Below are 115,343 nucleotides of genomic sequence, written 5' to 3'. Positions count from 1 at the left end.
GAAAGACAAGATCAGCACTTTTGAAACCGATCTAAAAGCCGCGCAAGACACAGTCAGCAAGCTAAGTGAAAACACTCAGCCAAGCGCAAATACGGCAGCAGCTGAACCAAAAGCCGTGATTAGTGATGAATTGAAAAAGCTAAAAATCGATGCTGCCATCGCCAAAGCGGCGGTGAAAAAAGTCGAGAAAGCCTTGAAGAAGGCTGAAGAAATAAACGCACCTGAAATCGAAGCGATTCGCCAGCAATTACAAGAAGCCCAGCAAAGAGCTGATGAACTAGAAAAAGCTTTAGCTAACCCAGAAGCCGTTATGCAAAAAGCAGAGTCAACGTCAGCTAAAGCAGAACCTGCGACCAACTTTGATGCCGACGCGATCAAAAAACGTAAGATCGATCTTGCCATTGCCAAAGCAGGCGTTAAAAAAGCCGAGAAAAATATTCAGCTTCTAAAAGAGCAAGGCAAAGACGAAGCTGAAATCAATGCTTCTGAATGGCCAAGCAAACTAAAAGAAGCACAGGATAAACTCGCCGTACTTGAGAAAGAACAAGCAGCAGAAACTACTAAATCTCCTGCGACAACAGAAGCCAGTGCGCCAGCCGCACCAGTAGCCACGGAAAACGTCGATGCAGATGCCGCTAAAAAACGCAAGATAGACCTAGCTATTGCTAAGGCCGGTATCAAGAAAGCCGAGAAAAATATTCAGCTTTTAAAAGACCAAGGCAAAGACGAAAGCGAGATAGAAGCATCGGAGTGGCCTAAAAAGCTCATTGAAGCACAACAAAAGCTAGCCGCGCTTGAAGCAGAAGAAAGCACATCAGCTACTTCCGTTTCTACGCCTGTAGAGAAAACAGCGGCTGCTGACAGCGAAGCCAAAGTAGAACCAGAAATGGATTTAGCGACGCAGATTAAAAAAGAAAAAATCGCCGTTGCCTTGGCCAAAGCACAAATCAACAAATTGAATAAGCGTTTAGAAAGTACGCCAGAAGACGCAGACAGTATTAACCAAGAGATTACCGCTACTGAGCAACGCTTGCAAAGCGCCGAAATCTTGTTAGAAAAACTTATTCATTCGCAAACCAACATGCAAGAGAATCGTTAAATGGCATTATTGAGGATCACCTCCCCCCACACTCAACGTGCAGGACGTCGCACCTCTTGGGTGATGCAGATGGTCATTTTAGCGACCATTCCAGGTATTGTGGTGCAAACTTGGTTATTTGGCTGGGGCACGCTAATCAACCTAATGATTGCCTGCATCACGGCACTATTAAGTGAAGCGGCTATTTTGGCGATTCGTCGTCGCTCTGTCGGCTTCTTCTTGAAAGATTACAGTGCGCTATTAACAGCGGTACTGTTAGGCGTGGCGCTTCCTCCCGTTGTGCCTTGGTGGGTAACCGTGACAGCAGTCGCCTTTGCTATTATTTTTGCCAAACAGCTTTATGGCGGCTTGGGCAATAACCCATTCAACCCCGCCATGGTCGGTTATGCAATTGTATTGGTGTCTTTTCCTGTGCCAATGAGCCAATGGCTTGGTGTGCAAGACATGGTAACCGCCGGTGAAACCGTGTCTTTCATGCAAAGCTTGCAGGCAATCTTCCATCACTTACCCGTGATCGATAGCTACACCATGGCAACGCCATTAGATGGCTTCAAACACAAAGATTTATTAGACACCCAAGCAGCTTTTAACAGCATTGCAGCGCTACAAGGCCCAAGCCTAAACAGTTGGCTTTGGGTGAACTTGGCTTACCTTGTGGGTGGTCTTGCTCTGATTTGGTTGCGTATTATTACTTGGCACACGCCTGTGGCATTGTTAGGTGCTTTGTTAGTAATGTCTGGCGCATTCCATTTATTTGATCCTAGCAACACGGCAACGCCATTTTTCCACCTAACCACTGGCGCCGCCATGTTTGGTGCCTTTTTTATTGCTACCGATCCTGTGTCTTCTTGCACCAGCAATCGCGGCAAACTGATTTATGGCGCGGGCATTGGCATCTTGATTTACATCATTCGCTCTTGGGGCGGTTACCCTGATGGTGTGGCGTTTGGCGTATTGCTAATGAACTTCGCGGCACCATTAATCGATTACTACACACAACCCAGAACCTACGGCCATAAAAAAGCCAAAACCGGCTTAAAAATTGGGGAGGATAACTAATGGAATTGTTCGCCTCTATTCGTCGTAATAGTCTTGGTTTGGCTATCTTCGCAGTGTTGACTGCTGGCCTCATTGCCATCACCCATCAGCTGACAGATCACACCATTAAGAACAATATTTTGGATGCGCAAATTTCTGCTTTTAACGAAATCTTGCCAGCCAATTTATACGATAACGACTTAACCAAAGACACTGCCATTTTGCCAGCCGATCCTTTATTAGGTAGCGAAGAAGGTATAAAAATCCACATCGCCCGTAAGAATGGCGAAGTCTCTGGCATCATTTTCGAGACCATCGCACCGCGCGGCTATAACGGCAATTTAGACATGCTCGTTGCCATTGATAAAAACGGCGTAGTCACTGGTAGCCGAGTCATTAGCCACAAAGAAACACCTGGGCTTGGCGACAAGGTGGATCTTAAAAAGTCCAAATGGATATTAAGCTTTGCCAACAAATCGTTAGATAATCCAGACCTAAAAGGCTGGGGCGTGAAAAAAGACGGTGGCGATTTTGACCAATTCACAGGTGCAACGATCACACCTCGTGCCGTGGTTCGTGCCGTAAAGAACACTCTTATTTATTTTGATCAACACAAAGATACGCTACTAGCGTATTAGGATAGCCAAATGAAAATGAGCGCAGAAACAGTAACCAGTGACGCTACTCAAGAAGAGAGTAAACCAAGCGCCAATTACGCAGAAATCATTTACAACGGCATTTGGAAAAACAACCCAGCTTTAGTTCAATTACTTGGCTTATGTCCTATGTTGGCGGTAACCAGTACCGTCGTCAACGCATTAGGTCTTGGGTTGGCTACCATGGTGGTTTTAATAGGTTCCAACATTGCGGTTTCCCTAATTCGTAACTACGTTGCCGATGCGGTTCGCCTACCTGCTTTTGTCATGATCATCGCCTCGTTTACCACCTGTATCGAATTGATAATGCAGGCTTACACCTATGAGCTTTATCAGATTTTGGGGATTTTCATTCCTCTAATCGTAACCAACTGTGCAATCCTTGGCCGTGCTGACGCTTTTGCCAGCCGCAACCCTGTGCTGCCTTCAGCGCTAGATGGTTTTATGATGGGCTTGGGCTTCATGTTTATCCTTGTCACCTTGGGCGCCATGCGTGAACTAATCGGACAAGGCACATTGTTTTCAGATATGCAGTTGTTGTTCGGCGATATGGCTATCCATTGGAAAATCACCGTTTTCGAAAACTACCCAAATGTATTGTTTGCCGTATTACCACCGGGTGCCTTTATTGGTTTAGGCTTATTGATCGCGGGTAAGAACTACCTAGACGAACGCGAGAAAAAACGCGTTGCAGAACAAAAGGCCAAAGACGGCCCAAGTGCCTCAAAACGTGTGCGGGTGACTGGGCAAGTTAGTTAACTTTTACCCACAGACCATTTAACGTGAACAAAGGCTATTTATTTTGAATAAAGAGAAGCGCTACGAGATTTTTTCTCGCTTACGAGCTGAAAACCCAAATCCCGTAACCGAGCTGGAATACAGCTCGCCTTTTGAGCTTTTGATTGCGGTGCTGTTTTCAGCACAAGCTACGGACGTTAGCGTCAATAAAGCCACACGCAAGCTTTTCCCTGTCGCCAATACGCCAGAAACCATGCTGGCGCTTGGTGTTGATGGCCTAAAAAGCTACATCAAAACTATTGGTCTGTTCAACGCCAAAGCCGAAAACGCCATCAAGACCTGCAAAATCCTGATCGAAAAACACAACAGCGTTGTACCTGAAACCCGCGAAGAACTCGAAGCACTTCCCGGCGTTGGCCGTAAAACCGCCAACGTGGTTCTAAACACGGCATTTCGACAAGTGGCCATGGCCGTTGATACGCATATCTTTCGCTTTGGCAATCGGACGAAAGTCGCGCCGGGCAAAAATGTTTTAGAAGTGGAAATGAAGCTGTTGAAGTTTGTTCCGAAGGAGTTTCTTTTGGATGCGCATCACTGGATGATACTTCACGGTCGTTACATCTGTGTCGCTCGCAAGCCTAAATGCGATGCCTGTATTATTGAAGATTTGTGTGAATACAAAGACAAAACCTCAACTTAATTATCCAATTTTTTTAGTTAACTAAAGACTAACCTAAAATTAAATAACATCACATTTATTAAACCTTTCTAGCTCGGCATTCTTACTCTATTAAGATTTCACTTTATAGAGGGAGAATGCCATGAGTCACCGTTTAACCCAAGCCCAGCTTGATGCCCATTGGATGGCCTACACAGGCAACCGCCAATTTAAAAAAGATCCTCGCATTATTACCTCTGCCGCAGGAAATTATTACACTGACAGTGATGGTAGAAAGATTTTTGACGGGCTTTCTGGTTTATGGACTTGCGGTTTAGGACATAGCAACCCAGCAATAAATGAAGCGGTGGCTGAGCAAGTTAAGACCCTCGATTACTCCCCTGCGTTTCAATTCGGTCACGAGAAGTCTTTCTTGTTAGCTGAGCAAATTACCGAGTTTATGCCTGCTGGCTTAAACCGCATTTTCTTCACGGGTTCGGGCTCCGAATCCGTTGATACAGCGTTAAAAGTGGCGCGTGCTTACTGGCGTAAAAAAGGCATGGGCACTAAGACTAAATTTATCGGTCGTGCTAAAGGTTATCATGGTGCGGGGATTTCAGGCTTCAGCGTCGGCGGTATTCCTGCGAACCGTACGCTTTATGGTCAAGGCTTAGAATCTTATCACTTACCTCACACCCAAGTTCCGGGCAGCGAATTTTCTAAAGGCATGGCCGAACAAGGCAAAGAACGCGCTGAAGATTTGCTTAACCTAATCATGATGCACGATGCGTCTAACATTGCGGCAGTCATTGTTGAACCTATGTCTGGCTCCGCTGGCGTTATCGTTCCACCAAAAGGGTATTTGCAGCGTTTGCGTGAAATCTGTGATCAGCACAATATTTTGCTTATCTTTGATGAAGTAATTACCGCTTTTGGTCGCATGGGCGCAAAAACCGGTGCAGAAGCTTTTGGGGTGACGCCTGATGTGATTACCATGGCAAAGCAAGTAACCAATGGTGTTATTCCAATGGGCGCTGTAGCTTTCAAACAGGAGATCTACGATACCTTCATGGATAACGGCGGCCCTGACTACATGCTGGAAATTCCTCATGGCTACACCTATTCGGCTCACCCTATTGCCTGCGCAGCTGGCTTAGCATCTCTTAGTGAGATAAAGAAACAAGGTTTGATTGAACGAGTTAGCAGCATGAGTTCGGTCTGGGAGGACAGCGTACATCAACTTAAAGACGCTAGCCCTATGATCACTGACATTCGTAACTATGGATTTGCGGCAGGCATCACCATTGCACCAATAGATGGTGAACCAGCTAAGCGTCCCTTCCAAATCGCCATGGCAATGTGGGACAAAGGTTACTATGTACGTTATGGTGCCGACACTATTCAATTAGCACCACCCTTCACAACAGAGCAGTCCGAGATTGACAGCCTAATCAATGCCCTAGGCGAGACAATTAAGCAACAAAGATAAAAGCCTCTCAATTATCTTCGTAATACCTTTCTATAATCAAGATGTTGCTGGTAAGTTCACAGCAACATCTTGATTCAAATCAATTTTTTCTAGCTATCTCTAACCTGTAATCTTGCACTATAATGGCTGTCCTAGAAGAGTCATCAATGACCTTGGATCTTCACCCAGTAAAGGATAAAACCAATGTCTATTACACACTCACCTTATGTTCGCTGCTTTTGGACCGGTTCCCTATACCTAACCAATGGAACTATCATGCCAATTCATTGCACGCACATATCTACAAAAATGCTAGAGGTAGAAGCACCAGACGGTCTACATGGATCAAAATTAGTTAAAGTAGAGCTAAAGGCAATTCATGAAGGGAAAACAGCCACAATCAAAGCATTGTGTGACCCACAACTGGATGTGTTTAACGAGCATAATAAACATTATTTTAAACTCGTTTATCACACTATATCAGACAAAGATCTTGCCTTTATCAAAGAGTTCGCAGACGCTCATTCCTAGCTCATAGCAGTGACAAGCTAGGATAGCGGATAACTAGGCGTGTATTTTACTCTGCGTCGTCACTATCCGCTTTTTTCGCTGTCTCTTCCGCTTTCTTCACGCGAATTTTAGAACCATCTACGTCCATGCCATTCAGTGTTTTGATCGCGACTTTCGCTTCGCCCACTTTTGGCATTTCAACAAATGCAAAGCCTTTAGATTCGCCCGTTTCTTTGTCCATAACAATCGTACAAGACTGCAAAGTACCGTGAACGGCAAACAAGCCTCTCAATTCGTCTTCCGTAGTGTTACGGGCAAGGTTTCTTACTAATAATTTCATATTTTTCTCTTTATAAATAAAAAAGACATGGAAGTTACTTACCATGCCTTCAAGTTTGATTGCGCCATTCTAACGGTTTAAGACAAGGTTGTCTCAAACAAGGCCAACAATTTTTCACTGTCGACTTCCATACAAACCTGCGTCATTGGCACATCGCTCCAATGAGGCTCTGGGAAGCTCATGCCTTGAGGCGCAAAAATCGTTTGACCGATACCAATGCCTTCGCAAGCAACACGCACCGCTCCCAACTCAACACCAAAAATACTTGGGTCCATTACATAAGCAATGGTTGATGCATCATGGAAGTAGCAACCATCCATATCAAAACGACTACTGTAGAAATTAATATAATGCTGAGCACAATCGTACAAGAAACCACCTTCCGTCGGATTGGCTTTCTTAATACGCTCTAATACAGAATTGTCTAATAACACCTGATGAGTAACATCTAAACCAATCATAGTCACTTGCCACGCTGCGGTGAAAACTTTGTCTGCCGCATGTGGGTCGTTCATGATATTGGCTTCTGCAACAGGCGACACGTTACCGTATTCAATTGCAGTACCACCCATAAGAACCACTTCGTCAACCAGATTTGCCACTTCAGGATCAAGCTCTAACGCTTTTGCCAAGTTGCCTAGTGGCCCAAGAGCGATAATGGTGACTTCACCCGGAAATTCACGCACGGTATCAACGATAAACTGCGCCGCGCTTTTCTCGATTGCCTTACCTTTTGGTGCCGGCCAATCAATGTTACCGAAACCATCTTTACCATGAACAAAATCTGGGTGTGGACGTGGTGCAATCTTACTTGGTACCGCTACACCTTTGGCAACTGGTACGCTTACTTTCGCGATCTCAGTCAAAGTGATGGCGTTTTGTGTTGCCAAATCCACAGACACATTACCAAACGTCGTGGTTAGACCCAATACATCAAGCTGTGGCGCTTGAAAGGCGAAGAAGATCGCCATTGCATCATCTATGCCTGGATCCGTATCAATAATAATCTTACGAGCCATGTTTTTGTTCCTCTTTTAACTATTCGTTGTTGGCTATGTATTTCTGGCTAAGCATTCTTAGCGAATTCTTTTTAGCTAACTGTTTTTGGCAAGAAAAGCCGTCACTTCATCTTGTGTCGGTATAGATGACGCTGCACCCAAACGAGTAACGCAAATAGCAGAAGCTGCGCAGGCACGAGTAATCGCTTGTGTCATGTCTTCGCCATTCATGATGGAAGACAAGCAGAAACCAATAAAGGTATCACCCGCCGCTGTCGTATCTAGGGCATCCACAGAAAAGGCTTTTACCTTCACGCTTTCATTACCGCTGAAATAACATACCCCCGCTTTCCCAAGGGTCATCAACACTTCTAATTCTGGATAAGCTTTTGGAAACGCTTCAATAGTGCTGTCTATATCCGTTGTACCAATTAAGTCCATGGCTTCAACTTCGTTAACAATCAATAGATCAACAAAACCAAGCACTTTTTTGGTTAATTCAGCGTCCATTGGTGCCGGGTTAAACGCAACCTTAACTTTGCTCTCTTGCGCTTTGCGCATGATATATTCGATAAGGTTAGTTTCATTTTGCAGCAATACCCAATCACCTGCGTTTGCTTGCGACAAAACTTGATCAACTTGTTCTTCCGTCAACGCATGGTTCGCGCCTTGGTACAAAATAATAGAGTTTTCTGCTTCTTTGGTTAGCTGAATAATCGCATGACCCGTTGGCACATCAATTTGCTTTATCAGACCTGTATCGACACCAAGGGACTCTAACTGATCAATAACAGCTTGATCACTGTGATGAATCGCACCGACATGCTTTACATCAGCACCTGCTTTAGCAAGTGCAACAGATTGATTTGCTCCTTTACCACCCAACAAACACTGATAGCTATTAGAAGCCATTGTTTCGCCAGGTCGAACAAAGTGATCTAGCTGATAAAGGTGGTCGAGGTTAATCGAACCAAAGTTATAAATTGTCATAATTCTCTTCCTTCAGATCAGTATGCATCGTATCGGCACATTTCATTCTACTGTTCATTCTGCAAAGCGACATGCTATGTCAATTAACCAGCGAATACTGACCAAGTGTACAAAAATAAAAAACGCTCCAATTCTGCAAGAATGGAGCGTTTTTTGAAAGCTTATTTTTCTAAATCAACAAGTGCTTACTTGTCGCTATCTAGAAAACCACGACCTTTCTGAGCGGCAATACGCATACGTAATGCGTTTAGCTTGATAAAGCCAGCTGCATCTTTCTGATCGTAAGCACCAGCATCGTCTTCAAAAGTAGCAATTTTGCTGTCGAACAAGCTGTTTTCAGACTGACGACCAACAACACTTACGTTACCTTTGTACAATTTAAGACGTACTGTACCGTTTACATACTTCTGAGATGTGTCGATCAAAGCTTGCATCATACGACGCTCTTCTGACCACCAGAAGCCGTTGTAGATCAATTTAGCGTAACGAGGCATCATCTCATCTTTCAAATGCGCCGCTTCACGGTCAAGAGTAATAGACTCAATCGCGCGGTGTGCTTTCATCATGATAGTGCCACCAGGTGTTTCATAGCAACCACGGGCTTTCATACCAACAAAACGGTTTTCTACGATATCAACACGACCAATACCATTCGCGCCACCAACTTTGTTTAATGTTTCCAAGATAGTTGCTGGAGACATTGCTTCGCCATTGATAGAAATAGGATCGCCTTTCTCGTAACCAATTTCGATGTAAGTTGGTTCGTTTGGAGCATTTTCTGGAGAGACAGACCAACGCCACATGTCGTCTTCTGGCTCTGTCCATGGATCTTCCAACTGATCACCTTCAAAAGAAATGTGCAGTAAGTTAGCGTCCATAGAGTAAGGAGATTTTTTCTTTTTAGTAGAAAAATCAACTGGGATTTTGTGTTCTTCACAGTATGCCATTAGGGTTTCACGAGACGTTAGATCCCATTCACGCCAAGGAGCAATTACCTTAACGCCAGGTTTCAATGCGTAAGCGCCAAGCTCAAAACGTACTTGGTCGTTACCTTTGCCTGTTGCGCCGTGAGAAATGGCATCGGCACCTGTTTCATTGGCGATCTCGATCAAACGTTTAGCGATCAAAGGACGCGCAATAGACGTACCTAATAGGTATTCGCCTTCGTAAATAGTGTTGGCACGGAACATAGGGAAAACGAAGTCGCGAACAAATTCTTCGCGCAAATCTTCAATGTAGATTTCCTTAATACCCAACGCTTGAGCTTTAGCACGAGCTGGTTCAACTTCCTCACCCTGACCCAAATCAGCGGTAAAGGTAACCACTTCACAGTTATACTCTTCTTGAAGCCACTTCGCGATTACGGAAGTATCCAGGCCGCCAGAATAGGCAAGCACTACCTTCTTCACGTCAGACATTATCTCTATTCTCCTCAACGAGCTCGCGCTCCCTCACCAGTGCTTTCAAACCAGAACATGGCGGCGCAAAAAATTTAAAAAAGGGGCTGTAAGTGTAAGATCTCGATTCTTGCTTAGCAAGTAAAAAGCCCCGTTTTGCTCAGATAATTCAGCAAAACGGGGCTCTTTTAGTAAATCAGATAAATCTGTAATACTTTATAAATTAACTCGACTCAGATGACTTCTCTAAGCGAATCGTGACTCGTCGGTTACGTTCTCGGCCTTGAGCGGTATTATTTGTGGTCGAAGGATAACGTTCACCATGATAACGAGAAATTATTTTTCCAGCCGGCACACCTTTCTCAAGTAAATACGACGTTACTTTTTCTGCTCGTACTTTTGACAATTCACGGTTATCTCGGCGAGAACCAATAATATCCGTATGGCCATCAATATAGATGTATTCCACACTTGGATCAGAAGAAACATACAAGGCCACCAGATCCAAACGTGCCTTAATTCGATCTGTAAGGTTCACGCCATTGGTTGGAAATAATGCTGCAGTTCTAGCAATCTGATCATAATTCACTGGCAACAAGCTAGACAGGCAGCGTCTAAATTCATTGTAAGCAGGCGCAAAGTTAATATTCGACAAACCAACTTCTATTGTCTCACGATTATTTTCCCAAGCTGTTCCAGCCACGACTGGATGACGCCCACGATCCAAGCTAGAGAGCATTCTCTCTGCTACTTTGCCACCGACTTCAACCGTCAACCCATAGCCAGGATAAGGCAAAATATCTAAGGTTTCTGGCTTTAAACCCGGCGACCAATCTGGTGCTTGGGAAATAATATAAACCTGACCGGGACCAAGCTTTTCATTCTGCGGCTGCAAAATAAACTTCATCGGTTCGCCCGCTTCTTTTATAAAGTGACCTTCTCCGTAATTCGGCACGGGGTGCGTTAAACTGCACGAAAAAATATCGCCCGAAAGTAGCCACTCAGAGTCCGAAATACCGGATTGGTAGTGAGTTATGGCGTTGGCCTGCGTAAATGGCATGCCAGCAGCCAATAAAAATGTGGTGCGAATTAGAAGTTGTTGGGGAATTCCCATTTAGACATCTCGTTCAAGCATTATCAAATGTGTTATGATCCGATCCTATTGTATACCGTTACTGTTGATCAAGCGGCAGAATTAAGGACCTTCTTTTGTCAAACCATGAAATCAAAGATAGATTCCGCGGCTTCCTACCTGTTGTTATCGACGTAGAAACCGCAGGCTTTAATCAAAAAACCGATGCTTTACTAGAAATGGCGGCCAGCATCCTAAGAATGGATGAAAATGGCGACTTATATATCCATGAAACATTGGAATTTTTGATTAAGCCATTTGAAGGCGCAAACCTTGAAAAAGCAGCGCTAGACTTTACTGGCATTGATCCTTTTGCGCCTGGCAGACAAGACATGCCAGAAACAGAGGCTATCAATCAAATGTTTACGAAAGTTCGTAAAGAACTAAAGTCTGTAGGTTGTAAACGTGCCATTTTAGTTGGCCACAACGCGGCTTTTGATCACGGATTTTTAAATGCAGCGATTGAACGTGCTGACATTAAGCGTAATCCATTCCACCCTTTCTCTAGCTTCGATACCGCAAGCCTAGCGGGTTTGGTGTTTGGGCAAACGGTATTGGCAAAAGCCTGTGAAGCAGCGTCTATTCCGTTTAGCAACTCCGAAGCACACTCAGCAAAATATGATACAGAAAAGACCGCTGAACTATTTTGTGAAATGGTTAACCGCTTGAAACGTCTTGGCGGCTGGCCACTGGTTGAAAACGAAGCAGAAGATAGCATGGCGGCTATTTTCAACTCAGGAAAATAGCGCCACAATAAGAATGGGCTTGAGTCACCAAAGCCCATTTTTTCTTTATCTATTAAGTAGGCATTACTATGCAAGGAAAGCGAATCTTATATCTGATGCTGGGGTGGTTTTCTCTGATCACTGGCATTATTGGTATTTTCCTTCCCTTACTTCCCACAACACCGCTGGTGTTACTCGCTGCTTGGTGTTTCTCTCGATCCTCGGTACGATTCCACACATGGTTGATTGAACATAAATTCTTTGGCCCGATTGTTCGTGACTGGCAATCTTCTGATGGTATTCCTCGTAAAGCAAGAAACCGCGCCATCATTTTTATGTGGGCAGGCATGGCGATTTCGATCTTTATTGTTTCTCGCTTATGGGCAACCGTTGGGCTAATTACCATAGGGCTATGCGTCAGCATCTATTTATTACGTATGCCTCTTCGTTCGGAAACTCCGATTGCCACAGAAGCTGAAGAGTCATTAAAAAGCCCAAAAGACAAAGACGAGACCAACTAACTCATATTCACTTATTGACTGTTTAGAAAGCAGGAAGGCACTTTATGATAACACGCCGACATTTTCGACATTTTGTCTTTTATCCATTTGCAGCTCTGACAGGCTTAACTACTGCAACCTGGCTAGCAGCGCCATTTGTAGCTGAACACTACCTCACGGCCTATTTTCAAGAACAAGGTGAAGACCTTAGCATTGGCAAGCTGTCTATTGACTTTTTTCCACCTAAAGTAGATTTAAAAGACGTAGTCATCAATGACAAAAACCAAGACACCTTAACGCTTAAGCGCGCTATTGTTGAAATCGAAATATGGCCTTTATTTACTAAGACAGTCCATATTTCAGAAGCTAAGATTGAAGGTTTAAATCTGACTGTCGCTCAACAGGAAAAAGACTGGATTGTTGCGGGCATTAATACCTCTCAATTTATCACGCCTGAAGATCAAAAAGAGCCAGAACCTGAGTCGGAAAAAAACACAAGCACGCCTTGGAACATCAAACTGCCTTCGTTTTCCTTTACAGACAGCCAAGTTAATTTATCTCGCCAGCCGGACTTAAACGTACCCGCTGAATCCGATAAATTCGTCTTAACAAATTTGTCTATTGAAGACCTATCCGGCCAAGAACTCACTTGGCAAGGTGAAATTGCTTTATCAGCTCTAATTAATGAAACGACGCTGTCTGTAGATGGCCAATTTGACTACTCACCAGAACAAGCCAGCGCAGACGTCGATATTAAAAATACACGAGTGCAGATAGAAAGCTTTCGTCACTTTTTGCCTGCGCCTTATAACGAAGCCAAAGGTAAATTAGACCTCTCAGCAGGTTTTCAATTTACTCAGCAACACATTAATGGCGTACCTGTTTTTGATATTAACAATCTAACTCTAAACACCCAAGTTGACGATCTAGATTTACCTTTAGGTCAGCAAGACAAAGCTACAACAAAATCTACATCGCTAGTGCTTTCAAAAGCCAATATCCACTTTGCCTCCGCCGATCAGTTAGCGGCAACAGGAACACTTAACTTACAATCAACACAGTCATTCTTTGCACAAGCAGATTTAGTAGCACAATTTGATAAGCTAACCCTAAACACGCCGTTCGATGTTAAACGTGATAAGCAGGGATTAGCAGCAAATGGAAAACTAGATTTGCAGTTAGAACAGCCGCTCTTCACTCAGGCAGAACAAAAAGTACAACTTGATAAGCTTGTGCTGAACACGCCATTCGACATAAAGCAAAGTGATGAATTTGGGCTAACCGCGACAGGCGACCTTGATTTACAGTTAGGCAAGTCCTTCTTTGCTCAAGCCGAGCAAAAAGCACAATTTGATAACCTAACACTAAAGACACCCTTCGATATCACACAGAATGAACTTGGGCTAACCGCGACCGGCGACCTTGATTTACAGCTTGGGAAATCCCTCTTTGCTCAAGCCGAGCAAAACCTACAATTTGACAACCTTACATTGAAAGCACCATTTGATGTAAAACAGGATAAGCAATCAGGCCTCAGTGCAAAGACCACCTCTTCTGTATTGAACATGGATGAACTTTCTCTTTCATCAGAAAGCCTTGCTGTACAAAACAAACAACTGCACATTGCATTAAACGATGTGGCTTTTACTATGGATAACAATGAAGCCCTAACCGCCGCTCTACTTGCCAACATCCAAAGCAATGGCTTATCCGTACAACAAGCAGGAAACACAGCTGACTACGACACATTCAATTTATCAAACACACTTGCTCTGCAAAAAAACAGCGACTCACTTGCTGTTCAAAACAAGCAATTAACGATAGATATTAAAGGTCTAAAGGCGCAACAAAGTGACGAAAAACAATTCTCGTTAAGTGCGGCCAAACTCACAGCAGACCAATTGGATGTAGAACAAGCTAATCAGCAACCTCCAGCAATAAAAGGCACTAACCTTAACTTCACCAGTGAATCGCTAGACAGCATGCTAACGAATAAAAAGCGCATTGCTTCTTGGAAAAATGCCGACATCAGCGGCCTTTCGTTTACTCAACAAGATAAAGACTTTGACGCCTCGTTAGCGCAATTGAGTATTATAGATTTAACCGTTTCCGAACTGATTGCAGATGCAGGTAGCAAACAAACTCTCCCACCATTAAGCCGCATTGGTAGTATCAAGGTTGAAAACGTTAATGCGACGCAAGATGGCGCTAAAATCAAACAGATCACCACAGATTCAGCCAAAGTCAGCCTGATTTTGGATGCGAAAAAACGCATAGAAAACCTGGTTTTCGTCGATGTAGATCAGCAACCCACCCCTGAGCCTGCATTAAAAAACCCTACGGTTCCGCGAGAAAAAGACGCTAAAAACGTCATCAGCAATACACAGGATGCCGAACAAAACCCAGCTTTTAAAGCACCTTATTTCGTCATTCTAGATGCTTACGACACCACTGGAGAATCCAGCATTTATGTTAAAGATAAGAGCATTTCGCCGATGCTGCAACGCACTTTAGACATAGACACATTGTCATTGCGTAATCTAAATACACAGAAAAAAGACCAAGCAACGGTACTTGCGCTAAAAGCTCGTAACGGCAAATACGCAACACTGCAAAGTGATATCACAGTTTGGCCTCTAGCAGAGGAATTAACTCTAAAGAGCGATTTGGTAATTCGTGAAGCAGAGCTTCCACCTTATTCTTCTTATATTGCTAGCGTCTTAGGTTATCAAATAGATTCTGGGCAATTAGATCTCGATTTAAAACTCAATGCAGACAAAGGAGTGTTGAGTGGCAACTCTCACATTTTATTACGAGAATTCGATCTAGGTGGCCGCCAAGACAGCAGCACGGTTATCAAAGCAGGCGCCGTTCCTCTCAATATTGCCGTTGGCGTCCTAAAAGACAGCGATAACAATATTGATCTAGATATTCCACTTTCTGGCGACATTGAAAACCCAGCATTCGGTTGGCAAGACTTCTTGCTGTTACCGGTTCGAAAAGCGCTATTTAGTGCATCGAGTACCTACTTGATGCAAACTTTTGTGCCATACGCTAATGTTATTAGCATTGCGCAATTTGCTGGCGACCAGCTGCTTAAAATTCGCGTAGAGCCTTTGATATTTGAAGCCGAGGATGATGAGCTAAACGATTCCCAAGATGCCTTTTTAACTCAGTTGGTTGCTTTGATGAAAGACAAAAAAGACAGTCAATTAAAAGCCTGTGGAGTCGCCAGCTACCGCGATCTAGGCCTTGAGAATCCGCCAGTATCTATAGACGACGACACAAAAGAAACAGCAAGAGAATTGGCGCAGAAGCGAGCAGATAATTTAAAAGATTATTTAGTCAAGGAAGGGATTGCGTCTTCACGCGTTCTCCTCTGCTCACCTGAGATTGATCTATCGAAAAGTAGTAAACCAAGGATAGAACTGAACTTCTAGGCACCTATTTTTAGACACTCTTTAAAAAAAATCAAACCAAGCTAGCCGCGATAGATGTTTCTATCGCGGCTTTTTAATGTCAAAAAGACGCAAAGAAACCCACCAAATAGTGCAACATCCTCTAGACTTAAATTCCCCCATTGAAAACCAAAATAAACAGGCCATAACTATATAAGCAGCGTTTGAAATCCCTATGTAGCAAAGTAATTGATTGAATATGTTAAAGACTCAATAAAGCATGACCAACATCAAGAGAAGACAAACCAAACTAGGTTAGTCTTAAACGAAAGCTAGCAAGTATAGGAGGCAATTATGCCGATTGAAGACCATAATTTAGTAAACGAATTTCCTGAATATAAAGATGACATCCACCAGCTAAAAATGGACGATGCGCACTTTAAAAGACTCTATGACGAATATAACCACTTAACAAAAGAAGTGGAGAAAATGGAGCAAGAACTTACCCCAGCTCCAACCATGGAAGAAGAAAAGTTAAAGAAACAACGCCTGCAGCTAAAAGACACCATACAAGGCTACATTAAAGCATCGAAACTCGCTGCTGAAAAAGCGTAACAGCAACACCGCCACAAAGAACACCTTCCCAAAGAGCGGTTTTAGTTTTTAAAACCGCTCAACTTACTTCCCGATGAACTAGCTCAGATAATCCAGAAACACCCTTCTCTCCACACCATTTCTAATACTGCATTAGCGTTAAAACGGCCAATTTTGTATTTTGAAGCTTTTGTAAATTCATTCTCATTTGTAAACGAATATCATAAACATTAATATACGCAACTCACTCACTTCAACTTGGTTTTCCTATGACGTTAAGAACCACCTTAATGATGATGCAAGCATGTGGAGCGCTTGCTTTTTCTACTGTGATTTTTGCCGAAAATGCTGCAAGCAACATCACACAAGACAGTTATCTCAATGATGGAGATAACAAAGTTAAGGATGGATCCAACATAGAGCTTCAAACACTTCAGGTACAAGGTCGCGCGCTATCCTATTACAAAGAAGATGAAGCCGCCCTAGCCACTCGAACTTCCACCCCAATAGACGAAACACCTCAATCTATTCAAATCGTGACAGAAGAGCTCATTGAAGACCAAGCCGCGAGACAAATCACGGACTTATATCGCTCTATTTCAGGCATGTCGCAAAACAATGTCTCCACAGTAACATTACGAGGTTTTAGCCAAGACGAAGTACTCTACGACGGTCTGAAAGGCGACCCTTTTGGCGACTTTTCTATTCCTCAACTGTTCACCATAGAACAAATACAAGTCCTTAAAGGACCATCTGGTGCAATCTATGGCGCAGGTGAACCCGGCGGCGTCATAAACTATGTGACGAAAAAGCCGACTTATGAACAAAAAAACACCCTAAAAGTCAGCGCGGGCAATAAAGACTTCTTAAGCGGAAGCGTTGAGTCGTCTGGCCCTGCCAACGAAGATGCCTCACAACGCTACCGTGTTGGTATCTATTCCGATGGCCAAGATTCTTATCGCAATAATGTCGAAGAAGAAAACCGCATTATTGACCTCGGTTACGCTTGGGATATCGACACCAACAACACGCTAACCGTTCAGTACACGGACATTCATCAATACATTTCTGGGGCACGCTTACGCGGCATTCCGACCGATGACGAAGGTAACTTCCTAGCCGACACCTCTTGGAACAATAACGAAAAAAGTGACTACCAAAAACTGGATGCACAAGTTTTTCAAGCGCGCCTAGACCACAGCATCAACTCATGGCTAGAGAGCAACGTGTCTGTGCGTTATTTTGAAAACACGGAAGCCCAAAAATACCATGAGTCTAAAGGCCTTGATACGACCGATAGCGATAAAGTGAAACGAGAATTTCGTGACCAAGTCCGTTCTCGCGAAGGCATTACGCTTGCAGGTAATTTAATCGCAGAGCTAGGTGATCATACCGTGTTAGTCGGGAGTGATTATTTCCATCAGAAAAACGATTTTCTTTATAACAAAACAACCAAAAGTGTTGCCGAGCTAAGTCTAAGCAATCCTATTTATGGTCAAGACGATATCAGTGCCTATGACATGGCTCTCCAAACAAATGAAAGCACCACAACGGATCAAATTGGCTTATACGTTCAAGATCAATGGAAAGTTACCGAGCAACTAGACTTACTTGCTGGCGCTCGTATTGATCGGATTGAAGAAAAATACGATGGCTACAAGATAAAAACGGGAACTACAAAAGCAGGCTACAAGGACACAGGCTACTCTACTCGCTTAGGTGCGACGTATAAAATCAATGACAACTGGAAGCCTTACACCTCTTTCTCCACTGGGTTCGTACCACAAGAAGCGGAGAAACAAGCTAACTCAAAAACTGGAGAGTTTTTTAATCCTGAAGAAAGCCAACAGTTAGAAGCTGGCGTTCGTAGTTACTTCTTCAATAACAAACTCAATATCAACCTAGCCGTTTACCATATTGACCGTAAAAACATCCTTCAAAAAGATACAGATGATACAACTAAGTATATTTCAATTGGTCAAATCCGCAGTCAAGGTTTCGAAATTGATGCACTAGCAGATATCACACCTCGCTGGGTCGCCAATGTCAGTTATGCTTACAATGATGTGAAAGTGAAAGATGCTGCAGAAGGCGTATATTTTGCTAACACACCTTATCATCAACTTGGCATTTGGAGCCGCTACGACTTCCCTAGTATAGATTCTTCTATTGCTTTTGGCGCAGATTACGTTAGCCAACAAAAGAACCGAGATGATCAAATAGTCAAACCTTACACTGTTTATGACATGTCATGGCAGACAAAATGGCAGGATTGGAAATTCCAGCTGAACATCAAAAACTTGTTAGATAAAGAATATGCTGTTAGTGGCTTTACCAAAAACATAGGCTCATTCGTCGGTGAACGTCGTCGCGTTTACGTCACCGCTGCCTATGACTTTTAGCTGAGTAAAGAAGCAATAACAGGGTCAGATTCCTTGAGCCTATTAAAGGAATCTGCCCCCTTTAACTTTACTCTGTCATTTCTAATATTTGACCTAGATCAAACCGAGCTTATTTAAGTCACCAATCCCGCCATCATCACTTGAGTTCAATTAACACACAGGTAAACTCCGCCCGTTTTGATCGGTCGGTGCGCCTTATGTCTCAAGAAAAAATGTCTCAGCAAAAAAGCTTCATGCCAGAATTACTCTCTCCAGCAGGTTCGTTAAAAAATCTGCGTTATGCCTTCGCCTACGGAGCCGATGCCGTTTACGCAGGCCAGCCACGCTACTCTCTAAGAGTGCGCAATAACGAATTTGATTTAGAAAAGCTGGGCATTGGCATAAATGAAGCACACGAGCTGGGCAAAAAACTCTACGTGGTCAGCAATATCGCGCCCCATAACGCGAAACTGAAAACCTACTTACAAGACCTAGCGCCAGTTATTGGCCTCAAACCAGACGCGCTCATCATGTCTGATCCAGGCTTAATAATGATGGTTCGCGAAGCCTTTCCCGATCAACAAATTCACCTCTCTGTTCAAGCCAACGCGGTCAATTGGGCTACCGTGAAATTCTGGCAACAACAAGGTATTTCTCGCGTCATTTTATCTCGTGAATTGTCTCTTGATGAGATCGAAGAAATCCGTCTAAAAGTGCCAGACATGGAGTTGGAAGTCTTCGTTCATGGTGCGTTGTGTATGGCCTACTCTGGCCGCTGCCTGTTATCGGGTTACATGAACAAACGCGACCCAAACCAAGGCGCTTGCACTAATGCCTGCCGCTGGGAATACAACGCCCACGAAGCAACACAAGACGAAACAGGTCAGATCATTGCCAGCAGTGCCGCTTCATCAAAAACTCCAGCGTCTGCAGTGCAAATTCAAGAGCCAAGCGATCAGCTCTTTTTGTTACAAGAACGCGGTCGTCCAGACGAATATATGCCTGCGTTTGAAGACGAACATGGCACTTACATCATGAACTCTAAAGATTTGCGCGCCATTCAACACGTTGAACGACTCGTAAAAATGGGCGTACATTCTCTGAAAGTGGAAGGTCGTACAAAGTCTTTTTATTACTGCGCCAGAACGGCACAAATCTATCGCAAAGCCATTAATGACGCCGTCGCAGGTCGCCCTTTTGATGCCAGTCTCATGAGCAGCTTAGATAACCTAGCAAACCGTGGTTACACAGATGGCTTCTTGCAACGCCATCGTCATGTGGACCTACAAAACTATGAAACAGGTAATTCCATCAGTGACAAACAGCAGTTTGTCGGTGAAGTCATTGCAACCAACGAAGACTCACTCACTATTGAAGTGAAGAACCGCTTCAGTGTTGGCGACTCATTGGAACTGATGACACCAAAAGGCAATGTCACTTTTGCATTAAGCGAACTAAATGACAAACAAGGTCGCCCTATCGACGTAGCAAAAGGCAGTGGTCATGTGGTGTCTATTCCTTGCCCGCAAGGTATTGATGCTTCCATGGGGATCCTAATGAGAAACCTATCGGAAGGGCAAACCACCCGCCAACCTCACGCCAGCGCGACGGCATAGAGACAAAGCAATGGCACTATTAATCAACGATCGATGCATAAACTGCGACATGTGCGACCCAGAATGTCCGAACGACGCCATCACCATGGGCGCCAAGATTTATGTCATTGATCCAGATAAATGCACAGAGTGCGTTGGTCACTACGACCAACCCACCTGTGTCGCCGTCTGCCCTATCGACTGCGTTAAACCCGATCCAAACAGACGCGAAACAGAAGAAGTGCTATACGAAAAGTTTGTAGAAATGTATTTTGACACCAGTGTTTAATACCTAACTAATATCAAACATATGTTAGATAGCAGGCAAGTTCTGCGCTAACCATTGTTGAAACTGTGCTTTTGGCAAAGCGCCAGATAAACGAGCCACTTCTTTGCCATGATGGAAGATCATCAAAGTCGGAATAGAACGAATATTATAACCACCAGCCGTCGTTTGGTTCTGCTCAGTATCTAACTTCAAGAAACAAGCTTGGGTCGACATCTCGCTCGCTACCTGTTCAAAAATAGGCGCGAATTGCTGACACGGCCCACACCAAGATGCCCAAAAGTCCACCACAACAGGAAGGTCATTATCATTGATGTAGCGTTTAAAATTATTATCACCGCCCATTATGGGCTGTGTTGAAAGAACAGGCTTTTTACACTTGCCACAAAGAGGCTTATTACCAAGTTTATCTTTCGGTACGCGATTCTTCGTACTGCAACTTTGACAAACTATTTGAATAGGTGTATTGGTCATTTTGAGCCTCGTGATTAAATGCTTTTATTCATAAACAGAACGGAATTAAATCGAAATACTGCATGTTTGCCAACCTAGAAAAGCAAAAAGCGAATCATTGATTCGCTTTTTGTCACCTTCGTAAGACTGATTCAACTCACGTCACTAACCTATTCTTCTACATCCGCATGAGAGACGGCTTGAAAACCATCCATCTGCTCGAAGTTTTCCATCCAAAAATAGGAACTCACCAAGCTAAACTGGCGGGTTGTGCCTTCGTCTGCAACTTGCTTAAGTTGCCAAACAAGACCCGGCGCTTCGGGAAACTGTGTGCCTTTGATTTGATCTTCATATAAGCGATTGATTAACGCATCATCGCCTTGCCCACTCGCCAATAAACGTACAATCGATGAATGTAACGACTCATCAAAAATTGCCATATCTTCAACATGTTCAGCGGTAACCGTAATGGCAAACTCAACACCCGTTGGCTTCGCGAAAGTGCCATTAAAGGCCTCGCGCAACAAGGCATAAGCACTAAAAAAACGCTCATGAAACAGACAATCTGGATACTCTTCCCACGAACGGTCATCAAGCATATCGTGGCTAATTTGATCTACCTTGCCTTTCGATAACTCAGGAAATAAATGCGTTAATACCGCCTTTGCCGCATCCGCAGGCTCAAGATCGTTCAGCGACATCATGCACATTTCACGCAGCTCTGCTGCATCCATTTTCTCGACATCATCGTCGAAATCCATAATGCTCAAAAGAGCACGATAATCTTCGTCAGACCACGCGTTTGGAATCTTGCTAATTTTCTGAAAGGAATCAATTTGAACGGTAAACTTAGCTTGCATCGAGCACTCCTATTTGAACGCTAACATTGCAGGAAATAACACTGGTAGGCTTTGTAAGTAGCCAATATTGATCTTAATAAAGAAACAGACCGAGTAACCAATGTACAGGGAGTGGAAGCAAGATGCTATCTATCGGAAAAAATGTTTTGAGCAGTGATTACACCTGAATCAAAGTAGTAAAAAATCAGGATCCATGCGAACGACTAAGCTAAAGGCTTACAAAGCCATTTAGAATCGAAAAAATAAGAAAATAAAGAAATTTACAAGAACGAGCAAAACCAGAGGAATGTTATTTTTATTCTCTCGGTCGTTGCTGTAGGAAATTGCTGCAGGAAAGCGAGGCTTACTTTTTAACAGGAAAAGTGCGGTACCAATCAAGATTGTCTACTTCCATGTCTACTGGTGCTTTAGCTGCTTTTTCACTGCTTTTAAAAAGGCTAACTAGCTTACCAAACAAACCGTTAAGGCCTGCGATTTTTACATTGCCTAACACATGAGAAGATAAGGATTTGCTATCTAATGCGTTCATAATAAACACTCCGAATAAAAATGTATGAGTAGATGAAATTATTTACTAATACAATTTTAATCGGAGATAAACATCCTAACAAACGATGCTTTTTCACTCAGGTGTTTAGTTTTCTTCAACTATTGGGGCACTAAATGGATTTTTCTTAGAAAACAAAAAACAGCATCACAATTCCAAATGCCAGGACCCCAAATAAAATAGGCAAACCCATAGAGCGAGTTCGAGTCCAAACACCGTAAGTAACCAGTATCCCAACCCCAGTCGCTAGCCATGACAAAGCCCCAGAGTGAGCAGGAACTAACGAAGTACCGAACATCGCGGCAATCATGGTTGGCCCCAGTATGGTTAACCAAGTCGGCATTGAGCCAACACCGTCCTCCGTTTGTCTTTTCGCCAAGCTTCGCTTCATCCAAACATAGGGTAAAAGACGAATTAAATAGGTGCCAATGGCAATACTAGCAAGCGCCAGCCACATAGACATTTCCATACTTATTCTCCTCCCATATCGCGCTGATTTTTCAGAGCGTAGAACAAGGCTGCGCCACACAAAGCCGCTAACGGAATAGCGACATTTGGGTAACCTGACACTTTCAAAATAACAGCGCTAACAGCAGACAAAGCGATCGTTAATGTCCACAAGCGATTATTACAACGCGGCACAATTAAAACGAAAAACAGAGCTGGTAGTGCAAATGGCAAAATATCGTTGATTAATGGCCACCGTTGCGTCAACTCTCCACCCGCAATGGCACCCAGTGCGGTTCCTGCAATCCAGCTCAACCAGGCTAACACCGCTGCACCTGTGTACCAGCCGATACGCGCCTGATCTGGAAGCTGAGGCAAACGTGCGTGAGCCAGCGCAAAGATTTGATCGGTCAAACCATGCATTAGTGGCAACCACTTTTTATCTTGGTTTAAGTAAGGAGAGAGATTTGGCCCATACACAATATGACGAGCGTTAATTAACAAAGTCATGATGACCACAAACCATAACGGCGCGCCAGAAGCCGCCATAGCGACAAAGAGAAACTGTGACGCGCCTGCATAAATAAAGGCTGAAATCAGGATAGTCTCTAACACACTAAAACCCGACTGAACGGAAATCAGACCAAACGAAATCGCCACAGGAATGTAACCACCTAGCAGAGGAATCGCGTCTTTTACACCTTGTTTCCAAGGCGTTCCTGCAAGAGTTTGAATTGCTGTATTCATGACTGTACCTCCTGTATGGCATCGTCCTGTTTAGCATAAGTAATGACCGTCATCAGCATCGTCCATTCATCGCCCGTTTGGTAAGTGTGCGGAACATCCGCAGCAAAGGTGTGCGCTTTGCCAATTTCCAACTGGCGTAAGTCATCATTTTCACCGGCCAACAAGGCACCGCTGATTAAAGTAAGGGTTTCCGTCGTGCCTGCAATATGGGGCTCTGATTGCTTAACCGTATTGGGCGCACATGACATCCAATACACATCCACTCGCGGATTATCCAAACCTTGGTCAATCAACCGAACCTGAATCCCGTTTTCACCCACAGTGGATTCCAAACTGGCAATAAGATCCCCAAAAGGCGTATCCAGCTGAACCGCCAAACGCCAAATAGTTTCTATTGTTGGATTGCCCTCGCCTTGCTCAATACGCGACAAATTCGACTTCGCCAACCCCGCATCCAAAGCAAGTTGAGACAAAGACAGCCCCTTTGCCATACGTAACTTCTGTATATTTCGACCCAACGAGCCGAGAATCGGTTTATTCATCATGCATCTCAAATTGTTCTTTATATAGAACGTTCTATATAAAGAACAGAAGAAAGTCAATGGAATTGTGGGAAATGGAGTGGGTTGAGGAGTAGAAACGAGCTCATCAGCTATTGCTTTGATGGACTCGTTATAGCTTGAGATATGTTTTGAGGATGTAAGGCTAACGCTGTTTGTGTCTTTGGCTTGATGTGGAATGCTGGAGTTGGAGTGCGGTTTGGACCAGGTGAAAATTAGGTCTTATTTGCACCTGATTCCATTCAACTGACTCGATACCGTTGAACCACTTTATCACCCAAAGCCAGCTCAGAACTTAACTCGCCGCCATTCGCAATAATCGTATTGGCCGATGCGGAGTTATCTTTATAGCAGTGAATATGAACAACACTTACGTCCATAGCATTAAGCTTTTCTATCGACAGCTTCATTAACAACTTACCCAAACCTTTGCCTCGATAAGACGGACGAATACCTAGTCCAATATGACCACCACACTCTTCAATAACGCTATTCAGATAATGACGTAAATTTGTCACACCAAGCAATTGATCGCCTTCCACCAGCCACAAGGTTGTACTTGGCACAAAACCGTCAGGTAGATTTATACCCAAGGAAAAATCAGACAACTTCGCTAAAAGTGCGTCAAAATCTTGATGATCAAAACTCATAGGAAAAGGATAACGGACTTCATCACCCAACTCTTCGATGTACTCGTTATAGCTTTGGATGTATTTGGGGGATGGTAAGACTAATTCCATTTTGTCTCCTGTTTGATGTGGAATACGGAAAGTTCGTAACGAGGATTAAGCGAATGAACATTATCATCTGACACAGTTTGACTATTTGACCCTATTTGACTTCGCAAACAACTTCCTCTGTACATTTTTGTTGCTTTGCTAATTTGATATGTTCGTCAACGTTTTGCTCAATAACAATAAATAATTGGCTAAAATTAGCGTGAAACGAGCAAGAGCCAACTGTTCTTCGTTCGTTTATGCAACTTACTGATAATCCAATAAGCTCAGCTTTTCTTTTTTACAAACAGAAATAATTGCTTCCTGTTTTGCTAAGTTACAAAGATACTTCGATAGATTATCGAATGCTAACGGTGGCTTTTTGAATTCATCAGCCCATATAGCCAACATAAACAAGAAAAAGTCACAAACTGTAATCGTGTTACCAACTAAAAAATCTCTATTTTTTAATTCATTATCTAGGATTTCAAACATATCAGTTATTCTTCGTTCGTGTGTCTCTGCAATATCAGAAACTACATCTGAATGACTTGTATGTTTTTCCGGATAAGAATAGATCATCAATTCAGCTTGAACTGTATTTGTTAAATACATCATCCACTGAAAAAACTTTGGCCTATTCTTAGAGCCAATGTTTGGGATGAAATTTGATGATGGATTTGACTCCGCAAGATGAATACAAATAGCGGGGCTTTCAAAAAGCACTAGCTCACCATCAATTAAAGTTGGAATTCTTCCTGAAGGGTTTAACACTAAGTATTCATCAGACTTTTGAGCATTATTTTTTCTATCAACCAATATTAACTCAAAATCAACTTTCAAAGCCTCAAGAACGAAATGCGGTGCCATGCTGGCATTTAGTGGATAGTAATATAACTGGTACAACTGACTCTCCTTGGGTGTTGCATATAACGCCGCCATAAATTGCCGAATCAAGCGCAGCGTAAATCGGTCAATTCAATGGCCTTTTTAAACTTCTTTTCCACGAAGTATTTTCATATAAGACGCATTTGAGTCTCTCTTTTCCCATGTGGCTTTAATATGTTTTACTAGATTTGGGATATCCTCCTCTAAGGTCGAAGGCCAAAGGTTGGGAGAATAGTCGTATACTCTAAGGAGATTATCGACATCAAATATTTGACCTGTACCTTCAGCTCTGATTAATGCCACCGGCTTGTTATGAGCCATACGGACACCCAGTTCAAAAAGCACATTGGGATTATGATCTGTAAGATCGGCAATCACTAAATCCGCATCTAGCAGGTCGTTTACAATAGTTGAATGAATAATATCACTACCATCCTTTCTTGCCGTTTCAACCTTAAACCCTGCCTGAACCCCTGCAGGCGTTACAAGATTTCGCATAACCTCTTTATAAAAGCCAATAGGGTACTTTCCCGTTTTCTCACTGAATGGCATTGCAACAAAGGCAACTTTTAAATCTCCATCCACTGACTTCGGTGAACCTGTAACAACCAAGTGCTCGCTTTTATTCTTATCTACCAAGCGGATGTCTGATCTGATTTCTTTTTTAAATCTACCTATATAATCTAGATTTTCGTTATATAAATTATAAAAATCATCATGAAATTCTGGATCAAGACCAAAAGTCCCCTGTAGCGTATTTCCGAGATATTTCATCTCGGGTAGATCGCCGCCGCTATAGTAATCAAATACTTTTTTGAATAAGTCAATTTTAAAAAATGCTTTCTGAAGGGACTCGAACTCTTCGGTTGGACTCGGCGCAAATAAAAAATCATTTGCCAAATTAGTGAGTTCAATTTCTCCTGAACGACTAGTACCGCTGGTGAGGCCATAATCTCTGGAACTCGCTGTCAGATAGTAAAATTTATTTGCTTTTGCCCCCATTTCAAGAACATTTGCCAGATCAGCAGGCGACCAAGGGTTGCTACCATTGTATTCTTTAAGAGCTTGAGGAATAGCAATAGAGTCCTCTAGCGAATTTACTGGTATTGGCCTAGGTGCACTTCCTCGTGTGGGTTTCCTTCTTTTTGGCTTATCTTCCAGAGCTGCCTCGGAAGATTCTTGATTAGCTTGCTCTTCACCCTCTGACATTTAAGTACTCCATAATTGTGATCGAAATTTAATGCCGCCAACAAAGGCGACGAACTTGTGAGTGCCCTACTGACTGGCATTGTTATAATTTACTTGGCATGAGCCCTGATAGCTGCAATTATGCTCTCAGTGCTCCAACGAACATCAACGACTGAGCGTGAAGATACAATAGATGATATTCGCTCCTGTCCATGTGGGATTACGCCAACTATAGGCGTCCCTAATTCAAGCGCCTTATCCAGCTCCCATTCCATCCACGAACTATGACTTGCATATACACCAGCTAGTGCCAAGATGATATCCGAATCGCCAATTTTCTTTGCTAACCTTATCTTCACATAGCTTTCATTTTCTGAATTAATCGGGTTGTTTTTCGTGGATTCCTCGTATGTAGCACTAAAATACGCTCTTTCGTTAAGCAGATTCCTTAACGCCTCCAAAGTATTAGTATATTGCCAAGAGTGACTTATAAATATTTTATATTCCTTTGCCATTATCCTTTACCCTTTTAGTAGTTCACTGAGTATTTTTTTACTTTCAAAATATGTTTCCGACTCCCAGCTTACTGATGTAAGGGATAGAAATATTTTTTCAATTTCATTACCATTACTTTCGTCACCAAGCCCAAAGTAGCAACTCGCTAGGGTAGCATATGGCCATTTATTCTTAGATTCAGTGTTTTCACCTTCATCAAGTAAGTACGCCAAAACACCTAGTATTTCTTTCCTAGCTTTTTTCGCTGCAATTTTATAAAAAACCTTCTCCTCTGGATCTTCATCGATACTTGCAGCAATATTTAGACAAAGCGCGTAATTTTCTCCATTGTAGTAATCTCTACGAATTTGGAATCCTTTTGAATAATAATCTATCGCTCGCTTTAAATACTCCTTGTCGTTTGTTACATGCCACAAACGTTTATAAATGGCACCTGTAAGCCCAAGTGTTTCAGGGTCATTTGTCTCACTATCTGGGTCTAGTCTCTCAATTATCTGAAGAGCATCAGTTAGCGCGGAGATTTCAGTCGGTACTTTGGACTTATATCTTGCAAGGGCATGCTGCTGAATGAAGTATGATTCATTTGGAACTAAATCTTCCGCTTTTTGCCACAGCTTAGCAGCTTCAGTAAATTTGGATTCTTCCATACAATGTGTGGCGCGTTCAGATATTGCAAAAATACTATCTTCTCTATCGGAAAGATCACCGATAATTCTTTGGTACTCTTTTTTTGTTAATTGGGGAGGTTCAATATCTTTTATATAATCGTAAAGAGGGCTATCAATAGTGTTATTTTCTAGTAGAGATTCAATCATATTTGCTAGTGATTCTTGACATCGCTCTGCCTCATCAACTCCAATATCATCACCTAAGTGCGCATAGTGAAAAATACGGCTATGATTAAGATCAAACGGTATCGTTCCTTCTTGCTCTTTTATGATTATTGTCGAAAAAGGTCTAACTGCATGACGGACACCTAACTCATATATTGCATTCGGGTTATATGTAGATATGTCCGCAACAACTAAATCTGCATGCATTAATAGTGCATACATGCTTTTATCAATAAGACCAGAATCCTGTATTTCATCGGCCCTTACACATTTCAACCCAGATTTTTCAACTGCAGGTCTAATGATATTTTTATAGGTTTTGTCTAGATCTAATGTTTTCCCTGTGGATAAGTCTGTCTTTTTTCCAAAACCCATAATTACAAAACATAATTTTTTTATTTTAGCCACTCGGCACATCCTTTAGTGAAATTAAATATTTTGTTAATTCGTATGCGCGTTTAGACAATTTCTAAAAACTCAAAAATATCCTTATAATTATATGAATGATAAAGATTATATAAGGACATTAACAAAACTTAAAACTGGAAAAAAGAGCATGCGTGTTATTTATTCCTCCACAGCATATTATTTCGTCCACTGATATTCTCGTCCATTGATAGTAAAAGAATTCCTTACTTCCTACCAGTCCAAAATGCGCTCAAATAGTTTATTTAAAATAGCTAAACGCGCAATAAAGTAATTATTTTAAAAACAACTGTATATACAGATAGAAAATACAGTTTTTTATTCGCCCTTAGTCCGATGATTGTGGGGCTAAAGCCGCGGCTTAGCATAGACCATAAGAGCTTGATTCCCGCCTTCGCGGGCACTTGTCTCCTTGCGGGAAATGACGTATCTACGCAGGAGCCCTTAGTGAGAACAATGAAAGCTTCGCTTTCAACGGCACATCACGCTGCGCTCATGATGCCCTACGAAAAACCAGAATCTCAGAGATGAAGTCAGTTCGACGCGACGAAGTTGCGCGACCTTATGGAGTATCAGAGTCATTGTTTGAGGATCTATCTCCCAGCAAATAAACAATCTATGCCTTACGGTAAAAGTCGTCTTGCTAAACGCTACCTTAAACAAAATAAATGAGACGTTTGGGCGAAAGCCCGATAAAGAGACCTTTTGGTTACTTTTATGGATCTGGATAAAAGTTACCCGCTCAGCAGAGCGGAAAAAACCTGCAGCTAAAAGCAATTTAGAGGAAACAAATTCATTTGAAGACCCAAAGAACAACCCCACCCTAACCCTCCCCTTGGAAGACATAAGGGGAGGGAATTTAGTACCCAAGAACTCAGTTCGACGCGACGAAGTTGCGCGACTTTATAGAGTTTCAAAGTCATTGTTTGAAGACCTCCCCCCCTAACAAATAAACAATCTATGCCTTACGATAAAAGTCGTGTTGCTAAACGCAAAATAGACAAAGTAAATGAGACGTTTGGGCGATAGCCCGATAAAGCGAATTTTTGGTTACTTTTTGGGCGCTTGCAAAAAGTTACCCGCTCAGCAGAGCGGAAAAAAGGTCGGAAATACAAAGCGTTTGAATGGAACCCAAAGAAGAGAATAACCCCACCCTAGCCCTCCCCTTGAAAGACATAATGGGAGGGAAAAAGAGCTAAAGCTCGATGACTCTTGAGTTGTCGCCGATGCGACTCCCAACATGACTGACGAGGATTAAGATGTCTGGTTTGTAGTCGTTCTCTAATGAATGACAAATGGTTTCGATGGTGGCTTTGTCTAGTCCATCGAAGGGTTCGTCTAGCAATAAGACTGGCGATTGTCTTAACAGCAGGCGCGCTAACGCGAGGCGTTTGCGTTGTCCGCCTGAAAGGTTACGCCCTTGGGAGCTGAGTAAGGTTTCTAGGCCATTCGGTAGGCTTTTGGCCCAATCCGCTAACGCCACGGCTTCTAATACAGACCAGAGTTCGTCGTCGGTTGATTCTGGGTTGCCAAGGCGTAAGTTCGCGCTAATGCTTTGCTGGAAGATATAGGGTGATTGGGGTAAGTAGCTTAGCTGTGCTTGATATGACTGGTTGCTGTATAGGTCGCATTTTTCATTGTTAATTAAGGCGTCGCCAGAGGATAAACAATCGCCTGCAATGGAGGCCAATAGCGTAGATTTGCCTGAACCGCTGGCACCACGAAGCCAGATTGACTCGCCTGCTTGAGCACAAAAATCGATAGCCTGATTACCCATACCACTTGGGGCATGAAAGCCACGCCAGTGCTTGAATGACATGCGATGAATCGCTTGTGTTTTGTTTTCTGGTTGACCCTGGGCATCTTGATGTAATTGATTCAAACGACGCAGACCAACCTGAGACTGACCTTGTGCAACGAAGGATTGTACCAGTGGCAAAACCAGTTCATTGACGGCCAGTATCGATAAAACAAAGCCTACAACCCAAGTTCCCTGCACGCCGTCTATTAAGGTCCAGCGTTGGGTTTCTGGGGTAAAGGCACTGAGTAGATAGAAGCTGCTGGCGATGAGCAAGATGGTCACACCATATGACAACAAACGCCCAAGGCTCACAGCCTGCTGGATGCGAATTTCTGTTTTTCTTTGGCGTTCATCAAGTTGACCAAGTCGCTGTGCATAATCGTCCCAATGACCACGAATGGTCAAAGTAATCAGCGCTGAAAAAAAGCTGACATAGCGACTGCGACGATGTACGCCAAGTATTTGCCCAACGTGTACTGCATGGCTGGCAAAATGCCCACATACATAAGGAACCACGAAAACATGAAATAGCGCAGCAATAGATAATGGCCACAGTAACGAGGGCAAGATGAAGTAGGCAAAAATCGCTACAGCGGCATACGCCAATAACGCATAGATCCAAGGTAAGAAGACGACCAAAGGCCAGCGAATAATTTGATCGAGATCGCTGACTAGTCGCTGTAGTAAATCGCCTCGGCTTTGTTCATGAAGGTTTGCAGCGTCTTTCGCGACTCTCTGATCCCACACCCAAAGGCGCAAAGTGCGCAGTAATCCCAACAGGTGATTATGCGCTGTGACTTGTTCGCCATAGCGCCCAGCGGTTCTTAGGATCGCAAGCCCTCGAACAATGGCACCAGGTGTTAAGTAGTTAAAGACAAGTGCACCACCCAAAGCCGTTGCTAATCCCGCGGCAGAGATAAACCAGCCAGAAAGCCCCAATAGCCCAACACCCGCTAAGGTGGCAGCCACACCAGTCAACAGAGGAATAACAAAGCCCCAAGGATTGGCTAATAAAAGGCGCTTAAGCGATAACTTCGTGGTTTTCTTTGCGTGACTGCTCATGCAAACCTCCTTTTGTTAGTGCCCAATGTTTGTCTGCCCATGCAATCGGATGTGTGTCGTGGCTGACGATCAATAAGGTTTTGCCTTGGGATGCGGTTTTGAGTGTGTCGAGTACCGCTTGTGCTGTGTCCTTGTCCAATCCAGAACAAGGTTCATCAAGCAGCCACATATCGGCGTTTGATAATAAAGCTCGGGCAATAGAAAGACGCTGCATTTGTCCGCCAGACAAACCAGCACCGAGTTCGGTTAATTTCGTATCTAGCCCATCTGGTAGTGCTTGAATGAATTCATCACATTGGCTTTCTCGCAGCGCGGCATGTATTTCATTTTCACTTGGCAACCTAGTGCCCTCTTTGCCACCAAGACCCAAAAGTAAATTACGACGAATGCTGCCGTTTACCCATTCTGGTGTTTGTGGCAACCAAGCCAGTTTGGCTCGCCAAGAGGCTAAATCTAACTCACTAAACGGCAAGTTGTTCACGAGAAACATTCCTTCGTAGTTTTCTTCAAAACCCAGCAAAAGATGCAAGAGACTGGATTTTCCAACGCCCGATTCACCACTCAACCAGACACGTTCGCCTTTGTTAATTGTCGCAGTGATTGGCGCGAGTCGATAACGCCCTGCTTCACACCAACTTAGGTTTTTAAACTGGATAGATGTCAGTTGATTAGTCGTTGCAGCGTTATTCGATTCGACAATACGACTCCCTTCCTGTTGTGAGGCAGCAGCGTGGGCTGGCGCGTCTAAAATTTCTAATAAATCGGTCGCGGCGGCTTCCGCTTTTTGCTTGGCGTGGTAATCGTTACCCAGCTGACGCAAGGGTAAATAAAATTCTGGTGCCAGCAATAAAAGGAACATGGCTTGCGTCAAGGTAACGGGAGACGACCCGACTTGCCATGGCAAGACTTCCAATAAGCCAAGCCCTAAATACAAGGCAATCATGGCAATGGATAATGAGGCAAAAAGTTCTAACGTAGCCGTTGATAAAAACGCTAATACCAAAACCCCCATGGTTGTCTTTTGATATGAAGTAGCACTATCGGACAAACGCTCGCGTGCTTCGCCAGTTCTGTTAAGGCGTTTTAATTCTGCTAGCCCTTGGCTTAAGTCCATAAATTGGTTGGACAACATGGCCAAAACATTAAACTGTCGGCGGTTAGCTTGTGCGGCTTTGTGACCGACAAAAATCATGAAGATGATAACCAATGGCGCGGTCATCATAAAAACAAAGAAGGCGATCCAAGAAATAGACACAACGGAAAGTAGGATCACACAAGGAATCAGGGTCACCATAAATACTTGTGGTTTATAGCGACTAAAGAAATCGTCTAACGCGTCTACTTGTTCGTAAACACGAGTAGAAAGCGCCGCATCTTCTTCGATTCTTAAGCGCGCTGGCCCAAGATTCGTAAGATGCGACACCAATTTACCACGCAAGCCGTAACGAATATCACGGCTTGCGCTAGTGCAAATACGTTCTCGACCAAAGTTAGCCAAGGCACGGATTAGTAGAGCAAATAAACCAACAACTAAGAGAGTTAGTGAAAAGGATTGGTGCAACGCCATATCTGAAAAGACATTCGCGAACGCCCAAGCCTGCAACACTAAAGACACCGCAAACAAGACACCGAAACTTTGAGCGATGCGGTATTTTGATGACTGCTGATTCGCCAACTGTCCCAAAAATACCGCTTCCGGTGTTTTAATTCGACCAGGTCGACGAGTCTTTTGTGCTCCCTTCTCTCTCGTCATAAGGCTTACTTCTGCTCCTCTTCACCTTCGTAACCACTAAACTCTAACCAAACTGCATTGATAATACCGAATGAACAGGCCAACAAAATGCCAAGAACCCAAGCGAAATACCACATATTTTGTTCCTCTATTTATTGCTAAAGATAGAGCTCTGCGAGCTCTATCTTCTTTGCTAATGACTAGTAAAGTGAATGATTGTTTTCTTCGATGTGTTTCTTCGTTAAACGACCATACATCACAAAATAGTTCCACAATGTATAAGCAAGAACGATTGGTACAAAGATACAAGCCACAACAAACATGATCATCATGGTTTTCTCACTTGACGTCGCATCCCACATAGTCAAACTCATGCTTGGATAGCTTGAAGATGGCATCAAGAATGGGAACATTGACCCACCCGCGGTAACGATAATGCCAGCAATACCTAGTGATGAACTTAAGAAAGACAATGCGCCTTTTCTCATTACACCAGCCAGTGCAGCAAACAACATACCCGCAATACCAATGATAGGAGCCAACATAAGCGCAGGCACTTTTTCATAGTTTGCTAACCATGCGCCAGGCTGTACTTCAGCGGTTTTCATTAATGGTGTCATGACTTTATTGCCATCAATAGCGCTTGTTAATACATAGCCATCAATACCATAAGCCAACCAAACACCTGCTAAAATGAACAACACAGCGGCTAATGCACCAGTGATCGCAGTAATACGGCTGGCTTTTTCAAGCAATGCATCGTCTGTTTTCATCTGTAGCCAAGCACCGCCTTGAGTCATTATCATTAGCAAACTAACTAGACCACAAAGAATCGCAAACGGGTTTAGTAGAGCAAAGAAAGAACCGGTATAAGTCACACGCAAGTATTGATCAAACTCAAATGGAACACCTTGCAACAAGTTACCAAACGCCACACCGAAAATAATAGGTGGAACGGCAGAACCAAAGGTAATCCCCCAGTCCCAGCTAGTACGCCATTTTGTGTTTTCTAGCTTAGAACGGTAATCAAAGCCGATTGGACGGAAGAATAACGCCGCCAACACCAACATCATCGCAAAGTAAAAACCAGAGAATGACGTTGCATACACTACAGGCCAAGCAGCAAATAACGCACCACCGGCTGTGATAAACCAAACTTGGTTGCCGTCCCAGTGAGGGGCAATGGAGTTGATCATAATACGACGTTCTGAGTCGGTCCCACCAATCACTTTCAGCAAACTACCGACCCCCATGTCAAAACCGTCGGTGACAGAGAAGCCAATTAGTAAAACCCCCATCAACACCCACCAAATGACTTTTAATAATTCGTAATCCATCTTACACCTCCTGTTTTAACTGAGACGTTTCTTGTTCAAGTGCATAACGACCAGTATGTAAACTAGAAGGCCCTTGCTTAGCAAAACGAATCATCAAGTACATCTCGGCAATCAAGAACGAGGTATACAATACGGCAAAACCAGCAATCGTAATCCAAATCTCAGTAGCCGTTAAACTGGATACCGCCACATGGACTGGCAAGATCTCACCAATCGCCCATGGCTGACGACCATATTCTGCGACAAACCAACCCGCCTCATTCGCAATCCAAGGCAGAGGTAAACACAACACAATGAGTTTAAGGAATAATGGATTGTTACCAATGCGACGACGTGCGTTTTGGTAGAAAGCCGCAGCGAAAACAACCAACATCACGAAGCCACAACCCACCATGATACGGAAGGCGAAGAACAATGGCGCGACTTGAGGAATTGAATACTCTACCGCTTGATCGATCTCTTCAGAGGTCACCTTGTTCATGTCTTCGTTAAATGCGGTTACTAGCAAACCGTAACCAAGATCGTCTTTAACTTTCTCGAAGTTTTCTTTTACCAGCGGATCGGTTGAACCACTACGTAGCTTCTCAAGCAACTGGTTTGCATAAATACCATTGATAATACGTTGGCGGTTATGCTCTTTCAGTTCTTTGATACCCTCTACTTCTTTGTCGAGGGAGCGCGTCGCGATCAAGCCCATTAAACCTGGGATTTTTATCGCATACTCAGTCTCTTGAAGCTCTTGATTCGGGAAGCCGATCAAGGTGAAGTCGGCAGGCGCAGGCTGTGTTTCCCACTCAGCCTCAACCGCAGCCAATTTCACTTTTTGCACTTCGCCTAGCTCGTAACCTGACTCGTCACCTAGAAGGATAACGCTCAAGATAGATGCCAAACCAAACGCAGAAGCAATCGCAAAAGAACGGCGAGCAAAAGCAAGGTCACGACCTTTCAATAAGTAGTAGCTTGAAATAACAAGAACGAATATCGCACCCGTTGTGTAACCTGCTGATACAGTGTGAACAAATTTTACCTGCGCAACTGGGTTAAACAATAAAGCACCGAAATCAACCAATTCCATTCTCATTGTTTCGTAGTTAAACTCTGACCCTACAGGGTTCTGCATCCAACCGTTTGCAATTAAGATCCACAAAGCCGACAAGTTAGAACCTAGCGCCACGCCCCAAGTCACTACCAAGTGCTTCACTTTGCTTAGGCGATCCCAACCAAAGAAGAACAAACCAACCAAGGTTGATTCAAGGAAGAAAGCCATCAAGCCTTCGATGGCCAAAGGTGCACCAAAAATATCGCCAACGTAATGCGAGTAATAAGACCAGTTAGTCCCAAACTGGAACTCCATCGTCAAACCTGTTGTTACGCCTAGCGCAAAGTTAATACCAAACAATTTACCCCAGAACTTAACCATGTCTTTGTAGACTTGCTTACCTGTAATCACATAGACGGACTCCATGATTGCCAGTAAGAAAGACATCCCTAGTGTTAAAGGGACAAACAAATAGTGGTATAGAGCAGTGAAAGCAAACTGAAATCGCGATAATTCCACTACAGCTTCGTTAATCATATAACTTCAACCCATTCATTTGATTGAGAAAAAAAGACGATCGTAGACACTTATTTCATTGAGTGTTCTTGTTATCCAACGCCCACCGAAGCCTCAAAAATTTATAAGGCTTACTATAAGGCTGGATTATGAGTGTAGTTGCGATCCAAAACATTGCGTTAGATCAAGATAAAGAGAGTGAAAGAAATAAGTAGTAAAAAAGATTGTTTGAAGAGGTAATTAAAGGGTTCTAAAACATGAAGATAAAAATCAAAGATGACCATGGAGACTGTGACGCCTTTCGTTCAGCCCCCATGATTGCTATCTCTTGGGCTATTATTTCAAGACTGTTTCTAAATATACCTTAGCATCGTCTTGTCCCATATACTTTGCCAAAATAGATAGAGGCACATTTTTTAGATTCACTACTATTAATCCATCCAATGAATTATGAAACGCTGGATCGACGTTAAAACACACTAACTTGCCGTTCATTTTTAAGTACTGACGAATCAATACGGGCAGTCCTTTGCCCTGCTCCATTCTAGACAAGACTTTAGAAAGTAGCGTGACACTCGCCAATGATGACAACAAATTAGGTTGCCAGAATACCGAGCCACTGTTTCGCAGCGGAGTTGAAGGCATCACCAAACTGGCTTTCTCTTTATCGTAATAATGGATCGACAAGGTCGCAGCGATTAACTGGCGAGCCGTATGACTGTAATCGTTACTGATGCTCACAGGACCAAATAAATGCGTATATTTGGGGTTTCGATAAGCAAAGGTCGCAATGCCTTTCCAAAGCAAAAGCAGTGAATTTAAGTTCTTTTGATACTTAGCAGCCACGACTGATCGTCCCATTTCAATGCTGTGATCTAGGCTATCAATAAAAGCTTGGTCATAGTTAAACAAGCTGCGTGAGTACAAACCTTTTAAACCATGCACTTCAATAAGCTTATCCACTAGCCCCATTCGGTAGGCACCGACGACTTCTTTATTGCCATGATGCCAAACAAACAATTGATGGTAATAAAGGTCGTATTCATCAAGGTCACAGGCCAAACCACTTCCCTCGCCCACAGCACGAAAATTTTCTTCTCGTATGCGACCAATTTCTTGTATCAGTAAGGGGATCGATTGCGTTGGTGCGCAATAAACACGGAACTCGCCTTGTTGTAACAACAGCATCTCGTCTGGCAGACTGGCAATTTCTTCGTCTAGGAGACTTAGATCAATCGGCGCGATAATAGGTAAATCGGCACTATCATGTTGAACAACCAATTCATGAGCATATTGAGGGCTCATTAAATAAGTATTTAAACGCAAATAACTGACAAGGTCTTGGTTACTCTCAAATTGACTCACTTCTGAGAATGGCATGGCACTGCCAATGGAAATTTCAATCACCGAGGATTTTTTATTAAGTAGCTCCCTTCCCAACATAGCAGTTCGCAACAAAGGATGAATACGGCCTGCTTGATAAAACAGCTCGCTGTTTTTGCCATTAATAAAAATAGGCACCGTAGTCGCCTCACTACGTTTTAAGAAATTAGCAACCGACTGGCTCCATTCGATGTCTGCCAATATCTGCTTTTCTTTCGACTTTTCTGCAGACTGATCCTTAGATTTTTTCGGATAAGTCGATACTTCCCCAGCAGGAAACACAATCAGTACACCACCATCAGCCAAGTGTCGATGGGCATCACGAATCGCCTTGCTATTCGTCCGCTGAGCGGTTTTGCCACCGAATACATCCACACCGATAAACAAGTCACTGATTTCAGGCAAACGCTTGAGCAATTCATTGGCCAACACTTTTACATCACTACGCACTCGTCCAACCAAATCCGCCAAGACCACACCTTCAATCGCCCCAAGAGGATGGTTAGCGACTATCACCACAGGACCTTTTTGGGGAATATTCTCAAGTTTCCCTCTGGCAATGGAATAATCAATATCCAACGCTTCGAGGGTATAACGCATAAATTCAAAACAGTTTTGGCTGCTTGGCCTTTGTTGATACAAACGATCTAATTTAGCGAGTCCTGTCGCCCATTCAATAACAGATTCCCCTACACCAAATGGCGTGACTCTTTTTAAGCGAAACGGACTTGGCAAACGAACAGGACTAGCTAACATAATCAGACTCCGTTATTCACAAGTTTGTTTAGAATGCCTTGCGGATTTTTTAGATCCCGAAACGATAAAAAGGCTGCACATAACCAAACCAAACACGCCATAGTAAACAGCAAACCACCGTCGTTACCGACGACTTCACCAACTTCGTTAAACTCAGGCATGACCACACCCAGTGGTGTAAACAGGTGAAAAATAATCGCACCACTCATAATGCCCATGGCCATCAAAGAACCAAGACCATGCCAACGGGTAAAGAGCAAAATGGAGGCAATCAGTTCGGCCACACCAATAATATAACCACCATAATTCCCGAAAAATTCCAAACCAGACCAAGCGCCCAACACGCCAAAGATATAGTCGGTTTCGTAAGAACCTGTGAATTTAAAAAACAGTGACTGCACAAATACAAAGGCGATAAATACCGTTGGCACATATTTCACGAATTGCTTATTCATCTTTATTAACCTTATTTTTTAAATGTTATTTTTTGCGAATCAGTGCTGGCCAATTGGCATCCGCTTGTTTGATATGTAAAGCAGGATCTTGATCCCACTTGCGTTTAATATCGTCGTCATAATTTAAGTAAAGCTTGCCATCGACCACCGCCCAATCTTTCGGATCAGCAGAGGCAAAGTCGTTCTTGGCAGACACCGCCCAAGCACAATATCCACCATATTGAGGGGCGTATTTTTCGGGCTGGGCTTTGAACATATCGAGATGCTCTTGCGAGGCAAAATACCAATCTGCGCCTTTATATTCGGTCACATACTTGGCGTTACCTTCGACCGGTTTTTGGTCGGTAAAATAAGCAACCGTGTCATAACCACTCAGGGCTTTATTACTAAAATAGCCGGTATAAATCTCATCTTGCGCAAACGCCAGACTGCTCATAAACAAGGCTAAAAACATCACTAAGCGTGTCATATCAACTCCTAATATTTGATTAAAGGGAAATACCAAAAAGGGGAACCATTTCTTGAAAACGATCATTTTGAAAGCGATTGTCTTGAAAACGATAGGTCTGTGCTGCCAGCGCTGCTGGCGTTAAATGCGAGCAAGGCGATCCGGCCACATAGCTCATTTGAAGATTATCTTTTGCGACCTGAATGCGAGTGAAACTCACGGTCTGTGCATCTTCTCTGTGCATACAAACCGACAAGTGAGGATGTTCTGGATGATGCTGAGAATGGAATACCAGCAAATCATCCGAAGTCTTGACTGACAGTTCGTCATAAATAGATTGTCGATAAGCGACCGTGCTTTCTAATGCCACCGCAGACGAAAAATGCGGTGATATGGCATAAGTAACAGAGACCTTTTCGCCATCCCATTGAAACTCTCGGACCTTGTCATGGCCTAGTTCAAAGGCTAACAAGGTAAAAGGCGCGAATTGTTGAAGGTCCAGCTGAGCAAACTGCCATTCAACTTGGGCTACAGTCGCTTCACTGGATAAACGCTTTAATAATTGCCCGCGGCTTGTCAGCTCGCCTGATGGTGTTTTACCTTGATAATTATTTAGCAAACACAAGGACAAACCCTGCTCGTTTAAGCTGATCCAGCTACCTTTGCCGACTGGATCAATCGGCATCAACACCTGAGTTCCCTGCTCTATAAAGGACTGAGGCGGCAAAGCTGGCGCACGCGTTTTTTGCTCGTCGCGATTGAAATACAATTGATAACCTGACTCATCAATCCACCAAGAAACCGAACACATAATTATTGACCTCGCAAAAAAGTAGCTGTGGCTGGCGCAATACCAAAGTCATCATCCATTGGCTTATTCATTAAATTTGCTGCGACTTTTACCATGGCAAAATGATGATTAGCGTGCAGGGCTGCAAAGGTAATCTCTCGTTCTAAGGTCGACGACATAAGGCAGGCTTGGGTATGCGAGACAGAAACTTCCGTCAAAACATTCACGCTTTTCTTGAGCTTTTTTTCCGATAATCCTGTTAGCCAGTTTGTCAGCTCGTCGATTTCAGCCAAAGCAACAGAGCGTGATGTTTCCACCGCGTGACCACGACGACGTTGGTTGTAATCAATCACAATACCCGCTCGATATATGGCATTAAAAACATCCAACCAATGACGAAAATGCTCTCCGATAGAACTGTTAATATAAGGTTTCATCGATGCTTGATAGCCTTCGTCATCTAGCATCTGCAAACAGCGAGAAGCCTGAGAGAAAGCCTCAAGACAGCCTTGTACCGTTGGAGCATAAGTCGCTGGCTGCAGCGTGCTCACTTCTCTCTTTTTTAATACTGATTGCATATTCTTTCCTTCCAAAAAACGGCTCTTAACTAAAATTTTTAACTCACTTAAAGCTTGGTTTAATCAGTGCTGGGATAATGCTGAATCAGAGCTTTTTCTTCTCGCCACGCTTTCAATAAAGCTCGAAGGGTCGGCGATTTAAAACCGCGCTTTTTCTGCAAAGCACCAATCTCGAATAAGATTCGGTACTGTTTTAGAAGGGTGCTAAAAATCTCGGATAACTTGGTATTTCGGTCCCAAATATGGGTCGCTTCACTACTGGCTCCATTCATTTCCAAAATGGAAAAATTCTCGCCTGCCATAAAGGATTCGATATCTGCAAACTTGATGTCTAAGCGGCCGTAGTAGTAGCCATCCACATCTTTTAAGATCTCATCCAATTTGCGTGTTAACGCTTGCGTGATGTAATGATTGCCATTGCGAAAAATCGAACCGCGACTGTGACTGCCAGCAAACGCAAGAGGATATTCTTCGCCTTCTGCGGGTACCCAATCCAGTTTTTGTATGTGACGCGGGAAGTACAAATGGGTTAATTGACCCGAACGCGGACAACGCTCAATAAGCTGTCTCAAACTATGCGTGCCGTCACCAACCACACTTGGCGTGTATTTCAAGGTAATGGAAATAATCTCGCCCAGCTCTTGCCCTGGATAACGCACGTAAAACACTCCAGCTTCCGCTTGATATGGTGCTTTACGCTGAAGTAGGAATCTCGCAGATAGAGGGAAGCCTTGGATGTAATCATGAAGTTGCGCTTTGGATTTCAGCAGTTTAACCCCAACTCCGCGACAGCCTAGATCTGGCTTAGCAACAATCGGAAATGACAACTGAGCGGCGTCCATGGCTTGCAGTGCCTCTTCTAACTGAATAGAAACCGTCTCTTGGCTTTTCGTCAGCGTAATAAAAGGTTCAATCCATTGTTTTGCAACTGGGCCAGCCAAATTCAGAATATCGGTTTTAGATTCCCCTACCATGCCGCTAAGCTTGATGCTTGGATTGGCAATTAAAGGCAAACAAACATCCCCGTGACGCAAACCAAGTAACACACTCTGCGCCACAACAGGCGCATAAAAGAACCAGCTCGGCATGAATTCATAAGGCGAAATACTCGCCTCTTTTTCTACATGGAGCAGCGGCATTCCAGCATTAATTTTATTCGGTGCAATGAACTGCCCCTCTACCATGGCACTCATGATATACCTCGCGTAAACGATTTATTAAGAAAGCGATTCATTAAAAACAACAGGGCAAAAGCAAGAGGAATAAGCACCCACTTCAGCTCTGAAACCTGCATAAAAACACTGCTACCTAACTGATAAATAAGCGTGAACACCACCAGCGTCCAAATAGACGTCGCAAGCAGAACGGCGCTAAAAAAGACTCGTAACGGGATGACAAGAAAACCACTCAAGGTAAAACCAATGGTTCTTAAACCGGGAATAAAACGAATCAAAAAGAGGTTCAAAAAAGCACGCTGAGTCAGCTTTTGTCTCACGACTTTAAAAGAAGAATTGGTTAAGGCTCGATAGCGTAGCCATCTTACTTTTCGAGAAAATCGCCCCAAAACGTACAGCCCCAAATCACCCGTCGCGATACCAATAAAAATAGACATTAAAGCAAGTGATGAAGGCAAATCGCCGTGAGCAGACAAAGTCGCGGCCGTCGCGATAGCGAGGTCTTCAAGTAAATAAGACAAAAGTACAATGCCAACACACAACAAGGTCAGCGACGTTGTTCCCGATGTTAGCCATGCTTGTAATTCTGCAATCAAGGTAAATCACCTACCCATGTCATCTAAAAACTTGGAAAGCTCCAAGCACCATTATTTTGTTTCTGGAGGTTAGACGTGGGCAGTAATAAGTTTCTTACAGCACTAGTTAAAAAAATTAAAATAAAGAAATGGAGTTAGTTAGAAGGGATCAAAAAGGAAAAGTACAATAAACGAGCAGGGATTTAACGATACAGAGAGTCGTGTTTCTGTTTGCGCATTGAGCAGTTAGCCAAAATATCCAGCTTTTGACTCTGAGTTGATTTTTGCCAGTCCATAATTTCGGTTATGGTTCGATAACAGCCCACACAAACATCGTCACCATCAAGACAGCAATGCCGAATGCAGGGACTTTCTATTGTTTGATCGGTTTGATTATTCACTGACATGTTTAAGCCTATATTTATCTAAAACCAATTTTAATCCCAATTGCTACGACGCAAGCTTTTAATTTGGCCTTTTTGCTTTTTCTGATCAATGCGTTTTTTCTGCGAAGAACGTGTTGGTTTGGTCGGTCTACGCGCTTTTTGCACACGTACCGCTTCAAGAATCAGCTCTTTAAGTCTTGCCAGTGCATCTTCTCGGTTTAACTCTTGGGTACGATGTTGCTGAGCTTTAAGCACAATATCACCGTCTTTGGTAAGACGAGAATCACTTAATGCGAGTAAGCGTTCTTTATAAAATTCAGGCAAGGAAGAGTTGGCAACATTAAACCTAAGATGAATAGCAGAAGAGACTTTATTCACGTTCTGACCGCCAGCGCCTTGCGCTCGGATAGCGGTGAGTTCAATTTCGTGGTCTGGGATCGCCACGGCGAGAGTAATTTGCAGCATGATGATTGCTTTATGTTTCTTTCTATTGAAATGGCCGACAATTATAACAGGCTTAAGAAGTGTTTGCTTTGGTGCATCGTTTATCAGTACATTATCGGTTACAATCGCCGTCTTGTTTTCAACCTAATAGGAGTTTTTTTGTGACCCAGTTCCGTCCTTGTATCGATCTACACCAAGGCAAGGTTAAACAAATTGTTGGTGGCAGTCTGAATGACAAAGGCGCCACAGAGAACTTTATCAGTGAATACAATGCAGAGCATTATGCCAATATGTACCGTGAACACGGTCTTGTTGGAGGTCATGTTATTGCTTTAGGTAAAGGTAACCAAGAGGAAGCGTTAAGTGCTCTGCGTGCTTATCCTGATGGTTTACAATTTGGCGGCGGCGTCAACAATAACAATGCAGCAAGCTATTTAACGGCTGGCGCATCTCACGTTATTGTCACTTCTTATTTATTTGAAAATGGTGAGTTTTCTTGGGACCGCTTAGATAAAATCAAACGCGAAACAGGAACCGATCGTTTAGTATTGGACTTAAGCTGTCGCCGTACCAAAGACGGTTGGTACATTGCCACCGATCGCTGGCAAACCATTACCTCGACTCAAGTTAACCAAGAAAATCTAATTGAACTAGCAAACCATTGTGATGAATTTTTGATTCATGCGGCTGATGTTGAAGGCTTGCAGGCTGGTATTGATGAGGAGTTAGTTCAACTACTTGGCCAAGGATGTCCGGTTGCTGTTACTTACGCTGGCGGTGCTCGCTCTTTGGCGGACTTAAAGCGCGTTCATGAATTGTCTAATGGCATGGTAGATTTAACTATTGGCAGTGCATTGGATATTTTTGGTGGCCAAGGCGTAACTTTAGATGAATGTATCTTATGGAACCAATCTCAAAAATAATCTAGCGTTAGAGGCAAGCCTTTGACTTGTCTCTAACATCTTCCGTTGTGAGTTAACGCCTAAAATTTCAACAAAGAGTCTACTTACACATTCTTTAATGAAATACTCCCGCTAGTTGTGGCCACTTCAGCTCGACATACAATCCGTCATACCGCATACTTGGTGACTTATTTTTCGCTTCTAGTCTCAGGATTATTAAATGCCTACATTTCGTTCTGGCCTTTTACTTGCAGTACTTTTACTTAGTGCTTGCTCGATGCCAATTTTACAAGATCCCCAACAAACCAAAACAGAGAAGCCTATTACTCAAAACAAGGCAACCACAGAGCAAACTAAGACACCAAAAGACTCTGTTGATGAAATCGTTAATACTGTCGTCAAAAATGATTCAGCTAATAAAACTGACGCTGTCGATAAAACAGATGATCGTAATTTAGCCGAACAACTTGAGACACAAAAGAAACTCGCTAATACCAACTTTACTGAGCTTCAAAACCGCGTTGGTAATGCACCTGAGCTACCACGAATTTTGGCCACGAAGCAGTTAAGCGCAAAAGAAATCGACTCTGCTATTCAACAATTACGTTCATACATAAGTAAAACAAATAGCGCTCTTGCGTCGCTAAATGCACGCGTTGATGACAGAGAAAAGATGGCAATAAGCGGCGATTTGATTCAAATATTCTTATCAGATACAACAGTGACTCATAACACTACAACATTTAAAGCCCAACCGCTGGTTGGTCAGTGGGTTCGTGGTGAAAGTCGAGTCATTCGCTTAAAAGATAATATTTTGTTTGAAAATCCGAAATCAGAAGATTTGCATATTACGTTTTCGGAATCATACCAACTTGTTGTGAACGGCGAAGTTATCTCAACGGTTAATCCAAATAAAGAGAAAAACAACGCCAGCTTTAATGTCTCAACATACAGCACAAAAGGTACAATTGTTGGTAAATTAGACTATCGAGTGGTTAACAGTAAATAATCTAGTTATTCTTAATAAACAAAAAAAGAGCTAATATTAGCTCTTTTTTTGTTTATACACTCACTAGCTTTGCCGCTTTTCGGCGTTTCTGTGCATTATCTAATACCACCTGAATGCAGGCTAAATAATCCACCACCATATTAGCAAACAGCTTGTCATCTAACTTTCTAACTAATTTACCAATACGTTTTATCACTTGCCAATTAACCGACATAACACGACTTGGAGCATGCCTATCCGCCGCATTAAGGGCAGATAAATAAGCGGTTGCGACATAGCCTGGCTCAGGATTCATCGTCCCTGTATCTTCAGGCAAGGTCCCCACGCTATGCAGCAGTCTCTCTGCAAGGCGCCGATACAAAGACGACACCTTTTTAAATACATGTCTATCCAAAGTATTACCTACTCGCCCACATAATGCTGAATTGGCAAAAAATCCGTCAAAACACATCGAAAGCATGTCACACAAAATGCGAGTGTCCGCATTAGGGTAAGGCATCTTTTCTGAGTAATGGCCATCAAGCATTTTTATCTCCTTTCAAAAAAGGGTGAGCTTTGTGCAAATAAGGATGATTAAAGCCGTGTTTACTGAAAATTTACCAGTATTAACTATCACCGGATTCAACCCTATGATTTTATTGCCACATAAATTCTTTAAGATTTTTTAAGGGTAATGACAATGTCTTCACCAAAGCTATTCATGCATATTCAAGATCCATTATTAGCTTCAAACCTGCTGTCTTTAAATGGCGTTAGACAATATGAGTTAAACATTAGCCATCAAGATGAGAATTGGCTAGATCAACTGTCTATTGCTAAATGCGATGTTGCTCTTATCGAAGTCAATTCATTACACGATGTTGCCTTAAAAGAACTTATTAACAGCCCTGTTTTATATCAAACAGAATTTTTATTCTTCAGCAAAGGCAAACCTGATCCAATATTAGATCGCCTAATGCATAAAGGAGCTGGATTTCACTATCGAGCGCCTTATAACTTAAAACTGATTGAGTCTTCGTTAGAAGAAGTTTTTTGTGAACTAAACCGCTCTCACGAAGACATATCTACCCAAACCAGCTATTTAGATCAATTTGGGTTATTAGTTGGTTCATCAGCTGCCATGCATTCGCTTTACCGCACCATTCGAAAAGTGGCGGCAACCAAAGCCAATGCTTTCATCATGGGTGAAAGCGGCACAGGTAAAGAACTTATTGCCAATACCCTACATGTATTTAGTCAACGAGCTGAAGGTCCATTTGTCGCGATCAACTGTGGCGCACTTAGCCCTGAACTGATCGACAGCGAATTATTCGGTCATGTTAAAGGCGCATTTACCGGAGCACATAAAGATCATCAAGGCGTTTTCGAACAAGCCGAAGGTGGCACACTCTTTTTAGATGAAGTCACCGAAATGCCTTATGAGCATCAGGTAAAACTTTTAAGAGTGCTCGAGAGCGGTGAATACAAACCCGTCGGCGCTCAACAAGTAAAAATGGCTAACGTACGAATTGTTGCAGCAACTAACCGTACTCTAAGCGATGCAATCCGTGATGAAGTCTTCCGAGAAGATCTTTATTTTCGCTTAGCTCAATTCCCTATCATGGTTCCCAAATTAAGAGACCGTGAAGGTGATGCATGTGGCCTTGCCCAACATTTTTTGGCTTACCGCAACGCACAAGATGGTCAGCACAAACAATTTTCAACACAAAGCCTAGAAAAAATTAATAACTACATCTGGCCTGGTAATGTACGCGAGTTAAAACATGCTATAGAGCGAGCTTATATTTTGGCTGATCACACCATCCATCCTGAGCATCTCATTACCAATGACCTTGGCGACCAAACTAAAGCGGATAAAACGTCAGGTATTCCTATGGGTATGCGCCTAGATGACATAGAAAAAATCGCCATACTAAAAACACTGAAAAACAATGATGGCAACAAAACAGATACAGCCAATCAACTTGGTATCAGTATAAAAACCCTATATAACAAACTCGATAAATACGAACATACCGATTTTTTATAACAGAACGTTAGAAAAAAGGCCGATTAACTCGGCCTTTTTTCTATTCATTTTAGCAATCAGTATCTTTGGCGTTCATGCCTTCTTTCGCTTCTTCACACTTGTCTTCAATAGCGTTACCAGTATCTGTCATTGTCTCATCAATTGAGTTGCCAGCGTTGTTTAGCGCTTCACCAGCATTATCAATCGTTTGATCTACAGCAGCACCAGCGTCATCCATGGTTTGCTCAACGGCATCACCGGCATTGGACATAGCATCTTCTGCTTTACTGTCATCTGAGCTCTGGTCACATGCAGCCAATGTACCAGCAGTAACAAGAATCAAAGCGGTATTTAGTAGAGTACGTTTAATATTCATAATGGTAACCTCCATTTAGTTTTCAAAAGTTTGGGAGCAATAATTGCGGTCTACGCCAGCTTCCAAGTAATCAATTCAACAACCTGAACAAAAGAACTGAAGTTCATGTCGTTGATTTCACATCTAGAGTATTGCGAAGCCCGTGCCAACTTTCAAAAAATACATCAAGTATTTGATATTAAAAGATTTTATTATAAATATGAAAATGAAATACAACTCGTACCAAGTGGTCAACAAGTAGTTTTTACAAAATTACTCGGTAACTGTTTCCGTCGAGTAATTGTAAAGACGCAAAAAATGTGGCTCATAAGCCACCAATCTGATGAAATGAAGAAGTAACGCCACGAAACAAGCAGCCCCACAAAATAAACAGCTATTTTCATGGAATACACAAAAAGACTCTTGAATGTTTGTATCTCTGCCATAGAATTGGCCAAAACCTTTGCTTTACTAGATAAGCGACCATTAAGGACATGTTAATGAACACCACGCTGTACACCTCACCACGACTAGATGGTTTTCGTATGCCTGCGGAACACGAACCGCAAGAGCAAGTTTGGATGGCTTGGCCAACCCGCGAAGACAACTGGCGAGAAAAAGGCAAACATGCTCAAGTCGAGTTTGTTGCTGTTGCTACAGCGATTGCGCAATCAACCGATGTCACCTTTATTGTCGATGCAAAGCACTATGAACAAGCTCGCCTCGCTTTGCCTAATCAAATTCGAGTCATTGAAATTCCGTCTGATGATTGCTGGATGCGTGATATAGGTGCGACCTACGTTGTAAACGATCAAGGCGAACGTCGAGCTAATAGTTGGCAGTTTAATGCTTGGGGCGGAGAACTAGACGGTCTATATGATTCCTGGGAACAAGATAATGCCGTCGCCGAACAAATGGCCGCTGTCACAGGTGACTATGTTTACCATGCCCCCTTGATTCTTGAAGGCGGCTCTATTCATGTAGACGGCGAAGGCACCTTATATACAACAGAAGAATGTTTGCTGCACCCAAGCCGTAATCCCCATCTCAGCAAAGAAGACATCGAAGACCTATTAAAGGTGTACTTAAATGTTGAAAAAATCATTTGGCTAAAAGATGGGCTTTATAACGATGAAACCAATGGTCATGTCGATAACATCATGCATGTTGTCCGCCCTGGTGTTGTCGCATTAACAGACTGCAACGACCCAAGCGATCCGCAATACGCTATCAGTAAAGCGGCACTAAAAGTATTAAGCCAAACCATCGATGCAAAAGGTCGAACACTAGAGATAGTTAAGCTCCCATTGCCAGGGCCGCTTTTTGTATCAGAAGACGAAGCAAAAAATTTAGTAGAAAGCGATTATATGAATCGCCAAGTAGGAGAACGTCTTGCAGCCTCTTACGCCAACTTTTTAATAACGAATCACAGCATTGTTTTTCCTACCTTCGGAGTGAAAACCGACGAGCAAGCAAAGGAAATTCTACAACTCGCCTTTCCTGACCATAATATAATAGGTGTTTACGCTAGAAATATATTATTAGGCGGAGGGAACATTCACTGCATTACTCAGCAGGTTCCTAAAAAGGACTCTATAAAAACCGTTTAAGTCGCTTAAACTTCTCGGTAATAGATTGCGGCATTGGTTATAGATGTTATACGTATATTCAATATAAATACCAATATGATAAACCTTTTTTATGACGGCGATATTTCTGTTTGTAGCGCTCACACACTGTGCTAATCTGACAAAGTAACGCCTTGTATAAAAGGTTTATAACGCATTGGTGTTTTGTCTATTTTTTTGGCTAGAACATACACAAACTTTTGCTTATGTTCGGTTGTACTAATTGAAGCGCTTTGCTTCTTATTCACGATGGCGTATTTCGCTTGGGGTAATATTAATGGATTCCACGTTTACTTTATTGGACTTAGGCTGGCAGGCTTACTTTCAACAACAGTTATCATTGGATGATTTAGAATCTAACCGTATTGCACGTATCTGCTCTCAACAAGGTAGCAATTACGAGCTTGTCAGTGAGTTCGGCTTCTTTAACTTAGAAAGTGATTCAGATATGCCAAGTATGGCTGTCGGTGACTGGGTTGTTACCGATACTGAACACAATTTTTTACGCCTTTTAGAGCCAAGCTCTGTATTTGAAAACATTGCTTCAAATATAGACACTGTGTTTCTAATTTGCGCATTAAATCAAGACTTCAATCTAGCACTGATTAAACGCTATTTAGAACTTACCCATGAAGCTCAAGCTGATGCGGTTGTCATTCTTACTAAAGCCGACACCTGCGAAGACGCTGCAGAAAAACGTGCCCAAGTAGAAAAGCTTGATCCATTGCTCATCGTAGAAACTGTTAATGCTTTGGATGCTGACAGCCTACGCTGCCTATCGCCTTTGCTTAAGAAAGGCAAAACTATTGCTTTATTAGGCGCGGTTGGCTCTGGTAAATCCGCATTGATCAACACCTTGATGCAGACCACAGCGGAAGGCAAAGCCCAAAGAAATATTGGCGATTCTGGTGTATTAAAAATCATGCCATCAGGCGCAATCTTATTAGATACAGCTGGCATGCGTGAATTACAACTGGCTGAATTTGATAGCAGCGCTATTGCCAATTTTGCCGACATCATCGCCTTGGAAAAAGAGTGCCGATTTAGCGACTGCCATCACCAAGGCGAGCCTGGTTGTGCGATCAAAGGTGCCGTTAAAGCAAACCGCTTAGATGAGCAACGCGTGGCTGATTTTATGTTACTTCGTAATGAAGATAACGATGACGATCAATTCACGAGATCCAAACCACAAGAGAAGTTTTATCGTAGCGCACAATCTGATATCCGCGCACGAAAACACAGCTCTGCCGAGTAATATTTGATATTTAGCACAATTTCAAATTAGCAAAACAGAAAGCGGATTATTAAATATAGTCTGCTTTTTTGTGCAGAAAAAACCTCCAAAATAAATAAGAGCAACCTCTGCCCTTTACAGCAAGCCGATGAGTGTTTATAACAACTCCCTCTATTCGTTTTCACTCCACTCTAACAGAGGCAGCTTTTCTGAATCACCATGTCTAATACTTTACTAATTTATTCAACAACAGACGGTCACACAAAAAAGATAAGCCTAAAAATGCAAGCTGTAATCGAAAGCCAAGGCCATACCGTCACTCTTTTACCAGTAGAAGAGGCAACGGCAGAAACCTTAGCCAATCATGACAAGGTGGTCATTGGTGCCAGCATACGCTATGGCAAACATCAAAAAGTCGTTATCGACTTTATTGAGCAGCATAAAACTCAGCTTAATAGCAAACCGAGTGCTTTTTACACTGTTAACCTTGTTGCTCGTAAACCCGAAAAGTGCCAACCAGACACCAACCCGTACATCATTAAACTTTTAGCCCAACTCGATTGGAAACCAAGTTTAGAAGGGGTTTTTGCTGGTAAATTAAATTATCCACAGTACGGTTTCATCGACCGAAACATGATCCGCTTTATTATGTGGATGACCAAAGGACCGACCGACCCAAAGACTAATATGGAGTTTACCGATTGGAACAGTGTCGACAAATTCGCTCAATCCATCTGTGATATGTAATAAAACGGCCGTTAATAATCTATAGTAAAACGACGCAATCTAAACATTAAAACCATTCGCTATTCTATTGAGTTATTAGAAAAGGAAAAATGAAATGACTGACACGCTGTTGCTAACCTTTATTTTTTTGGTTGCGGGGGTCATTTCTGTTCCTATTGCGTCGCGGCTCGGACTCGGCTCTGTATTGGGTTATTTGTTAGCAGGGATTGTCATTAGTCCTCTGCTGACATTATTAGCAGTAGACATTGTTTCTATTCAACACTTTGCCGAACTCGGTGTTGTTATGATGCTATTCCTTGTTGGGCTAGAGCTAAATCCTAAAAAGCTTTGGGCGTTAAAGTCCAAATTATTAGGCTTAGGTGGCGGACAAGTTGCATTAACAGCCCTATTTATTATGGGATTGGGGATGCTATTGGACCAAGAATGGCGCACCAGCTTAGCCATAGGTTTAGTGCTCGCCCTCTCTTCTACCGCTATTGTTATTCAAACGCTAACTGAAAAAGGCCTAATGAAATCAGATGGCGGACAATCCTCTTTCGCCGTACTGCTCGCTCAAGATATTGTCGTTATCCCAATGCTGGCTTTTATTCCTCTGCTTGCCACACCAGAGCTCATCGAATCTTTAAGTCATGCAGCAGAGATATCACAGGGCGGGAGCCATTCCGTCTCTTTAGTTGATGGTTTAGAGGCATGGCAAACCGCTTTGATTACCATCGGTGCCATTGGTGTTGTGATTTTAAGCGGTCGCTTTTTGGTTACGCCTATTTTTCGTTTTATCGCTGTCGCGCAATTAAGAGAGCTATTTATTGCTGCAGCTCTGATGTTCGTCATCGGCACAACGCTACTCATGTCTTTAGTTGGACTATCTCCCGCACTTGGGACATTTCTAGCTGGTGTAGTATTGGCTAACTCACCTTATCGACATGAATTAGAAAGTGACATTGCTCCTTTTAAAGGTTTACTACTTGGGCTCTTCTTCATGACCGTCGGCGCGGGCATAAACTTCACTCTACTGTTTAGTCACTTCCTTTCTATCCTTGGCTTAACCCTCGGATTAATTCTACTGAAAGCCACCACGCTTTTCATATTAGGACGAATTTTCAGTATTCGCGGATCAAATAAATGGTTGTTTGCACTGGGTCTTGCTCAAGCGGGGGAATTTGGTTTTGTCTTATTGTCTTTTACCGTTAGCAACGCGGTGATTTCTCAGGAAGTTGCTGACATCCTGCTGCTTGTCGTGGCCTTGTCTATGTTACTCACGCCAATGCTATTCATTATCTATGATCGTGTAATCGCACCTCGTTATGCCACAGACAAAACAGCGGGAACACACGATGATCTTCCCGATGACAACAAAATCATTATTGCCGGTTCAGGACGAATGGGAAGTACAATAGACAATCTTTTACGTTTAGCTGGTTATCATTCCACAGTAATTGATTTCAGTGTAAAAAGACTAAGAGCGCTACAGAACTTTGGGGTTAAAAATTACTTTGGTGATGCAACTCGTCCAGACTTACTACAAGCCGCAGGCATAGATGAAGCATCGCTGCTGATTATTACTATTGATAATCCAGAACAAATCACCAAACTGGTCAAATATGCCAAAGAGCACTACCCTAACCTACACATTATCGCGAGAGCCTTTGACAATAATCACGTTTACGACTTATGGGCTTCGGGATGTCGAGATATCATTCGAGAAAACTACGACAGTAGCTTGCGTATGGGACGATCTGCATTTGAGGCGCTGGGCATTTCTCATCATAAAGCAGAGCAGATGATCGACGTGTTTAATCAACACGATAAAGTATCTATGGTGGAAGTCGCTGATGCCCATCAGATCGGCGTTCCCTCTCATGAAAACAAAGTATTTATCGCGCGTCTTAAAAAATATCTGGAAGAGAAAAACCCACAACTCCAAAAAGCAATGCAAGATATTCAAGCACAAGCGGACGACTAAACTACTATTTCCCTTTTTAACAGTCAGTGCAGCGTCACACTACTTTGCAGCTTAGCGAGTCGTTCATTCCATTTTCCGTTATGGGAACGCTCGCAGGCTTCTTCACTATCAAAACTCACTTGCTGACGAAGCTTATTGAGCCTGATGCTAACGGCATTTAACTCACTGCTAATAAGCTGATAAAAGTACTCGTCTTGCTTAGCGTCAATGGCTTTAGACAAGGCCTCATCGGTTTCGAAAACACAAACGATCTTTAGTGAATTAGGAAATGCATTGTAATTGACCAAATGCGTTAGCCAGGCAAAACCTTCCACAGAATCCAGCGCCGTTTCACACACATTTGTTAATGCTTCACGAAGGGCATTGTCGATTTTCTTATCGGATTTCTTCATAAAAATACATTACTGATTTAAGAAGCGAAAGTGTAACCTGTCACACAACCTCAACCAAGCTGATCGACCAGATTCCCTATCATGCATTTCTTCTAAAAAATAACCTGCTATAATTTCAAAACACTGTTTCAATATAAAGCTTCTACATAAAACGCCGCATCATCGGAGATAACCTTGTACAAAACATTTCGCTCGTTGAGCAACCCGCAATATCGACTTTGGGCAATGGGAGCTTTTGTCTCAAATATAGGCACATGGCTGCAACGCACTGCACAAGATTGGATTGTGATTGCAGAGCTGTCTAACGGAAACGCCACAGCAGTAGGCATTGTTGTCGCTCTGCAGTTTGCTCCGCAATTTATTTTCTTACCTATCATTGGCTGGGCTGCAGATTACTTCGATCGCCGCAAACTACTTATCGTCACACAAAGCTTGCGCGGTTTGCTCGCGCTAGTTCAAGCCGTCATGGTTCTAAATGGCCACCTTGAGCTGTGGCACATGTATATTTTCGCTTTTTTACTCGGCTGCTTTACCGCATTCGACACTCCAGCGAGGCATGCATTCGTAGCCGATTTAGTCGCTGATAAAGATCTGGCTAACGCGGTTTCTTTGAATTCAATTTCATTTAATAGCGCTCGGATGATTGGTCCTGCTATCGCAGGGTTTTTAATTCTATTAATGGGGGCTGGCTGGGTTTTTGTGCTAAATGCCTTGTCCTTTATTCCAATTATCGCCATCACTTATATGATAAAGGCCAAACCAGTAAATTTGCTCCCAAGCGTCGAAAGTGATTCTAGCAAATCTAGTAAAGCCACCTTATTTGATGGATTTTATTATATTCGCCAACGTCCAGACATGATCATTGCCATCACCATGTTTTTTTTCTTCGCTATGTTTGGGCTAAACTTCACTGTCTATCTGACGTCAATGACAGTGCATGTGTTTACTGGTAACTCTCAGCAATTTGGTATTTTAATGTCTATTATGGCAGTAGGTTCTATTGTCGGTGCCATGATTACCGCTAACCGAGAAAGCCCTAATATTCGTTTTATATCCTTTTCAGCTATCGGCTTTGGGGTAATTGCCTTGATAGCCTCGGTCATTCCTAATTTTTGGTTATTTGCCGCCTCACTCTGTTTAATAGGCATGACTACTCAACTTTTTACCACATCCGTACATAGCCTAATTCAACTATGCGCTCAAAAATACATACGCGGTCGAGTCATTGCTATTTTGTTGGCAACCTCTGTAGGAGGTTCGGCTATTGGTGGGCCTTTGGTCGGTTGGACTGCCGACTTGTTCGGTGCTCGTTGGGCTATCGCCTGTGGAGGCATTATTGCTTTGCTAACCGCTGCGCTTGGCTTACGCTATCTACATCGACAAGGTGATAAATAAGTTTTTTTAAGATTAAGCAAAGCTCTCAACTATTAAGCTGCACCCTGATGCATTACACTATTTACTCACGATAACATTCGACCCAAACATTCAATATAAAGCAGGAAACTCAAATCGACGCCCTGCTTTTGATTTAAGACATCCAGTAAGGAACCCTGCTGTGAAAAAAGTATTTATTGATGGCGAAACAGGCACGACAGGCCTTCAAGTAAAAGACCGTCTAGTTAACCACCCACACATTGAAATCATCAGTATCGACCAAGATAAAAAACGCGACGTAGAAGAAAAGCGTCGTCTGATGAAAGAAGCCGATGTAACAGTACTTTGCCTACCCGATGATGCGGCAAAAGACAGCGTTATTTTGGCAAAAGAAGAAGGTTGTCGTATTTTGGACGCTAGCTCTGTTCACCGAGTTGCGGAAGGTTGGGTATACGGGTTGCCTGAACTAGATGTCACGCAACGCGATAGAATCAAAGATGCTCAGTTCGTTTCTAACCCTGGTTGTTACCCAACAGGAGCGATCTTGCTGTTGAAACCATTGATTGAAGCTGGATTACTTTCCGCGTCTTATGACTATTCCATCAATGCGGTGTCTGGTTACAGTGGGGGCGGTAACGCACTAATTGACCGTTATGAAAGCACCAACAATGCGCCGATATTCGGTGCTTACGGTTTGTCTTTCAACCATAAACACCTAGCCGAAATGAAAAAATGGTCAGGTTTGGATAACGCACCGATTTTTGTTCCTAGTGTGGGTAACTTCCGCCAAGGCATGTTGACCTTCTTGCCAATTCAACTAAAAGGTGAGACTACCATGGAGCAGTTACAAGCTAAATTGGCTGAAGTATATGCCAACGACACGTTCGTAACGGTAAATGGTTTTAATGTAGTGGCTGATAACGCTGCCCCATTCTTGACACCACACGGCCTTGAAGACACCAACCAAATCGAGTTATCGGTTCTAAGTGAACCAGGTAACAAGTCTGGCATTCTTGTCGCTAAACTGGATAACCTTGGCAAAGGTGCATCTGGCGCAGCCGTACAAAACCTAAACATCATGTTAGGTTTTGACGAAGCAACTGCCGTGAATCTTCGCTAATAAAAAACTGGCCTTCTTTGACACCTAAATTTAGGTATAAAGAAGGCCAGATTTCCTCCATTAGGGTTCTCTAATGAGCAATCAAAGTCATTCACAAAATATATCGTCACCAACAGAAAAAAATCCACAGCAAACTCTAAGCAAACCACACTGGCCGCTTTATCTGATATTAGTGATGACATTTGCCATTGGGGTGGTTTCCTATCAATTTCTAACTCTCTCCCAATCACTGACTGCTGGACTACTGTTCATTTGTATCGCCTTTTGGGCGACGTCTTTGGTACCAGCTTATTGGCCTGCTTTGGGATTATTTGCTTTTGCGACGGCAACCCAACTTGCTCCAACACAAGTCATATTCGCTGGATTTCAGTCATCGACATTTTGGTTATTGTTCAGTGGTATGGTGTTTGGGGCAGCAATTAATCACACGGGGATAAATTCACGTGCAACACGCTTGTTGATGCTTATTCTTGGTAATAGTTACCAAGGTACGATTATTAAGATTGCGTTGTTTGCGATGGGATTGGCCTTTTTGATTCCTTCTGGTGTGAGTCGTATCGTTCTTATTATTCCAATCATCGCCTCTCTCGCCGATCACTTTGGTTATGATCAAGACTCTAATGGCCGAAAAGGCATGTTATTGGCCGCGGCATTTGGAACCTTTTTACCAGCCTTCTCTATCTTGCCTGCGAACGCGCCCAATATGCTACTTTCAGGTATGACTGAAGCCTTATACAACGCGCCCTTTTCTTATGGCGAGTATCTACTTTTGCACTTCCCTATCTTGGGACTTGGAAAGTTAATCATGACTGTTGGCGTTATTCTGTGGCTTTTTCCAGATAAAGCACCAAGCCAAGCCATACAAGCGACCATTGAAAAGTCAGCCATGACGAAAATAGAAATACGGCTGCTAATTGTGCTTTGCGCTTGTTTTGCTTTCTGGTTCACAGATTCACTGCATCATATTTCTGCTGGTTGGGTTGGACTTATTGCTGCGCTAGTTTGCCTATGGCCAAGCCTTGGATTAATGGCAAAAAACAGCATTGATAAAGACATTCAGTACGGTACGCTATTATTTGCGGCGGGGATTATTGGCTTAAGTGCCATCATTGCTTACTCAGGTCTTGGCAATATTTTGGTGAATTATTTAACCGAAGTCATTCCTTTCTCCCAAGATTCAGCTTTACTGAATTTGAGCTTACTGACCTTTATTTCCACTTGCGTGGCTGTGGTAACCAATCTAGCTGGCGTCCCTGCCATCATGACACCAATGGCAGAACATCTTGCCAACATCACTGGCTTGTCTAACAACGCAGTATTGATGACCCAAGTGTTGGCTTTTTCCAACGTGTTGCTGCCTTATCAGGCGCCGCCGCTGATTACCGCGATTGCGCTTGGCAATTTATCCATCAGCGCCGTCACGAAAGTGTGTTTGGCGACTTTTGCGCTGACAAGTTTCGTCTTGTTGCCACTAAACTTCCTCTGGTGGCATATTCTCGGTATGTTTTAAGCAAATTGTTAGCTTCCACACAAAGTGATTTGACAGAAGAGCCCCATTTTAAAGAACACTTCTGTTATTTGAGAACAGCTTTTTCAACGAAAATATCGTATTATCCCCGCTATTAGCCATTGACCCAGTATTCTAATTATTGATTCCTATGATACGACTTTCCAATATCCAACTTCCTCTTGATCACGACGCTAGCGCAATAGAAAGCGCGATTTTATCCATGCTTGAAATTCCAGCAGAGAAACTCGTTAGCTTTAACGTTTTTCGTCGCGGATACGATGCGCGTAAGAAAACTAATATCATGTTGATTTACACCTTGGATGTTGAAACGACGTGTAACGATGTTTTGCTTAGCCAATTTGCGGATCACCAGCAAGTCAAAGTCACACCGGACTTAGATTATCATCCCGTTGCACAAGCACCAGTAACCTTGACTGAACGCCCTATCGTTATTGGTTTTGGCCCTTGTGGCTTGTTAGCCGCCTTGGTTTTAGCGCAAATGGGTTACAAGCCAATCGTGTTGGAGCGCGGTAAAGAAGTACGTGAACGTACCAAAGATACCTTTGGTTTCTGGCGTAAGAAGATTCTGAACACTGAGTCTAACGTACAGTTTGGTGAAGGCGGGGCGGGAACCTTCTCTGACGGCAAACTCTATAGCCAAGTGAAAGACCCTAAACAATACAGCCGAAAAGTCCTTAATGAATTTGTTGCTGCAGGCGCACCGGACGAAATCCTTTACGTCAGCAAACCTCACATTGGTACCTTTAAGCTGGTTGCCATGGTCGAAAAAATGCGCGCACAGATTATTGAATTAGGTGGTGAGATTCGTTTCAGCTGTCGTGTTGATGATTTACATATCGAAGACGGCCAAGTCACTGGCGTTACCCTTGCTGATGGCGAACAACTGCATTCTAAACACATCGCTATTGCTATTGGTCACAGCGCTCGTGACACCTTCGAAATGCTGCACAACAAAGGCGTATATATCGAAGCCAAACCTTTCTCGGTTGGCTTTCGTATCGAACACGAGCAATCCTCTATCGATAAAGCCCGCTTTGGCCCAAATGCGGGTAACGAGATTCTGGGTGCGGCGGATTACAAACTGGTTCACCACTGTAAAAATGGTCGTTCCGTTTACAGCTTCTGTATGTGTCCTGGCGGCACCGTCGTTGCGGCCACATCGGAAGAAAATCGCGTAGTTACCAATGGTATGAGTCAATACTCTCGTAACGAGCGCAACGCCAACAGCGCCATTGTTGTGGGCATTGATCCTTCTGATTACCCAGGCGGCCCACTGGCAGGTATTGAATTCCAACGCAAACTAGAAAGTCTTGCTTATGAATTGGGTGGCGGCAACTACGATGCGCCAGCACAAACCGTCGGCGCCTTTTTACGTAACGAAACACCAGAAAAACTCGGTACAGTGGAGCCTTCTTTCAAACCGGGTATTAAACTAACCAACCTAGCGGATGCCTTGCCAGATTTTTGTATCGAAGCGATTCGAGAAGCGATTCCAGCATTCAATAAGAAAATCCGTGGTTTTGCCTTTGATGATGCTCTACTTACTGGCGTAGAAACGCGCACATCAGCGCCGATCAATATCAAACGCGATAATGACAGCCTAGAAAGTATCAACACCAAAGGCTTGTATCCAGCTGGAGAAGGCGCGGGGTATGCTGGTGGCATTATGTCAGCAGCTATTGATGGCATTAAAATCGCCGAAGCCATGGCATTGAGCATCAATGCGAAAGCAGCATCTAAATAAGGCTTAACAGAGCCACATTATTAAAACGAAAGGGTCGCCAACTAAGCGACCCTTTTTTGTAAGGCTCAAATACATATTTGTATCATCTAAAGCCTATTATGCTCATACTTTACTTCCGTTATAGCTGATCATACTTATAGCTGCTACTGTAATGAGCAAACTATCAATTCGGGAGTTGTTTTATGTGGCTAGAAGCATCCAGTACTCTTGAGTTCAACATTGAGACACCGTCACCTTTCGTACTGATGTTACGCCCTCGTAGCGGTATGCAGCAGTGGATTGCTCGGGAAGAATATGTCTTGTCACCCAGTGTGCCAGCCGTGGAGTTTACCGATTCCTTTGGAAACTTATGCCAAAGATTAGTTGCTCCTGTCGGACATTTTTCGATTCGTATCTCAGTGGTAATAGAAACCGCCAACGCTTCAGATACTGCACCTGGCGCGCCTTTTGTCGACATCCAGCAACTACCCGACGAAACCTTACCTTTTTTGCACCCGAGTCGTTATTGCGACTCTGATCATTTTACCGAAATGGCCTCGTCCATCGTTACAGGCTTAACGCCCGGTTATGACCAATGCAGCGCTATCGTCGATTATATTCGTCAAAACATTCAATACACACCTGGGGAAGGCGAACAGAACATAAGTGCATCAGAGCTAAACGGATTAGGGCGAGGCGTTTGTCGAGACATGGCACATTTGGGCATTGCTTGCTGTCGAGCGCTCGCCATTCCTGCACGCATGGTGGTCGGTTATCTTGAAGGTTTGGAGCCGATGGATTTACATGCGTGGTTTGAAGCCTACGTTGGCAATCGTTGGTACACATTCGATCCAACGCAAGCGGATTTACAAGGTGGTCGTGTCGCTATCGCTTTTGGGCGAGACGCTGCTGATGTGGCGATCTACACCCAGTTCGGGCCACCAGTAGAGCTGCTCAATCTCGATGTTAAGGTCCAAGAAACTCAAGGGCCAACGCGATAAAGCAGCATTTTTATGAAGCAAAACGATTAATGAAGCTATTAGACAATATCAAATTGAATAATAGCTTCATTCCGATTGATGACTCGATTCACACCTAAAGACTCAGCGGCTGGCACTAATCCATTTAAGGTTCCGGTAATAAAAAAGTAATCTTTATTGCCGTAGCCTCGTTGAGTACATTGAAGTATCCCTTTCTTCACCACGTCTTTCTTTGCCTCTACAAGCTGATCTAGTTCAGCCGTAAATGTGTAATCTTGATTGCCACCTTCGAAAAGTAGCTCACCTGCGACAGGCTTTTGAGAAACAAAAACACCGTAGTTGAAATAGAAGTCACACGCAGAGTGATTGGTAGGATGAATAGCAGGACGAATCAATTCTACAGCCGCGAAAGGCATTAACTCAGCGACCAATTCATTTACATCATCCGTTGAGCTTGGCACAGTCAATTGAAAACACACTTCCAACTCGGTTCCACGAAATGCTTGATGGAGAATAGTTTCGCCAAGGTTGTTAAATACTTGAAAATCAAAAATAGGAGCAAGAATAATCACGCCCTCTTTATCGACAATTTTCCAACCAGCGATAACACCACCTTTTCCAATGATCTCAGAGATCAATGCGTCTTGTGCTACACAAATAGAGTCAAAAGTCTCTGTTAAAGATAATGACGCCTCATGTTTAAACCCTTTTACTATCTGAAAATATTCTTCGAAAACCATATCGTGAAAGCCCTTTGTGAAAATTAATAGAGGTGAAAAAAGTGCTTAATCGTAGCCGAATGACACTAAAGATGTCGCTATAGTATGAGAAAAAAACGAGATGGGATATGATCTTTGCGCGTTTAATGGTGTATACAAAATAGAATCGACTTCCAAAAACAATAAAGTATGGATGTAATCATAAATGCGAATTGACCCAACTTCCCTGCGCTTATTCGTCTGCGTCATTGAGCAAGGCTCGATTGCACGTGCTGCCGAATTGAATTTTATTGCCGCTTCAGCCGTATCAAAACGCATCAAGGAATTAGAGCAATTGCTTCATACCCCATTAATGATGCGCACCAATCGAGGAGTAGTTGCTACACCTGCAGGCCAAGCGTTGTTACAGATGTCCCGCGGCGTGCTGCATCAACTGGATGATATTTATAACCAAATGAATGAGTTCTCACACGGTGTTCGAGGGCAAGTTCGAATGGTGGCCAATATTTCTGCTATCAGTCAATTTCTCCCTAAACAACTGCGCTCTTTTTTGAACCAAAACCCTTTGGTGCAAATTCATTTGGAAGAGAAAATCAGTAGTGAAATCATTCGTGCTGTTGCTGAAAATGCTGCAGACATTGGCATTGTCACCATCGCTTCAAGAGAATACCCAGACCTTTCCATCTATCCTTATAAAACAGACCTTCTTGTGGTCATCACTCCGGTTGGGCACCCCCTTGGACAATACAAAGAGGTCAAGTTTGTAGACACTTTAGGGCATGACTATGTCGGTTTACATACAGGAAGTGCCATCAACAACCAAATGATTAATGCCTCTACCAATGCCAATTTACCACTAAATATGCGTATTCAAGTCACCAGCTATGAAGCACTTTGCAGCATGGTGGAATCAGGACTTGGTATAGGACTTATGCCTATCGACATTGCTCGCCCCTATATAAAAGCTTCACGAATAGAGGCTTTGCCATTATTAGACGGCTGGGCACACCGAGAGCTTAAGATCTGTGTTCGCAGTTCGGATCAACTACTCGACGCTGCTCACCATTTATTAACCCATTTACGTACAACTTAATGTCTATCAATCTTGCCATATCCTAAAGAGATGGCAGCCTAACATTTAGGCGCTTTTCTCTTGTTCTAGTTTAAAAGATGATAATTACAACAATTACAAAAAATAATTAAGGGAAACGAGAATGAGCCAACGCGACTCGTCATCTAACACAAATTCTAACAATGAAACCGAATTACCTTTAAAGGGCGTACGTGTTTTAGAACTAGGATCTCTCATCGCCGGCCCCTATGCTGGCAGCATTTTTGCTCAATTCGGCGCAGAAGTAATTAAGGTTGAACCTCCCGGAAGCGGTGATCCATTGCGCAAATGGCGCAAAATGTACAAAGACACCTCTCTTTGGTGGTACTCACAAAGCCGCAATAAAAAGTCTATTACGCTAGATCTTAAATCAGCGGATGCACAAGCCATTATCCACGACTTAGTTAAAGACGTCGACATAGTCATTGAAAACTTCCGTCCTGGCACCTTAGAAAAATGGAATCTGGGGTGGGAGCAATTATCTGCTGTCAAACCAGAACTCATCATGTTACGTGTTTCGGGTTATGGTCAGGATGGACCTTATTCTTCTCGTCCTGGGTTTGCTGCGATTGCAGAATCCATTGGTGGCTTACGTCACCTTGTTGGTTATCCCGATAGACCTCCGGTTCGAGTGGGTGTCAGCATTGGCGACACACTTGCATCACTTTACGGCGTAATCGGTGCCATGATGGCGATGCATCACTTAAAAGTAAATAAAGGCACTGGGCAGTTTATCGATGTAGCCTTATACGAATCTGTATTCGGTGTGATGGAAAGCTTGATCCCTGAATACGGTATGTTCGGTTTTATACGAGAACGTACTGGCGCTAGTATGCCGGGCATTGCACCATCTGGTTCTTATATGAGCAAAGACGAACGCTACATTGTTATTGCCGCTAACAGCGACAGTATCTTCAAGCGTTTAATGAATGCAATGGAACGACCAGATTTAGCGAACGATCCAGAGTTAGCGCAAAATGACGGTCGAGCTAAACGCTCCGACGAACTAGATGAAGCCATTCAAGCATGGACGATAAAGCACTCGCTGAAAGACGCATTGGCCGTTTTGGAAGAAGCTGCTGTGCCGTCTAGTGGTATTAATAATGCGGAAGATATTTTTAACGACCCACACTTTCATGCTCGAGAAATGATTGTTGAACACCCTCTTTCTGGTGACGATAAAATATCACTTCCTGGCATAGTACCAAAATTAAGCCTAACACCTGGCAAAACTCAGTGGCTAGGGCCAAAACTGGGCGAGCACACTGACGAAATTTTGGGCTCAGTTGGAATCGATGAAGACAAGCTTGCCACGCTACGTGCCAAGGGTGTGATTTAGGAGCCTATTATGTTCATGCAGAATCTACCGACCAAGGTACGAATTAACGAAGTGGCGACTCGCGATGGTTTTCAAAGCGAAGCACTTTTTATTCCAACAAATAAGAAAATCGAAATCATAGATCGCTTATCTTTACTTGGTTTAAATAAAATCGAAGTCACCTCTTTTGTATCGCCAAAGGCAATTCCTAATCTGCGTGATGCTGAAGAAGTCATGAATAGCATTACGCGTAATCCCAAGGTCACTTATGTAACCCTTGTCCCCAATGAAAAAGGTGCAGAGCGCGCACTGGCGACCAAGGCGGATGAAGTCAACCTGGTTATGTCGGTGAGTGAATCGCATAACCTTTCGAACATGCGTATGTCATGCGAGCAGTCATTGGCGCAGTTCAAACGTATTTGCGAGTTAATGAAAGGTAGTAACACTCGAATTAATGCTTCATTAGCTACTTCTTTTGGCTGCCCTTTTGAAGGCATTATCTCTCCTGAGCGTGTAATCAAAGTCATTCATCAATATATTGATACTGGCATTCAGAGTATTTCGATTGCTGACACAACAGGTATGGCATCACCAAGACAAGTCTATGAGCTATGTTCGCAAGTTCGCGATATTTTTCCAGCACTCGATGTCACGTTGCATTTACACAACACGCGCGGTATGGGATTAGCGAACGCACTTGCTGGTTTATCTGCGGGCATCACTCAACTAGATGCGTCATTGGGTGGAATTGGCGGTTGCCCTTACGCACCAGGAGCAACAGGCAACATTTGTACAGAAGATCTTGTGCACATGCTGGAATCGAGCGGTTTAGACACAGGCGTGCATCTTACTAATTTATTAGAAATAGCACGCGAACTACCAGAATTACTAGAACACGATATATCAGGACAAATTGCCAAGGCAGGCTTACGAACTGAAACAAGGCCGTTATCACAAAGTGTTATTGACCTTAAAGCTCGTATTGAAAGCACTAAAATCACAAGCTAGCAGTATAGAAATAACGATTAATAATAAAAATAGGACATTATCATGAATTATAAAGCTCTTCTAAAAACAGGTTTATTGGCCTCGACCTTACTGGCTTCTTTGCCAACCTTGGCAGAAACCACATTAGGGATTTCTCTGCAATTACCTCTTAAACATCACCTTGGACAAAACCTTCTAGATTTCAAAAAAGAAGTAGAAGAAAAAAGCCATGGTGATATAAAGATAAAAATCTACCCTTCTGCTCAGCTTTTTAAAGACAGCGAAGTACATCAAGCAGTTAGCTCTGGTGCTATTGAAATGGGTGTAATGAGCCTTTCTCAACTTGCTGGCACAATCCCTGCCGTAGACGTTTTTTATGTACCTTTCATGTTTCCTTCTCAAGACAAGGTAGAAGCGGCGACGCGTCCTGACAGCCCAGTTCGTAAATTACTCGATGACGCCATTCTAAAAACCGGTACGCGTGCATTATGGTGGCAAGCTTATGGTGGCGTAGCGTTGCTTTCTAAGAAAAAACCAATTGAACAGCCAGAAGACATGAAAGGCATGAAGGTTCGTGTTTTTGGTAAAACATTAGGTGAATTTGTTAAGGCAGTAGGCGGCGCACCAACATCGCTATCTGGCTCTGAACAATTCCTAGCCTACCAACGTGGCACAGTAGATGCTGGCATGACAGGCGTATCCGCAGTTGGCCCACGGAAGCTGTACCAAGTAATGGATTACCTTACCCTAACAAATCATGCTGACATTGAGTTCTTAACTGTTATTAATGAAAAAGTATGGGAATCTTTATCTGCTGATAATCAAAAAATTCTGTCTGATGCAGCTCGTAAAGTTGAAGTAGAGCTAAGAGATAAAATCAAAAAAATCGAGAGCGATGCTATCGTAGATGCTGAAAAACACATGAAGGTGATTCATCTTACTGATGACGACATCATCGCTTGGCGTAAAGCAACCAGCTCTGTTAAAGAATCTTTCTTAGATAATTCAGGTCCACTCGGTTTTAAAGTCATTCAGGCTGCCGAAAACCTTTAAGCTTATAAAAATATATCGCGGATGAGCCCTTCATCCGCGATATTTCGTTGTTTTTTGGAGTATTGGCTTATGTCCAACCATGAAGAAAAAAAGCAGGACTTGTCAGCTTGGCGAGCAGAACACCCCGCTCTTTGGGTTCGTATAAACTACCGAGTCATTCGATTATGCGGCCAGCTATCTGCAGCACTGTTTGTTTTCATCGCTGCAATTATCACTTATGAAGTCGTTGCCCGTTATATATTTACTGCACCTACTATCTGGTCAGAAGATATATCACTACTTTGTCAAATTTGGGCAACCTGTTTAGGTGCCAGTTGGGTATTGCAAAACAAAGCACTGATTCGCATCGATTTTCTAACTAATATGCTGGGCGAAAAAACAAAAAAACTGTCTGACTTCGTCGCACTATTATCGATCATCTTCTTCGCGGGATTTATTACCTTTTATGGTTATCAATTATTAAAAGAATCCATTGAAATGGGCTCTGCATCAGCAAGTATGCTGGGGCTACCACTTTGGACAACAAAATCAGCCATCCCTATTGGATTTGGGTTACTAACATTACAAGCCGTCATGGAAATACTTTTGATGTTCGCGGGTGATTATCAAGAACACGAAGAGGTTTCACTATAATGACGATTATCTTGTTACTGGTTATCATGGTCTTAGCGCTGCTAATCGGCGTGCCTGTTGCTTTTGCCTTAGGTGGGTTAGGTTTAGGGATGCTGTTATTAGCTGGCTTCTCTCCAATGATGGCACCGCTAGCGCTGTACTCTTCTTTCGACAGCTTTATTTTATTATCTGTTCCACTGTTTTTATTGATGTCTAATATTTTGCTGCAAGGCGGCATAGGCAAAGACTTATTTAGAGCCGTACAATCTTGGGTCGGCCATTGGCCTGGCGGTCTTGGCATTGCCACAATCGCTTCTTGTACTATCTTTTCGGCTATTTCTGGATCATCTGTCGCTACAGCGGCAACTATAGGAAACGTAGCTATCAAAGAAATGACTGACCGAGGCTATAACAAACCATTCGTATATGGTTTGATCGCCGCTGGCGGTACCTTAGGTATCCTGATTCCCCCTTCTATTCCAATGATCGTGTATGGAGTTATTACTGAAGAATCCATTGTCGATTTGTTTTTAGCAGGTATCGTGCCTGGTTTATTAATGGCAGGGAGTTTCATTGTTTACTGTTTTTTTTATGCACGTTTCAGTAAAGCTTACACGCCAAGTGAAAAGGCGACTAGCGCTGAACGCAAAAATGCCAGTTTACGAGCAATACCAACGCTGTTACTAGCTAGCATCATCATTGGCGGTATTTATACTGGCGTATTTACGCCGACTGAATCTGCTGGTATCGGAGTTGCGGTTTCTTTGATTATTGTCATCATGATGGGAACCTTTAGCCTTGAAAAATTCAAAGCAGCAGCTATGAGTACAATGAAAAATACGGTAACGATTTTTCTTATCATTGCTGGCGCTAAAGTCTTTGGTAAGGCTATTACTCTGTATCAAATTCCTCAAGATATTTCGATGTTAGTCAGTGAAAACATATCTGAAGTAGGTTTGTTTATTGCTGCAGTGTGTTTTGTCTTGCTAATTATGGGCTTCTTTCTTGAGTCTGTATCTATGCTATTGATCATGATGCCAGTGCTTTATCCATCGCTTGGCATGCTAGGTATCGACCCAATTTGGTTCGCTATCATTTTTGTGATCATGATTGAGTGCGCATTGATTACACCGCCCGTTGGACTTAACCTCTTCGTCATTCAATCGGTGTCTGGAGGGAAATCCGCGGAAGTCATTCAAGGTGTTTGGCCTTTTATACTCATAATGCTTGGCTGTTTGCTAGCTGTATACTTTTTCCCTGCTATCGCTCTTTATATTCCCTTTCAGTTATAAGTTAACTCAAATCACTATCCAGCTTTCACAGTACCGCTGGATAGTGTTTTCTATAGAAAACGTAATATTTCTTAACGACTCCCCCTTCATGCGAAACAATCTTTCTAACCTTTCTAACCTTTCTAGCTTTATTTAATAACTTCACAAATATCCGTCTTCGTTTTGTTTAAGTTCAATTAATCTGTATCATACACGCACCTTAACCATCCTATGAAAAGGAATTTCCAGTGAAAAAAATACTTGCCGTGCTCGTTTTCACGCTTGTTGCTGTTTGCTTAGTTGCCCCTAAATTTATTGCTCCTAAGCATCAAGAGAAAGTCGCGGAACTCGTCTCAAATATCAATAACGCGCCGGGCTATACAGCGAAGATTGTGTCTACTAATTCCGCTTGGTTCGGTTCTGAAAATAAAGTACTCGTTACTTTTGATACCACTCAAATCGATCCAACAATTCAAGGTGGAAGTCTTGAAGCCGAGCTTATTATTGACACCCACTACGGCCCTCTGCTGCTTTCAAGCCAAGGTTTATTTGGCCTATACAATACTGAAATTCGTTTTGCCGGCGACCAACAACGTAATTTTATAAACTGGGATGAAGACCAGCCTTTATATGAGCTTTCTGTTCTGGGTGGTTTTACAGGTAACTTCAAAATAGCCGATAACATTCCAGCTTTTAGTAACTCAGCTAACACATTTCAATTTAGTGGCTATAAAGGCCAAGGTGAAATGACAGATCAAGGATTTATCTATCAAGGTAGCTTAGATCAAATGGATGTAGTGGATGGCTTCACTCCAGTTAAAGCGGAAGGGTTTACGCTATCTATTGAATTGAATGCAGACCTAGAAACTATCATGCAAGGTGGTTTTTATGACAGCACAACGGACTTAACTCTTGAAAAGCTTAATGTCGGTGCTGATACAGAACTATCCGGCCTAAATATTGAAATGGGCTCTAGTTTAGATAAAGAAACACAGTTAGGTAGCATTGAAGTTGGCTACCTTATTAAAGATGTCATGTCTGGAGAGTTCAAAGCGAGTGACCTTTCTTTAGTTACTGAGCTAGCAAATCTGAGCAATAAGTTCTTTATTGATTACAAAAATTTCTCTGACAAACTATTAGCAGAAACCAACTCGTCAGAGGCCGTCTATGATGTACTATTTACTTTCATGCAGGACAATATCGATGAGTTACTCGTAGCGAAACCTGAATTCAATATCACTGATTTTAGCGGCACCTTCCCTGAAGGCAGCTTCAATGCGACTCTAACGAGCAAACTGGCTGACATTAGTTCGCCAACCATTGATGAACTTTCTCAGCCCGAGTTCTGGTTATACAACGCTATCGTAGCCGCCAATATTGAAGCCGATGAGCCTCTGGTTAGACATTTAACAGAGCGATTCATTGCTAGTAAAATGCGTGCACCATTGAATGCCCCTGAAGTAAAACAACAAGCACTAATGATCATCGACAGTTTTGTTCAACAAGGTTTGATTAAATTAGAAGATGACAAATATAAGAGCGAAATTACAATTGAAGATGGTCAAGGCAAGATTTACGATTCGGCATTTCCTTTGATGTAATGAAAATTTAAAAACATCAAAGCTACCAACTAAAAAGGCGCATCTTATGTTCTGGGTTACAGAAACAAGATGCGCCTTTTTTGTGTTAACGGAATACAATAACTAAAAAAGCTTAGTAATTAGTAAATGTCTCACCGTTATATTGAGTCAATAAACAGTCGGTACCTTTTGTCTTCAACATCTTACAAAAATCAGAGCTAAAGGTTTTGTTAACAAATGGTCCTACTTTAAGCTGGTACATGGTACGACCATTAACTTGTTTTTGATTCACTAGCGGTTCTAAACCATCAAACACAGTTGGGTTGGATTTTTGCAATACTTTCCATCCGCGAACCGCCTCATCACGATTGCCATAAGATGCTACTTGCACACCATACTCATCTCCAGTCACTGTCCTTTGTTTTGCTGCCATCACTGGCGCTACGACAACAGGAGGAGCCGCTTGATCCATTTCAAAGTTTTCTTCTGGATCAATTGTCATTGGATCCGCATTACCTTGACTATCCATAGGTGCCTGCATCACAACTGGCGCAACATTAACGGCAGCCATGGTTTCACTAGACGACATATTATTACCGGCCATGTTATTTGACATAGCAGCAGGTTTCGCCGGCATAGCTTTACCTTGCTTTAAGGCAGCAACTTCAGCTTCTAATTCGTCAATTCTATCTAATTTTGCCTGTACCGTTTGCCATTGTTCATCATGATTGCGAACTTTATCCTGCAAATCGCCATAGGTCATAAAAGTGTTTTTATCGTCCAGAGATGAGCAAGCACCTAATGATAATCCTGCCATCACTACAATCAGTTTTTTGGACATTTCCATTATTCTATTCTCCGTGTACATCATTAGAACCAAACGCTTACTATCTGAACTTTATTATCACAGTCTCTTATAGACTCAATAGTAAGTGCTGTCCCCACAAAATTAAGGCATAACGAGCCGCTTTGCCAATCAAAACCAAAGGTAAAAAATACCAAATAGGTGTACGCAACACACCCGATATTAAAGCAATCCCGTCGCCAACAACAGGCAGCCAGGTAAATAATAAACTCCAAACACCATATTTATTAAAAAAACGCTCGGCTTTCTCCCGTACTTCGGCTTTTACTGGAAACCACTTTTTGTGTTCGAACTGTACCAAATACAGTCCAAGTAACCAATTCGTCAACCCACCTAATGTATTACCCAAACTAGCCCAAAGCCATAATAAAAACACCGACGACGCCCCATCATTGGCATAGTAGAGCAGCAAGCCTTCCGACCCTAAAGGCAAGATAGTGGCAGACAAAAAAGACACTAAAAAAACAAATAAATAATCCAACACTATTTCTCTATACCTATTTTTAGCAGGTAATTAAATACCTAAATGCAAAAACAATGATCCAGCTCAATTTTACTCACTAGGCAATATATAGAAAAACAATTACCCTAGAAATTATGGCTATTTTTTTATATAAAGCAGACATCTTAATAGTGTATTGAGCACCTTCACTAGAGACTAAAACGTAAAACCAACCTAATGGAGGCGACATGCTGGATCGCATCAATGATATAAAAATTCGCTACAAGCTATGGGCTATTATCGGACTCATGTCCATGGGGACAACAGCGCTTATTCTCGTTTCTCTTACGTCTTTATTTAATAGTCATGTGGATGCACGAAAAGATCGAACTCAAGATATTTTAGATATCGTAAACACCACGCTGTCACCTATCTACAAAAAACAAACATCTGGCGAACTTAGCGCAGATAAAGCAAAACAAGAAGCTATCACGCTTCTATCTGAGTTCAGTTACGGAGACCAACAAAGCTTATGGATAGTAAATAAAAATAGCCGAACCCTGCTCAATGCCCCAGCAAACTACAAAAGCAGCACTCTACCGCCATCTCTAACCGATGAACTAAACAAAACGAAACAAGAGACATCAAAGAAGAATTATCAAACCATCGTATTTGAATATCAAGGAAACGACGGTACCGCTCACAAAATGATCGCCAGTGCGTCTACATTTACACCTTGGAACATAACTATTATTGCCACAGCATCTATGGATGAGGTGATTAGCTTCTTCTTAAGAGCTTTGATAGATTACGCCATCGTTGTGGGCCTACTTACGGTATTAGTTGGTGGGACGGCTTTGTATATTATTCACTTGGTTACTAGTCGTGTGACTTCACTCTGTAAAACAATGACATCAGTTCAGCACTCTGGTGATCTTACGCAACGGGTTGAGTTTTCAGGACAGGACGAAATGGGCGAAATGGCTCGTGCTTTCAATAGCATGATGAATGACTTTCAGTCCATCGTGCGAAATGTCAGTCACTCAAGTGAGACTTTAGATAGCATAGTTAGCCAAACGAATAATTCGACGACTAAAACAGCACAAGGCGTCGCCAGACAACTATCTAACACAAGCAAAGCGACAGAGCTCATGCAAGATGTCATGAACTCAGTTGAAGACACGCTTGCCATTGCTGAGCAAGCCAATAACAAAACACAAGAACTTGGCCAGCATTCCAAACAAGGCCTTGGAGTCATGAGTAAAGCCAATCAAGATATCCAGCAACTATCCGTTGAAGTGGGCGATGCCGCCAAACAGATTCAACAATTACGCGAAGACGTTAGTCATATTAATGATCGACTAGGCATCATTGCAGAAGTCGCAGATCAAACTAACCTACTTGCGCTTAACGCCGCAATCGAAGCCGCTCGTGCTGGTGAACAAGGTCGAGGCTTTGCTGTTGTTGCAGACGAAGTTCGCCAACTTGCACAGCGCTCTCAACTCGCCGCAACGGAGATTGGTGGTTTGATCGATCAATTAACCCAGCAAACACTTACAACAGTTGAAGTAATGGAATCGGCTCGTAACACAGCCAATCAAGGCGCAGAGCAGACCTCCCAAGCAGGTCAGGCATTTACTCAAATAGCCAATGGCGTTCTGTCCATTTCCAAATTAAATAGCAGTATTAGCCAGGCAGCAGATCGCCAACACGAATCGTCTCAGACCGTTCACCAAACGTTAGAGAGCATCGCAAATGTTTGTGAAGAAACCAAACACAACTCCACCGACATCCAAACATCAGTTAACAATTTACAAGAGTGTGCTAGCCAATTGCGTCAACTAGTCCATCAGTTCAGCACCTAAAGACAAAATGGTAGTAGTTGTACGCAAGTACTACCCTTTTTGAGTAGCCCTTTTTGAATTATCCTGATGCATTTTTTATCTATAAAAATTCACATCCCTCTATTAACATCCATCTTAAATAGGGGCTAATTTATATGGAGCCCAAGCGATACTTCACGCTCTCATTTTGTGCATAACTGTATGATTTTATGTAAAACACGACATTTTCAAAAATTAAGTGAAAAAGAAGCCCTTAACTGCTTGGTGAGTCACATTATGTTTGGGTATAGTGGTTTTAAACTTAATTCGCACTATAGTTTGTATAGTTTGAACTAAGTAACTGATCTTAACAGCAGCGTTTTATAAAGGATCGAATATGGCGTCTGATACGCAAGATAAGCTAGATTCTCTTTATCAACATATCCAAGCGGTTATCTTATCCCGCCAGCATCCCGTAACAGGGCTTTTCCCTGCTAGCACCAGTATTAATAACCACGGTAACTACACAGATGCTTGGGTGCGAGATAATGTTTATAGTATCCAAGCCGTATGGGCCTTACATCTAGCCTATAAGCGTGCTTCTAATCCGCAAAAGCGCGCTAATGAACTCGAGTTCGCCTGTATAAAAATGATGCGTGGCTTATTATTCGCCATGATGCGTCAATCCCATAAAGTAGAATCCTTCAAGCATAGCCTAGACCCAAAAGACGCACTACACGCCAAATACGATACGAAAACCGGTTTAGAAGCGGTTGCCGATGATGCTTGGGGACACTTGCAAATTGATGCCACCAGCTTTTATTTGCTGATGTTGGCTCAAATGACCAAAGCTGGCAGCAAGCTGATCTTTTCTCGTGACGAATTCAACTTTATCCAAAACCTTATTTATTATATTTCTCGTACTTATCGCACACCAGATTACGGTATTTGGGAGCGAGGTAATAAGGTAAATAATGGCAAAGCCGAAATTAACGCCAGTTCCGTTGGCATGGCGAAAGCCGCTATGGAAGCCATGGATGGACTAAATTTATTTGGTGAAGAAGGTCCGGAATGGGCGGTAGTCCATTCCTTTGCAGACGCCGTTGCTCGCGCAGGTTCTGTATTGCAATCCTTGTTACCGAAAGAGTCTCGCTCAAAAGAAGTCGACAGCGCTATTCTTAGTATCATTGGCTTCCCAGCCTTTGCGGTAAACGATGAAAAACTAACTCGCCGCACACGCAAAGAAATCATTAGCAAGTTGGGCGGCGAATACGGCTGTAAACGCTTTTTATTAGACGGTCACCAATCCGAGCTTGAAGACCAAAGCCGAATCTATTACGAGTACGATGAGTTAATTAATTTCGAGCACATTGAATCCGAATGGCCGCTATTTTTTACTTACCTTTATATTGACCGCTTGTTTGCCCGAGATTGGGAAAGTGCTAACTTTTATCGCCATAAGTTAGAGTCACTTATGGTTGAAAAAGATGGTCAAATGCTACTGCCAGAACTTTATTATGTGCCGCAAGAAAACATCCTAGCGGAGAAAGAAAAACCAGGATCTCAAAAACGTGTTCCCAATGACAACCTCCCTTTGGTTTGGGCACAAAGTTTGTTCCTGGTCGGTAAAATGCTCGATGAAGAGCTAATCACCACAGATGATCTCGATCCACTTGGTTTACATCGTGTTCAGCACAGGCCAAACAAAGTCACCACGTCTATGGTTATCTTGGCGCAAAATGACAAGGTTAAACAAAAATTATTGAATGCTGGTTGCCTTTGCCAAACCCTAGAAGACATTGCGCCACTGAAAGCCATCAGCGCCGATCAGCTAGTTGAAACCTACCGTCATCTTGGTGCTTCCGAGACATTAGGGCTGACAGGTCGCCCTAATCGTGCATTGAACAGCTTGGCAACCTCTCAGGCATTTAGCATCAATGAAGAAAGCTACTTATGCTTGTCTTGGATTCAAAACGAAGACAAAGACTACCGTAAGATTGACCCCTCCCTGTTCCAAGCTCATATACGTAACGAACTGAAAACCATTGCTGAACATTGGTATTATCAAGCTAATGCGGTTTTCAGCATTCTCATCGATGAAGCAATGAGTGAAATGAAAGGCAGTGACGAATTATTTGAATTTATTCGCTTGCTGCAAAAACGTGAGCACGAAGAATTCCGTGTAATTCCTCAATCAGCTAAGAATGCCTTTAAATCAGGAAATCGTCGCGCCATTATAATTAGCTCTCTTGACCATAAACAGTTAGAAACCAAGCTGCCGCTTCATGATACGCCTTGGCCTTTAGCAGACAAACCAAAAACCTATGATGTTGCTAGCATTAAAACAGCTGAAACCGATGCTCTGCTTGCTCGCTTAGTCGATAAGCCGAGTTTAGACGAAGCAGTCGATTGCTTAATGGAGCTCGGTGGTCGACGAGCACTGATGAGCACCATACCAAATTCAACACCTGCCATTACCGCGTATAAAGTATTGAATAGCGTTTACCTTCAGGCGTTATTAGCGGAAAACTGGCGCCCTGCTCGGCAGCTGTATTCTCTGATTCTGAAACCTTCGACGGATTTAGCAACCTACATTGCCGACATTACCGTTCGCCAGCGTTTATTAGTGATTGGTGAAACACCAGAAACAGAAGTCGATATCAGTTCGCCATTGCACCAAGATGCTATTTTGGACATGCTGCGCAGTGTTTCTTCATCACCAATTGGTTTGGTCATTTGTCATGAATTAATTGCCATTGCAGGTACGCTAATTAAAGTCCATCCAGAGTTTTTCTCTGGGGTGCGTACTATTCGTATTCATAACTTAGCCATGCTTTGTGCTCGACAATTTGACCCAGAAGATGATGCGCCTGTTTTCGACACATTGTCTAAGGTCTCACCAAGTGAGCTTTACGAAGCCCTCACGCAAGCATTACAACAGAAGCACGATGAATTTGCTCATGTGGCCAATAACATGCGCTACCACAATAGTAGTGATGCGCAAAGTAAGATGAAAGATGTCGACTGGTTTGACTGGCGTTCTGAGCAGGGTATGATCACTAAGCTACCAGAATCTATGTTGCTGCAGCTCTGGGGAAGTTTAAGTCATGCCAACACCATTGTATTTGGTGATTTACAAAGTAATACTGCGTTGGATTGCAAACGTGCGCTCAGCTCAATGACACCGGGTGAAGACACCTTTGCACTACTGATTGAAACCTTAACATCAGACATTCATCCTAGCTGGTATAAGAGTCTTATTTTCGAAGGCTTGTATGCCTTCATACAGTTTTGCCAACAACATAAAAACTGCAAGTTTGAACAAGAAATAAACTTGCCGGTGTTAGTTTCCCAAGCGGCTTTGGATCACGCCAAGCAACATCAAGCAGAACACCCAGAAGACAGCTGGGCAGAAGCTGCATTGGATGAATTTGCACAAATAACACCTAATAAAGTAAACCAATATTTGCGTTGGGCAGTGAGCAAACTTCACAGTCATCAGCACCAACACTCATCGAGTTAACACGCTCACTCTTGCTGGAGAAGTGAATGGATTTAATAAAAAACGCCCTAATTGACGATGTGCTACAAGCACGTTGCTCAGACCCTTTTGGCTGTTTAGGACTACAAGCATCCCCTTCTAAAAAAGGTTTGTCATTACTGGTTTGGCAACCTGAAGCGATATCTATTCGTGTATTAGCCATAGATTCAGACAAAGAACTCGCCAAAATGAGCGAGACTGATGACAAAGGTTTGTTTTACGCAAAATGGCCAAAAGAAACTACGCGCTTTCATTATCGCCTTGAAATCACTTATAAAGACAAAAGCACTTATACCCTAGTCGACCCATATCAATTTCCTAATACGACCTTTGTCGATCCAGAGCATCATCAAGCGAATCAATACAAAAGCCAAGGGGCGATTCGTGCTGGAGCCAAGGTAAACGATAAACTGACCATTCAAGGCACACGCTTTGCTGTGTATGCGCCAGCAGCGCGATCTGTGTCTGTGGTTGGCGACTTTAATGCTTGGGATGGCCGCATTCACCCAATGTCGAGCAATGGCGATGGCATTTGGCGATTGTTTATTCCAGACGTTAATCACGGTGCCCGTTATAAGTTCGAGATTCGCGCAAAATCAGGTGAAATCCTTCCTCATCGCAGCGACCCATATGCACAGCGTATTGAGCAATACCCGTCTTTTGCCAGCGTAACCTGCTTTGATAATAAGCACGCTTGGCAGGACGACGCTTGGGTTAAACGCCCTATCGAAGATATCTACGAAAAACCCATGAGCATTTATGAATTACACATTGGTTCATGGCGTCGTAAGGATGACAATCAACCGCTGACGTATCTTGAGATCAAAGACCAGCTGGTTCCTTATATTCAAGAAATGGGCTACACACACGTCGAATTATTGCCGATTACTGAATACCCATTCGATGGATCTTGGGGCTACCAGCCTGTCGGCTTGTATGCTGTAACATCTCGATTTGGTACACCAGAAGACTTCAAAGCCCTTGTTGATGCACTTCATCAAGCCAATATCGGCGTAATTATGGATTGGGTTCCAGCGCATTTCCCAGCCGACAGCCATGGTTTAGCGAACTTCGATGGTTCCAAACAATACGAATATCCAGACCCTAAAAAAGGCTGGCATCCAGAGTGGAATTCGTTGATCTACGATTTTGGCAAAGAACATGTGGTGAATTACCTAATCAGTAATGCAGTTTATTGGTTAGAAGAATTCCACATTGATGGTTTACGCGTTGATGCCGTGGCCTCTATGTTGTATTTGGATTACTCCCGCGAAGACGGCGAATGGATTCCCAACAAGGACGGCGGCAATCATAACTACGAAGCCATAGATTTTTTACGTCGCTTAAACGAAACCGTGTACTTGAATCATCCGCGCTGTTTTACCGTAGCCGAAGAATCTACCGCCTTTCCTGGTGTGTCTAAGCCAACTTATATGAATGGTTTGGGCTTTGGCTTCAAATGGAATATGGGCTGGATGAATGACTCACTGGCTTACATTAAAAAAGACCCAATTTATCGCCAGCACCATCAAGGCGAACTTAGCTTTAGTATGGTTTACGCCTTTGACGAGCAATTTGTTCTGCCGATTTCTCACGATGAAGTAGTGCATGGCAAAGGCTCGATGATCACTAAAATGCCCGGAGATGCTTGGCAGAAGTTTGCTAATTTACGCGCTTTTTCGGCTTACATGTATTTCCATCCTGGCAAGAAGCTCAACTTCATGGGTAACGAGTTTGCGCAAGGCCAAGAATGGAGTCATGAGCGCTCTTTGGATTGGCATTTGCTAAACACCGATTTCCATAAAGCTCAGCAAACGCTATCAAAAGACCTAAATCATCTTTATCAAAACGAAGCGAGCTTGCAATTTGACCACTCTTATCAAGGCTTTGAATGGATCAGCTACGATGACAGCGCCAACAGTATTTTGGCCTTTGCCCGTAAAGCCAAAGACAGTGATGAACACGCGGTCGCTGTGATTAACTTTACGCCGACACCACATGGCAACTATCGTATTGGCGTGCCTAAAGCGGGTCGCTACCAAGTCATCATGGATACGGATGAGACAAGCTATACTGGCAGTGGCTTCGTCAAAAGCAAACAATACGATACACAGACGATTGTCAGTCATGGCCGTGACCAAAGTATTGAACTGCAAGTACCGCCACTGGCTGGCATTTTATTAAAATGGTTAGGCGAGTCTTAATCGCTAGCACTAACAACATTTTGCAATAACGACAGCAACATAAACAGCATCTAGAGGTATTAATGAACCAAGCACACCAGATTTCCAATGGCTCTCTTTTTCCTCTAGGTGCTACAGTGACCGAAAATGGTGTCAATTTCGCAGTGGTTGCTGAAAACGCGACTCAGCTGTATTTGTGTTTATTTGATGACGAAGGCAATGAACAAGAACCGCTGCCCTTTATTAATAAAACAAAGGGCATTTGGTACATGGAAGTACTTGGTTTAAAAGAAGGTCAGCATTATGGACTGCGAGCCAAAGGCGAATTCAAACCAGAACTTCAGCTTGTCTACAATGAGCGAAAACTGCTTATTGACCCTTATGCGAAAGAGTTAAGCGCTAAACTGGTTTGGCACGAAGATCAAGCAGCAATAACAAAAGAAGGTAAAGCGCACCCAACCGATTCTGCCTATTGCGTCCCTAAATCTATTGTACGTACCATCAAGGCAAAACCAGATCGTCCTGCAAGAACGAAAATCACACCGTCAAGTCGTGCTTTATACGAACTGCATGTTAAAGGCTTTAGCAAAAACCTACCGATTGAAAGCGAGCTTCAAGGCACTTATCTTGGTGTCATTTCGTCCGCTGGCATCAAACATTTAAAAAGCCTGAATATCACTACGATTCAGTTAATGCCTTGCTTTAGCTTTATGACAGAGAGACACCTGCAACAACTCGAATTAAGCAATTATTGGGGCTACAACCCCATTAGCTTTTTTGCCGTTGAGCCCTCTTATGCCATAAAAGACCCAGTTTCAGAATTCCAACAGATGATAGACGGGCTTCGCCAAGCTGGCTTTGAGGTAATTCTAGACGTTGTTTATAACCACACAGCAGAAAGCGAGATAGATCAATCCAGCGTGTGTTACCGCGGCTTAGACAATGCACGCTATTATCGCCACCAAGATGGGCAGTATTTGAATTACACGGGGTGTGGTAACTGTATTGATACCTATAGCCCCACCAGCATTCGTCTTATCTGTGACAGTATGCGTTATTGGGTAGAAGTCATGGGGGTCGATGGTTTCCGCTTTGATCTAGGTGTCGATCTTGGTCGCACCGATCATGACTTCATAGCAAAAGCCCCCTTGTTACAGGCCATTCTTCAAGATCCTGTTTTAAGCGAAACGTGCCTTGTAATGGAACCTTGGGACATTGGTCCAAACGGTTATCAAGTCGGACAATTTCCCAGAGGCTTTCTGGAATGTAACGACCAATACCGAGACACGGTTCGTCGTTTCTGGCGTGGTGATGATGGCTTAGTGCCAGAGTTTGCGACACGTCTTATGGGATCAAGAGACTACTTTCATAAAGGCCAAAAAAGCGCCTTAAACTCAGTGAATTACATCACCTACCACGATGGCTATACCATGAAGGATTTGGTGTCATATCACCAACGCCATAACCTCGCCAACATGGAAGAAAACCGTGACGGCCATGGTGAAAATATTAGTCAAAACTTTGGCGCAGAAGGTGAAACAGACGACAAAGATATTCAAGCAAAGCGCTTAAATCAGCAGCTTTGTTTTATGGCTACGCTGCTATTAAGCCAGGGCACGCCACACATTTTAGGTGGTGACGAACTATCTCATAGTCAGCAAGGTAACAACAACGCCTATTGCCAAGATAACGACATTACGTGGCAAACTTGGCAAGACATAGACACTGAAACAAGCCATGCGAGAAAAGCAATTCAAGACACCATAGCAACACTCATGGCGTTACGAAAAACCTATCCTATTTTGGCAGAGATTCGCCTAGAAGATGATCCGCTTTATCAACATACGTCGTCGGATAAAATTCATTGGCTCAACGAACAAAGTGAAGCAATGATGATAGAAAACTGGGCCGATGACAGTCGACATTTCATTGCGTTAACGCTAACGCCAGCCGATCTTTCTAGCAGTTTTTGGATAGTATTCTATAGTGACGATGTGCCTCTTAGTATTCCGTTACCTACAGAAAACGACAAGATAGAAACACTTTACCAGACCCCTGGGTTATCCATTACAGAAGACAGCACACTCCATTGCGCTTATCGTGGTGTATTTGTTGGCAAATTTTAATCAGATTAAACGTCATAATGTTGATTAAACTGTAAGTCGGATAATCGTTTATACAAGGTACAGGTTTCAAGTAGTTCGCTATGGGAGCCTTGAGCGATGATTTCCCCTTGATCCATCACAATAATTCGGTCTGCATTCAATACCGTTGCCAAGCGATGGGCAATTACCAAGGTGGTTCTGCCCGTCATCAAAGGCTCCAGTGCGCCTTGGACCTTGTTTTCACTTTCTGCATCTAAGGCGCTGGTTGCTTCATCTAGCAACAAAATCGGTGCATCTTTTAATATCGCCCGAGCAATCGCCACTCGCTGCCTTTGACCACCAGACAAACGCACACCATCTTCGCCTAAGCGAGTCTCATAACCTTTGTCTAAACGAGTGATAAATTCATGAGCATTGGCTTGCTTTGCCGAATATTGGATAGACTCGTGGCTGGCATTGCGATTGGCGTACCCTAGGTTATCGTAAACGGTTTGGTCAAAAAGAACCGTCTCTTGGGGCACCAAAGCGAATCGCTGACGTAAATCGTCTAAGGAATAGGCTTTAATGTTCTCGCCTGCCAAGTAAATACTGCCTTGCTGAGGATCATAGAAGCGCAGAAGCAATTCAAATAAGGTCGACTTACCCGCGCCTGATGGTCCAACTAAAGCCAGCATCTCGCCTTGCTTAATAGAAAAAGACAAATTCTTTAACGCCGCATAATCCGGCCTTGTTGGGTAACGAAATTCGACATTCTTAAACTGAATGATGGCTTCGCCTTGACGAATGTCAGCCATACGCTGAAAAGGAAATTCGGAAGAGCCACTTACCACCTCGCTTTTTGCACTGAGCAATTCCATTATACGCTCAGCTGCACCCGCAGCCCGTTGCAGCTCGCCCATAACCTCGGAAATAGCACCAACGGCACCAGCAACAATAATAGAGTAAAATAAGAAACTCGCCAGATCACCAGCACTGATCACTCCAGAGATGACGTCTTTACCACCAAACCACAACATCACCCCAATGCCACTCATCGATAACAAAATGACCATCAGAGTGAGCCAAGAGCGTTGTTGAATACGCTTTACACTCACATCAAAGGCTCGATCAACCGTGGCTGAAAAACGCTGTGCATCATGCCTTTCATGAGTAAAGGCTTGCACTACTTTTATATGGCGCAGTGCTTGTGATAAATAGCGCCCGACATTGGCCACTTCATCTTGGCTATCACGGGATAAACGTCTCACTCGTCGGCCAAAATACACTACCGGAACAATCACAAAAGGTACGCAGGTCAGCAAAATAAGCGTTAATTTAAAATGCATCACCAGCAAAAATAAAATCCCACCAATCAACATCAAACTGCTGCGTAAGGCAATCGACAAAGAAGAGCCAATCACGCTTTGTAAAAGCGTGGTATCAGAGGTAATACGGGATTGAATTTCACTTGGAGAGTTATCTTCAAAGAAGGAAGGCGACAAGGTTAATAAATGCGCGAACACCGCTTGACGAATATCAGCCACTACTCGCTCACCTATCCATGACACCAAGTAAAAGCGGCAAAAACTGCCAATACCTAATAAAAATACCAAAGCAATGAAAATCATCAAGGCATGAGTCAAGCCAGCTTCCGACCCAGAAGCCAAGCCTTGATCAATAAGAAATTGTACGCCCTTACCTAAGCTCAACATGGTGCCAGCAGTGACCACTAAGGCGATCAATGCCAACACCATCTGGCGTCGATATGGACGCAAAAAAGGCAGGAGTGTTTTTATTCCGCTATCAACTTTTTCCGACTTGTTCATCTGTCAAAACCACCACAAAGTAATAATGGCCGTCACTATAGCGTATCTGAGCTATCGCAACTGGGTAAATACCGAGTAGAGATGACTCATTGCTAAACACTTCTGAATCAGGCGCCCGATTTGAACCCCATACGGAAACCGCCCCAATGCTTACCATTGACAAAAATAGGCACGGAAAGATCATGGAGAATCTCACCCGTATCCCGCTTGTAGGTTTGCAGTAAAAAGCTGTCGGTATGGGCGCCACATCGACTGCCCGTTGCATCGTTAAAAATGCGTTTGCTGCGATTATTCACCAAGTCTTTTTCATAATCGCCACTTAACGGCTGACTGAATTTCTTATTATGAGTTGGAAAGTAGCCATTGACATCGACCGCTCCAGCAAACATCACTTGCTCATATTTTTCTAGAACCGCTTCTTGAATGGCCGGAAAAGTACGATCAGTAAAAGCATCGTAGGAAGTACTGTATTTCTGTGGATTGGTGTTATTGATAGGCTGATAGTCTCTAGAGAAAACGGCTTGCTGCGTCAAATTGCCCTTTTCAATTGCTTCTTCAAATAGATGCCCAATGGCTTGTGCAGAATTTTTCGCCACCATAAGTAATTCAGAAAAAAACAATGACCGATCAACCTTATCCAGCTCCCTAAAAACGATTTCAGCGCCATTACTTAAACCTGATGCCTCTTTTGACAGTTTATCGCTACGCTGGGAAATATCTTGTAATGAACTACTAATACGCGAAACAGAACCATTAATCTGGGTACTGGCTGCGCCCAACTCTTCTCCCGCACTTTCGACTTCAGACAAAACAGCAGAGGCATTTTGAACCTCTTGCGTTAAAGAAATAAAACGTTGAGTTTCTCCCAATAAGGTACTCGAAAGAGACTCAGTGAGACTTTTCAACGATGACATTTCATTGTTGGTTAGTTCACTATTACGACGAACATCAGCTAAAAGGCTAGAAATTTGTTCTGAGGCATCGGCGCTTTTAGCAGCCAGCGCGCGCACTTCATCCGCAACCACCGCAAAGCCTCGACCTTGTTCACCTGCGCGAGCTGCCTCAATGGCCGCATTGAGTGCCAATAGATTAGTTTGTTCAGAAACACCTTTAATAACCGCTGTAATGCTATCAATATCATCGGCACTTTTGGTTAATAAGGCTAATTGCTCACTGGCGGTTTGTACCTTTCCCGTTAATTCATGGATCTGATCGGCACTTTGTGACAAGGCGACTTGAGCGGTACGACTCGATTCTGCCGTATCACTCATGGTCCGTGCTAGCTGACCTAAATTAGTCGACAACATCAATCCAGTACCTGACAATGTTTCTACCGCTTGGGAAATTTGCTCACTGTCATCACGGGTAAGATGTATGTCTTTACTTAGCGTATCAACAAAATGAGACACTTCTGCCGCCCCTATTGCCATCTTTGATGTGGCACGAGTCACGGTTTTACTCACTTCAGAATAGGTTTGATTATCTTTAGTATCAGAGTTTTGAGAAGTATTAGAGGGTGCTTTGCGAATCAGTTTTGGAACAAGCAAAAAAGCACATAACAAAATACCAACGCCAATATAAGACACAGGAACTGAGCCCTGCACATAGCCAACGATAAAAAGTACGAGAAGCCCAAACACACCAAATAGCTGGAAATACACCATCGCCTTTTCCTTCCTTTTAATTATTATTTTTTTCCAGTGTTAAGTTATGTAAGCCGAAGGTCAACACAAAACGAAGCGCATAAGACTAAAGTCGCACTGATAAATCCATCAATAGTTGCTATTGGCAAAACGATACCGCAAAAAAACAACACTTTTTGTTTAGACATTATTCTTGATATAAAAAAGTATTCATTTTTAGGTATGCATTTGGCTCCCCTCAAAATTGGATTATCAATGCACAAAAAATGACAATATAAGATTAGATATCTCCAAAAATCATTTTTTTGCACATAAAAAGCAGAAAAAATCTCCAACAATCCTACTACACTAGAAAACAAGCTCACAAAGCAAAATAAAAATAAAACAAGCGTTGCGCACAATCTGCCAATGCTCATATTGAGGATAATCACCATGATCACCAATAAACTTAAAACAGACTCTTTCTATCTTGAGTTAGGACAACTAACACCAGATAGTGTTAATCACCTCGCACCTTCTTTTGATCATTTACCAGCAAATCCCTATGCAGATGGCGAATTTCGTTTGCGCCGCTATTCCCGCTTTACTCTCGAGCAAGGACAGCTAAAGCGTTTACCTTCACAAGCGTTTGTTCAAGATGAAAGCATCAACCACTTCCAAGGGAATGTGGTACGTAGCTATGAAGAAATTGATAACAACATAGTCATAGATCCTGCCTTCATAGAATTATTTGAACACTTTCAGAAAATGGCCAGTGTGGTAGATGGCACACCAATCGAAGTGCATCAGTTACGTATTTTTGCGGACCATAAAAGTGCTGAAGTGGCGCCAGAAGGCATTCATCAGGACGGCTTTGATCGTATCGGAATTTATGTCATGCAGCGCCATAACATAGAAGGCGGCAATATCAATATTCATCTAGATAATAACAGCCCTGCCCTCATCAGCCACGATTTTGATAAAGGGGAATTCGTCGTCTTAAACGACCGTAAGTTTTTCCACAGCGCTCAGCCAATTAAGCCGATTGATGGTGATCAAGGTCATATGGACATTTTTGTCCTGACGGCGAACTTGATGCATTAGATTAGTCACTAATCTGGAATTTAACTTCCTTATTGATTACAACTTTTTATTGTTAAATCAATCTGAAAACACTAGGTCGGCTTTACTAAGCATGATATAAAACGCGAATGTAACAATTTGTAATTTTATGGGTTCTTTTGTAAGAACTCATGCCGAGGAAAGCTAACCAGTGACAGACACATTTACGACGAATGCAAGTAACGAAACAGTCGCAGAGGATATAAGTAAAAAGTCCGTATTGATCATTGAAGACATGAATGAAATGCGCCTAATGCTAAGATCTATGATGCTCTCATTAGGCTATACAAACATAGAAGTTGAAGCCTCAGGTCAAAGTGCCCTCAAACGTATAGCAGCGAAACGTTTTGATATTATTCTTTCCGATTACAACCTTGGTGGTCGTATTAACGGCCAACAGGTTCTAGAAACCGCGCGAAAAAACAACATTCTCGCACCCTCTACTATTTTCATCATGATTACCGCAGATACAGGTTATGACAGCGTCGTCAGTGCAATAGAGCACCGACCTGATAGCTATATGGTAAAACCCTTTACTCCTTCGACATTACACCGCCGTTTACGCCGTATTAAACTGCAAAAAAGTATCTTTTCAGAAGTTGATGAATACCGAGAAAAAATGGATTTTGCGATGATGGAAAGCAAAGCCAAAGCTATCATGGCCAAACATCCCCAATACAGCAGTTTATGCCTAAAGGTTATTGGAGAGTCTCTGCTATCAAGGCAAGAGTATAAAACAGCTAAAATTCATTATATGAGAGTGATCAAACACAATAAGGAGCTTTCTTGGGCCCACTTCGGCGTAGCGCAATGTGACTTAAGCTTGAAACAACCTCTATCTGCTGTGGCTAGCTTAGAAAAAGCCATCAGCATTAGTCGTCACTTTCTACCGGCTTATGATGACCTTGCTAGTGCATATGAAAAATTAGGCGACCACAAAGCGGCTCAAAAAACGATGATAGCCAGCTTAGAAATCACGCCTAGATCTCTAGCAAGAACAAAAAGACTTGGAAAAATAAGCGTTAGACTAAAAGATTGGAAAATAGCAGAGCAAGCTTATTCACGGGTCATTCGTTTAACCAAAGATACCCAACACGAAAAAATAGAACACTATTATGATCATCTTAAATGTCTGATTGCGATACAAGAAGGTGAAGATCACCCACCACAAACAGCAGAAAAACTTAGACGCTCTTTAACAAGATTACGCATGTTAGGAAAAGACGATCCTATCGTTGTGTCAAACTCCTTTCGTGTAGAGGTTCAGCAACACCTTCATAGAGAACGTCGGGATGACGCGATTAAATCTTGGAAACAGTGGAAGCAATTAATACTAGCAGGAAAAGCATCATCTATATCACGAGAACAAGAACTCACCTTAAAAAAACGATTAGGCTTATCTTAATAGCCAATGAGTGTAAAAAAATGTTTGAGTTTTTTTACACTCAATCTATTCGGCACAAAACACAATCAATCACTACACCCTATTAAAAATACAATCATTCTCATTAAAGATGTGTATTTCATCATCAAGAAATAGACACACTTACATTCTGTAACAAATTTAAATTCCTCATATCTTATTGATAATTAATAGAAAAAATCATCATATTACAGATCTTAACTATTAATAACGATTACTATAAGTTTTTTAATTTTTCAAATGATATAAATAAAACATTAGATTTTTCGCAAGCTTATTAAAGTCAGGTAGTACCTTTGACAGATGTAATCGCCCTTGGCGTTGAAAACACAAACGATATCCATCAAGAACTTGTCGACATATCAAAAAAGCGTGTTTTGATCATCGAAGATATCGGTGAAATGCGACTGATGCTGAAGTCTTTAATGACGTCGATGGGGTATGCCAATATAGATGTAGAACCCTCTGGACAATCGGCTATCAAGCGAATTCTAGAAAGGCCTTATGATGTTGTACTATCCGATTATAACCTTGGAGGCAGCATAGACGGCCAGCAAATTTTAGAAACGTCCCGCAAGAACTACTCTCAAGACCATTCCACTATTTTTATCATGATTACTGCCGACACTGCATATGAAAGTGTTGTCAGCGTGCTGGAATATCAACCAGATAGCTATCTTGTTAAACCCTTTCCGCCCGCTGCTTTTTTCCGGCGCTTTGAGCGAGTCCAAAAACAAAAGAAAACCTTTGAAGGGATTAACACGGCTAGAAAAGAAAATGATTTTGAAAAAATGGAAGCGCAAGCTAAAGCAGTTATGGTGCAATACCCTCATTTTGCTAGTCAATGTTTAAAAATCATTGGCGAATCACTTTATGCTAGAGGTCGATACAAAGACGCCAAAAGCCATTACATGCTTATTATTCAAAAAAGCAAAAACCTAGCTTGGGCACATTACGGCATTGCATTATGTGAACTCAAACTCGGCACAGTCGCTGCCGCCATAAAAAAACTAGAGCATACTATTGGCTTAAGTCGTCATTTTTTATCGGCCTATGACTTACTTGCCGACGCACACGAAGATTTAGGCAATCTAGAAGATGCTCAAGCAATCATGAGTAGTGTTTTGGAAGTCTCTCCACGCTCTACAGAACGTGCACTTCGACTTGCTCAAATCAGTATGCAATTAAATGATTGGCCAACGGCCGAACAGGCTTACTCAAAAGTCATTCGACTGACTCGTGAAACAAGTCATGAAAAAGTCGAATACTACTATGAGTATTTAAAATGCCTAACCAACATGATGACAAACAACTCAGATAATTCAAAGCTGGCTGATAAATTTAAGCGCACGCTTATCCGCCTACGAACCTTTGGAAAAGCTAACCCAGCAGCGGTCTCTAACTCTTTCCGTATAGAGATTCAGCAATATCTAGCTCGAGACCATGTCGGAGAAGCCATTAAATCTTGGAAACAATGGAATCGTCTGATCCAATCAGGACAAGCAACGCCTCTTTCCGACGCTCAAAAACACACACTTAAAAAACGCCTCGGCTTGCTATAATCCCTTCACACCGTTATGGTCATGCGCTAATTTTCAAATTGGCGTTAGAGCCACTGACACATTTTTATTCTTTAATATCAGAGCATCCATTATGACGGCTACTCATTCTTTTTCGTCCCTTCTTCCAGATGCCATTTTAGACGCTGTAGAGTCCACAGGACTATGGAGTGACTCTCAAATTTATCCATTAAACAGCTACGAAAACAGGGTTTATCAGATTGGTATTGAAGATGCGTCTCCTCTCATTGCAAAGTTTTACCGTCCTGAACGCTGGAACGAAGCGCAGATTCGAGAAGAACACCAAACATTATTAAAACTCAAAGCCGCAGGCGTTCCTGTTGTTGCCCCATTGGAATTTAATGGTGAGAGTTTGCTTCGTCATAACGACATGTATTTTTGCTTGTCTCCACGTCTAGTTGGGCAACACCCTGAAGCAGACAACCTTGATCAGCTTTATCAAATTGGCGAACTCATCGGTCAGCTTCACAAAACGCTATCAACAGCTCCCTTTAAAGAGCGCATCAATGTCTCTCCTTTATCACAAATGGATGATGCAGCTAATCAGATTTTGACAGGGCGTACTTTATTTGGACAATCAGAACTAGCAGAAGAATTACAGCTGCCTGAAAAGCTCAAGCCTATTTATATTAGACAAATCGCTACGCTGCGAGCTATGTGCGAGGGCAGCATTAAGCGTTATTGGCCAACTCAGTTGCGTCCAATTCATGGAGACAGCCACCGCAGTAACTTGATGTTGCACGACGACCAATTTCATTTATTAGATTTTGATGATTGCCAAAATGGCGTTGCCGTTCAAGATTTATGGTTACACATTACTCAAACAGAAAACCCAAGACAACAATTAAGCGAAATCATTGAAGGTTACGAAACCTATTTGCCTTTTGAAACTCGTGAATTGGATTTAGTCGATGTTTTTAAATGTGTGCGTGTCATTAGTTACACTGCATGGCTACAAAGCCGTTGGCATGACCCTGCTTTTACCAAAGCTTTTGCTTGGTTTGGCAGTGAAGACTATTGGATAAATCACTTAAACGAACTAAAAAATTGCGAATTAGAATGGGGGCAAATTTCACGATGATACCTTCAAATACAGCACATCTAGAACACTCACTTCATTCTTTGTTCGGTTTCGACCAATTTCGTGAAGGACAACAGCAAACTATTGAACAGCTTCTGACCGGTCACTCTTCTCTTGCGGTTTTTCCAACGGGTTCAGGCAAATCCTTGTGTTACCAATTCGCTGCCACTCAACTGCCTAATTTGACACTAGTAATCTCGCCATTAATTGCCTTAATGCACGATCAATTAGCTTTTTTAAAAGCAAAAGGCATTCCTGCGGCGTGTTTAGATTCCAGTCAAAGCAAAGATGAAAGCCAAGCTGTTATGTCTGGAGTACAGAGTGGCGCTATTAAAATTTTAATGATCTCGGTCGAACGCTTTAAAAACGAACGTTTTCGTCGCTTTATCAAGCGCGTTCCGATTTCTATGTTAGTAGTCGACGAAGCTCATTGTATTTCAGAATGGGGTCATAACTTCCGTCCGGACTATCTAAAACTGCCCTCTTATCAACAAGAGTTGGCCATTCCATTAGTCTTACTGTTAACTGCCACGGCGACACGCAGAGTGCAAAGAGACATGGCACAAAAGTTTGCCATATACCCTGAACATATAGTGCAAACTGGCTTTTACCGACACAACTTAGATATTGATCTTATCCCAATACAACGGCATGAAAAGCTAAACACTTTAAAAAATATCCTCAGCGATACCCAAGGCGCGAGCATTGTATACGTGACTCAGCAGAAAACAGCCGAAGATGTCGCTCGCACTCTACAAGCCGCTGGCTACTCAGCAGTCGCCTACCATGCAGGCTTGAATAGCGATATTCGCAGCGCTATTCAAGCCGACTTTATGAATAGTAAAACACGTATTATCGTTGCGACCATTGCGTTTGGCATGGGCATCGATAAATCTGATATTCGTTTAGTCGTGCATTTTGATTTACCCAAATCAATCGAAAACTACAGCCAAGAAATTGGCCGTGCGGGGCGAGACAACCAACCGAGCCGATGTGTAATGCTCGCCAGTTTGGAAGGTTTAAGCACCCTAGAAAACTTTGTTTATGGTGACACACCTGAGCCGCAAGACATCGACACTTTACTACGTTGCATTACCGAGCAAACAGTTGAATACGAATGGGAAACACAGCTGTACGGATTGTCCAATCTCACCAACATTCGCTCTTTACCGCTAAAAACCTTATTGGTGCAGCTAGAATTATTCGGTGCGCTCACGCCAAAATACAGTTTTTACGCGGATATCAAAATTAAATGGGAAGGCGATAGAATCGCTTTTGCCAACCAAATCCCAACCGAGTGGCAATCTGCCTACCAAGCAATTCTAAAAGGCATTCAATACAAGAAAATCTGGGGCACACCTGATTTTGATAAGCTATTTAACGAAGCGGGCTTATCACGAGGCGACGTATTGCAAGTCTTGGAATTTGCAGCGGATCACAATGTTCTGACGCTAGAAAGCAAAGGCTTGACTGAAGTGTATCAAGTCCATAGCGAGCATTTTCACCATCAGACATTAGCAAACCAATTGCATCAATATGTGGAAGAAAAACAAAGTGCTGAAGTTGCACGAATCGCTACCATGATTCGTTTCTTTCAATTAGATCGCTGTTTGAATAATAATCTAGCTCGATATTTTGGTGATCAAAATTCACCAGAATACTGCGGCCATTGTTCGGTTTGTCGCGGAAAAATTCTCGTCTTTGCCCAGCCAACCGGAATAAACGATGATGTTGAGAAATGGAATAATTTAGCAAAGTATGCTCAAGAGTTCGCTCAACATGTTAGAAACAAAAGCCCAGGGACTCAAGTCACAGCGATATTGATTACGCGCTTCTTAACGGGTTTGACACAACCCATTTTCACCAAAGTAAAAGCCCGCCAACTTAGCGGGTTTGGTGTGTATGAAGAAAAAAGTTATTTATCAGTTCTAAAAGCGATACAAGACTTATAAACTAGCAAAGATACAGTGCATTCACAAAATGCACTGTATCTTAAAATTCAACGAAGATAAGTATTAAAAACAGCATTAAACTTATCATCTAATGCAGATTCATACACATCTTTAGCAGACTCTCGGTTTTCCAAAGATACTCGATCACGCAGTGCCTTATCACTTAGCAAAGCATCCATTAGATTAGCTAATACTTGATTACTTTCGCCATCGTAGATAAAACCAGCCGATTCGTTTTTCATAAGTTCGCTCGCACCAACCCATTTAGTCGTAATCACAGGTGCGCCACAAGCCATAGCTTCAGCAACAACGCGCCCAAATTCTTCTATTCTCGCCGGTAACACAAAGATATCTAGAGCATTAAAATATTCTTCGACATTATTAATAATAGGAAGTTGGCGCACTCTATTTTTGTATGGAGAACGTTCTAAAATCGCCTGAAACTCTTGAGTCAATTGATCTTTTCCGACGAAAACAAAGTGAGTTTTGTTAGCTATCTCTTCTGGCAAGAGACTAATGGCGTCAAAAAAGCGGTCAATACCACGTTTTTTAAAATTACCTGAAGTAACCAAACCAACTAAAAGCTCATCTTCTTTTACATCTAGGTCTTTTCGAATTCTAGCCTTAACCTCGTTAGACAAAATCTTAAACTGACTTTCATCTATAGCAGGATAAATAACCGATATATCTTTTTCAGGCACAGAGAAACGTGCAATTAGCTCATTTTTTGTCAAATAAGAGTTCGCCACAATATGCTTAAACTGATGATTTTGAAAAATAGGCGTATGGGTTAAATACATTTCATCATTTTTAGATAGTGGCTTATTATGAATTTTTTCTGCTGCTAAATGTACGCAGTTATGAATAAAATGAACATCTGGATGTTGTAAATCCCCATGACCTATAAGCAAATCCGCTTTGATTTTTTTAGCTAACTTTAAAGTTTCATTACTAAATTGAATTCTACGCTTAAACTTTTTCTGCCAGAAAAAACGCTTTGATTTATGTGAAATGCCTCCGCTCTTTTTTATATCTTCTACATTGGCATTTTCAGAAATAGTATGTACTTCACACCCAACCGAAGAAAAATACTTGATCTCTTCATGAACACTACGACAAGCGCCTGAATAGGTTTTCTCAAGATTCTGTTTCGCTATTAATACAGTTTTCATAGTCTTGCTGGGAGTCCCTTCAATAAATAAAAAGTAAAAAATTCATGATAACAAGAAGTACTAAAAAAAGCGGCGTATTAACAAAAAATAGTGCCTGCCTTACTGACTCTTCGATGGTTTTATTAAACGGTTACTCTGCTTTTTCAGAATAAACACTGACTTCTATTAGGTTATTGTCTGGATCATTAAAATAAACTGATTGGATAGGTCCTAGTGCGCCAGATTTCGTCACGGGGCCTTCTAATATAGTCACTTTGCAAGCTTTCAGATGACCAATCACTTCGTCCATGCTCCAGCTGGTAATCAGGCATAAATCGCCAGATCCTTCCATTGCATGATTGCGCAGCTCTTGCCCCAACAATTGAAGGTTAATCTTTTGCTGGCCAAAACGCATAGCTTTGCGCTCATCTGAAAAGGTAATGGCCTCCATTTTAAGCACGGTTTCATAAAAAGACACGGCTTTGTCTATGTTTGCCACGGTTAAAACAATGTGGTCAAAATGACTAATCATAGCTCCTTGCCTCCCAGTGCAAGCCATTACAAAATATATGCCATGCTACGAATGATCGACGGGAAAAACAAGCTTATATTACGTCTTAAAAGCTAGTCTCTTTTCAAGAGGAATGGCTTAATGCCGCTAGGTCTATACCTCCTTCTATAAGGCTCAATTTTTGGCGGCGATTCAGTTTCTTCACCTGATATTCCAACACTAATGCATCGCTCTTAGAGCCCACTGCTTGATGCCAAACCAACTCCAGTGGCCCTTTTCCTCTTAAATAGCGAGCTGCTCGCTTACTAGTGCCAGAATGCTCTTTAAAGCGACGATCAACATCGGTACTAATGCCCGTATAAAGCGTATTCAAGCGAGTCTTTATGATATAAAGACTCCACTCGTGATCCTTAGAGGCACATTTTCCTTCTCGCTGTTCTGTCACTTGATATCCCCTTTATCAGTCGTCAATTGCCGATAATCAGTAATAGAGTAGAGGCCGTAGCAATGCCCATAAAAAAGTTAAATAGTCGTTGCCGTTTTTGATCGGTTAACCAACGTCGAATACTTACGCCAGCCCATGCCCACACAGAAATAGCAGGAAATCCCATCGCAGCAAACAGCACTATCATCCAAAAACCAGACTGAACATATAAATCTCCAGCAATTGCGAACGAGCTGACACAACCAATCGCCATCATCCAAGCTTTTGGATTAACGTACTGAAAAAGCAAAGCCTGCCACCAATTCATTGGTGAAGATGGCGCCTTTTTAGTTTCTAAATTTCCCACTGGCGCACTGCCAATTTTCCATGCTAACCAAAGTAAGTAGGCGCAACCAACCCATTTTAAAACGCTGTATAGAGGTGGATACCAGGTAAATAACGCACCAAGCCCCATTAAAGTAGACAGCAGCAGACTTGCGACACCAAGAACAATTCCTAGCATATGCGGCAAGGTTCGGCGGAAACCAAATTGAGCACCTGACGCCAATAACATAATGTTATTCGGGCCAGGTGTCACGGAAGTCACAAAAGCAAACATGGCAAGCGCCAAGAAAAAAGATAAGTCTATCATGACATCCGCCCTCCATTTTTGATCAACAACAGCACATCTCGCACAAGACCAACCATAGTTGCCCGTGATAATTCTGTCTGATAACGCTCTTTTGTCATGCCAATATCCTTCATCTGCTGAGCAGTTAAAGACGCCAATTTTTTACGCGTTTGAAAACGCTCTACACTTTGTTGAATAGAAACAAATAAGCTGACGACTAACATGACTTTCTCCTTTTAAATCGCACCGATAGAGTTTTACAAGTGCTACGTGTATGAGTAACCACTTTAAAAGAAGACAGAAATACAATACAGACTCAGAAAATCACTTTATCAAACATACAGATTACAGTTATTTTCGCCTGTATGGCAGAATAACTCAAAATCTGTATGGTAATAAGAGGTGGATTTGCGCTTTATAATCAATACAGATACCAAGAAGGATTTTAAGGGGAGCAAGATGACACTTTATCAAAAACTCGCTAATCGCTTACGCGAACACATACAGCATGACTTTTATAAGTCAGGGGATAAATTACCCTCTGTGCGCCAATTAGCTCAAGAACATGGCGTCAGCATTTCCACTGTACAAGAAGCTTACAGACAACTTGAACAAGAACTACTTGTGGAAGCGCGACCTAAATCAGGCTACTTCGTTTGCTCTAGCAAAAAAGATAATTTGCCCAGTATATCAAGGCCACCGCAACGCCCCTTGGAAGTATCCCAATGGGAAGAAGTGCTAAATATGTTAATGAATCGCAGTGGTAACAAAGGCGTGCAATTACAACATGCCATGCCTGATATGAAAGCATCGACACTAAAACCCTTACTAAAAACCTTGGCCGACCTTTCAAAACAAAAGCCAGAGTTAGGACTAGGCTATGCTGATATCCGAGGTACAGAAGAGTTGCGCACACAACTTTGTCGTCTTGCAGTGGCATCAGGCTGCCAATTACACCCTGATGATTTAGTGATCACATCAGGTTGCCAAGAGGCACTGTCTGTCTGCCTACGAGCTGTCACACAACCTGGCGATATTATTGCCATAGAATCGCCAAGCTTCTACGGTTCCATGCAGGCAATCAAAGCGGCAAATCTTAAAGCGATGGAGATCCCGACGCACCCAGAAACAGGCATTAGTTTAGAAGCCCTAGAACTGGCACTCGACCAATGGCCCATTAAGGCGATTTTTGTCACCCCAACTTGTAATAACCCAATGGGTTACACAATGCCAGAAGACAAAAAAGAACAGCTCTATAGACTAGCCCAAAGCTACGATATTGCTATCATTGAAGACGACATTTATGGCGACATTTCGTATCAGTTCCCTCGCCCAAAAACGATCAAATCTTTTGATACTGACGGGCGTGTTTTACTGTGCTCATCCTTTTCCAAAACCATAGCTCCTGGAATGCGAGTAGGTTGGATTGCACCTGGTCGCTATCGAGATAAGGTAACGCACATTAAATATGTCAGCAGTTCTATGTGCCCTGTTCTTCCCCAGCTTGCCATTGCGAAGTTTATTCGCTTAGGAGGCTACGCTAAGCACATCCGCAAAATGAGACAAGACTACGAGCAACAACGAGATCATTTACTTAAGGCGATAAAAACCTATTTACCTAGCGACACGCGAGTCAGTTACCCTGCTGGCAGTTTCATTCTTTGGGTGGAACTCCACTCGAGCATTGACAGTGTCAAGCTAGTCGAACGCTGCCGAGAGGAAGGGATTGGATTTGCGCCTGGCCCGCTATTTTCCGCAACAGGAAAGTACCGTAATTGTTTTAGACTCAACTTCAGCGAACAAAGTATGGAAAGGCGCGAATGGGCAATCAAAACTTTGGCAATGATTTTGCAAAACTTCGAACAGCAGGCAAAAGCAGGGTAAACCAAACTATCCTATGATGACGTAAGGTATACAGGTATAACACTACGACAAATAAGTGCTTTACCTGTACTTGCTCTCAACCAGATAGGTAAACTGCAAAGAAACGCAAATACATTTAACGCTTTGATACAAAAAACAATAATTCGATAACTTACTCATAGCACATTGCGTATAACATTATTTAATTGACTTGCTCTAACAGGCTTTATTTAAACCAAGAATGTAAGTAATCACTCGATCTTGCTTGAACGTAATAAGCTTGGTTGGCCTAAGGCACTTGCCCCACAGTCACAGTCACATTCACATTCACATTCACATTCACAAAAACTTTAAAAATCTAGACAATGCGCAGTCAACTCAACATCATCTACACTTACTTCGGGCTGATAATACTTTTTATATAGACAATACAGTTCTAAACTACTTATATCAAAATCATTCCCTTTCAATATATAATCGACTAATTCTTTCCCACAAAAATACTCCCCCCTGTCCGTCCAAACAAAAGGGAAAGATATTTCTAAAGAATTAAGCCGCTTAAATCCTTCACTTTCTTGATCATTTAAAAAAACCAAATCAAAACAGGGTTGCTTCTTGCAATCAAACAACAGTAATAACACTTCGAAACTGTCAGCACATTTTTCTAAAAGATAAATTTTACCTCTATTATTCTTCATTTCGACCTCAATTTATTTTTATAATAAATACAAAATACCTGTTTATATTGATTTTTTATATTGCTTTTAATGCATAGCGCTATAATAAAAAAGCATTTCACCAATAACCTCTTTTTCACTAGAGTAAAATTTATAATTTTTATTGGAGCAGCAATTTTGAAAAAGAAAATTCTGATTTACAACAGAGTACCTAAAGATCTGGCCAAAAAAATAGCTAAGAACTTTAAGGTCACCATGATAGATGATCAAGCAATTGATGCAGAAAGTAATTTTTTACAGGCTCTATCAGAAACTCACGGGGTGATTGGTGGCGGTCGTGAATTTAATAGCGACTCCTTAAAACTAGCGAAGAATCTTGAGGTAATATCAAATATTTCAGTTGGATATGATAATTGTGATGTGAAATATCTAAGTGAACGAAAAATAATGCTAACAAACACCCCCAATGTACTAAACGAAACAACTGCAGATCTTGCTCTTGCGCTTTTACTATCAACAGCTAGAAGAGTGCCTGAACTAGATAAATGGACAAAATCAAATAACTGGAAAAAACCAATTGATAGTTCTGTATTTGGTGACTCTTTATTTGGTTATGATATTCACGGGAAAACAATTGGCATTATTGGTTTAGGAAAAATAGGTAAAGCGATAGCTCGTCGTGCAAGATTTGGATTCAACATGAACATTATTTATAGCGGCCGAACACGACATAAAGATCAAGAAAAAATATTAAACGCCAAACATGTAGATCTAAAAACCTTATATAAAGAAGCTGACTTTATCTGCCCAGTTGTTCCTTTATCAGATTCAACAAAAAATATGATCAACGAGAGTTCATTTAACATCATGAAGAAAAACGCCATTTTAATTAATGTCTCTCGTGGCGCGATTGTTAATGAAAACGATCTAATAAACGCGTTAAAAAATAATAAAATAGCGGGCGCAGGATTAGATGTTTATAGCAAAGAGCCTTTAGAAATCTCCGAATTATTTGAATTCCCCAATGTAGTCACTTTACCTCATATAGGCTCAGCAACACATGATACAAGACGGGCAATGGCAGTCAAAGCGATTGACAACCTTTGCTCAGCATTGAATGGCAATGTTCCAATAGACCTTGTTAATAGAGATGTTTTCAAAATTTAAAATCTATATTGCTATATTTCATCATAATGATTCCCAGAAACTTTCACTAAAATCATTTTTTATTTTAGTTGATTTATACAATCTAATATCAACAGGGATTGTAAAACCCTCATCTAATAATATCCTCACTTTTCCGTTTTTAAGTTCGTTTTCCATTATAGATTTAGGTAACCAAGCAATACCTTTATTTTCAATAACCATTGAAAGCAACACGGGTGACAAATGAGATTCAAAAAAAACATCTAATTTTGGGCATTTTTTTTTACTTTTTAATTTTTCTTTTAATATTCGACCTAATGCAGACTCTTCACTGTACCTTAAAAATGGAATTTTAGTTTCGACCATTTTTTTTGTATCAATAAAAAATTCAGATCCGACAACCGGAATTAGTTCATCATCTCCAATTTTTTTATACATAAACTGATCTTCTGATAATAAACTATCAACATTTTCCAGACCATGACAAAGTAAAAAATCAGTTTCTCTATCTATTAACATTTCTTCGCATTTTTTCATACTGTTTGTTGTTAACTTAATAGCTTCAAACGATGCTTGACTATCCAAGCTTCTAATCCATTTGGGAAAAAACGTAAAAGAGAGTGTGTACGTAGCAGCGAACTGCAGTGAATACTGCTCTTTATTACCTAGCTCTCTCGCTCTTTCACGGAAATGATGAAGCCGACTTGAGAGATCTTTGGCCAGCAAAAGCATCTCATGACCAGTTTCTGTCAAGTTAGTACCTTGAGACGTCCTATCAAACAGTTCAACACCCAACCATTCTTCTAGCGACTTAATCCTTCGACTAAATGCTGGCTGAGTGACATTTCTGAACTCAGCAGCACGTGAAAAATTTTTGTAACTTGCTAGAGCAATAAAATCTTCTAACCACAATGAATCCATTTCCAATACCTATTTTGCATAGAGAGATGCTTTATTAGCATTTCCATTATCAAATGAACATAATTTAAAATCAACTAAAGCTTAATCATCTCATTCTCTTATTTTCAACAATAGCTAGATGCATTAATAATTCATTTAAAAAATTAAAAATACAAAACTGACCTTATAAAGAAATTTAATTTTTATACTATCATTTGAGGCTGGCCATGCAATATAAAAAAATGTTTCCTTTAGGAAAATCTGAAACAAATTATAGAAAGCTAACATCAGATTATGTTTCTGTAGAAAGCTTTAATGGAAAAAATATTTTAAAGATAGATCCTGAAGGCATTAAGTTACTTACTAAGGAAGCGTTTAAAGAAATATCTCATAAAGTCAGACCATCTCATCTTAAACAAGTTCGAGATATTCTTGATGATCCAGAAGCATCAGAGAACGATCGCTTTGTCGCATTGCAAATGTTAAAAAATACTGCGCTAGCCGTTGGTGGTGTTTTGCCAATGTGCCAAGACACTGGAACAGCTATCATCCAAGCAAAAAGAGGCAAAAATGTTTGGGTTGATGGTGAAGATGAAGCCTACATTTCTCAAGGTGTGTTTGAAGCGTTTACGCAACTTAATTTACGTTATTCTCAAATTTCACCAGTAAGCCTCTACGAAGAGGTCAATACAAAGAACAACTTACCAGCACAAATTGATTTGTATGGCACAGAAGGTGATGAGTACGAATTTTTATTCATGGCCAAGGGTGGCGGTTCTGCAAATAAAACCTACTTATTTCAGGAAACCAAAGCACTACTTAATCATGATTCTTTAATGAAGTTCCTAAAAGAAAATCTTAAGAAAATTGGCACAGCAGCGTGCCCTCCTTACCACTTAGCAATTGTTATTGGTGGAACTTCAGCAGAGTCAACACTTAAAACGGTGAAGCAGGCAACAGCGCGCTATCTTGATACGCTACCAACAAGTGGTGGCGAGTATGGACAAGCTTATAGAGATTTAGAAGCAGAAAAAGAAGTACTAGAGCTCACTCAGAAGTTTGGCATTGGATGCCAATTCGATGGAAAATACTTCTGTCATGATGTTCGAGTCATTCGCTTACCTCGACATGGTGCATCTTGTCCAGTTGGTATTGGCGTTTCCTGCGCTGCAGATCGCCAAGCCTTAGCGAAGATAACAAAAGATGGCATCTTCATTGAACAATTAGAAGACGATCCAGCCGCATATTTACCCGATTTAACCGATGAGGAAATAGGCAGTACAGCGATTTCAATTGACCTAAATGTACCAATGCCAAAAATTCTTGAACAGCTTAGCGCTCTAAAAGTTAGCACTAGGGTGAGTTTAAATGGAACCATTATTATTGCTAGGGACATAGCTCATGCAAAACTAAAAGAAAGATTAGATAAAGGCGAAGTGCTTCCGCAATATTTAAGAGACCACCCTGTCTTTTATGCAGGCCCATCTAAAGTTCCTGATGGTTATGCTATTGGCTCACTTGGCCCAACGACAGCCGCTCGGATGGATCCATATGTTGATATTTTTCAAGAAGTTGGTGCATCGATGGTGATGATTGGGAAAGGGAATCGTGGACCATCTGTTGCTGAAGCATGTAAAAAACATGGCGGCTTTCACCTTGGGTCAATTGGAGGAATATCCGCATCATTAGCTCAGCACTCAGTAAAAAGTATTGAGTGCATTGAATACCCAGAGCTGGGTATGGAAGCAATATGGAAAATTGAAGCTGAAGACTTTCCAGCTTTTATTGTTGTAGACGATAAAGGAAATGATTTCTTTAACCCTAATAAAGGGCAAGTTATTCAATTTGCATAACCATCGAGTTAATCGCAAAATCAACAAGTACACGATGAAAATCTTTGACATCTAAAAAGTAAGCAGATCGGAGGAATAAAGCGTCGTCCTTCGATCTTTACTTAGAACACTTAACAGTTTGCAATATTCTTCGCTACCTAACAAAAACCATATTCCGCATAAATGTTATTGATTAAGAATTTTGAGCGGGTGCGCCGCGTCGTAATCCTTCCATAACCAAATCCATGAGCCATGTAAGACGTGGTCGCCAGTCTTCACTAGCATCGATCTGCCAAATACCTGCAATTGCCAGAAAAAAATCGTCAGCTGTAATTCCTGATCGGATAGTACCTGCTTCCACATTAGCATCTAGAAGCATTTGTGCTGCATTGATTACTGATGCGTAACCTCCCGTCCCAGCACAATCTTTCGAACTCGTTACTTGACGAATTGCGTTCGCCAGACCCGCTTTCGTTATGGCGTACTCGGCAAGACGGTACATCCATTCCCTTAACGCTTGGCTGGGCGGAACCGTCTTAAGAAGGTGTTCTGCAAACTCAGTCACTTGCGACATCTCGTGACGATATACCTCAATGACCAATGCTTCACGGGTTGGGAAGTGTCGGTAAAAAGTTCCCTGTCCGACACCTGCTTTCTTGGCAATGGCACTCAGCGGTGTTTCAGCAGAGTTAATCAACTCCGCAAGTGCAACCGTTAGGATACGTTCTCGGTTCTGAACAGCATCAGCACGCTTAGGGCTATCCACATAGTCTCCTTATGATAAATTTATTTTGACAAGCGGACAGCTGTCCGTTACTCTTCAAAAAAAGCGGAGGATTGTCCGTTTATTATTTTACCCTTTTTATTCACTAGGAGAAACCCATGAAAAACACAGGTAATACGATTCTTATCACTGGCTCAACTTCAGGCATAGGTCTTGGCCTAGCTCTACGTTTTCATAAAGCTGGAAACAAGGTGATCATTGCTGGAAGACGAAAAGCTTTGCTTCAACAAATCACTACAGATTACCCGGGTATCGAAGCCATCGAACTAGATGTATCGGACGCTGCATCTATTGTCCAAGCAAGTGAACTAGTCGCTGAGCGTTACCCTGATTTGAATGTTGTTATCAACAACGCTGGCGTTATGTTGAGCGATGATTTTGTGAAAGCAGATTCATTAAAAACTGCCGAAGAGTCTGTCACCATTAACCTTCTAGGCACCATCCGTATGACCTATGCGTTCTTGCCGCAATTAACGCAGACAAAAGACGCCACTCTTATCAATGTTAGTTCTTCTTTAGCATTTGTACCGTTTCCAATAGCAACAACCTATAGTGCTACTAAAGCAGCAGTTCATGCGTTCACCGAAGGCTTACGCGTTCAACTCGCCGACACCTCTGTACGCGTCATAGAGTTAGCTCCTCCTGGTGTTCGTACAACACTATTCGGTCAGGAAAATGACGACCACGCTATGCCTCTAGAAGACTTCCTCAATGAGACGATGTCCATTTTGCATAGCGAACCCACACCTAAAGAAATCATTGTGGAAAACGCCAAATTCATGCGTGATGCCGTAGCAACAGGCAACTATGACAATGCCCTTGGAATGCTTTCTGCGTGGAAACCAGCGGACTAAGGCTACCAAAAATGAGTCATCACAAGCATCTTCTTATGTGGTGGCTCATTCTTACCTGCAATAAGAATTGACGAACTACTGTTTATTATAGAGAAACCTATCAATGCCTAACACCATAAACCACGCTATTGAACGTACTGTCGTATTTGATGCTGGAGGTGTTGCTGGTATGGCTTGGACCACAGGTTTAGTCTATGGTCTGAAACATGAGGAATGTGATATATCAAAAGCCGAAGTGTTAATTGGCTCTTCATTGTCAGCTCTTCTAGCCGCACAGATTCATAGCGGAGTTTCTCTAGATAAATTATTTAGTATGCAAGTGCTGGCCTCAACACCCCACAGTTGGCAGTCTGTAACATCAATAGAAAGTTATCGTATTTTGGAGCTTTGGTCTCAACTAATAGCTAGTGACACAAATTCATCTCAAGAGAATATTCTTGATATATTGCTAAAAAAGCACACCACATTTACACCATTGGCTTGGAAAAAAATTATATCCGAGCACATTTTTATGTTGGATTGGTCAGAGCGAGCATTACAAGTTGTTGCTACTGACTGCGAAAGCGGTCAATTAGTAATCTTTGATAAACTTTCAGGTGTTAGCCTGCTTGATGCTATTGCTGCTAGCAGTGCAACGCCTGGGTTAGTGGATCCAATAAAAATAGATGGGCGCTACTACACAGATGGCGGGCTGCATTCAGCAAAAAGCATTGCATTTGCTGCAGGAGCCCAAAAGATCATAATCATTTCCCCCATGGGAACCGCTGGGTGGCCGATAAACAATAAACATTACTTCATGCAGATTGAAAAGCTTAAAGAGTCAGGAAGTGACGTTATGTTTATCACTCCAGACTACCCTTCACGCATTGAGTTTGAAGATAACCCTTTCCTAATTCAGACACGAGCTCATACCGCTGAAGCAGGCTTTATACAAGGCCGCAAACTTGCCGAAGATATAAAAATTTTTTGGTTAGGTAGATAACACTACACTCGCTCAGGCCTGATCTGTACTAGCTCAGACCTGATCTGACAGTTACCTCATTTTGAACCGATGTCTATTAGCCTAGGGAAGTTGTCTCGAAAATTGCTCCTGCATTGCCCTAATTACCTACATCCATGTAGGCATACGGGTCACGCCACTAAGGCTTAGTAGACTTATTCGTACCTTCCCTAGCTATATACCTATAAACAAACTTCTAAAAACTATATTCCAACGATGCCCAGTAGGCACGACCAGTGTCAACAAAGCCGTATTCATCAAACTCAAACTCTTCGTCCATTAAATTATTGATTCCTGCTTGAACAGTAAAGTTATCACTCATGACATACTGCACCCCTATATGGAATAGATTATAAGATGGCGCTTGAGTTTCTGTATTACTTGATAGGCCGGTCTCCTGAGACTCTTTTCCTCTGTACTCATAATCTATCCACGTCTTGACACGATCTACTACTTGCCAATTAAAAGTTGTAGCAAACAAGTGAAGGGGAATCTGAGTCAAAGGCTGTCCTTTGTTATCTCCAGACAGCTGCTCTGATTTTGTATAGGTATATCGGACATTAATATTTACATCGCTTGTCACCTGAAACTCAGAACTCAATTCGACACCCTGCGTTTTAGCCTCATCAACATTTATATTATAACGTGAACCGGATTCAACGCAGATAGATGCAGGGCAACTTGTTACCATAATTTTGTCATCAAAATGGTTATCAAATAACGTTGCACTCATGATCTTGTTAGTACTACTGTAAATAACACTCACTTCTTTACTAATCGACGTTTCTGGTTTTAAGTCAGGATTACCATATATATCTCCCCCACGACTTTCTTGTGCCCAACCTTCTGTCATTGCTCTCAACTCTGGGGTTTGATAACCAGTTGCAACGCCTCCTTTTAATGTCCATACATCATTCAAAAACCAGTTTGCATAAAGTCGTGGACTAATTTGGCTATCAAAGTTTTCATTCTTATCAACTCGTATTCCACTGGTTAAAGAGACTGAATTAGTAACAAACCATTCATCTTCTCCATAAAGCGAAAATTGATCATTACTTATCGTTGTTAAATCAAGAACGTTTTCAGCATCAGTTAGCTTAACTTTGGCGATGTTTGTGCCAACCGTTGTAATGTGATCATTGGTCGGAACAATCCAACGACTATCAACCACAAGATTCGTTATTCTCATGTCTCGACCTTCGTTATAGGTACTTTCACGCTGTACATAAGAGATATCTGAAACACTCCCCCATTGCCCTGTATGGGTGACAGCTATAGAGCTTTTATCATTATTCGCTTCACTACCAGTACGAGCATTAGCAGCGGCCGATTTGCCTAGAGTAGTTATACGTTTTTGATTACTCTTCATCATATCCAAATCGAAAGCATGGTCGTCGTTAGGAGTAAAACGAAGTTGTGCATTATAATTGTGAATCTCTTTCTCTGTAGCGCCGCGAGCTACTTCATCTTCTTCATTAAAAAGACCACGAGCACCTAAACGTAAACTCAACGTATCCTCTATTAGTGGACCAGCAAGGTAAATAGCTCCTTGTCTAGTGCCGCCAAACTCATCACTCTCTGCTCTCGATGCATCTATACGCACATTACCATGCCATTCATCAGTGGTTTTACGAGTTATAATATTAACAACGCCCCCCATCGCATTAGCGCCATACAGCGTAGACATTGGCCCTCGTATTACCTCAATTCTCTCTATTGACTTTAATGGTGGTAACCATTCTTGGTCCATGCCACCGCTACCGCTTGGCTGTGACTCTCTAGATGACTGCGGACGTCCATCAACTAACAATAATGTATATTTAGAGGGCATACCTCGAATAGAAATATCGTTACCAGAAGAGCCTCCTGTTACAAATACCCCTGGGACGTGGTTAAGCACCCCCGTTATGTCTCTATATGAGCCCTGATTTATATCATTTTGATTAATAACCGTAATACTGGCTGGTGCTTCTGTAGTAGCTTGCTCATAACCAGACGCAGAAATAACCAACTCATTCAACTCTGTGGTTTCTGCTACTACTGAAGAAGGAAATAAACATAATTTAGCGGCAACTGAAGAGATTAAGAAATAGCGATTTGATAGCATTTTACAAACCCTAAGATAACTAGTTAGATATACTTTGTAAGTTTTTTTGAACACGCTGTTGGTATTGTTCGATTTTTACCAGTTGCGCTAGACTGCAATCTCTTAGGAGTTCAAAAGCCCCAGAGGCATCAGCGTCAACAAAAGGATGTGGCTCATTAGGAACACGTTTCGCCAAAACTTTTAAACGCTCCACGCTGTTATCACGAGTAGGATGATTCGATAAAAAAACGTCTACCGACTTCTCTTTAGAAAGGTGTTGAAACCGAGCAGCAGAGTCTGAATACATTTTTAAACGATCAAGATTTGGACCAAAGTTTAATCCAGTCCCTCCCCATAAAGCAGCCGTATGACGTTTGCCGCCATCCTTAACCCCAAATATCAAAGACACTGTCCCCAGGGTATGCCCTGGAGTAACATAAAGTTGAACTCGTGTATCACCGAGTTCAATAACATCACCGTCATTGATAGAAATATCTCTTGTTGGAGCAGCATCCCATTTAGGGTTGAAAATCTCTGGAATAGGCTTTTCTAATTCAGCCCAATCAGCATCTCCCATAACGACCCTAGGATGAAAATTATCCACTAAATATTTTTGGCCGCCGTAATGATCTCCATGAGCATGGGTAATAATTAAATAACGAATATCATTAGGATCCAGTCCTAACGATCGAATGCCTGGTACTAAGGTTTCTTCAGCTTTACGGTTACTGTTCATTGCATCAATGAGAATTAAACCTTCAGAAGTTTGAATTACCCAACTAGCTACCGAGCGATTGCCAACAAAATACAAATTATCAAATACTTGCTGAGGTTCTATTATTGCTTTTTGGGCACGCAGAGCTCGCTCTTCATCTGTTAATACGCGTTTTTTAACACCAGATCGTGCACCTGCCATTTTAAGAGGTTTATCAATTTCACAAATACTGGCAAGCCCTGGGTATTTTTCACCCGCCAATAAACCTCTCTGTACGAGTTCATCAGGAGACATCAAAAATTGTGCATTAATCTGACTAGAAAAAATAAAAGACACTGTCACAATAAGCGACATACACAATCTTTTTGACATATATAATGAGTTAAAAGGGCAAAAGCCCCTTTGTTTGATCATATTCACCTCTTTCTTATTAAATGATATTGATTACCACTTATATTCTCACATAATAACAAATTAAAGCGCCGGAACATTTCGTTCCTATATGCGAAATAGCCATTAACTAACTGGCTTAAAAAATAGGTATGCAAAAATGTACGACATGAACGACCTGCAAAGTTTTACTACTTTGATCGAAACGGAAAATCTGACAAAAGCGGCAAAACAACTTGAAGTCTCTAAATCTACATTGAGCAGACGCATATCTCATCTCGAAGCTAGCGTTGGACAATCTCTTTTACTACGCCAAGCGAATAAAATATTTCCAAATGATGCTGGAAAGGCCTTCTACCCTCATGCCTGCAAAATTTTAGACGCCGCTAAACTGGCTCAAAAAACAGTAGATACTCTTCAAGAGTCGGTGATGGGGGAGTTAAATATTACGGCTTATTACGGTTTAGCTCGTTCTTGGCTACCAAAAGAAATTGTTAATTTTGCTGATAGCCACCCTGAAGTTAGTATTTCTCTTAAAACCACTTCAATCTTTTCAGAGTTGGAACTATCGGATATAGGTGTTTGGTTAGGATCTTTGCAACCGTCTAAATTTAAAGAAGAAATGCTCGGACATCTAACATGTGGCTTATATGCCTCAAGTTCTTTTTTAAAAGAAAATCCCGCAGTAGATGATATTGAGAGACTAAAAGACATTCCTTGGGTTAATTTTCATCACTTTTACCAACCTGCGGGAGACTTAGAGCTACTTCACTCCGAAGATGGTACAAAACGCATTGAGATACCAAAATCTCAAATATGGACAGATCAAATCGCCATGCAACTTGAACAAATAGCAAAGGGAAAAGGAATAGGTGTCTTACCAGATTACATGGTAAACATGAGAGAAAAGCACCACCCAGGCGATTTAATCAGAGTATTGCCACAATGGCAGCTGCCTTTAATTCCGGTTTATTTACTTTACCCATACGGCAGTTTACCAAAAAGAGTAACGGCCTTTTTACATCATTTTAGAAAACATACAGCCACTATTCTAAACAGCCAACAACTGTAAAGAAACGCAAATACACTTAAAGCCTTGATCTAAAAACGCAATAATCCAAAGACTTACTTTTCTTTTATTAAGAATATAGCGCGTAAAAAACGTTACTGATTCAGCTCTTTTACTAGGACATATTAAATGCTCAACAGGTCTTTTTTAAATCTTGCATTGCTCTGCCTAAGTCTAGTATTAGCGGCCTGCAGCAATACAGAGAAACGCAAAGACTATGCGGAACTAGCCAAACAGGAGCTAGATGCAACAAGCGAGAGCAAAATCACCCAGTGGCAAACAATGGACAATGTCGCGCCTGTAAGCTACCTAACAGATTTAATTCAAGACGAACAACTTGATGGTTTAATTAGCAAAGCATTGGAAGCAAACCCTAGTTTGCAAAAGACACAGCTTACGCTACAAGCCAGTTTATGGAGTTTAAAAAGCCAGCAAGGCGAATCACTGCCTAGCGTTGAAGCTGGTTTGTCCGGTAATAAAACCGAAGGTAGCGATACCAACTACAAGGCCAATTTGAGCGTTAGTTGGGAAGCCGATTTATGGCAAAAACTCGCCCAAGCAGAACAAGCCACAGCCAAAACTCTTGCTAGTGACGAAGCCTTATACCAAGCCAGTCGTGATACCTTAGTTGCCAATGTAATTAAAACTTGGCTCGCTATTACTGCAAAACAACACGCTATCGAAATTGAGCAGAAACGCTTGACACTCTTAGAAGCCAACGAAAAACTAATTTTAAAACGCTTTAGAAATGGCCTTGGTAATTTAGAAGAGCTCGACGAATCGCGTACTTCCACATCTAAATCCAAAGCAGATCTTGTGGAATATAAAGAAAACCTCGCAATCGAAATACGTAACTTGCAGCTTTACCTAGGCAAAACGGATGCCTTGGACTTTATTGCCAACCAAAGTTATCCGGACGTCAGCCTTACGTTAAGCGACTTACCAGAGCAAAACTTACAACGCAGACCCGATCTAAAAGCTGCATATTTAGCCATTGAAGCTGCGGATCTAAACACTTCCGTTGCTTATAAAGATATGCTTCCCAGCATCAGCCTAAGCGCAACATTAAGTGAAACCGCCGCCTCACCCAGAGCGGCTTTATTTGGTTCACCTATTTGGTCTTTGCTAGCACAAATTACTCAGCCACTTTATCGAGGTGGACAACTAAAAGCCGCAGCAGAAATTGCCAAACTAAAAACGGCTCAAGCCTATCAGGATTACCGTGACACCTTACTCACAGCAGTCAACGAAGTAGAAAATACCTTAGGGCAAGAACGCGTGCTATCACAGCAAGTCCGCCACATTAACGAAGCCCTTTTTAGCGCCAAAAAGAACCTCACTCAATATGAGAAAAAATACCGCACAGGCTTGGTCGAACTAAACGACTTAATCAACGCGCAAACTACTGCTTTTGACCTAGAAGCACAATTGGACAATTTAATTTATCAGCACCTATCAAACAGAGTTGATTTGGGGCTCGCACTCGGGCTTGGAGTAAAACCTTAATGAAATATCTTTCACAATGGATCACCTTATTATTGGCTGGTGCTGCAATAGCGGGTGTATACTTTTATGTTATGCACGCGATTGAAACACAACAAAACCGAGTGCAAACACCGCGCCCTGAGACACCAGAGCAAGCACTAGAATTATCAACAATCACCGTCAATACTGGCAGCTATGCGGCTACTATTAAGGCTTCAGGTGTTGTAAAACCCAGATATGCTCTGACGATGACAAGCCAGGTAAGTGGTGAAGTCATTAGTATTTCCAATCAGTTCGAATCAGGCCAAGTTATCAAAAAAGGTTACCTTTTAGCCCAACTAGAAAACAGCGAGTTAAACAGTGCAGTAGCCAGTGCAAAAAACACGCTTGCGTCCGCTGAGCTCGCGCTAAAAGAAGAGATTCGCCAAGGTGAACAAGCCAGAGCGGAATGGGCTGCAGCTGGGTTTCAAGGAGCCCCAGATTCCGACCTAGTGTTACGAGAACCACAATTAGAAGCCGCTAAAGCTGATGTAGAATCAGCAAAAGCCGCACTCAATAATGCGCAAACCAAGCTAAAACACTCTCAACTGACCGCCCCTTTTGACGCTTTAATCATCACTCGTAATATTTCCCTTGGTTCATACTTAAGTTCAGGAAGCGATGTAGGCACTCTATACAGTATTGAAAGAGCTGAAATTAAAATCGATTTATCCAACAGTGATTGGTTAAAGCTTCCTGACACAAAAACACTACTAAAAGACAACTGGCCAGCCTTAATATCAAGCATTGATGCCAATAACACATGGCAAGGTAAAATTTTAAGCATCAACCAACACGTAGACGAAACGACTCGTATGCGTAGCTTATTGGTTAGCTTAGACCACCCTCTCGATCAAACCCCAGCGCTAATTCCAGGGGCTTTTGTTGAAGTATCCATTCAAGGCAAGCGTCTCGACAACCTTTGGCGACTACCTAATACAGCATTAAGCCAAAAGAGCGAAATCTGGTACATAGATCAAAATAGTCGGCTAGCTGCCTTTGAAACCACGCCTCGTTTTGTTGACTCTCAATACGTTTATATTCAAGTACCAACCTCCATGCTAAACAAGCCTTATCAAGTACTTGTTCAACCTTATAATAGCTACTTGAAAGGCATGCTTGTTAAGTCATTAAATACCTCGGCATCGGCTGACAAGAGCGCAAAACAATGAGCCCAATAGATCAACCAAAAGGCATTATTCCATGGTTTGCCAATAATCCAGTTGCTGCGAATTTATTACTAATTCTGGTTATCAGCTTGGGCGTTTTAAACATGGGCTCGTTGAATAAAGAAGCCTTTCCAAGCCTAACCCCAAACCGTGTGGCCATTTCTGTCAGTAACGACAGTGGTTCAGCCAAAGAAAACGAAGAAGGCATTGCCATCCCCTTGGAAGAAGCTTTGCAAGGTGTCTCTGGCATCAAGACGGTGACCACTTCATCCACGGCAAAATCTACCAGCACCACTGTCGAAATGTTGGATGGTTATGACATAGACACCCTACTAGACGATGTCAAAGACAAGGTGGATCAGATTTCTTCTTTTCCTGACGAGGCCGATCCACCAGTCGTATCCAAAGCCACACGCGAAGAACACTCCATTTGGATTCAACTATATGGAGATGCTGATCGACGTACTCTACAAAAACTAGCGGATGAACTAGAAGCCGATTTATTGTCAAACGAAAACGTCAGTGCTACCTCTATTTCTGGTTGGATAGATCCAACCATCATGATCGACATTGATAAAAATAAACTAGAATCCTACGGACTCACCTTGTCCGATATTGCCACAGCAATCAACGCAGAGTCCTCTCCAGCTCAAGTGGCGACACTGCGAGACGAAAATATTTACTTAACCATCAGCGCGTCTGAACAAGCCTATATAAAGAGCGAATTTGCCCGTATTCCTGTCCTCTCCAATCAGTCTGGAGGGAAAATATTACTAGGAGATATAGCAAACATACGCGACACATTTGACGAAGATGACTATGTTTTATCACGTTTTAATCGCCAAAACAGCTTAGGTATTCAAGTCCTAACCACAGGCACCAGCGATATATCAAACTCCGTGATCGGAGCAAAAGCCGTCATTCAAGATTGGGAAGAAAGCGGACGTTTACCAGCCAATGTAAAACTCGGCACTTGGTATGATCGCAGTGAATCAATTAATCAGCGCCTAGAATTGATGGTAGAAAACGCCATTACAGGTGTGTTGCTGGTCTTTATATTACTCGCCATATTTCTAAACGTCACCGTGGCGTTTTGGGTTGCCATGGGATTACCCTTTATCTTCTTCGGTACTTTATTTTTCATGGGAACGGAAAGCATTGGCCTAACGTTAAACATGTTTACCACCTTTGGCTTTATCATGGCCTTAGGGATTGTGGTTGATGACGCCGTTGTCGTTGGGGAAAGTGTCTATACCGTCAGGTCTAAAGAAGGCGACACCATAGGCAACACGATTAAAGGCACCATGTTAGTTGCCATTCCGACGCTATTTGGTGTCTTTACCACTGTCGCAGCATTTTGGGCGCTGTCTAATATCGAAGGTCGTTTGGGGCAACTGTATTCTCAATTCGCTACTGTTGTGGCTATTTGTTTAGTTTTATCAGTCATCGAATCCAAAATTATCTTGCCCGCTCACCTTGCCCACATAAATACGCAAAAATCGACTCGCACCAACCCTATATCTAAAGCATGGGCCATGGTTCAACAAGGAGCAGATTTTGGTTTGCAGTGGTTCAGCGAGCGCATTTATCGTCCAATGATAGATTTAGCGCTCAACTACCGATACGCGGTTTGCTTGCTGTTCATTGCTATCTTTATTTTGGTTATTTCCATGCCATTCACTGGCGCTATTCGCATGAGTTTTTTCCCTCAAATTCCGGGAGATACAGTGCGTGGCACACTCACCATGTACAACGATGTGAGCTATGGACAAACCAACAAGGTTTTATTCGAACTTGAACGAAATGCCTATCAAGCAGACATCGCTTTGCGCACTAATAGCGATGAGCGCCGACGCCCATCAGCTAACGGCATGGAGCAATCAGACAAAAAACCAAAAGACTCGGCAAAACCTAAAGAAGCTCCTAAACCGAAAGGCGATGTCGCCATTAAAAACATTCAAGTTACGGCAAGTGATGACCAATCTGGCAATATACGCATAGAGCTAGACGAGAATAGACCCTATACCTCGGCGCAATTTGCTAGCAAATGGCAGCAACTTTCAGGTATGCCAGAAGGAGTAAAAAACCTACGAATTCGCAGTGCCCGTGAAACGGTTGACGCGTTAAGAGTTGAGCTGCGAGGTAATGACACAAGTGTTCTTGACGGTGCAATGGAAGAACTATTAAAGCAATTAGCCACACTTCCTGCGGTCACGGGAATAGAGCAAAATAATGAGCCAACTGAATCTCGCCTGACCCTAAAACTTACAGATCAAGGCCGATTATTAGGATTGTCCACTAGCAATTTAGCCACTCAAGTCGCCCGTAATTTTGATGGCCAAGTGGTACAAAAATATCAGCGAGACAATTCCGAAGTCGAAGTTCGTTTGGGTTATCCGAGCGAGCAAAAAGAATCACCTGCCGCTGTGATGAATACCAAAATAGTCTTAGACGACAATACTCGCGTACCGCTTTCAACGGTTGCCACACTGTCTCAAGAAGACGCAGAGACTCGTATTATTCGCATTGATGGCAAACGCTCTTTGTATCTGTCTGCAGAAGTTGATAAAGACGCCATGTCATCAACAGAAGTCGTCGAATATTTACAAAAAGCCGTCGTACCACAGATGAAGCGTCAGTTTGCCGGAGTTTCGATCTATTTTTCTGGGGAAGCAGAGCAAAGAGAAAAAACTCAGTCATCTATGTCGGAGATGTTCCTCATCGCTCTCTTGATCATTTATGGACTTTTGGCGATACCGCTAAAATCTTACTCGCAGCCACTTATCATCATGATGGCGATTCCATTCGGCATCATTGGTGCATTGCTTGGTCATTGGATGAATAACTTGGCGCTAGGGATTTTTTCTCTGAACGGCATACTTGCGCTCAGCGGTGTTGTGGTAAATGACAGTCTGTTGCTCGTGTCTCGCTTCAACGACCTTCGTCATGAAACCAGCCATGTCAAAAAAGCCATCAGCCTAGCGTGTCGCAGCCGCCTACGCGCCGTATTACTAACATCTTTCACCACCTTTGCTGGCTTAATTCCGATTCTTTGGGAAACCTCAAGACAAGCACAAATGCTCATTCCGGCGGCTGTATCTCTCGCCTACGGCATCATGTTTGCCACAGTGATTACACTGATTTTGATTCCAGTTTTACTAATGATAAAAGAAGACATTCATCTATTAATGGATAGATTAAAAAATAAAACATCAGAAGTATTAGAGCCGATTAACGAAGGCCAAGAAGAATAAGATAAAGACAAAAAACCCCTACTTTGACCACTTAATCGGCTCAAATGTTTTTTGTTCGCGCCGTAAAAACGCCCAATCAATTAGTGCTTCCATAGATGGCCCTAGAGCAAGTCCCATTTCAGTCAAATGATATTCAACTTTGGGCGGGACTTGTGGGTAAACCGTTCGTTCGATAATGCCATCTTTCTCAAGTTGCTTAAGTTGTTGGATAAGCATCTTTTGATTGATACCTTCAATATTGTGCTCAAGCTCCGAAAACCTTAAAGGTCCTTTCGCTGAAAATAGCTGACATAAAATGACGATTTTCCATTTTCCTTCCAAGACTCGCAGAGTCTCACTGGTTGCGTTCGCCCAAATCATTCGTTGTTCAGGATCCTGACAACTCCAATCTCTCTCTTCCATCTAACTTACCTTTTAGTATGTAACATACTTTTTTGTGTGTTCTTGCAGTATTTACAGTATGTGAGTATTTTACTCCAAACTAAATCATTTAGGTAATATGCAATGAAAATTGGAATTATAGGTACTGGCAGTATTGGTGGAACTTTAGCAAAAATATGTGTTGAAATTGGACACGATGTGAATGTTTCTAATTCCCGAGGAGTTGAAGGTGTTCAGTCATTTGCTGATGAAATTGGGGCAATCGCTGTCGATATATATGGAGCGGTACATAATGCGGACCTGATTATATTATCAGTGCCGCTCCCCGCTATTTCCACTCTTCCTAAAAATCTTTTTGAGAAGGTTCCGCAGAATGTAAGTATTATCGATACGAGTAATTATTACCCAGGCTTACGCGATCCCCGCATCCCAGAAATCGATAGTGGTCAAGTTGAAAGTCTATGGGTTTCGGGAAAACTAGGACGCCCGATCATCAAAGCATTTAATAACATTCTAGCTTATTCACTCGCCCATCTCGGCCGTGCTGAAGGAGCCTTGGATAGATTAGGGGTTGCAGTCGCTGGCGACGACGTTTCATCTAAAAAATTAGTAATGGGGCTTGTCAACGAAGTTGGATTTGAACCTGTAGATGCGGGTTCATTGGCAGAATCATGGCGTCAACAACCTTCTACCCCTGCTTACTGTTGTGATTGGAATGCAGCTGAGATGAAAGAAGCTCTGTTAATTGCTAGGAAAGATGAAGCTCCTCTGAAACGGGATACGTTACCCGAGCACTTTGGCAAATTAGGAAGTAACCCTAGTCACTCGGAAGTGATTGAACTTAATCGTTCACTAAACTCTGTTGATTAAGTCAGAAAAATTGCAGTCTCTTACTTTACTTTACTTTGCTATCTAAGCAATATAACCCAAACTGAGAACCGTGATATTGATAAAGACAAGAGCCCCTATTTTGATTAAGTTGGGGTTCTTTATGTTAATTTCTTTCGTTAATGGAATATTACCTTAAGCTACCTCCTCCCACTCAGGAAATGGATCGGGCAATGTGGCCCATACCGCTTTTCCTGCGAGCAATTCTTGGTCGCTTAACAAACAAGCATCCAGCGCGCCTATCACAGCCTCTTTTTTCAGATTTTGACCGATAAATACCAACTCTTGACGCATGTCGCCGAAAGGCTCTACCCATTGCTCTGCTATCGACTCAAGATATTCTGGATCTTGTGGCCATTTATCCTTGGGTACCGCTTTCCAAAACATACCTGCAAAACCATGATGCGCAATGCCACCAGCCTGACTCCACTGACCAGCAAATTCAGGACGAGTCGCTAACCAAAAAAAACCTTTCGAGCGTAGTAATTTCCCATACACTTCGATGTTATGAAGAAAGTCAAAAAAACGTTGAGGATGAAAAGGTCGTCTCGCCAAATAGGAAAAACTACCAATGCCATATTCTTCTGTTTCAGGCACATGCTCGCCACGCATTTCTTTTAGCCATCCTGCGGCTTGTTGTGCTTTTTCAAAGCTAAACTTACCGGTTCCCAAAAGACGTTTAGGCTCTATTCTACCTTGATGTATTGGGATAATTTCCGCTTCAGTATTAAAGCTACGAAGAATGGATTCTAATTGTCGTAATTCCGCTTCGCTCACCAAATCGGTTTTACTAATCAAGATGATGTCAGCAAACTCAACTTGATCAATCAATAAATCCGCCACGCTACGCTCGTCTTCCTCACCAAGAGATTCGCCTGTTTCCTGCAAGGATATTGCCGCGTCATAATCCTTCATAAAATTCACCGCATCCACGACAGTGACCATGGTATCAAGACGAGCGATATCCGATAAACTCACACCATCTTCATCTGCAAAAGTGAAGGTTTCTGCCACTGGTAAAGGCTCAGAAATACCAGTTGATTCAATCACTAAATAATCAAAACAATTGTCTTCGGCAAGCTTTCGAACCTCAATCAATAAATCTTCTCGCAAAGTACAGCAGATGCAGCCATTGCTCATTTCTACTAATTTTTCTTCACAGCGATTTAACGACACTTCTTGCTTAATCGTCGCTGCATCAATATTAATTTCACTCATATCGTTTACAATCACCGCGACTTTTAGACCATCACGATTATTCAATATATGACTTAAAACCGTCGTTTTACCTGCCCCTAAAAAGCCAGATAAAACCGTAACGGGCAATTTGCCTTGCATACTTTTCATAACTCTCTCCTACAAGATTTTAATGTTATGATATAACATTTCACAAGATCGAGATAGACACCATTTCAATAAGATCTGCCAGAAGCAAAAAAATCTTTAAAAAAAACAACAAAAAGCCCTCTAAAATGAAGTGACCCCCAATAGTTGGACAACCAATATTGGGGGTTCTTTTTTTATGTCAAAGTACAGTCGCACTTTTAAAATTGCATTAGCTCAACAATGTCTTGATGGTGTTTCATCACCAAGGGTTCTTGGAAAACAGCTATCCATTCCATATAGTCAGATTCGCTATTGGAGCAAGGTCTATAGCTTCAATGGTGAAGAATCGTTTCTACCGCCAAAATTTCCTCGTACCGCTAAAAATAAGGCTGATATCCTTAAAAGAATGTGGTCAGAAAATTGGTCATTAACTTACACAAGTGCCT

The 115,343-nt window shown here is 42.3% G+C and carries 103 protein-coding genes (1 of these 103 running past the window's edge); 53 read left to right on the top strand and 50 right to left on the bottom strand.

Going from position 1 to position 115,343, the window contains the following annotated elements; genetic code table 11:
- The 7 genes from rsxC to CYL31_RS07560 form a co-directional block, all read left to right on the top strand.
- Positions 1-1,099, top strand: the 3' portion of a protein-coding gene (gene rsxC / locus CYL31_RS07590) for an electron transport complex subunit RsxC (RefSeq protein WP_249411731.1). 1,877 nt of this gene lie to the left of the window's left edge; only the last 1,099 of its 2,976 coding nucleotides appear in the window; its start codon lies off the left edge, out of view; its stop codon occupies positions 1,097-1,099.
- Positions 1,100-2,158 (top strand): electron transport complex subunit RsxD, encoded by a 1,059-nt coding sequence (rsxD, locus tag CYL31_RS07585; protein ID WP_212918323.1) that lies wholly within the window; start codon positions 1,100-1,102, stop codon positions 2,156-2,158.
- Positions 2,158-2,775, top strand: coding sequence for an electron transport complex subunit RsxG (gene rsxG, locus CYL31_RS07580; RefSeq protein WP_212918322.1), 618 nt, complete (start codon positions 2,158-2,160; stop codon positions 2,773-2,775). Before rsxD ends, rsxG begins: the two co-directional genes overlap by 1 nt.
- Positions 2,776-2,790: 15 nt before the next feature.
- On the top strand, positions 2,791-3,552 hold the full coding sequence (locus tag CYL31_RS07575; RefSeq protein ID WP_249411770.1) for an electron transport complex subunit E: 762 nt from the start codon (positions 2,791-2,793) through the stop codon (positions 3,550-3,552).
- A gap of 43 nt (positions 3,553-3,595) precedes the next feature.
- Entirely contained in the window at positions 3,596-4,231 is a 636-nt protein-coding gene (gene nth / locus CYL31_RS07570; RefSeq protein ID WP_212918321.1) for an endonuclease III, read from the top strand.
- A gap of 121 nt (positions 4,232-4,352) precedes the next feature.
- Complete coding sequence (aptA, locus tag CYL31_RS07565) at positions 4,353-5,678, top strand: omega-aminotransferase AptA (protein ID WP_212918320.1); 1,326 nt, start codon at positions 4,353-4,355, stop codon at positions 5,676-5,678.
- Positions 5,679-5,861: 183 nt separating this feature from the next.
- Entirely contained in the window at positions 5,862-6,188 is a 327-nt protein-coding gene (locus tag CYL31_RS07560) for a hypothetical protein (protein WP_212918319.1), read from the top strand.
- Positions 6,189-6,234: 46 nt separating this feature from the next.
- Here the strand turns inward: CYL31_RS07560 and CYL31_RS07555 are convergent, their stop codons facing one another.
- The 5 genes from CYL31_RS07555 to CYL31_RS07535 form a co-directional block, all read right to left on the bottom strand.
- Positions 6,235-6,507: an RNA recognition motif domain-containing protein gene (locus CYL31_RS07555; protein ID WP_212918318.1), complete on the bottom strand. Its 273-nt coding sequence runs from the start codon at positions 6,505-6,507 to the stop codon at positions 6,235-6,237.
- A gap of 77 nt (positions 6,508-6,584) precedes the next feature.
- Complete coding sequence (locus CYL31_RS07550) at positions 6,585-7,526, bottom strand: nucleoside hydrolase (RefSeq protein WP_212918317.1); 942 nt, start codon at positions 7,524-7,526, stop codon at positions 6,585-6,587.
- Positions 7,527-7,601: 75 nt separating this feature from the next.
- Positions 7,602-8,495 (bottom strand): ribokinase, encoded by an 894-nt coding sequence (locus CYL31_RS07545; RefSeq protein ID WP_212918316.1) that lies wholly within the window; start codon positions 8,493-8,495, stop codon positions 7,602-7,604.
- Between the two features lie 185 nt (positions 8,496-8,680).
- Positions 8,681-9,913 carry an argininosuccinate synthase gene (locus CYL31_RS07540; RefSeq protein ID WP_212918315.1) on the bottom strand — a complete coding sequence of 411 codons (1,233 nt, stop codon included), beginning with the start codon at positions 9,911-9,913 and terminating at the stop codon, positions 8,681-8,683.
- Positions 9,914-10,115: 202 nt separating this feature from the next.
- Complete coding sequence (locus CYL31_RS07535; RefSeq protein ID WP_212918314.1) at positions 10,116-11,006, bottom strand: flagellar protein MotY; 891 nt, start codon at positions 11,004-11,006, stop codon at positions 10,116-10,118.
- A gap of 95 nt (positions 11,007-11,101) precedes the next feature.
- Between CYL31_RS07535 and rnt the strand changes: the two genes are divergently transcribed.
- From rnt to CYL31_RS07500, 7 genes are all read left to right on the top strand, one after another.
- Positions 11,102-11,770, top strand: coding sequence for a ribonuclease T (gene rnt, locus CYL31_RS07530; protein WP_212918313.1), 669 nt, complete (start codon positions 11,102-11,104; stop codon positions 11,768-11,770).
- Between the two features lie 68 nt (positions 11,771-11,838).
- Positions 11,839-12,270 (top strand): YbaN family protein, encoded by a 432-nt coding sequence (locus CYL31_RS07525; protein WP_212918312.1) that lies wholly within the window; start codon positions 11,839-11,841, stop codon positions 12,268-12,270.
- A 44-nt stretch (positions 12,271-12,314) separates the two neighbouring features.
- Positions 12,315-15,689: a DUF748 domain-containing protein gene (locus CYL31_RS07520; protein ID WP_212918311.1), complete on the top strand. Its 3,375-nt coding sequence runs from the start codon at positions 12,315-12,317 to the stop codon at positions 15,687-15,689.
- A gap of 312 nt (positions 15,690-16,001) precedes the next feature.
- Positions 16,002-16,262, top strand: coding sequence for an HP1242/YdcH family protein (locus CYL31_RS07515; protein ID WP_212918310.1), 261 nt, complete (start codon positions 16,002-16,004; stop codon positions 16,260-16,262).
- 248 nt (positions 16,263-16,510) lie between these two features.
- Positions 16,511-18,643 (top strand): TonB-dependent siderophore receptor, encoded by a 2,133-nt coding sequence (locus CYL31_RS07510; RefSeq protein WP_212918309.1) that lies wholly within the window; start codon positions 16,511-16,513, stop codon positions 18,641-18,643.
- A 197-nt stretch (positions 18,644-18,840) separates the two neighbouring features.
- Positions 18,841-20,238 (top strand): prephenate-dependent tRNA uridine(34) hydroxylase TrhP, encoded by a 1,398-nt coding sequence (gene trhP / locus CYL31_RS07505; protein WP_249411730.1) that lies wholly within the window; start codon positions 18,841-18,843, stop codon positions 20,236-20,238.
- A gap of 10 nt (positions 20,239-20,248) precedes the next feature.
- Positions 20,249-20,506, top strand: coding sequence for a YfhL family 4Fe-4S dicluster ferredoxin (locus tag CYL31_RS07500; protein ID WP_212918308.1), 258 nt, complete (start codon positions 20,249-20,251; stop codon positions 20,504-20,506).
- 24 nt (positions 20,507-20,530) lie between these two features.
- Here CYL31_RS07500 and trxC read toward each other — a convergent pair whose 3' ends face one another.
- From trxC to arfB, 25 genes are all read right to left on the bottom strand, one after another.
- Complete coding sequence (gene trxC, locus CYL31_RS07495) at positions 20,531-20,977, bottom strand: thioredoxin TrxC (protein WP_212918307.1); 447 nt, start codon at positions 20,975-20,977, stop codon at positions 20,531-20,533.
- 149 nt (positions 20,978-21,126) lie between these two features.
- Complete coding sequence (locus CYL31_RS07490; RefSeq protein WP_212918306.1) at positions 21,127-21,816, bottom strand: hypothetical protein; 690 nt, start codon at positions 21,814-21,816, stop codon at positions 21,127-21,129.
- 343 nt (positions 21,817-22,159) lie between these two features.
- Positions 22,160-22,345 carry a hypothetical protein gene (locus CYL31_RS07485; RefSeq protein ID WP_212918305.1) on the bottom strand — a complete coding sequence of 62 codons (186 nt, stop codon included), beginning with the start codon at positions 22,343-22,345 and terminating at the stop codon, positions 22,160-22,162.
- Between the two features lie 145 nt (positions 22,346-22,490).
- A complete protein-coding gene (locus CYL31_RS07480; protein WP_212918304.1) occupies positions 22,491-22,832 on the bottom strand; it encodes an AzlD domain-containing protein in 342 nt (113 codons plus the stop codon).
- 2 nt (positions 22,833-22,834) lie between these two features.
- Positions 22,835-23,557 (bottom strand): AzlC family ABC transporter permease, encoded by a 723-nt coding sequence (locus CYL31_RS07475; protein WP_212918303.1) that lies wholly within the window; start codon positions 23,555-23,557, stop codon positions 22,835-22,837.
- Positions 23,554-24,102, bottom strand: coding sequence for a helix-turn-helix domain-containing protein (locus CYL31_RS07470; protein ID WP_349304769.1), 549 nt, complete (start codon positions 24,100-24,102; stop codon positions 23,554-23,556). Before CYL31_RS07470 ends, CYL31_RS07475 begins: the two co-directional genes overlap by 4 nt.
- A gap of 257 nt (positions 24,103-24,359) precedes the next feature.
- Positions 24,360-24,857 carry a GNAT family N-acetyltransferase gene (locus tag CYL31_RS07465; RefSeq protein ID WP_212918302.1) on the bottom strand — a complete coding sequence of 166 codons (498 nt, stop codon included), beginning with the start codon at positions 24,855-24,857 and terminating at the stop codon, positions 24,360-24,362.
- Between the two features lie 243 nt (positions 24,858-25,100).
- Positions 25,101-25,739: a glutathione S-transferase family protein gene (locus CYL31_RS07460; RefSeq protein ID WP_249411729.1), complete on the bottom strand. Its 639-nt coding sequence runs from the start codon at positions 25,737-25,739 to the stop codon at positions 25,101-25,103.
- Positions 25,740-25,823: 84 nt separating this feature from the next.
- Positions 25,824-26,930, bottom strand: a complete 1,107-nt coding sequence (locus tag CYL31_RS07455; protein ID WP_212918300.1) for a TIR domain-containing protein — start codon at positions 26,928-26,930, stop codon at positions 25,824-25,826.
- Positions 26,931-27,019: 89 nt separating this feature from the next.
- Positions 27,020-27,424, bottom strand: coding sequence for a TIR domain-containing protein (locus tag CYL31_RS07450; RefSeq protein WP_212918299.1), 405 nt, complete (start codon positions 27,422-27,424; stop codon positions 27,020-27,022).
- 6 nt (positions 27,425-27,430) lie between these two features.
- A complete protein-coding gene (locus CYL31_RS07445) occupies positions 27,431-28,666 on the bottom strand; it encodes a TRAFs-binding domain-containing protein (RefSeq protein ID WP_212918298.1) in 1,236 nt (411 codons plus the stop codon).
- A 1,213-nt stretch (positions 28,667-29,879) separates the two neighbouring features.
- Positions 29,880-31,547: an amino acid ABC transporter ATP-binding/permease protein gene (locus CYL31_RS07440; RefSeq protein WP_212918297.1), complete on the bottom strand. Its 1,668-nt coding sequence runs from the start codon at positions 31,545-31,547 to the stop codon at positions 29,880-29,882.
- The gene (gene cydD, locus CYL31_RS07435; RefSeq protein WP_212918296.1) at positions 31,507-33,300 is read right to left on the bottom strand and encodes a thiol reductant ABC exporter subunit CydD; all 1,794 of its coding nucleotides are present in this window, start codon (positions 33,298-33,300) and stop codon (positions 31,507-31,509) included. Before cydD ends, CYL31_RS07440 begins: the two co-directional genes overlap by 41 nt.
- Before the next feature lie 5 nt (positions 33,301-33,305).
- On the bottom strand, positions 33,306-33,416 hold the full coding sequence (gene cydX, locus CYL31_RS07430) for a cytochrome bd-I oxidase subunit CydX (protein WP_212918295.1): 111 nt from the start codon (positions 33,414-33,416) through the stop codon (positions 33,306-33,308).
- Between the two features lie 63 nt (positions 33,417-33,479).
- Positions 33,480-34,616, bottom strand: coding sequence for a cytochrome d ubiquinol oxidase subunit II (cydB, locus tag CYL31_RS07425; protein ID WP_212918294.1), 1,137 nt, complete (start codon positions 34,614-34,616; stop codon positions 33,480-33,482).
- 1 nt (position 34,617) lies between these two features.
- Complete coding sequence (locus CYL31_RS07420; protein WP_212918293.1) at positions 34,618-36,192, bottom strand: cytochrome ubiquinol oxidase subunit I; 1,575 nt, start codon at positions 36,190-36,192, stop codon at positions 34,618-34,620.
- 315 nt (positions 36,193-36,507) lie between these two features.
- Positions 36,508-38,310, bottom strand: coding sequence for a bifunctional lysophospholipid acyltransferase family protein/GNAT family N-acetyltransferase (locus CYL31_RS07415; RefSeq protein ID WP_212918292.1), 1,803 nt, complete (start codon positions 38,308-38,310; stop codon positions 36,508-36,510).
- 2 nt (positions 38,311-38,312) lie between these two features.
- A complete protein-coding gene (locus CYL31_RS07410) occupies positions 38,313-38,765 on the bottom strand; it encodes a hypothetical protein (protein WP_212918291.1) in 453 nt (150 codons plus the stop codon).
- 25 nt (positions 38,766-38,790) lie between these two features.
- Positions 38,791-39,234 carry a YHS domain-containing (seleno)protein gene (locus CYL31_RS07405; protein ID WP_212918290.1) on the bottom strand — a complete coding sequence of 148 codons (444 nt, stop codon included), beginning with the start codon at positions 39,232-39,234 and terminating at the stop codon, positions 38,791-38,793.
- 19 nt (positions 39,235-39,253) lie between these two features.
- Positions 39,254-40,024: an NRDE family protein gene (locus CYL31_RS07400; protein ID WP_212918289.1), complete on the bottom strand. Its 771-nt coding sequence runs from the start codon at positions 40,022-40,024 to the stop codon at positions 39,254-39,256.
- Positions 40,025-40,026: 2 nt separating this feature from the next.
- Positions 40,027-40,581, bottom strand: a complete 555-nt coding sequence (locus CYL31_RS07395) for a hypothetical protein (protein ID WP_212918288.1) — start codon at positions 40,579-40,581, stop codon at positions 40,027-40,029.
- 59 nt (positions 40,582-40,640) lie between these two features.
- Positions 40,641-41,774 carry a D-alanine--D-alanine ligase gene (locus tag CYL31_RS07390; RefSeq protein ID WP_212918287.1) on the bottom strand — a complete coding sequence of 378 codons (1,134 nt, stop codon included), beginning with the start codon at positions 41,772-41,774 and terminating at the stop codon, positions 40,641-40,643.
- Positions 41,771-42,352: a DedA family protein gene (locus CYL31_RS07385; protein WP_212918286.1), complete on the bottom strand. Its 582-nt coding sequence runs from the start codon at positions 42,350-42,352 to the stop codon at positions 41,771-41,773. Before CYL31_RS07385 ends, CYL31_RS07390 begins: the two co-directional genes overlap by 4 nt.
- 182 nt (positions 42,353-42,534) lie before the next feature.
- Positions 42,535-42,738, bottom strand: coding sequence for a DUF1289 domain-containing protein (locus tag CYL31_RS07380; RefSeq protein WP_212918285.1), 204 nt, complete (start codon positions 42,736-42,738; stop codon positions 42,535-42,537).
- 30 nt (positions 42,739-42,768) lie between these two features.
- Positions 42,769-43,182 (bottom strand): alternative ribosome rescue aminoacyl-tRNA hydrolase ArfB, encoded by a 414-nt coding sequence (arfB, locus tag CYL31_RS07375; protein ID WP_212918284.1) that lies wholly within the window; start codon positions 43,180-43,182, stop codon positions 42,769-42,771.
- A 140-nt stretch (positions 43,183-43,322) separates the two neighbouring features.
- On the opposite strand from arfB, the gene hisA reads away from it, so the two are divergent.
- Both hisA and CYL31_RS07365 read left to right on the top strand, forming a co-directional pair.
- Positions 43,323-44,084 (top strand): phosphoribosylformimino-5-aminoimidazole carboxamide ribotide isomerase, encoded by a 762-nt coding sequence (gene hisA, locus CYL31_RS07370; RefSeq protein WP_212918283.1) that lies wholly within the window; start codon positions 43,323-43,325, stop codon positions 44,082-44,084.
- A 199-nt stretch (positions 44,085-44,283) separates the two neighbouring features.
- Entirely contained in the window at positions 44,284-45,072 is a 789-nt protein-coding gene (locus CYL31_RS07365; RefSeq protein WP_212918282.1) for a hypothetical protein, read from the top strand.
- 52 nt (positions 45,073-45,124) lie between these two features.
- On the opposite strand, the gene CYL31_RS07360 is transcribed toward CYL31_RS07365, so the two are convergent.
- Positions 45,125-45,598 carry a hypothetical protein gene (locus tag CYL31_RS07360; RefSeq protein WP_212918281.1) on the bottom strand — a complete coding sequence of 158 codons (474 nt, stop codon included), beginning with the start codon at positions 45,596-45,598 and terminating at the stop codon, positions 45,125-45,127.
- Between the two features lie 153 nt (positions 45,599-45,751).
- On the opposite strand from CYL31_RS07360, the gene CYL31_RS07355 reads away from it, so the two are divergent.
- Positions 45,752-47,101, top strand: a complete 1,350-nt coding sequence (locus CYL31_RS07355) for a sigma-54 interaction domain-containing protein (RefSeq protein WP_212918280.1) — start codon at positions 45,752-45,754, stop codon at positions 47,099-47,101.
- A 49-nt stretch (positions 47,102-47,150) separates the two neighbouring features.
- On the opposite strand, the gene CYL31_RS07350 is transcribed toward CYL31_RS07355, so the two are convergent.
- Positions 47,151-47,456 (bottom strand): hypothetical protein, encoded by a 306-nt coding sequence (locus CYL31_RS07350; RefSeq protein WP_212918279.1) that lies wholly within the window; start codon positions 47,454-47,456, stop codon positions 47,151-47,153.
- 479 nt (positions 47,457-47,935) lie between these two features.
- Between CYL31_RS07350 and aguA the strand changes: the two genes are divergently transcribed.
- From aguA to CYL31_RS07330, 4 genes are all read left to right on the top strand, one after another.
- Positions 47,936-49,045: an agmatine deiminase gene (gene aguA, locus CYL31_RS07345; RefSeq protein WP_212918278.1), complete on the top strand. Its 1,110-nt coding sequence runs from the start codon at positions 47,936-47,938 to the stop codon at positions 49,043-49,045.
- 295 nt (positions 49,046-49,340) lie between these two features.
- Positions 49,341-50,318, top strand: a complete 978-nt coding sequence (gene rsgA / locus CYL31_RS07340; RefSeq protein WP_212918277.1) for a GTPase RsgA — start codon at positions 49,341-49,343, stop codon at positions 50,316-50,318.
- Positions 50,319-50,516: 198 nt separating this feature from the next.
- Entirely contained in the window at positions 50,517-51,044 is a 528-nt protein-coding gene (gene hemG / locus CYL31_RS07335) for a menaquinone-dependent protoporphyrinogen IX dehydrogenase (RefSeq protein WP_212918276.1), read from the top strand.
- 94 nt (positions 51,045-51,138) lie between these two features.
- Positions 51,139-53,007 carry a cation:proton antiporter domain-containing protein gene (locus CYL31_RS07330; RefSeq protein ID WP_212918275.1) on the top strand — a complete coding sequence of 623 codons (1,869 nt, stop codon included), beginning with the start codon at positions 51,139-51,141 and terminating at the stop codon, positions 53,005-53,007.
- A 23-nt stretch (positions 53,008-53,030) separates the two neighbouring features.
- Here CYL31_RS07330 and CYL31_RS07325 read toward each other — a convergent pair whose 3' ends face one another.
- Positions 53,031-53,399 (bottom strand): Fis family transcriptional regulator, encoded by a 369-nt coding sequence (locus tag CYL31_RS07325; protein WP_212918274.1) that lies wholly within the window; start codon positions 53,397-53,399, stop codon positions 53,031-53,033.
- A gap of 174 nt (positions 53,400-53,573) precedes the next feature.
- Here CYL31_RS07325 and CYL31_RS07320 point away from each other — a divergent pair, with 174 nt between their 5' ends.
- From CYL31_RS07320 to CYL31_RS07300, 5 genes are all read left to right on the top strand, one after another.
- Positions 53,574-54,794 (top strand): MFS transporter, encoded by a 1,221-nt coding sequence (locus CYL31_RS07320; protein WP_212918273.1) that lies wholly within the window; start codon positions 53,574-53,576, stop codon positions 54,792-54,794.
- A gap of 160 nt (positions 54,795-54,954) precedes the next feature.
- Complete coding sequence (gene argC, locus CYL31_RS07315) at positions 54,955-55,893, top strand: N-acetyl-gamma-glutamyl-phosphate reductase (protein ID WP_212918272.1); 939 nt, start codon at positions 54,955-54,957, stop codon at positions 55,891-55,893.
- 73 nt (positions 55,894-55,966) lie between these two features.
- Positions 55,967-57,403 (top strand): SLC13 family permease, encoded by a 1,437-nt coding sequence (locus tag CYL31_RS07310; RefSeq protein WP_212918271.1) that lies wholly within the window; start codon positions 55,967-55,969, stop codon positions 57,401-57,403.
- Between the two features lie 148 nt (positions 57,404-57,551).
- Positions 57,552-59,168, top strand: coding sequence for an NAD(P)/FAD-dependent oxidoreductase (locus CYL31_RS07305; RefSeq protein WP_212918270.1), 1,617 nt, complete (start codon positions 57,552-57,554; stop codon positions 59,166-59,168).
- Between the two features lie 182 nt (positions 59,169-59,350).
- Positions 59,351-60,148 carry a transglutaminase domain-containing protein gene (locus tag CYL31_RS07300; protein ID WP_212918269.1) on the top strand — a complete coding sequence of 266 codons (798 nt, stop codon included), beginning with the start codon at positions 59,351-59,353 and terminating at the stop codon, positions 60,146-60,148.
- Positions 60,149-60,186: 38 nt separating this feature from the next.
- Here CYL31_RS07300 and CYL31_RS07295 read toward each other — a convergent pair whose 3' ends face one another.
- Positions 60,187-60,867, bottom strand: coding sequence for a hypothetical protein (locus tag CYL31_RS07295; RefSeq protein WP_212918268.1), 681 nt, complete (start codon positions 60,865-60,867; stop codon positions 60,187-60,189).
- Positions 60,868-61,051: 184 nt separating this feature from the next.
- On the opposite strand from CYL31_RS07295, the gene CYL31_RS07290 reads away from it, so the two are divergent.
- From CYL31_RS07290 to CYL31_RS07260, 7 genes are all read left to right on the top strand, one after another.
- Positions 61,052-61,939, top strand: coding sequence for a LysR family transcriptional regulator (locus CYL31_RS07290; RefSeq protein WP_212918267.1), 888 nt, complete (start codon positions 61,052-61,054; stop codon positions 61,937-61,939).
- Positions 61,940-62,060: 121 nt separating this feature from the next.
- The gene (locus tag CYL31_RS07285; protein WP_212918266.1) at positions 62,061-63,296 is read left to right on the top strand and encodes a CaiB/BaiF CoA transferase family protein; all 1,236 of its coding nucleotides are present in this window, start codon (positions 62,061-62,063) and stop codon (positions 63,294-63,296) included.
- Positions 63,297-63,305: 9 nt separating this feature from the next.
- Positions 63,306-64,283, top strand: coding sequence for a hydroxymethylglutaryl-CoA lyase (locus CYL31_RS07280; protein ID WP_212918265.1), 978 nt, complete (start codon positions 63,306-63,308; stop codon positions 64,281-64,283).
- Between the two features lie 42 nt (positions 64,284-64,325).
- Positions 64,326-65,315: a TRAP transporter substrate-binding protein gene (locus CYL31_RS07275; protein WP_212918264.1), complete on the top strand. Its 990-nt coding sequence runs from the start codon at positions 64,326-64,328 to the stop codon at positions 65,313-65,315.
- Between the two features lie 69 nt (positions 65,316-65,384).
- Positions 65,385-65,948, top strand: coding sequence for a TRAP transporter small permease (locus CYL31_RS07270; RefSeq protein WP_212918263.1), 564 nt, complete (start codon positions 65,385-65,387; stop codon positions 65,946-65,948).
- A complete protein-coding gene (locus CYL31_RS07265) occupies positions 65,948-67,219 on the top strand; it encodes a TRAP transporter large permease (protein ID WP_212918262.1) in 1,272 nt (423 codons plus the stop codon). The genes CYL31_RS07270 and CYL31_RS07265 overlap by 1 nt, the downstream gene beginning before the upstream one ends.
- Before the next feature lie 227 nt (positions 67,220-67,446).
- Positions 67,447-68,799 carry a YdgA family protein gene (locus CYL31_RS07260; RefSeq protein ID WP_212918261.1) on the top strand — a complete coding sequence of 451 codons (1,353 nt, stop codon included), beginning with the start codon at positions 67,447-67,449 and terminating at the stop codon, positions 68,797-68,799.
- 112 nt (positions 68,800-68,911) lie between these two features.
- On the opposite strand, the gene CYL31_RS07255 is transcribed toward CYL31_RS07260, so the two are convergent.
- Positions 68,912-69,625, bottom strand: coding sequence for an SPOR domain-containing protein (locus CYL31_RS07255; RefSeq protein ID WP_212918260.1), 714 nt, complete (start codon positions 69,623-69,625; stop codon positions 68,912-68,914).
- Positions 69,626-69,692: 67 nt separating this feature from the next.
- On the bottom strand, positions 69,693-70,127 hold the full coding sequence (locus CYL31_RS07250) for a YqaA family protein (protein ID WP_212918259.1): 435 nt from the start codon (positions 70,125-70,127) through the stop codon (positions 69,693-69,695).
- Positions 70,128-70,333: 206 nt separating this feature from the next.
- Between CYL31_RS07250 and CYL31_RS07245 the strand changes: the two genes are divergently transcribed.
- The 4 genes from CYL31_RS07245 (at position 70,334) to glgX (ending at position 79,758) form a co-directional block, all read left to right on the top strand.
- Complete coding sequence (locus CYL31_RS07245; protein WP_212918258.1) at positions 70,334-71,950, top strand: methyl-accepting chemotaxis protein; 1,617 nt, start codon at positions 70,334-70,336, stop codon at positions 71,948-71,950.
- Between the two features lie 355 nt (positions 71,951-72,305).
- A complete protein-coding gene (locus tag CYL31_RS07240) occupies positions 72,306-75,431 on the top strand; it encodes a phosphorylase b kinase regulatory subunit alpha/beta (protein WP_212918257.1) in 3,126 nt (1,041 codons plus the stop codon).
- Positions 75,432-75,457: 26 nt separating this feature from the next.
- On the top strand, positions 75,458-77,653 hold the full coding sequence (glgB, locus tag CYL31_RS07235; RefSeq protein ID WP_212918256.1) for a 1,4-alpha-glucan branching protein GlgB: 2,196 nt from the start codon (positions 75,458-75,460) through the stop codon (positions 77,651-77,653).
- A 62-nt stretch (positions 77,654-77,715) separates the two neighbouring features.
- Complete coding sequence (gene glgX, locus CYL31_RS07230; protein WP_212918255.1) at positions 77,716-79,758, top strand: glycogen debranching protein GlgX; 2,043 nt, start codon at positions 77,716-77,718, stop codon at positions 79,756-79,758.
- Positions 79,759-79,763: 5 nt separating this feature from the next.
- Here glgX and CYL31_RS07225 read toward each other — a convergent pair whose 3' ends face one another.
- Both CYL31_RS07225 and CYL31_RS07220 read right to left on the bottom strand, forming a co-directional pair.
- On the bottom strand, positions 79,764-81,542 hold the full coding sequence (locus CYL31_RS07225; RefSeq protein ID WP_212918254.1) for an ABC transporter transmembrane domain-containing protein: 1,779 nt from the start codon (positions 81,540-81,542) through the stop codon (positions 79,764-79,766).
- Between the two features lie 107 nt (positions 81,543-81,649).
- The gene (locus CYL31_RS07220) at positions 81,650-83,206 is read right to left on the bottom strand and encodes a methyl-accepting chemotaxis protein (RefSeq protein WP_249411727.1); all 1,557 of its coding nucleotides are present in this window, start codon (positions 83,204-83,206) and stop codon (positions 81,650-81,652) included.
- A 411-nt stretch (positions 83,207-83,617) separates the two neighbouring features.
- Here CYL31_RS07220 and CYL31_RS07215 point away from each other — a divergent pair, with 411 nt between their 5' ends.
- The 5 genes from CYL31_RS07215 (at position 83,618) to CYL31_RS07195 (ending at position 90,322) form a co-directional block, all read left to right on the top strand.
- Positions 83,618-84,268, top strand: coding sequence for a 2OG-Fe dioxygenase family protein (locus CYL31_RS07215; protein WP_212918253.1), 651 nt, complete (start codon positions 83,618-83,620; stop codon positions 84,266-84,268).
- A 169-nt stretch (positions 84,269-84,437) separates the two neighbouring features.
- A complete protein-coding gene (locus tag CYL31_RS07210) occupies positions 84,438-85,691 on the top strand; it encodes a response regulator (protein WP_249411726.1) in 1,254 nt (417 codons plus the stop codon).
- Positions 85,692-86,005: 314 nt separating this feature from the next.
- Positions 86,006-87,271 (top strand): response regulator, encoded by a 1,266-nt coding sequence (locus tag CYL31_RS07205; RefSeq protein ID WP_212918252.1) that lies wholly within the window; start codon positions 86,006-86,008, stop codon positions 87,269-87,271.
- Positions 87,272-87,362: 91 nt separating this feature from the next.
- Positions 87,363-88,370: a serine/threonine protein kinase gene (locus CYL31_RS07200; RefSeq protein WP_212918251.1), complete on the top strand. Its 1,008-nt coding sequence runs from the start codon at positions 87,363-87,365 to the stop codon at positions 88,368-88,370.
- A complete protein-coding gene (locus CYL31_RS07195) occupies positions 88,367-90,322 on the top strand; it encodes a RecQ family ATP-dependent DNA helicase (protein WP_212918250.1) in 1,956 nt (651 codons plus the stop codon). The genes CYL31_RS07200 and CYL31_RS07195 overlap by 4 nt, the downstream gene beginning before the upstream one ends.
- Before the next feature lie 47 nt (positions 90,323-90,369).
- On the opposite strand, the gene CYL31_RS07190 is transcribed toward CYL31_RS07195, so the two are convergent.
- The 5 genes from CYL31_RS07190 to CYL31_RS07170 form a co-directional block, all read right to left on the bottom strand.
- A complete protein-coding gene (locus tag CYL31_RS07190; RefSeq protein WP_212918249.1) occupies positions 90,370-91,494 on the bottom strand; it encodes a glycosyltransferase family 4 protein in 1,125 nt (374 codons plus the stop codon).
- 130 nt (positions 91,495-91,624) lie between these two features.
- Positions 91,625-92,005, bottom strand: coding sequence for a VOC family protein (locus CYL31_RS07185; RefSeq protein WP_212918248.1), 381 nt, complete (start codon positions 92,003-92,005; stop codon positions 91,625-91,627).
- A gap of 103 nt (positions 92,006-92,108) precedes the next feature.
- Positions 92,109-92,429, bottom strand: coding sequence for a GIY-YIG nuclease family protein (locus tag CYL31_RS07180; protein ID WP_212918247.1), 321 nt, complete (start codon positions 92,427-92,429; stop codon positions 92,109-92,111).
- Positions 92,430-92,451: 22 nt separating this feature from the next.
- Positions 92,452-93,060 (bottom strand): LysE family translocator, encoded by a 609-nt coding sequence (locus CYL31_RS07175; RefSeq protein ID WP_212918246.1) that lies wholly within the window; start codon positions 93,058-93,060, stop codon positions 92,452-92,454.
- Positions 93,057-93,263, bottom strand: a complete 207-nt coding sequence (locus tag CYL31_RS07170; RefSeq protein ID WP_212918245.1) for a DUF1127 domain-containing protein — start codon at positions 93,261-93,263, stop codon at positions 93,057-93,059. The genes CYL31_RS07175 and CYL31_RS07170 overlap by 4 nt, the downstream gene beginning before the upstream one ends.
- A gap of 235 nt (positions 93,264-93,498) precedes the next feature.
- Here CYL31_RS07170 and CYL31_RS07165 point away from each other — a divergent pair, with 235 nt between their 5' ends.
- Complete coding sequence (locus tag CYL31_RS07165; protein ID WP_212918244.1) at positions 93,499-94,923, top strand: aminotransferase-like domain-containing protein; 1,425 nt, start codon at positions 93,499-93,501, stop codon at positions 94,921-94,923.
- A gap of 329 nt (positions 94,924-95,252) precedes the next feature.
- On the opposite strand, the gene CYL31_RS07160 is transcribed toward CYL31_RS07165, so the two are convergent.
- Positions 95,253-95,600: a hypothetical protein gene (locus CYL31_RS07160; RefSeq protein ID WP_212918243.1), complete on the bottom strand. Its 348-nt coding sequence runs from the start codon at positions 95,598-95,600 to the stop codon at positions 95,253-95,255.
- Between the two features lie 156 nt (positions 95,601-95,756).
- Between CYL31_RS07160 and CYL31_RS07155 the strand changes: the two genes are divergently transcribed.
- Positions 95,757-96,746 (top strand): NAD(P)-dependent oxidoreductase, encoded by a 990-nt coding sequence (locus CYL31_RS07155; protein WP_212918242.1) that lies wholly within the window; start codon positions 95,757-95,759, stop codon positions 96,744-96,746.
- 21 nt (positions 96,747-96,767) lie between these two features.
- Here the strand turns inward: CYL31_RS07155 and CYL31_RS07150 are convergent, their stop codons facing one another.
- A complete protein-coding gene (locus CYL31_RS07150) occupies positions 96,768-97,646 on the bottom strand; it encodes a LysR family transcriptional regulator (RefSeq protein WP_212918241.1) in 879 nt (292 codons plus the stop codon).
- 206 nt (positions 97,647-97,852) lie between these two features.
- On the opposite strand from CYL31_RS07150, the gene CYL31_RS07145 reads away from it, so the two are divergent.
- On the top strand, positions 97,853-99,478 hold the full coding sequence (locus CYL31_RS07145) for a fumarate hydratase (RefSeq protein WP_212918240.1): 1,626 nt from the start codon (positions 97,853-97,855) through the stop codon (positions 99,476-99,478).
- Between the two features lie 172 nt (positions 99,479-99,650).
- Here the strand turns inward: CYL31_RS07145 and CYL31_RS07140 are convergent, their stop codons facing one another.
- Positions 99,651-100,223, bottom strand: coding sequence for a TetR/AcrR family transcriptional regulator (locus CYL31_RS07140; protein ID WP_212918239.1), 573 nt, complete (start codon positions 100,221-100,223; stop codon positions 99,651-99,653).
- A gap of 116 nt (positions 100,224-100,339) precedes the next feature.
- On the opposite strand from CYL31_RS07140, the gene CYL31_RS07135 reads away from it, so the two are divergent.
- The gene (locus CYL31_RS07135) at positions 100,340-101,095 is read left to right on the top strand and encodes an SDR family oxidoreductase (protein WP_212918238.1); all 756 of its coding nucleotides are present in this window, start codon (positions 100,340-100,342) and stop codon (positions 101,093-101,095) included.
- A 103-nt stretch (positions 101,096-101,198) separates the two neighbouring features.
- Positions 101,199-102,077: a patatin-like phospholipase family protein gene (locus tag CYL31_RS07130; RefSeq protein WP_212918237.1), complete on the top strand. Its 879-nt coding sequence runs from the start codon at positions 101,199-101,201 to the stop codon at positions 102,075-102,077.
- 214 nt (positions 102,078-102,291) lie between these two features.
- Here CYL31_RS07130 and CYL31_RS07125 read toward each other — a convergent pair whose 3' ends face one another.
- Together CYL31_RS07125 and CYL31_RS07120 are read right to left on the bottom strand one after the other, a co-directional pair.
- Complete coding sequence (locus CYL31_RS07125; protein WP_212918236.1) at positions 102,292-104,202, bottom strand: TonB-dependent receptor domain-containing protein; 1,911 nt, start codon at positions 104,200-104,202, stop codon at positions 102,292-102,294.
- 19 nt (positions 104,203-104,221) lie between these two features.
- The gene (locus tag CYL31_RS07120) at positions 104,222-105,250 is read right to left on the bottom strand and encodes an MBL fold metallo-hydrolase (protein WP_249411725.1); all 1,029 of its coding nucleotides are present in this window, start codon (positions 105,248-105,250) and stop codon (positions 104,222-104,224) included.
- Between the two features lie 196 nt (positions 105,251-105,446).
- On the opposite strand from CYL31_RS07120, the gene CYL31_RS07115 reads away from it, so the two are divergent.
- The 4 genes from CYL31_RS07115 to CYL31_RS07100 all read left to right on the top strand — a co-directional run bounded on the left by CYL31_RS07115 (position 105,447) and on the right by CYL31_RS07100 (position 112,302).
- A complete protein-coding gene (locus tag CYL31_RS07115; protein WP_212918234.1) occupies positions 105,447-106,358 on the top strand; it encodes a LysR family transcriptional regulator in 912 nt (303 codons plus the stop codon).
- A gap of 126 nt (positions 106,359-106,484) precedes the next feature.
- The gene (locus CYL31_RS07110) at positions 106,485-107,861 is read left to right on the top strand and encodes a TolC family protein (protein ID WP_212918233.1); all 1,377 of its coding nucleotides are present in this window, start codon (positions 106,485-106,487) and stop codon (positions 107,859-107,861) included.
- Positions 107,861-109,051, top strand: a complete 1,191-nt coding sequence (locus CYL31_RS07105; protein ID WP_212918232.1) for an efflux RND transporter periplasmic adaptor subunit — start codon at positions 107,861-107,863, stop codon at positions 109,049-109,051. Before CYL31_RS07110 ends, CYL31_RS07105 begins: the two co-directional genes overlap by 1 nt.
- Positions 109,048-112,302, top strand: a complete 3,255-nt coding sequence (locus tag CYL31_RS07100) for an efflux RND transporter permease subunit (RefSeq protein WP_212918231.1) — start codon at positions 109,048-109,050, stop codon at positions 112,300-112,302. The genes CYL31_RS07105 and CYL31_RS07100 overlap by 4 nt, the downstream gene beginning before the upstream one ends.
- 18 nt (positions 112,303-112,320) lie before the next feature.
- Here CYL31_RS07100 and CYL31_RS07095 read toward each other — a convergent pair whose 3' ends face one another.
- A complete protein-coding gene (locus tag CYL31_RS07095; protein WP_283248013.1) occupies positions 112,321-112,704 on the bottom strand; it encodes a winged helix-turn-helix transcriptional regulator in 384 nt (127 codons plus the stop codon).
- Positions 112,705-112,806: 102 nt separating this feature from the next.
- Between CYL31_RS07095 and CYL31_RS07090 the strand changes: the two genes are divergently transcribed.
- Complete coding sequence (locus CYL31_RS07090) at positions 112,807-113,553, top strand: NADPH-dependent F420 reductase (protein WP_212918230.1); 747 nt, start codon at positions 112,807-112,809, stop codon at positions 113,551-113,553.
- 153 nt (positions 113,554-113,706) lie between these two features.
- Here CYL31_RS07090 and zigA read toward each other — a convergent pair whose 3' ends face one another.
- Positions 113,707-114,918 carry a zinc metallochaperone GTPase ZigA gene (zigA, locus tag CYL31_RS07085; RefSeq protein ID WP_212918229.1) on the bottom strand — a complete coding sequence of 404 codons (1,212 nt, stop codon included), beginning with the start codon at positions 114,916-114,918 and terminating at the stop codon, positions 113,707-113,709.
- Between the two features lie 175 nt (positions 114,919-115,093).
- Here zigA and CYL31_RS07080 point away from each other — a divergent pair.
- Positions 115,094-115,343 (top strand): transposase (locus CYL31_RS07080; protein WP_212916660.1); only part of this gene is annotated, 250 nt, incomplete at its 3' end.

Source organism: Marinomonas sp. A3A, from assembly GCF_018336955.1.
Taxonomy (GTDB): Bacteria; Pseudomonadota; Gammaproteobacteria; order Pseudomonadales; family Marinomonadaceae; genus Marinomonas; species Marinomonas lutimaris.
This window is presented reverse-complemented; position numbering and strand designations above follow the sequence as displayed.

Excerpts from the sequence above, each read along its gene's own strand:
- rsxD (WP_212918323.1), top strand. The coding sequence starts at position 1,100 with ATGGCATTATTGAGGATCACCTCCCCCCACACTCAACGTGCAGGACGT.
- rsxG (WP_212918322.1), top strand. The coding sequence starts at position 2,158 with ATGGAATTGTTCGCCTCTATTCGTCGTAATAGTCTTGGTTTGGCTATC.
- CYL31_RS07575 (WP_249411770.1), top strand. The coding sequence starts at position 2,791 with ATGAGCGCAGAAACAGTAACCAGTGACGCTACTCAAGAAGAGAGTAAA.
- aptA (WP_212918320.1), top strand. The coding sequence starts at position 4,353 with ATGAGTCACCGTTTAACCCAAGCCCAGCTTGATGCCCATTGGATGGCC.
- CYL31_RS07560 (WP_212918319.1), top strand. The coding sequence starts at position 5,862 with ATGTCTATTACACACTCACCTTATGTTCGCTGCTTTTGGACCGGTTCC.
- CYL31_RS07555 (WP_212918318.1), bottom strand. The coding sequence starts at position 6,507 with ATGAAATTATTAGTAAGAAACCTTGCCCGTAACACTACGGAAGACGAA.
- CYL31_RS07550 (WP_212918317.1), bottom strand. The coding sequence starts at position 7,526 with ATGGCTCGTAAGATTATTATTGATACGGATCCAGGCATAGATGATGCA.
- CYL31_RS07545 (WP_212918316.1), bottom strand. The coding sequence starts at position 8,495 with ATGACAATTTATAACTTTGGTTCGATTAACCTCGACCACCTTTATCAG.
- CYL31_RS07540 (WP_212918315.1), bottom strand. The coding sequence starts at position 9,913 with ATGTCTGACGTGAAGAAGGTAGTGCTTGCCTATTCTGGCGGCCTGGAT.
- CYL31_RS07535 (WP_212918314.1), bottom strand. The coding sequence starts at position 11,006 with ATGGGAATTCCCCAACAACTTCTAATTCGCACCACATTTTTATTGGCT.
- CYL31_RS07525 (WP_212918312.1), top strand. The coding sequence starts at position 11,839 with ATGCAAGGAAAGCGAATCTTATATCTGATGCTGGGGTGGTTTTCTCTG.
- CYL31_RS07520 (WP_212918311.1), top strand. The coding sequence starts at position 12,315 with ATGATAACACGCCGACATTTTCGACATTTTGTCTTTTATCCATTTGCA.
- CYL31_RS07515 (WP_212918310.1), top strand. The coding sequence starts at position 16,002 with ATGCCGATTGAAGACCATAATTTAGTAAACGAATTTCCTGAATATAAA.
- CYL31_RS07510 (WP_212918309.1), top strand. The coding sequence starts at position 16,511 with ATGACGTTAAGAACCACCTTAATGATGATGCAAGCATGTGGAGCGCTT.
- trhP (WP_249411730.1), top strand. The coding sequence starts at position 18,841 with ATGTCTCAAGAAAAAATGTCTCAGCAAAAAAGCTTCATGCCAGAATTA.
- CYL31_RS07500 (WP_212918308.1), top strand. The coding sequence starts at position 20,249 with ATGGCACTATTAATCAACGATCGATGCATAAACTGCGACATGTGCGAC.
- trxC (WP_212918307.1), bottom strand. The coding sequence starts at position 20,977 with ATGACCAATACACCTATTCAAATAGTTTGTCAAAGTTGCAGTACGAAG.
- CYL31_RS07490 (WP_212918306.1), bottom strand. The coding sequence starts at position 21,816 with ATGCAAGCTAAGTTTACCGTTCAAATTGATTCCTTTCAGAAAATTAGC.
- CYL31_RS07485 (WP_212918305.1), bottom strand. The coding sequence starts at position 22,345 with ATGAACGCATTAGATAGCAAATCCTTATCTTCTCATGTGTTAGGCAAT.
- CYL31_RS07480 (WP_212918304.1), bottom strand. The coding sequence starts at position 22,832 with ATGGAAATGTCTATGTGGCTGGCGCTTGCTAGTATTGCCATTGGCACC.
- CYL31_RS07475 (WP_212918303.1), bottom strand. The coding sequence starts at position 23,557 with ATGAATACAGCAATTCAAACTCTTGCAGGAACGCCTTGGAAACAAGGT.
- CYL31_RS07470 (WP_349304769.1), bottom strand. The coding sequence starts at position 24,102 with ATGATGAATAAACCGATTCTCGGCTCGTTGGGTCGAAATATACAGAAG.
- CYL31_RS07465 (WP_212918302.1), bottom strand. The coding sequence starts at position 24,857 with ATGGAATTAGTCTTACCATCCCCCAAATACATCCAAAGCTATAACGAG.
- CYL31_RS07455 (WP_212918300.1), bottom strand. The coding sequence starts at position 26,930 with ATGTCAGAGGGTGAAGAGCAAGCTAATCAAGAATCTTCCGAGGCAGCT.
- CYL31_RS07450 (WP_212918299.1), bottom strand. The coding sequence starts at position 27,424 with ATGGCAAAGGAATATAAAATATTTATAAGTCACTCTTGGCAATATACT.
- CYL31_RS07440 (WP_212918297.1), bottom strand. The coding sequence starts at position 31,547 with ATGAGCAGTCACGCAAAGAAAACCACGAAGTTATCGCTTAAGCGCCTT.
- cydD (WP_212918296.1), bottom strand. The coding sequence starts at position 33,300 with ATGACGAGAGAGAAGGGAGCACAAAAGACTCGTCGACCTGGTCGAATT.
- cydX (WP_212918295.1), bottom strand. The coding sequence starts at position 33,416 with ATGTGGTATTTCGCTTGGGTTCTTGGCATTTTGTTGGCCTGTTCATTC.
- cydB (WP_212918294.1), bottom strand. The coding sequence starts at position 34,616 with ATGGATTACGAATTATTAAAAGTCATTTGGTGGGTGTTGATGGGGGTT.
- CYL31_RS07420 (WP_212918293.1), bottom strand. The coding sequence starts at position 36,192 with ATGATTAACGAAGCTGTAGTGGAATTATCGCGATTTCAGTTTGCTTTC.
- CYL31_RS07415 (WP_212918292.1), bottom strand. The coding sequence starts at position 38,310 with ATGTTAGCTAGTCCTGTTCGTTTGCCAAGTCCGTTTCGCTTAAAAAGA.
- CYL31_RS07410 (WP_212918291.1), bottom strand. The coding sequence starts at position 38,765 with ATGAATAAGCAATTCGTGAAATATGTGCCAACGGTATTTATCGCCTTT.
- CYL31_RS07405 (WP_212918290.1), bottom strand. The coding sequence starts at position 39,234 with ATGACACGCTTAGTGATGTTTTTAGCCTTGTTTATGAGCAGTCTGGCG.
- CYL31_RS07400 (WP_212918289.1), bottom strand. The coding sequence starts at position 40,024 with ATGTGTTCGGTTTCTTGGTGGATTGATGAGTCAGGTTATCAATTGTAT.
- CYL31_RS07395 (WP_212918288.1), bottom strand. The coding sequence starts at position 40,581 with ATGCAATCAGTATTAAAAAAGAGAGAAGTGAGCACGCTGCAGCCAGCG.
- CYL31_RS07390 (WP_212918287.1), bottom strand. The coding sequence starts at position 41,774 with ATGAGTGCCATGGTAGAGGGGCAGTTCATTGCACCGAATAAAATTAAT.
- CYL31_RS07380 (WP_212918285.1), bottom strand. The coding sequence starts at position 42,738 with ATGTCAGTGAATAATCAAACCGATCAAACAATAGAAAGTCCCTGCATT.
- arfB (WP_212918284.1), bottom strand. The coding sequence starts at position 43,182 with ATGCTGCAAATTACTCTCGCCGTGGCGATCCCAGACCACGAAATTGAA.
- CYL31_RS07365 (WP_212918282.1), top strand. The coding sequence starts at position 44,284 with ATGCCTACATTTCGTTCTGGCCTTTTACTTGCAGTACTTTTACTTAGT.
- CYL31_RS07360 (WP_212918281.1), bottom strand. The coding sequence starts at position 45,598 with ATGCTTGATGGCCATTACTCAGAAAAGATGCCTTACCCTAATGCGGAC.
- CYL31_RS07355 (WP_212918280.1), top strand. The coding sequence starts at position 45,752 with ATGTCTTCACCAAAGCTATTCATGCATATTCAAGATCCATTATTAGCT.
- CYL31_RS07350 (WP_212918279.1), bottom strand. The coding sequence starts at position 47,456 with ATGAATATTAAACGTACTCTACTAAATACCGCTTTGATTCTTGTTACT.
- aguA (WP_212918278.1), top strand. The coding sequence starts at position 47,936 with ATGAACACCACGCTGTACACCTCACCACGACTAGATGGTTTTCGTATG.
- rsgA (WP_212918277.1), top strand. The coding sequence starts at position 49,341 with ATGGATTCCACGTTTACTTTATTGGACTTAGGCTGGCAGGCTTACTTT.
- hemG (WP_212918276.1), top strand. The coding sequence starts at position 50,517 with ATGTCTAATACTTTACTAATTTATTCAACAACAGACGGTCACACAAAA.
- CYL31_RS07330 (WP_212918275.1), top strand. The coding sequence starts at position 51,139 with ATGACTGACACGCTGTTGCTAACCTTTATTTTTTTGGTTGCGGGGGTC.
- CYL31_RS07325 (WP_212918274.1), bottom strand. The coding sequence starts at position 53,399 with ATGAAGAAATCCGATAAGAAAATCGACAATGCCCTTCGTGAAGCATTA.
- CYL31_RS07310 (WP_212918271.1), top strand. The coding sequence starts at position 55,967 with ATGAGCAATCAAAGTCATTCACAAAATATATCGTCACCAACAGAAAAA.
- CYL31_RS07305 (WP_212918270.1), top strand. The coding sequence starts at position 57,552 with ATGATACGACTTTCCAATATCCAACTTCCTCTTGATCACGACGCTAGC.
- CYL31_RS07300 (WP_212918269.1), top strand. The coding sequence starts at position 59,351 with ATGTGGCTAGAAGCATCCAGTACTCTTGAGTTCAACATTGAGACACCG.
- CYL31_RS07295 (WP_212918268.1), bottom strand. The coding sequence starts at position 60,867 with ATGGTTTTCGAAGAATATTTTCAGATAGTAAAAGGGTTTAAACATGAG.
- CYL31_RS07290 (WP_212918267.1), top strand. The coding sequence starts at position 61,052 with ATGCGAATTGACCCAACTTCCCTGCGCTTATTCGTCTGCGTCATTGAG.
- CYL31_RS07285 (WP_212918266.1), top strand. The coding sequence starts at position 62,061 with ATGAGCCAACGCGACTCGTCATCTAACACAAATTCTAACAATGAAACC.
- CYL31_RS07280 (WP_212918265.1), top strand. The coding sequence starts at position 63,306 with ATGTTCATGCAGAATCTACCGACCAAGGTACGAATTAACGAAGTGGCG.
- CYL31_RS07275 (WP_212918264.1), top strand. The coding sequence starts at position 64,326 with ATGAATTATAAAGCTCTTCTAAAAACAGGTTTATTGGCCTCGACCTTA.
- CYL31_RS07270 (WP_212918263.1), top strand. The coding sequence starts at position 65,385 with ATGTCCAACCATGAAGAAAAAAAGCAGGACTTGTCAGCTTGGCGAGCA.
- CYL31_RS07265 (WP_212918262.1), top strand. The coding sequence starts at position 65,948 with ATGACGATTATCTTGTTACTGGTTATCATGGTCTTAGCGCTGCTAATC.
- CYL31_RS07255 (WP_212918260.1), bottom strand. The coding sequence starts at position 69,625 with ATGGAAATGTCCAAAAAACTGATTGTAGTGATGGCAGGATTATCATTA.
- CYL31_RS07245 (WP_212918258.1), top strand. The coding sequence starts at position 70,334 with ATGCTGGATCGCATCAATGATATAAAAATTCGCTACAAGCTATGGGCT.
- CYL31_RS07240 (WP_212918257.1), top strand. The coding sequence starts at position 72,306 with ATGGCGTCTGATACGCAAGATAAGCTAGATTCTCTTTATCAACATATC.
- glgB (WP_212918256.1), top strand. The coding sequence starts at position 75,458 with ATGGATTTAATAAAAAACGCCCTAATTGACGATGTGCTACAAGCACGT.
- glgX (WP_212918255.1), top strand. The coding sequence starts at position 77,716 with ATGAACCAAGCACACCAGATTTCCAATGGCTCTCTTTTTCCTCTAGGT.
- CYL31_RS07225 (WP_212918254.1), bottom strand. The coding sequence starts at position 81,542 with ATGAACAAGTCGGAAAAAGTTGATAGCGGAATAAAAACACTCCTGCCT.
- CYL31_RS07220 (WP_249411727.1), bottom strand. The coding sequence starts at position 83,206 with ATGGTGTATTTCCAGCTATTTGGTGTGTTTGGGCTTCTCGTACTTTTT.
- CYL31_RS07215 (WP_212918253.1), top strand. The coding sequence starts at position 83,618 with ATGATCACCAATAAACTTAAAACAGACTCTTTCTATCTTGAGTTAGGA.
- CYL31_RS07200 (WP_212918251.1), top strand. The coding sequence starts at position 87,363 with ATGACGGCTACTCATTCTTTTTCGTCCCTTCTTCCAGATGCCATTTTA.
- CYL31_RS07195 (WP_212918250.1), top strand. The coding sequence starts at position 88,367 with ATGATACCTTCAAATACAGCACATCTAGAACACTCACTTCATTCTTTG.
- CYL31_RS07190 (WP_212918249.1), bottom strand. The coding sequence starts at position 91,494 with ATGAAAACTGTATTAATAGCGAAACAGAATCTTGAGAAAACCTATTCA.
- CYL31_RS07185 (WP_212918248.1), bottom strand. The coding sequence starts at position 92,005 with ATGATTAGTCATTTTGACCACATTGTTTTAACCGTGGCAAACATAGAC.
- CYL31_RS07175 (WP_212918246.1), bottom strand. The coding sequence starts at position 93,060 with ATGATAGACTTATCTTTTTTCTTGGCGCTTGCCATGTTTGCTTTTGTG.
- CYL31_RS07170 (WP_212918245.1), bottom strand. The coding sequence starts at position 93,263 with ATGTTAGTCGTCAGCTTATTTGTTTCTATTCAACAAAGTGTAGAGCGT.
- CYL31_RS07165 (WP_212918244.1), top strand. The coding sequence starts at position 93,499 with ATGACACTTTATCAAAAACTCGCTAATCGCTTACGCGAACACATACAG.
- CYL31_RS07160 (WP_212918243.1), bottom strand. The coding sequence starts at position 95,600 with ATGAAGAATAATAGAGGTAAAATTTATCTTTTAGAAAAATGTGCTGAC.
- CYL31_RS07150 (WP_212918241.1), bottom strand. The coding sequence starts at position 97,646 with ATGGATTCATTGTGGTTAGAAGATTTTATTGCTCTAGCAAGTTACAAA.
- CYL31_RS07145 (WP_212918240.1), top strand. The coding sequence starts at position 97,853 with ATGCAATATAAAAAAATGTTTCCTTTAGGAAAATCTGAAACAAATTAT.
- CYL31_RS07135 (WP_212918238.1), top strand. The coding sequence starts at position 100,340 with ATGAAAAACACAGGTAATACGATTCTTATCACTGGCTCAACTTCAGGC.
- CYL31_RS07130 (WP_212918237.1), top strand. The coding sequence starts at position 101,199 with ATGCCTAACACCATAAACCACGCTATTGAACGTACTGTCGTATTTGAT.
- CYL31_RS07125 (WP_212918236.1), bottom strand. The coding sequence starts at position 104,202 with ATGCTATCAAATCGCTATTTCTTAATCTCTTCAGTTGCCGCTAAATTA.
- CYL31_RS07120 (WP_249411725.1), bottom strand. The coding sequence starts at position 105,250 with ATGTCGCTTATTGTGACAGTGTCTTTTATTTTTTCTAGTCAGATTAAT.
- CYL31_RS07115 (WP_212918234.1), top strand. The coding sequence starts at position 105,447 with ATGTACGACATGAACGACCTGCAAAGTTTTACTACTTTGATCGAAACG.
- CYL31_RS07110 (WP_212918233.1), top strand. The coding sequence starts at position 106,485 with ATGCTCAACAGGTCTTTTTTAAATCTTGCATTGCTCTGCCTAAGTCTA.
- CYL31_RS07105 (WP_212918232.1), top strand. The coding sequence starts at position 107,861 with ATGAAATATCTTTCACAATGGATCACCTTATTATTGGCTGGTGCTGCA.
- CYL31_RS07100 (WP_212918231.1), top strand. The coding sequence starts at position 109,048 with ATGAGCCCAATAGATCAACCAAAAGGCATTATTCCATGGTTTGCCAAT.
- CYL31_RS07095 (WP_283248013.1), bottom strand. The coding sequence starts at position 112,704 with ATGGAAGAGAGAGATTGGAGTTGTCAGGATCCTGAACAACGAATGATT.
- CYL31_RS07090 (WP_212918230.1), top strand. The coding sequence starts at position 112,807 with ATGAAAATTGGAATTATAGGTACTGGCAGTATTGGTGGAACTTTAGCA.
- zigA (WP_212918229.1), bottom strand. The coding sequence starts at position 114,918 with ATGAAAAGTATGCAAGGCAAATTGCCCGTTACGGTTTTATCTGGCTTT.